Origin of the sequence: Streptomyces gobiensis, assembly GCF_021216675.1 — a bacterium.
In the GTDB taxonomy this organism is placed as follows: Bacteria; Actinomycetota; Actinomycetes; order Streptomycetales; family Streptomycetaceae; genus Streptomyces; species Streptomyces gobiensis.
On sequence record NZ_CP086120.1, the window covers coordinates 1431051 to 1546393 of the forward strand.

The window sequence follows — 115343 nt, forward strand, 5'->3', positions numbered from 1 at the left end:
CCTTCGAAGTCGGGCGTCGAGGCAGCGGTCGACGCGCTCGCCGCCACGGTCCGTCAGGTCGTGGCCTCATCCGGCTCCGCAGCCCCCGGCCCGGGAGCCCCTGGCTCGGGCAGCACCCTCGACCATGTCAGCGCCTGTCTGGCCAACGCCGACCTGCCGCGTGAGGAACGCGAGCTGACGGCAGCCGTCCGCGCCCGTGGCTGGGCGCGCACCGCCCATATCGCCAATGACACCTTCGCCGTCCTGCGCGCGGGTCTGCCGGACGACGGCTCCGTACGGCACGGGGTGGCCGTCGTCTGCGGGGCGGGCATCAACTGCGTCGGCCGTGCCCCCGACGGCCGCATCCACCGCTTCCCGGCCATCGGCCGGCTCTCCGGCGACTGGGGCGGCGGCGGGGGGCTGGCCGGTGAGGCGCTGTGGCACGCCGCCCGCGCCGTGGACGGACGCGGCACGGCTACGGAGCTGGCCCGGGCGCTCCCGGCACACTTCGGGCTGGACACCATGGATGAGCTGATCGAGGCCCTGCACCTCGGAGAGATCCCCGCGGCCCGTCAGCATGAGCTCGTACCGGTCCTCTTCACGGCCGCCGCGACCGGTGACCCGGTCGCCTGCTCGCTGGTCGACCGGCAGGCCGACGAAATCGTGGCCCTGGTCACCGTCACCCTGACCCGGCTCGGCCTCCTGGCGGACCGGACCCCCGTCCTGCTGGGCGGCGGCGTGGCGGCGGCCCGCCACCCCCGGCTGCACAACCGGATCGTCGACCAGCTGGCCGACCGGGCGCCGAAGGCCGCGATCTCCGTGGTCACCGCCCCACCGGTACTGGGCGCCGCCCTCCTGGGCCTCGACACGGCGGGCGCCCGACCCCCCTCCCCCGCCGCCCACGCGAGGCTGCGCGCGCACTATGCCCGGGACCGCACACCGGACCGCTGACCCCTGCGCATAGCCTCACCTTGTGCTGACGACCTGGACCTTCCTGCTCCTGCTGGGCTGCATCGTGTTCTTCGGCGCGGCCGTGCAGCGGATGGCCGGGATCGGGTTCGGGCTGGTGTCGGCGCCCGCGCTGGTGCTGCTGCTCGGTGCGGTCGAGGGGGTCGCGCTGACCAACTGTGCGGGGATCGCCATCAGCGGCATCGGGCTGGCGGCCACCTGGCGGCAGGTGCGGCTGCGGTCGATGGTGCCGCTGGTCGCCGCCGCCGCACTGACGGTGCCGGCCGGCGCGGCGATGGCCCGGCGGCTGCCGGAGCCGGTGCTGCTGACCAGCCTGGGGCTGCTGGTGACCGCCGCCGTGCTGCTGGTCTGGTACGGGGTCCGGGCCGAGTCCCTGCACGGGACCAGGGGCGCCCTGGCCGCGGGGGCGGCCAGTGGCTTCATGAACTCCTCCGCCGGAGTCGGTGGGCCGGTCGTCTCGCTCTACGCGGTCAACGCCGGCTGGAGCGCCCGGGAGTTCATCCCCAATGCCCAGTTCTACGGTCTGCTCGTCAACATCTTCTCGGTCACCGCCAAGGGCCTGCCCAGCCTTCCGCCGCAGGCCTGGCTGCTCGGCGCGGCCACCATGCTCGCCGGTCTCGTCACCGGTCACCGCGTCGCCGCACGCACCCCGGAGCGCGGCACCCGGCGGATCGTCCTGGGCCTCGCCCTGCTGGGCGGGCTGCTCACCCTGGGGAAGGGGATGTGGGGGCTGTGGTAGCCGCTCGGCCCCTGTCAGGATGCCCTGCGGCCGGGTGGCGCGCGAGAATGAGCACAGACACTGGCCACGGTCACCGCACCGGTACGGCCAGGGGTCACGCATTCCCGACGCCCCTGGGTGAGGGCCATGGATACGCCGTTGGTGACGTTCAGCGAGAGTCCGGATGATCCGTTCGCGCTGGGCCGCGCCGCAACAGCCGTCGTGGACCACCAGGGGAAGATCACCGGCTGGAGCCATCAGGCCGAGACGCTGCTCGGCTACCGGCCGGACGAGGTGATCGGCCGGTCGGCGATCGACATCTTCATCCATGACGAGGACCGTGGCCTGGCCCAGCGGGCGGCGGCCGAGTGTGTCCGGGCTCGCAGCTGGTTCGGTGTGCTGCCGGTCCGTCAGAGTGACGGACGCCGTCTGGAGCTGGGGATCCGGGCCAGCCAGCTCGTCCGGTCCGGTGCGGCGGAGGAGTGGTTCCTGACCGGGGCGCCGGCGGATGAGGTGACCCAGTGGGAGGTGGACCGCTCGGTGCTCGACGGACTGTTCCGCCGCTGCCCGATCGGCATCGCCGTGCACGCCCCGGACCTGAGCATTCTGCGGGTCAACCGGGTGATCGCCCGGTTCGGCGGAGCGCCCGCCGAGCTGTACCGCGGGACGCGGATCGGGGACTTCGTCATCCCTCCGGACACCGCGACCGTGGAGGACGGACTGCGGCGGGTGGTGGAGACGGGGCGCCCGCTGATCTTCGCCGAGCAGTCGTGCCGGACGGTCATCGATCCGGACACCGAACGCTATGTCTCCGTCTCCGCGTTCCGGATGGAGGACCCTTCCGGCCGGGTTCTCGGCGTCACCGAGCTGGTGGAGGACGTCACGGACCGCTATCGGGCGCGGCGCAGGCTGGCGCTGCTCAACGAGGCGGGCGACCGGATCGGCACCACGCTGAACCTGGTCCAGACCGTCCGGGAGCTCTCCGAGGTGCTGGTGCCCGACCTTGCCGACTGCGTAACGGTGGATCTTCTGGAGCCGGTGATCCACGGCGAGACAGCGGCGCGGGACACGCTCGTGCCGCTGCGCAGGATGTCGCTGCGGAGCGTTTCGCCGGAGGCGACGCCGTGGATCACGGCGGAGAACGAGGAGATCTTCTTCACCTCCGCCGCACCGCAGACCCGGTGTCTGAAGGAGCGGCGTCCCGTGCTGGAACCGGAGGTCGAGATGTCCCCCGAGTGGTTCCCGGCAGGGGAGCGGGCCAGGTATCAGCCCGACGTGGGTGTCCACTCGCTGATGGCCGTACCGCTCGTGGCACGCGGGCTGGTACTGGGGGTCGTCAGCATGTGGCGTACGACCCAGCCGGAGCCCTTCGAGGAGGACGATCTCCGGTTGGCCGCTGAGCTCGCCACACGCGCCGCCGTCAGCATCGACAACGCGCGCCAGTACACCCATCAGCATGAGGCAGCGGTCACTCTTCAGCGGAGCCTGCTACCGGTCGAGGTGCCGGAACATCCGGCGGTCGAGGTCGCCCACCGGTATCTGCCGGCCGATGTCGCCGCGGGCGTAGGCGGCGACTGGTTCGACCTGATCCCCCTCTCCGGTGCCCGGGTGGCCCTGGTCGTGGGCGATGTGGTCGGCCATGGCCTTCCCGCCGCGGCCACGATGGGACGACTGCGCACCGCGGTACACACCCTGGCCGCCCTCGATCTCGATCCGGAGGAGGTCCTCGCCCAGCTCGACGATCTCGTCGGCCGGCTCGCCGACGAGCGGGAGGCCGTCGGAGCCGCGTCCTGGCCCGACGAGGTGATCGAGGTGATCGGCGCGACCTGCCTCTACGCCGTCTACGACCCCATCTCCCGCCACTGCGCCATCGCCCGCGCCGGGCACCCGCCGCTCGCCGTGATGACCCCGGACGGCCAGGTCGCACTGCCGGACCTGCCCGCGGGTCCACCGCTGGGCCTCGGCGGGCTGCCGTTTGAATCGATTGAACTGGACCTCCCCGAGGGCAGCCTGCTCGCTCTCTACACCGACGGGCTCATCGAGGCGGGCCGACGCGATATCGACGAGGGGCTGGGACTGCTGAAAGCGGCGCTGGCCCAGCCCGCGCGCCGCCTGGATGACATCTGCACCGCGGTGATGGCCACCGTCCCGGCCGACCATCCGGCCGACGATGTCGCGCTGCTCATCGCGCGTACCCGGGTCCTGGCGAAGGAGAAGGTGGCCTCCTGGGTGCTGCCCGCGGAGCCCGAAGCCGCGCTCCAGGCCCGCACGCTGACGTCCGACCAGCTGACCCAGTGGGACCTGGAGGAGCTGGTCTTCACTACCGAGCTGATCGTCAGTGAGCTGGTTACCAATGCCTACCGGTACGCCGGCGGCCCGATCGAGTTGCGCCTCATTCGCGATCAGCACCTCATCTGCGAAGTCTCCGATCCCAGCAACACCGCCCCGCATCTGGTGCGTGCCCGCAGCATGGACGAGGGCGGTCGCGGTCTGTTCCTGGTCGCCCAGCTCACCGAGCACTGGGGCACCCGCTACACGCGTCAGGGTAAGACCGTCTGGACCGAGCAGCCGCTGAAGGGGCTTGCCGGGTCGGCCGGGCTGGAGGGGCTTGCCGGGGTGCTCTGATCGCCGGCCGGCCGGCGAGGGGATGCCGCCGCTACTTCTCCGCCACCGCGAAGACCTCCACCGACCACAGTGAATAGCCGAACCGTGTCCCGCGCTTGTCGCCCTGGACACGGACGAAGCGGATGTCGTCGGGGGTGTCCATCCGGACCGTTTCCCGGCCGCCCTGGCCGTCCCGGACCGTCGCGGCCGTACGCCAGCGCCTGCCGTCGGAGGAGACCTGGACGCGGTAGCGCGCGGCGTGGGCGTCCTGCCAGTGCAGGGCGACCGCGCCGACCCGGGCAGGACGGGGCAGTTCGACCTGGACCCAGGAGTCGTCCCGGGCGGGCGAGGACCAGCGGGTCTCCGGGTCGCCGTCGGTGACGGCGGAGGCCGGGAAGTCCGGGGTCTCGTCCGCCGAGGAGACCGCCTTCGCACCCCGCGCCAGATCCCGGTCCCCCGTACGCGGGGCGACGCGCACCGTCAGGGTGCGGCGCTGGCGTTCACCGGCCCCGGTGGTGAAGGTGACCGGGATGTCATACGTGCCGGGGCGGACCCGCTCGCCCGCGGTGACCTCGATCGGTGCCGTGACCGGGATACCCCGGAGCGCGGTGGGCCGGCGCGGGGCGCGGACCGTGAAGCCCTTCGGGGCCTGGACGGTGAGGCGGCCTGTGACATCGGCCGGGCGGCGGGCGGCCAGCCGGATCCCGGCCCGGACGGCGGAGCCGCCGATCTCCGCGTCCGCCTCGCTACGGGTCAGCTCCATGGCGGTCGCCGGGGTGTCCGCGTACCAGGGTGAGATCTCATGGATGACCGGCGCCGCGGCGCCCGGCTGCCAGACGAGCCGGATGGCGTCGGCCCGTACACCGCCGGCCCGGGTGTGGGTCCAGCCCTGCCCGGAGAGCTCGCCGAGCTTGCGCCAGCCCTGGCCCGGGGTGTGGACCTCCACCGTGGCCCGGGTGCCGGAGCCCGGTTCGGACTGTACGGTGACCGCCGTCAGGGGGCGCGGCTTCGGCAGCCGTACCGTCAGCGGCTCAGGCTCAGCCCCGGGGGCCGCCGTTGCCCGGTATACGGTCGCCGGGTCTCCGTCGGTGGCCTCCGACGGCGGTGAGCCGGGCAGCGCGGCGGGCCCGCCCTTGGCGGTGGCCTTCCCGGCCCGTACTCCGCTCCAGGCGTTCGCGGCCTTCAGCGCCCGCTCCACAAAGCCGGGCAGGACGCCCTCGCCCACCGTCACCGGGCTCTTCCCAGCCGCCGCACTCAGCTCCTGCACCGCCAGCTGCGCCCGCCAGGCCGCCCGGCCATCGCCGCGCCGCTGGGCGAGCAGCATATCGAGCGCCTGCTCACCGGCCTCGCCATAGCGCGCCAACTGGCTGACCCAGGGGCCGACTTCCGCGGCCAGCGCACCGCCGGCCACCTTGGACAGCCGCTTCGGCGCCGCCCGCATGACCTGGAAGGCGCCGCGCAGCCGGCCGGCGGCGGCCGTCAGCCGCCGGGTGTCGCCGCTGTCCCGGGCCGCCCAGAACTCCTTCAGCAGCGGCCGCAGATACGCCGACTCGGAGCCGTCCAGCACCGAGGAGGCGCCATTTCCGGCGAGCGCGTGCAGCGCCGCACGGGCGTCCCGGTCCGGGCCCGCGAGATCCTCGATCGCGGCCTTCCAGGAGGCGGCGGGCTGGTAACCGCGCGGGTTCCAGGCGAAGTCGGCGGCGGTGAAGAGGGGAATACGGGAGGCGGTGGGCTGCTCCATCGCGTTGGTCAGTACGGCGGCCGAGCCGGTGGCCACGGCGGGTTCCCGGCCGGTGTACGGGCCGAGGAAGACCCGGTCCTCGGCGTAGTCGTTGACCGGGTAGTTGTCCAGGGTCACCAGCGGGTGCCCCAACGCGGTGCGGGCCTGGGTGAGTTCGCGCCCCGTAATGGTCTTGGGGACCACGCCGACCCCGGTCCAGGCCACCTCGGTCCGGCGGTTCAGCCGCTCGGCGAGGGCTGTGCGGTATTCGGTCTCGCCCTTCTGGTAGAACTCCGTCGGCAGCACCGACAGCGGCGGCGCCTTCGGATAGCGCCGCGCCAGATGCCGGTCCACCACGTCCGCGAGCTCGGCCTGTGCGGTGGCGGCGGCCTGGGGCCCGCTGCCGTAGGTGTCGGCGTCCTTGCCGCAGTGCCACTCCGTATAGCTGACATCGTCAAAGCGGAGCTGGAAGGCGCGTACGCCCAGCGCCCACATGGCGTCGAGCTTGCGCAGCAGCGCCCTGCGGTCGTCCTCGGAGGCGAAGCAGAAGGTCTGACCCGGTGAGACCGCCCAGGCGAGCACCACATGGTTGGCCCGGGCCCGTTCCGCGAGCTCACGGAAGTCCGCGCGCTGCGCGGCGGGGTAGGGGTCGCGCCAGCGGGACTGGCGGAAGGGGTCATCGCCAGGCGCGTAGAGGAAGCGATTCTGCTTGGTGCGGCCGAGGAAGTCGAGCTGGGCGAGGCGCTGTTCCTGGGTCCAGGGCTCGCCGTAGAAGCCCTCGGTGGTGCCGCGTACGGCAGCGGTCGGCCAGTCCCGGATGACCACCCCGGCGAACGCGCCGCCCACGGCGAGCTGCCGCAGGGTTTGCGCGGCGTAGAAGAGGCCATCGCCGCCGACCCCGGACAGCGCCACGGTGTCCTGGCCGTCGATACGCCCCACCGCGAGCCGGTAGCCGCCCGCGGGAAGATCTGCGCGCTCGCTGGCGCGCAGCTCCCGTAGCGCCCGCTCGGCGTGCGCGCCGCCCGCCAGCACCACCAGCGCGCCGTCGGGCACCTCCGCCTCGGGCCGGGCCTCCCGCACCGCGTCCACCCCGGCGTCCCGCAGCGCGGCGCGCAGCGCCGTCCGGGCGGCCGGGTCGGTGCCCTGCCCGGCGATGACCACTGCTTCCCGGGGGATGGCCACGGAGGTGCCCCGGGCCCGTATCGACTGGGGCCGGGGCCAGACGGCGGGCAGCTGGTCCGCCGCCGTGCGCTCGTTGCCCGGGGCCGCCGCTATGGGGTCGTCCACCGGCTGCGGTGCGGCGTGTGCACCGGGCGCGCCGCCGAGCAGCCCGCCGACCACGGCCGCCACCAGCGCTGTCGCGCCCGTTCGCCGCCCGCCGCGCGTCGCTCCGCCCACCCCGGGCCTCCCCTCGCCCCTGAACTCTGTGCTCCGTAACCCCGTGCGTATCAGGACCCGAGCCCACCACCGGTGCGTCCGGGTGTCAACGCGACTGGGGGAAGTGCCCAGCTTGTTCCGGGAGCATTCCGGGAGCGTTCGGTGAGCACCCCTCAGCACTCCGTAAATTCTGGTGCGCGATGCCCCAATCGCCGGACTCCTCTGCGTCCTGAATGGCCCACCGCCGCCAAATCGCCGGTGGACGGGCAAGGTGAGCTGGGCCACGTTCTGTCGCTGATTGCGGATGCGGTCGCGCACAGTGGGTAGAGCAGATCGTGTCCGACTCCCGTCGACGAACGGAGGCCCACCGTGGCCGCAACCGCTGAGCTCCTGCTGTCCACGCTCGTCCCCATGCCCAAACAGGCGGAACGGTCAGAGGAGGGCGACCCCTCCAAACAGATCCTGGCCGGACTCTCCGGCCTGTCCGATCCCGATTCCGGCCTGGACGGCTCCGGCTCCTGCGGCCCGGTCGAGGCCCCGCTGACCAGTGAGCCCCCGCTCGCCGATGTCGCCCCCCTGACCAGCGAGTCCCCCATCGCCGCCGAGCTCCCGCTGACCAGCGAGCCGACCGGTACTGCCCTCTTTTCCGACGGGCGCAGCGGTGCGGAGTCCGCAGAGATCTGAGAGCCGCCTGGCGCGGCTGGCCGCGGCACATGGTGTCTGCACCTCCTATGAGCCCGCCCCGGGCCAGACCGTCCAGGTGCCCGAGGACACGGTGGTCGCGGTGCTCGGTGCGCTGGGCGTCGACGCGTCGACCCCGCAGGCCGTACGGCAGGCGCTGGAGCGGCACGCTCAGCACACCACCGCCCGCCTGCTGCCGCCGACGGTGATGCTGCGCACCGGCCAGGAGCTGTCCAGCGCTGGAACCGCGCCCGCCGCCCTCCCCCCACTTCCCGATTCCACCGCACTACGGGTCGAGACGGAAGCCGGGGAAAGCCGCGACTGGGGCGCCGATCTGCCCATCGGTGTGCACACCCTGCGGGCCCAGGCCACCGACGGCCGGGCCGCGCACGCCACCCTGATCGTCGCCCCGGCCCGCTCGCCGGTCCCGGCCGACCGCACCTTCGGACTGCTCGTCCAGCTCTACTCACTGCTCTCCGACCGCTCCTGGGGCATGGGCGATCTCACTGACCTGGCCGACCTCGCCGCCTGGGCGGCGCGTACGGCGGGCGCCGGATTCATCCAGCTCAACCCTCTGCACGCCGCGGTCCCCGGGCATGCGGGCGAGGCCTGTGACCCCTCGCCCTACCGTCCCTCCTCACGCCGCTTCACCGACCCCGTCCATCTGCGGATTGAGGACATCCCCGAGTACGCCTGTCTGACCGGCGCGGCCCGCGACCGGACCGCCGTCTTGCTCGCCTGGGCCGCCACGCTGCGTGAGACGGTGCTGCGCAGGGGCGCCCATATCGACCGCGACGCCGTGTGGGCGCTCAAGCACGAAGCCCTGGAGCTGCTGCGCACGGTCCCGCTCAGCCCCGCCCGCCGCGCCGACTACCGTGACTTCCTCGCCACGCAGGGCCAGCCACTGGAGGACCACGCCACCTGGTGCGTCCTGGCGGAGCAGCATGGCCCCGACTGGCGCTCCTGGCCCACCGGCCTCGATGATCCCCGCTCGGACCGTACGGCCCGTTTCCGCGCCGACCATCCGGACCGTGTCGACTTCCACCGCTGGCTCGCCTGGCTGACCGACACCCAGCTCGCCCACGCCCAGCGCACCGCCCGGGACGCCGGTATGTCCCTGGGACTGGTGCACGACCTCGCGATCGGGGTGCACCCCTCGGGCTCGGACGCCTGGGCGCAGCAGGACGCCTTCGCCGCCGGGATGTCCATCGGCGCACCGCCGGACGCCTTCAACGCGGCCGGCCAGGACTGGGGACTGCCACCGTGGCGCCCCGACGCGCTCGCCGCGTCCGGCTACGGCCCGTACCGGGGACTGCTGCGCGGCCTGCTGCGGCATACCGGCGCGCTGCGCATGGACCACATCATGGGCCTCTTCCGGCAGTGGTGGGTGCCCTCGGGCCGCCCACCGACCGAGGGCTGCTACGTCCGCTATGACGCCGGGGCGATGCTCGGCGTGCTCGCGCTGGAGGCCCACCGGGCCGGTGCGGTGGTGATCGGTGAGGACCTGGGCACGGTCGAGCCGGGGGTACGAGAGGAGCTGGCGGGACGCGGGGTGCTGGGCACCTCGGTGCTGTGGTTCGAGCGCGACTACGGCGAAGGGGGTAGCGGGGAGCCCCTGGAACCGCAGCAGTGGCGGGCGGGCTGTGTGGCGACCGCCACCACCCATGATCTGCCCAGCACCGCGGCACGGCTGAGCGGCGAGCATATCGAGCTGCGCCACCAGCTCGGCCTGCTGGACCGCCCGCTGGCCACCGAGCGCACCGCGGACGCGGTGGAGATCGCCGAGTGGCTGTCCCTCTTTGAACGGCACGGTCTGCTGCCCGAGGGACCGGGCGATGAGGAGGCCGAGGTGAAGGCCGTCTACCGGTTTCTGACCCGGACCCCCGCGCGCATGATCGGCGTATGGCTGCCGGACGGTGTGGGAGACCGGCGGCCGCAGAACGTTCCCGGGACCTGGCAGGAGTACCCGAACTGGCGGCTGCCCATCGCGGACGGCACCGGCCGCCCGCTCTGTCTGGAGGAGCTGACCGCCTCGCCCCGGCTGCACGCCCTGCTGGCCGAGGTCCGGGAGGGACTGGGGACCCGCTAAGGCGACCCCGGGCGCGCGGTGGGTGAACCCGTTCGCTAATTTGGAACCGTGGTCAAGAAGAATGCTGTGCGAGCCGGAGCCATCACCGTCGGTACGACGCTGATGCTGCTGATGTCGTCCCCCGCCTTCGCCCTTACCCGCGACGACGGCGACGACCCGGGTCCGGGCCTGAGCGTGGCGGAGACCCTGGGCCTCTATGTGCTGGCCCCCCTGCTTCTCTTCGCAGTGATCGCCGGTCTGGTCATGGTGGGCGACAAGTCCCGCAAGAAGAGCAGCTGACCCAAACGAACCAGGGCGCCCCTGAGGCTGAGACCTCAGGGGCGCTTCATCATGCCCGGCCCCCGGACGGGGACTGGGGAAGCTGCCGCTCGGGGCAGTGGACACCGCCCCTGCACCCGGGCCTGTGTCGGCTCCCACCGTTCCCGAACCGGAAATCATCCGGGCCCACACCCGGGCCGGGGCGCAGCCAGCCCCGGTTGCGGGAAGGGGTGGGTTCGGGGAAGCCACCGCCCGGGCGGCGGACATCGCCCCTACGCCCAGGCCTCCGTCGGCTCCCAACCTTCCCCAGATCGGGGGACCGTCCGGCCCACGCCGGGTGGGGCGGGGCTTAGCACCGGTTACGGGAGGGGGCGGGGACTGCCCCTACGCCCGGGCCGCTGTCGGCTCCCACCTTTCCCGAACCGGAATCGTCCGACCCACACCGGGGGCGGGGGCGCAGCCCCCGGTTACGGGAACGGGCGGGACTGGGGAAGCTGCCGCTCGGGGCAGTGGACGCTGCCCCTGCACCCGGGCCTGTGTCGGCTCCCACCGTTCCGGACCGGAAATCGTCCGGCCCACACCCGGGGGCCGGGGCGCAGCCCCGGTTACGGGAAGGGGCGGGGCTGGGGAAGCCACCGCCCGGGCGGCGGGCATCGCCCCTACGCCCCGGCCTTTCTTTCAGCTCAGCTGAAGGAAAGCTTCAAAAAGTCTCGATGGACCTAATCAATTAGTCCTGCGAAGCTCTTTCTCGGAACGACGCCCCGTACGGAGGGACATCGCATCGAGAAAGGAACCCACATGGGAGGAGCCCGCACCGCCGCCTGGGGCGGCATCGCGCTGGCGACCGTCGCCACATTCGTCTGGTCCGGCAACTTCGTGATCGCCAGCGCACTGCACGACACCGTGCCGCCCGTCCAGACCGCCTTCTGGCGCTGGATCATCGCGCTGGCCGTACTCGCCCCGCTCGCACTGCCGCAGGTCTGGCGTCAGCGGAGGCTGATCCGCCGCCATATCGGCTATCTGACGCTCGCCGCGCTGCTCGGCTTCGCCCTCTTCAACACCCTTGTCTATCTGGCCGGGCAGACCACTTCGGCCACCAACATGGCGATGATCGCGGCGGCTTCACCCGTACTGATGGTGCTGTTCGCGCGGCAGCGGCAGCGGCTGGGCCCGCGGCAGGCGGCTGGCCTGCTGCTCGCGCTCACCGGCGTGCTGGCCCTGATCAGCAAGGGCTCCCCAGCGGCCCTGCTGGGGCTGGACTTCACCGGGGGCGATCTGCTGATGCTCGGCGCCGCCGTCACCTTCGCCGGATACAGCGCCCTGCTGGGCCGCCGCCCCAGCGGCATCTCCGGCCTTGCCTTCCTCTTCAGCACCTTCGCCCTGGGCGCCCTGCTGCTGGCCCCCGCCTACGCGGTGAGCCTCAGCGTCCAGGGCGGCTTCGCGGTTACGCCGGGTGCGGTCGGGCCGCTGCTCTATGTCGGCGTGCTGTCCTCCGCGCTGGCCTACTTCGCCTGGAACAAGGCGATCGCCCTCGTCGGCGCGGCCCGCGCGGGGATCGTCTACTACCTCCAGCCGCTCGCCGTGGCGCTGCTCTCCTTCGCCCTGATCGGTGAGGAGCTCGCCCCGGCACAGCTGCTGGCCATGGTTCCGATCCTGACCGGGGTCGCCCTGGGGGCCAGCCGCACCTACGGCTTCCGCAGCACCAGCTCCGTGTTGCGGTCGCCCGCGGCGCCCGCGAGTGTGGTCCGGGCACCGGGAGAGTTGAAGGCCAGCTCCCGGTAGAGCGCGGCAAGGCCGGTCTGGGAGAGATCGGCGAAGTCGGTACGGGCCGGGGCCGCGGACTCGATGAGGGTGGTGAAGAGGGAGATCGTGCCGTCACGGTTGTCGGCGAGCTCGATGATCCGGGCGAGCTGCGGAAAGTCGATATGCGAGGCGGTGGAGATCTCCCAGAAGGTGCCGAACGGCCTGATCTTGTTGGTGTGGTGGTGGCCGTTGATCCAGGCCACCACCTGCGGATTCCCCTTCAGCAGCGTCAGCAGCTCCTCGCGGCCCTCCCGGATGGACGTACTGGTGTGGTGGCTGAAGACCAGCACATAGGCATCACGGTGCTGCTTCAACTGCCGTGCCAGCCAGCGCAGCTGGGTACGGCCCACCGCGCCCCGGTAGTCACCGTCCGCGCGGACGGTGTCCAGGCTGATACCGATGACGTTGTCGCTGACCGGGAAGGTGTAGTAGAGGCTGCCCTCGGCGAGGTTGGCGTCGGTGTAGCCATGGCCGACCGGCCCGGCACCCGCGTACCTGGGGTCCAGATGCGCGCGAACATACTCGGCCGGGGTGAAGGGCGCCCGGGCCGGGTCCGGGGTGACGGGGCGGGCGCGGCGGGCGTTGGCCCGCAGCATCTCCTTGAAGGCCTCCCCCTTGGGATCGTTGCCCTGCTCCACCAGCTTCCGCAGAGCGGCGGCCTTCTCCCCCGGGAGATCCATCAGCTTACGGTCGCCCACCGCGATATCGGCGAAGAAGCCGTCGCCCGCAGCGAAGGCGCCGCCGGGCAGGCTGTCGTGATTGCCGACCGTCGAGTACCAGGGCACGGCCAGCCCAGGGCTGGTGACCTGCCGTATGGCCGCCGCGAGGAAGCCGTCAAGGTGCGGGAAGCCAAGCCGCTTGTCGTTGTCCCTGACCGGGTCGTCAGGCTGCCAGTAGAGCGGGAGGCCGGAGCTCTGTACGCCCTCATAGCGGCGCGGGTCGCCGGTGTTGGGGACGATCCGGCCGCCGCTCATCACGGTGAGATACCAGTCGAGCTCGGCGCGGCAGTTGTTGTCGGTGTTGTCGCCGGTGGTGACGACGAAGCTCACCGGTGCCCCGGTGACCGGGCCGCCGCGCAGCCCGTTGACCCGCTCGATCAGCGCGATGGTGCCCTGTACGGACAGGGTCTCCTGCGGCCGCCAGGCGCTGGCGGTCTGGGCCCGCAGATACTCGAAGCGCAAGGGATGCTGGACATCCACGAGATGGAGGTCGGTGAACTGGACGAAGGAGGCCAGCGCGGTGCGCTTCTCCTCCCGGCCGCCCGAGGGGGTGCCCAGCTCGGCCCGTACCACCCGGTCCCAGCCGGGACCGTCGCCCAGCCGGCGGTAACCGGTGCCGCCGCCGGCCGCCGAGACACCGCTGATCGTGGTCCCGGTCGTCGAGGGAACCCCGGCGGGCGCACCCGCGGCATGGGGATGGTTCCCGGCCAGGGACCGGGCGATGGGTGCCCGGGCGGTTGCCGAGCCGCTGCCCGGCCCGAGCAGATAGCCCAGCCCGGTCGCCGCACTGGCGGCTCCGGCGGTGGCGAGAAGCGTACGGCGGTCAAGTGCGGCAGCGGCGAGCTGACGGCTGCGGGACATGAAGTACTCTCCCCGAGTGTGAACGCGGCTCCTGACGCGAGGCGGTCCCCGCTCACTTCGAATCGTTGGCATCGGCGGTGGCCTGCGCTTTAACGACACAGAAACGCTGGCCGCCCATCACCCCCTCGGATCATGGATCCTTCGCAATAGCCATGTCTCTCTTAGCGGGGCGTGTCTGTGTACTCATCTGCCGTTCATCTCCCGGGGAAGCCCGGCCCCCGCGCCGCAGCGTGGAAGGATGGCCGTACTTCGTACAAGCCTTAGCGACCGACCAACGAGGGAGACACCAGGTGCCTGGGACGAATCTGACCCGTGACGAGGCGCAGGAGCGGGCACGGCTGCTCACCGTCGACTCGTACGACATCGAGCTGGACCTCTCCGGTGCTCAGGAGGGGGGTACCTTCCGCTCGGTGACCACGGTGCGCTTCGACGCCCGCGAGCCCGGCGCCAGCTTTATCGACCTGGTGGCGCCGACCGTGCACGAGGCCGTGCTGAACGGTGAGGCGCTGGATCCCGGCGAGGTGTTCGCCGACTCGCGGATCGCCCTGCCGTCGCTGCTCGCCGGGCGCAATGAGCTGAAGGTCGTCGCGGACTGCGCGTACACCAACACCGGCGAGGGTCTGCACCGCTTTGTCGACCCGGTCGACCAGCAGGCGTACCTCTATACGCAGTTTGAGGTGCCGGACGCCCGGCGGGTCTTCGCCAGCTTTGAGCAGCCGGACCTGAAGGCCACCTTCCAGTTCACCGTGACGGCGCCCGAGGGCTGGACGGTCATCTCCAACTCCCCGACGCCGCAGCCGTCGGACGTCAAGGACCATGTGTGGCGCTTCGCCCCGACGCCGCGTATCTCCTCGTACATCACCGCGCTCATCGCCGGCCCGTACCACAGCGTGCACAGCAGCTGGGAGGGCGAGGGCCGGAGCGTGCCGCTGGCCATCTACTGCCGTCCGTCGCTGGCCGAGTTCCTTGACTCGGACGCGATCTTCGCGGTCACCCGGCAGGGCTTTGACTGGTTCCAGGAGAAGTTCGACTACCCCTACCCCTTTGCGAAGTACGACCAGCTCTTCGTCCCGGAGTTCAACGCGGGCGCGATGGAGAACGCGGGCGCGGTGACCATCCGCGACCAGTACGTTTTCCGGTCAAAGGTGACGGATGCCGCGTATGAGTCGCGGGCCGAGACCATCCTGCACGAGCTGGCCCATATGTGGTTCGGTGACCTGGTCACCATGGAGTGGTGGAACGACCTCTGGCTGAACGAGTCCTTCGCCACGTACACCTCCATCGCCTGCCAGGCCCACGCGCCGGGCAGCCGCTGGCCGCAGGCGTGGACCAGCTTCGCCAACCAGATGAAGACCTGGGCCTACCGCCAGGACCAGCTGCCGTCCACACACCCGATCATGGCCGAGATCCGGGATCTGGACGATGTCCTGGTCAACTTTGACGGAATCACCTACGCCAAGGGCGCGAGCGTCCTCAAGCAGCTGGTCGCCTATGTCGGCATGGACGAGTTCTTCCAGGGCGTACAGACGTACTTCAGGCGCCATGAGTGGGGCAACACCCGGCTGAGTGATCTGCTGGACGCGCTGGAGGAGACCTCTGGACGGGATCTGACGGCCTGGTCGAAGGCGTGGCTGGAGACAGCGGGCATCAATGTGCTCCGCCCGGAGATCGAGACGGACGCCTCGGGCACCATCGCCTCCTTCATGGTGCGCCAGGAGGCCCCGGCGCTGCCCACCGGCGCCAAGGGAGAGCCGACCCTGCGGCCGCACCGCATCGCGATCGGGCTCTACGACCTGGACGGCGGCACGCTGGTCCGTACGGACCGTATCGAGCTCGACGTCGACGGCGAACTCACCAAGGTCGAGGCGCTGGCGGGCCGCAAACGCCCGGCGGTCGTCCTGCTCAACGACGATGACCTCTCCTACGCCAAGGTGCGCCTCGACGCGGAGTCGCTGGCGACCGTGACCCAGCATCTGGGCGACTTCACCGAGTCGCTGCCGCGCGCGCTGTGCTGGGCCTCGGCCTGGGACATGACCCGCGACGGCGAACTCGCCACCCGCGACTACCTGTCGCTCGTTCTCTCCGGCATCACCAAGGAGTCGGACATCGGCGTCGTCCAGACACTGCACCGCCAGGTGAAGCTGGCCCTGGACCTGTACGCCGCGCCGAGCTGGCGTGAGACGGGCCTGGCACGCTGGACGGAGGCCACCCTGCAGCAGCTACGGGCGGCCGCCCCCGGCAGCGACCACCAGCTGGCCTGGGCCCGCGCCTTCGCCGCTACGGCCCGCACCCCCGAACAGCTCGATCTGCTCGCGGGTCTGCTGGACGGCACCGAGACGGTGGACGGCCTGGCCGTCGACACCGAGCTGCGCTGGGCGCTGCTGGAGCGGCTGGCGGCCATGGGCCGGGCGGACGAGGAGGCGATCGCGGCGGAGCTGAAGCGCGACGCGACCTCGGCGGGCGAGCGCCACGCCGCCACCGCGCGGGCGGCCCGCCCGACCGCCGGGGCCAAGGCGGCGGCCTGGGCCCAGGCCGTCGAGTCGGACAAGCTCCCCAACGCGGTGCAGGAGTCGGTCATCTCCGGCTTCGTACAGACGGACCAGCGCGAGCTGCTCGCCCCGTACACGACGAAGTACTTCGACGCGCTGAAGGGCATCTGGGAGTCCCGTAGCTACGAGATGGCCCAGCAGATCGCCATCGGCCTCTACCCGACGCTTCAGGTCTCCCAGGAGACCCTGGACGCCACCGATGCCTGGCTTCGAACCTCGGAAGACGCCAGCGCGGCCCTGCGCCGTCTGGTCACCGAGTCCCGCGCGGGCGTCGAACGTGCCCTGAAGGCCCAGGCAGCAGACGCCGCCGCGGCGAGCTGACAGCCCACAGAGCGGGCGCCCCGGTACCGGAGCGCCCGCTCTGTGCCAGCGGGTCTCGAGTGGCGTCCGGATCTCGAGCGGCGTCAGGCGATCACAGCGGTCAGCCTTCCGACTCCCGCGGCTTGACCTCGACCTCACGCAGACTCTGATCTGTGAGCCCGGTCCGTGCCTCGGTGCGGTGACCCCGGGCGATATAGTCACGCACGACCGCTTCGACGGCATCCTGGGGCGAGCCGACTCCGGCCAGAACCATCACTTCCACCACCAGTTCGGCATCGAGACTGATGTTGACCTTGGCCATGAGCGCCCCCTTCGTCGGATCGGGACACTAACACCGCACCGCACCGCGTTCACCAGCTTCGGGTATGCGCCGGACCCGCAGCGAGCGCCGCGTCGCGATCCGAACAGGATCCCGGTAAAGCGGTGTGGTTGATCCTCCCCGCGGCCATACTGCTGGTCATGGGCTCTGTTCCCGGCGCGCGGGGGAGGGTTCAGACAGCGTGACCGAGGGGGAGGTCCCGAGCCGATATGACGCAGCCGTCGACCATACCGCCGCCAGTGGCTGCCGAGCCGTCCGAGCCGCCTCGGCAGACGGCCTGGACGGAAGGGGTGGACCGGCTGCGGGCCGCGGCCCGGACGGAGCCCGGGCGGCTGCGGATCATCGGTGCCGTACTGGTCGCACTGCTGATCCTCTTTGGTGCCGCGACGGCCTGGCAGGTCTCCGACCGGGCGGCCAGCGCGGACGCGGTGCTGCACGGCAGCCAGCCGCTGAGCGCCGACGCCGCCGATATCTACCGCTCACTGGCCGACGCCAACACCACCGCTGCCAGCGGGTTCCTCGCCGGAGGCAATGAGCCGGCCCAGGTGCGGGAGCGTTATGAGAAGGATATCCGCACCGCTTCCCAGCTGATCACCCAGGCGGCGGCCAACAGCGCGGGATCCGCCACCGCGCGCAGGCAGCTGACCATCCTCAGTGAGCAACTTCCCGTCTATACGGGACTGGTTGAGTCGGCCCGCGCCAACAACCGGCAGGGACTGCCGATCGGCGGCGCCTATCTGCGGCACGCCAATGAGCAGATGCGCGACACCCTGCTCCCGGCCGCCCGGACGCTCTACGAGGCGGAGACGGCGCAGCTGGGCGAGGACTACCGGGCCGCTAAGTCCTGGCCATGGATCGCACTCACCCTCGGTGCGCTCACCCTTGGCGTGCTGATCTGGGCGCAGCGGCGCCACTATCTGCGTACGAACCGGGTGTTCAACCGCGGGCTGCTGGCGGCGACCGCGGCGGCAACCGTGCTGGTGCTGTGGACGACCGGGGCCCACGCGATCGCCCGGGTCGGCCTCAGCGAGTCCGACCGCGAGGGCGCGCAGTCGCTGCACGCGCTCAATGAGGCGCTGGTAGCCGCGCTGGAGGCGCGCGGTGACGAGGGTATGACGCTGGTGTCGCGCGGTGCCGGGTCGGGGTATGAGGACAGCTATCAGGACGGCATGAGAAAGCTGGCGGGCGAGGACCCCGAGGCCGGGGAGGGCGGTCTGCTCGCCGAGGCAATGGAGCTGGCCGACGATGAGGAGGGGCGGCTGCCGGTGAAGTCGGCCCTGCGCAACGCCGGTTTCTGGTCCTATCGGCACGGTGAGGTCCGTAAGTACGAGAACGAAGGGGAGTACAGCGCCGCGGTGGCGATGGTGATCGGATCCATGGGGACCACGGGCGAGACCTTCGACAAGGTCGACGCCGGGCTGCGGGAAGCGATCGGGCATGAGCAGACGCAGTTCACCGAAGCCGCCAGGGCCGGACGCGGTGCGCTCACCGGGCTTCCCGCCGGGGCCGGTCTGCTGGTGCTGCTGGGCGCGGCGGGCGCCGCGTACGGCATCGGCCGCAGGCTGTCGGAGTACCGGTGAAGGGTGGAGCGGTGAAGGGGGAACGGTGAAGGGGGGAGCGGAGATGGCACGCGAGCGCGACAGGAAGTTCGGCGCGATGGCGTCGGCGGGGCTCGCCCTGGTACTCGCGGTGCTCCTCTCATCCGTGCTCCCGGTCCGGGGGAACAGCGACCACGACGAACGGCTTGCGGGCGGTACGGCGGCGGCCGCCCGGGCGGCGGTGCCCGCTGCCGCGCCGGAGCGGGAGACCTGCGCGGACGGCAGCGACCCGGCGGCCAGCCTCCGGCCCTCGGGCGCCGCCGGGCCAGCGGTGACGCGCATCCAGAAGGCGAAGCAACTGGTGGTCGGTGTCGACCAGAACAGCTATCTGTGGGGCTACCGCGATCCGAACACGGGTGAGATCACCGGTTTCGATATCGATCTGGTGCGGGCGATCGCCGAGGATCTGCTGGGCAAACCGGCGAAGGTTGTCTACAGGACGATCCCTACCGATCAGCGCGTCAAGGCGATAGAGAACGGCGATGTGGACATGGTGGTGCGCACCATGACGATCAACTGTGAACGGCTGCAGCGGGTGTCCTTCTCCACCGCCTACTTCGAGGCGGGCCAGCAAGTCCTCGCCCCGCGTACGTCACGTGTCCAGGGCTATGACGCGTCCCTCAAGGGCCGGCGCGTCTGCACGGCGGAGGGCTCGACGGGCGAGAGCGCGCTGACGGAGGAGAGCCATGGCGCCCATGTGGTCGCGGTGCCCAACCAGCTCGACTGTCTGGTGCGGTTGCAGCTGGGCGAGGTGGACGCCGTGATCACCGACAGCGCGCTGGCGGCCGGGCAGGCGGCCCAGGACCCCTCGGTACGGCTGGTCGGCGACCCCTTCACGGTCGAGCCGTACGGTGTGGCGATGAACCGCGAGGACAAGGATCTGGTGCGGCGTGTCAACAAGGTGCTGGACGACTTCCGTAAGGGCGGCACGTCCAGTGCCTGGATGACCTCCTATGAGAGATGGCTGGCCGGAATGATGGAGGACCCGGGTCCGAAGCCGCCCACCCCGGCCTACCGGGACTGAGTAAGCACTGAGTAAGCACTGGCGTCGTACGAGAGCAGCGAGGTGATCGATGGCGTCCCCGGGACCCACCGGGCCGGCGATGAGCCGGGAGGAGGTGGACCGTGCGCTGGCGCGGCTCAGCGCGGAGCGGGAAGCGATCGAGTCATCGCTGCTCGCGCTGCAGGACCATGCCGGACGGCGGCTGCTGGAAGGGGCCGAGCTGACCGGCACCACCAAACACCGGTGGGCCACAGCGGAACACGCCATCTCGGTGCTGTGGGCACACTTCGAGACGTACGCCCAGGCGCTGGCCACCGCGGAGGAGCTGCGCGGCCGACGGCGCTGGCCGAGCCGGGACGACCTCACCGTGCTCACCGATATGCTCCGCGGCTCCGGGGTGACCATCGCCGGGGGCACCCCCGGGGCCACATCCGGGGCCGCCTCCAGCGGGCGGCTCGCCGAACGGATGAGCCTGGAGGAACTGGTCGAGCGGATGAACGGGGGCTACGCACGGGCCCTCGATGTGGTCGCCGCCGCCGACTCGGTGTGGTCCGCGCTGCCCGCCCGGATCGATCTGCTCGCCGCCGAGCTGCAGCGCATCCGCTCGCTGGCGCACTCGGTCGGAGTACGGCCCGGTGAGCACCCGGCGGGCGACGATCTGGAGCAGATCACCACCGAACTCACCATGCTGCGCGGGGAAGTGATCACCGACCCGCTCGCCTTCTGGATCCCGGCGGGAGGCAGCAGCGCACCCGGTGGTGGCCGGCCCGACACCGACCGGTACGACCGGGCGGCCCGGGCACTGGAGGAGGTACGCCGGGAGATCGACGCCGTGCTGGGCGTGCGGCAGGACGCCGAGCAGCGGCTGATGCGGCTGCGCGATGTCCTCTCCCGCGCGGACCGTACGCTCGCGGAGGCGCGGTCCGCACGCGGTGAGGTGCTGGCGAAGATCGCGGCGTCCGAGGTGCCCGCGGTGAGTGGGCCGCCGACGGCGCTGCATGAGCAGTTGGCGGCGGCCGTGGACTACCGGCGGCACGCTCAGTGGCATCGGCTCTCGCCCCTGCTGGAGAGTCTGGAGCAGCGCGCGGACGATGAGTTGGAGCGGGCCCGCGCCTCGCTGTCGGCGGTGACCGCGCCGCTGGCGGTGCGTGCGGAGCTGCGCGGGCGGCTGGACGCGTACAAGGCCAAGGTCGCCCAGCAGGGGATGGCGGAGGAGCCGATGCTGGTCGAGCGCTATGACCTGGCGCGCCGGATGCTGTGGAGCGCGCCGTGCGATCTACGCGCCGCCGAGCAGGCGGTGCTGCGCTATCAGCAGGCGGCCTCGGATGTCCTGGCATCTCCGCGGGATGGCCGGACCGACGGCCGCAGGGGGGACTACAGCTGATGACCGACCAGCGGCAGCCGTGCCAGCGGCCGAACTGCGAGGGCGCCTACGAGGACGTGGGCGGCGGTCAGCTGTACTGCGACATCTGCGGTGTCTCCCCGGTCATCTCCCCGGCCGGGCTGGTCAGCTCCCCGCCCACCGGAGTGACCAACCAGAGCGGCAGCCGATCCGCCGCCTCGCTGTCCGGTACGACCTCCAACCGCTCGGTATCGGTACGCAGCTCCCGTAAGAGCACGTCCTCTTCCTCCGGCCGGAACCGGCTGGGCGCGGGTCTGGTCACGGTCCCGGAGGTGCCGCGTCCCGACCCGGCTCTGGCGGTGCTGGCCAACCCGGAGGTGCCTGAGCGGAAGCGCTTCTGCAGCAACAGCGACTGCGGCAGCGCGGTGGGCCGGTCCCGGGGCGACCATCCGGGCCGTACGGAGGGCTTCTGCACCAAGTGCGGTCGCCGCTATTCCTTTGTGCCCAAGCTCAATCCGGGTGATGTGGTGCGCGGGCAGTACAAGGTCGCGGGCTGTCTGGCACACGGCGGCCTCGGCTGGATCTACTTGGCGGTGGACCACGCGGTCTCCAACCGCTGGGTAGTGCTCAAGGGGCTGCTGGATACCGGCGATGAGGACGCGATGGCCGCGGCGATCTCCGAGCGGCGCTTCCTCGCGGAGATCGAGCACTCCAACATCGTGCGTATCTATAACTTCGTTGAGCATCTTGACCAGCGCACGGGGAGCCTCGATGGCTACATCGTGATGGAGTACGTGGGCGGTAAATCGCTCAAGGAGATCGCCAATGAGCGGCGTACGCCGGAGGGCCGTCGCGATCCGCTGCCGGTCGAGCAGGCGTGCGCGTACGGTATCGAGGCGCTGGACGCGCTCGGGCATCTGCACAGCCGCAATCTGCTCTACTGCGACTTCAAGGTCGACAACGCCATTCAGCAGAACGACCAGCTGAAGCTGATCGACATGGGTGCGGTGCGCCGGATGGGCGACGAGGACAGCGCGATCTACGGAACGGTCGGCTACCAGGCCCCGGAGGTCGCGGAGCTCGGCCCCTCGGTCGCCTCCGATCTCTATACGGTGGCACGCACCCTCGCCGTGCTGACCTTCGACTTCCAGGGATATACGAACGTCTTCGTGGACAGCCTGCCGGACCCGGAGAACATCGAGGTCTTCCAGCGGTACGAGTCCTTCTACCGCCTTCTGGTGCGGGCCACGGACCCGGATCCACAGCGGCGCTTCGCCTCGGCGGAAGAGATGTCCGAGCAGCTGACGGGTGTGCTGCGGGAGGTCGTGGCGCTTCAGTCGGGCCGCCCACGGCCATCGCTGTCCACCCTCTTCGGTGCGGAACAGAAGGTCGCTGACACGGAGTTGCTGGCGCAGGCGACCGGCGACACCTCGGTGCTGGGCGCCCGCGTCGTCAAGCCGTCGCGGCGCGCGCGCAAGCGCCCGGCCGCATCGGTGGGCGACGGTACGGCCCAGGCCCACGCTCAGGCCCACGCCCACGCCCACGCCCACGCCCTGCCGGGCGGCGCGACCACATCGTCTCTCTACCCCACCGCCGGGGCGACTTACGGGCAGACGCCCGCGCATGTGCGGCTGCCGTCGCAGCTCACCGGGCGTGGGCAGCCGGATACCGCGCCCGAGACCGCGTCCGGGACCGTGCCGGGGCAGGTGGCGATGGTGCCGCTGGAGACGCGGGCCACAGCGCTCGCGCTGCCGGTGCCACGGGTGGATCCGGGCGATCCGAACGCGGGCTTTCTCGCGGGGCTGCAGGCCTCGGACCCCGCCGATCTGATCGCCGCGCTGCGGGCGGCGCCCACCGACTCCGCGGAGCTGCGGCTGCGGGAGCTGCGGGCGCGGCTGGAGATGCCCGGAGCGCAGGCCGGTGCGCTGGCCACCGAGGCGCTGGCCGAGTTGGAGGCCAAGCACGCCGATGACTGGCGGGTGATCTGGTACCGGGGTGTGTCGGCGCTGGTGAACGGCGACCGGGAGACGGCCGCGCTCTCCTTCGACGCGGTCTACGATGCCTTCCCCGGCGAGCCCGCGCCCAAGCTTGCGCTCGGTGTCTGTGCCGAGGTGCTGGGCCAGTTGGACAACGCCGCCGAGTACTACCGCCTGGTGTGGGCCACCGATCCCAACTACGTCAGTGCCGCCTTCGGGCTGGCCCGGGTGCGGCTGGCGGCCGGTGACCGGATGGGCGCTGTGGCTGCGCTGGAGTCCGTTCCGGAGGCGTCCATCCACTACATCGCGGCGCGAATAGCGGCCGTACGGGCCCGCTTGCGGCAGCGCGAGCCGCAAGGGCGGCTGCTCGACGATCTGTACGCCGCGGCTGACCAGGTGGAACGGCTCCAGGAGATGGGTCTGGACGCACTGCGCCGGGAGCGGCTGTGCACCGAGGTGCTGGGCAGTGCGCTGGACTGGGTGCTGGCGGGCAGACAAGGGGCGCCGCCGGGCCCCGAAGCCGGCCAGCTCAGACCGCTGCTGGGCAGCGCGCTGAGCGAGGAGGGTCTGCGGCTGGGTCTGGAGCGTGCGTACCGACGGCTCGCCCGGCTCGCGCAGACCGGTACTGAGAGGATCGAATGGGTGGAGCGGGCCAACCGCTTCCGCCCCCGGACGTGGGTGTGACGATGCCGCAGCTCAACCAACTCTCCACCTGCCCCAGCTGCGCGGAGCCGCTGGAGCAGGGCGACCTCTACTGTGGTGTGTGCGGCACCGATCTGTCGGCGGCCGCGCAGCAGCCGGGGTCTCCGCCCGTGCCACCGGTCGTGCGTACACCCACCCTGCCGGACTTCACCCTGCCGCCGCCCGAGCCGCGCACCGGCCCCCGGACGGACCCGCGTACGGACCCACGGACGGACCCGCCCTGGGACGTTCCGCCACCAGTGGATCCGGCCGCCTGCGGGATGGACGGCCGCAGCTGCGCCGCCTGTGGCACCGGCGCCATCGACAAGGACGGCTACTGCGAGCACTGCGGCCATGCCCAGCCCCGTGCGCGCGACCACATTGAGCGGGAGTTGGCGGGGGTGGCGGCGGCCAGCGACCGTGGTCTGCGGCACCACCGTAACGAGGACTCCTTCGCGGTCTCGGCGACCGGGCTGCCCGATGGCGCACAGGCCGTGATCGCCGTCGTCTGTGACGGGGTCTCGTCCTCGACCCGCCCGGATGAGGCGTCGGCGGCCGCCGCGGAAGCGGCCTGCGAGTCGATGGTCGCGTCGCTGCCCCGCGGTACCCACCCGCAGCAGGCGATGTACGCGGCTCTGGTGCACGCCGCGGAGGCGGTCAACGCCCTCGCCACCGAAGTACGCGACCCGGAAGAGAACGCCCCGGCCTGCACCATCGTCAGCACGGTGATCGCGGACGGCATCCTCACCGTCGGCTGGATCGGCGACAGCCGCGCCTACTGGGTGCCGGAGGACCGCAGCGCCCCGGCCGCCCGGCTCACCGAGGATGACTCCTGGGCCGCCCAGATGGTGGCTGCGGGGCTGATGAGCGAGGCCGAGGCCTACGCGGACCCCCGGGCGCACGCGATTACCGGGTGGCTGGGCGCGGACGCGTATGAACTCGACCCGCATACCGCTTCCTTCAAACCCGACCGGCCCGGTGTAGTGGTGGTGTGCACCGACGGGCTGTGGAACTACGCGGAGTCCGCCGAGGAGATGGCCTCCGCGGTGCCGCTCGACGCCCGCGTCCGGCCGCTGCCTTCGGCGCGGCACCTGGTCGGCTACGCCCTTCGGGGCGGGGGCCACGACAACGTAACAGTGGCGGTGGTGCCGTTCCCGGCCGTCCCCGGCCGGGAACAATCGGCCTGACGAGCTGAGTGGAAGCAGGCTATGGCCAATTTCGCTAAATCGAATGTGCCCCGGTTCTCCGTCGATGTGTATCAGAACGAATATCTGCCCGAGGAGGGCCGGGAGGTCAACGCCATCGTGACGGTCACCTCAACCGGCGGTGGCACGACCGGCGGTATGCCCTTACCCGTTGCGGACCTACCCGTTACGGACCCGGGCGCCGGGGTCGTCATCATGGTGGACTGCTCCGGCTCGATGGACTATCCGCCGGCCAAGATGCGCAACGCGCGCGAGGCGACCGTAGCCGCCCTTGAAACCCTGCGCGATGGCGTCGCCTTCGCCGTGGTCGCGGGCACCCATGTGGCGAAGGAGGTGTTCCCGGGGGACGGGAAGCTCGCGGTCGCCGACACCACCACCCGTAGCCAGGCAAAGGAAGCACTGCGCAAGCTGAGCGCGGGCGGCGGCACCGCCATCGGCACCTGGCTCCGTCTCGCCGACCAGCTGCTGGCGTCGGCCGAGGTCCCGGTCCGCCACGGCATCCTGCTCACTGACGGACGCAATGAGCATGAGGAACCGGAGGAGTTGAAGGCCGCCCTGGACTCCTGCGCCGGACACTTCACGTGTGACGCGCGTGGTGTGGGCACCGACTGGGAGGTCAAGGAGGTCACCGGGATCGCCTCCGCGCTGCTCGGCAGCGCCGATATCGTCGCCGACCCCTCAGATCTGGCCGCGGACTTCACCCAGATGATGGAGACCGCGATGGGCAAGGAGGTCGCGGATGTGAGCCTGCGGCTGTGGACCCCGCAGGGCGCCGAGGTCGCCTTTGTGAAGCAAGTCGCGCCAACCGTCGAGGTTCTGACCGAGCGGCGCACCGAAGCCGGTCCACGGGCCGGGGATTACCCCACCGGCTCCTGGGGCGATGAGTCCCGCGACTACCACATCTGCGTCCGGGTCCCGGCAGCCGCCATCGGCCAGGAGATGCTGGCCGCCCGGGTCTCGCTGATCCTGCCGCCTCCTGCGGGCGGTACCGCCCCGGCTGCCCCGCAGCGCCTCTCCCAGGGCCTGATACGGGCCGTATGGACCGACGACTTGGTCGCCACCACCTCCATCAATCCGCAGGTCGCGCACTACACCGGACAAGCCGAGCTGGCCCAGGTCATCCAGCAGGGGCTCGATCTGCGTAAAGCGGGTGATGAGGGTGGAGCGACCGCGAAGCTGGGCCGCGCGGTGCAGTTGGCAAGCGCGTCGGGGAACGCGGATACCGCGAAACTGCTTTCGAAGGTGGTGGACGTGGTTGACGCGGCGGCAGGTACTGTTCGCCTGAAGACAAAGGTCAGCGACGCCGATGAGATGACGCTGGAGACGCGGTCCACCAAAACGGTTCGCGTGAAGAAGTAGCGGTACAAAGGGGGAGGACCGACATGCCGACTTGCCCTAACGGCCACCAGTCGGCGGCCGACGACTGGTGCGAGGTCTGCGGACACCGTGTGGCCTCCGCACCCGGCGGCGCGGTGCCGCCGCCCCCGCCCCCTCCCCCGCCGCCCGGTGGCTATGGCTACCCGGGTCAGGGCGCCCCCTCCGCGCCGATGCCCGGCCAGCCCACCGCACAGGCGGAGCTGTGCCCGCAGTGCCACACACCGCGCGAGGCCGGAGCCCCGTTCTGCGAGGGGTGCCGGTACAACTTCCACACCCACTCCCCCACCAGCTATGCGCCGCCCGCGCCACCGCCCGGCTATCAGCAGCAGCCGGGGGCGCCGCTGGGCTACGACAGCTCCCGGCCCTCTGAGATAAACCGCCCGGCCGAGCCGCTGGCCCCCGCACCGCCGCAGCAGGCCGGAGGTGACTGGCCGCTGCCGCCACCGGCGCCATACCCGGGTCAGCCGTATCCGGGCCACCCGGGCCAGCACGGCCAGCCGGGCCCGCCGCACCCGGGCCAGCACGGCGGCCATCACAGCCAGCCGGGCAGCCAGCCGGGCCAGCACGGCCAGCCGGGACCCGGCGGAGGTATGCCGCAACCTGCGGGGTGGATGGTGACCATCGCCCCGGACCGGGAGTACTTCACCGCGATGATGCAGCGCAGTGGACCGGAGGCGGCATCCCTCAACCTGCCCGCCTACTCCCCCGAGCAGCAGCTCCCGCTCTCCGGCCACCAGGTCACCATCGGCCGCCGTCGGCAGTCCACCGGCGAGGCCCCGGACATCGATCTGGCCAGGCCCCCGGAGGACCCGGGTGTCTCACACCAGCACGCGGTGCTGGTGCGGCAGCCGGACGGCAACTGGGCGGTAGTCGACCAGGACTCCACGAACGGCACCACCCTCAACGGCGCCGAAGACCCCATCCAGCCCTTCGTCCCGATCCCCTTGAAAGAGGGCGACCGGGTCCATGTCGGCGCCTGGACGACGATCACCCTACGCCGGGCATAGCTGCCAGCGGTAAGGCCCGTCCGGAGTATCCAGCCAGGCCCACTGCGAACTGGCACGGACGGTCACCCCGTAGCGCTCCCGGGGCGGGCGGCCCTCGTGCCGCCACATCTCGTACGCCTCCAGCGGGTCCAGCCGTCCTGCGGCCAGGACAAGCAGAAAGCGGAAGGATTCCTCGCGTATGGCGTGCCGGGGCACCCCGTGGGTGTGGAGGGGTGGCTCATGCTCCGGAAGGCCACCGCGCAGCGGTACGAAGTAGGCCGGGGTCTGCAGGAAGTGGCCTTCCCCATAGGTGCCGTCCGGTACCCGGAGCCTGATCAGCCCGGTCGCCAGCGGCGCCAGGATCAGCCCGCCGGGGGCCGACTGTTCGATCCAGGTCTGGGGAATGGTGTTCAGCCCACAGGTGGCGATGATCCGGTCGTACGGGGCCCGCGCCGGACAGCCGCGCGCCCCATCGCCGGTGACCACCGTGGGCCGGTAACCGGCCCTGGCGAGATGGGCGCGGGCCGGCTCGGTGATCTCCGGGTCCAGATCGACCGTGGTCACCTGCTCGTCTCCCAGCCGGTGCGAGAGCAGCGCCGCGTTCCAGCCGGTGCCGGTGCCGATCTCCAGCACGGTCATCCCGTCGCCGACCTCCAGCGCCTCCAGCATCCGGGCCATAAGCGAGGGCTGGCTGCTGGACGAGATCAGCTCGCTGTCACGCAGCCGCGTCGCCAGCGCGACATCCTCATAGCACCCGTCCAGCCAGCGTTCCCGCGCCCGCGGATCAGGATCCTCGCCCCACCGCCGCTCGTGTCCGCGCGACGTACCGACAAAGTACGAGGGCACGAAGAGCTCTCGCGGCACGGCTTCGAACGCCGCCCGCCAGGCCGGATCCGTCAACGCGCCACCGGCGACGAGCTCCCGCAGGAGCGCTTCCCTCCGCATACCTCCACTGTCCCGCCCATCCCCCCACCCCGCGAGACCGCCCCCGGTGTTGTGGGCAGTCGTTCCGCAGGGCGTGGGGGCACCTCCCAGCGTTAGCTGGGGGAGGGTGGGCACAACCCCCGGCCATCGGCCCGCACCGGCAAACCCGCGGGGCCCCGGGGCGAAGCCCCGGTTTCCGGGAAGGGGCGGGATACGGGGAAACCCAACCCACGGCACCCCGCAACCGGGCGAAGCCCCGCCGCGCGGCGGAGCCGCATACCGGCACAGCCGGGAAGGGGCGGGTATTGGGGAAAGAACCCCACCACGGCACCCCCGCAACCAGGCGAAGCCCCGCCCGCGACGCAGCCGCACATCAGCACAGCCGGGAAGGGGCGGGGACACGGGGAAACCCACCCACAGCGCCCCGCCCCCGGGGCGAAGCCCCGCCACGCGGCGGGGCCGCACATCAGCGCAGCCGGGACCCGGGAACCCGGGCAGCCCCTCGGGGTCGGGCCGCGCATCTGCGACCATGGGAGGCGTGATGGAGATTCCGCGCGGCAGCTTGCAGCAGCAGACGTTCTTCGAGCAGGTCGGAGGCGAAAAGACCTTCCGACGGCTCGTCCGGCGCTTCTACGAAGGCGTCGCGGAAGACCCCGTGCTCCGCCCCATGTACCCGGAAGACGACCTCGGCCCGGCCGAGGAGCGCCTCGCGCTCTTCCTGATGCAGTACTGGGGCGGCCCCCGCACCTACAGCGAGAGCCGGGGCCACCCCCGCCTCCGGATGCGGCACGCACCCTTCACCGTGGACCAGGCCGCGCATGACGCCTGGCTGCGGCATATGCGCGACGCGGTGGACAGCCTGGAGCTGGACCCGGAGCTCGAAAAGCAGCTCTGGGACTACCTGGTCTACGCCGCCGCCTCAATGGTCAACTCCGCATAACCGACCAGCCGCCCAGCCGCTCAGACCGGGGTGACCGTCAGCCCCGAGGAGCCGTTCGTACGGACCACCACGGAGCCGTAAGGCGTGCGGAGCCTGAGCCAGCTGCCCGCGGTGAGCAGGGTGACCGGCTCCTTGCCGCGCAGAAAGCCGAGGGCGTGGGCGGCGTGGACGGCGCGCAGTGGGAGGCCGGTCCGGCCGAGCGGCCGGGACCAGATCTCCTCGGCGAGGGCGTCCAGGGCCTTACGGCCGCGCTCCTGCGGCGGCAACTTCTCCGTGCGCTCCCGGAATTCGGCTACCGCCGCGGCCGCGACGGTGCGCACCGCGTCCGGCGGAAGCTCGCCACGCGGCTGCCAGCCGCCGCGCGGCGGCAGCAGCCCGGCCCAGGGCGGGCCGGTGACGGCGCTGGGCACGGTCACCGTCTCCCGCTTCTCGTCGACGCCCTCCAGCAGCTCACCGGCGGAGACCGTGGTGTCCAGCTCCACCGGTTCGAGCAGCTGTGCGGTGCGTACCGCGAGCACCTCGAAGCGGGCGGGCTTGGCGAAGATCCCGGCCACGCCGCCACCCGCCTGGATACGAACGGCGGCGTTCTTCTCCCAGCGCAGCAGCCGTTCCAGGAAGGCGGCGAGTCCCGCCGCCTCCCCGGGATCAGCGAATGTCAGACGCCGCGCTGTCATCGAAGTACGCCTCCAGAAAGGATCTTTCCTCGGCGGTCAGCCGCCGGGGATGTTCTTCCTTCAGGTTGTACGGCACCACAATGGTGGCGGCCCGGACATAAACGGTATCGGTGTCCTTGATCTCGTAGGAGATCGTCAGCGACGCGGCTCCCAGCTTGGACACCCAGGACTCAACGGTCACCGGCTCATGCCGGTGGACCAGCGGACGCAGATAGTCGACCTCGTGCCGGGCCACGACCGACCCGCCCGTGAACGCCCCGGAGGCCGCCTCCCGCGCCAGCCGGAACATGAAGTCGATCCGCGCCTCCTCCAGATACCGCAGGAAGACGACGTTGTTGACATGCCCGAAGGCATCCATGTCCGACCAGCGCAGGGGGCAGTGGTAGATGTGCCGCACGCTCAGCCCCGGGTGAGCTTCTTGTAGGTCACCCGGTGCGGACGCGCCGCGTCCGGGCCAAGCCGCTCGATCTTGTTCTTCTCGTACGACTCGAAGTTGCCCTCGAACCAGAACCACTTGCTCTCACCCTCATAGGCGAGGATGTGGGTGGCGACGCGGTCCAGGAACCACCGGTCGTGGGAGACGACCACGGCGCAGCCGGGGAAGTCCAGCAGCGCGTTCTCCAGCGAGGACAGCGTCTCCACGTCGAGGTCGTTGGTCGGCTCGTCGAGCAGCAGCAGGTTGCCGCCCTGCTTGAGGGTGAGCGCGAGGTTGAGGCGGTTGCGCTCACCGCCGGAGAGGACACCCGCCGGCTTCTGCTGGTCCGGGCCCTTGAAACCGAAGGCGCTGACGTAGGCGCGGGAGGGCATCTCGACCTGGCCGACGTTGATGTAGTCGAGCTCATCGGAGACGACGGCCCACAGCGTCTTCTTCGGGTCGATATTGGCGCGGGTCTGGTCCACGTAGGAGATCTTGACCGTGTCGCCGACCTTGATGGTGCCGGAGTCCGGCTCCTCCAGGCCCTGGATCATCTTGAACAGCGTGGTCTTGCCGGCGCCGTTCGGGCCGATGACGCCGACGATGCCGTTGCGCGGCAGCGTGAACGACAGATCGTCGATGAGGACCTTGTCGCCGAACGCCTTGTTCAGGTTCTCGATCTCGACGACCACATTGCCCAGACGCGGGCCCGGCGGGATCTGGATCTCCTCGAAGTCCAGCTTCCGGGTCTTCTCGGCCTCGGCGGCCATCTCCTCGTAACGGGTCAGTCGCGCCTTGGACTTGGCCTGACGTCCCTTGGCGTTGGAGCGGACCCACTCCAGCTCTTCCTTGAGCCGCTTCTGCCGCTTGGCGTCCTTCTGGCCCTCGACCTTGAGGCGGGCCTGCTTCTTCTCCAGGTAGGTGGAGTAGTTGCCCTCGTACGGGTGGGCACGGCCGCGGTCGAGCTCGAGAATCCACTCGGCGACGTTGTCCAGGAAGTACCGGTCGTGGGTGATGGCCACGACGGTGCCCGCGTACTTGGCGAGGTGCTGTTCCAGCCACTGCACGGACTCGGCGTCCAGGTGGTTGGTGGGCTCGTCGAGCAGCAGCAGGTCGGGGGCCTCCAGCAGCAGCTTGCAGAGCGCTACGCGGCGCTTCTCACCACCGGAGAGGTTGGTGACCGGCCAGTCGCCGGGGGGGCAGCCGAGGGCGTCCATGGCCTGCTCAAGCTGAGCGTCGAGGTCCCAGGCGTTGGCGTGGTCAAGCTGCTCCTGCAGCTTGCCCATCTCCTCCATCAGCTCATCGGTGTACTCGGTCGCCATCTGCTCGGCGATCTCGTTGAACCGGTCAAGCTTGCCCTTGGTCTCGGCCACGCCTTCCTGGACGTTCTCCAGGACGGTCCTGGACTCGTTCAGCGGCGGCTCCTGGAGCAGAATGCCCACGCTGTAGCCGGGCGACAGGAAGGCGTCGCCGTTGGAGGGCTGCTCAAGGCCCGCCATGATCTTGAGCACCGTGGACTTACCGGCGCCGTTGGGGCCCACGACACCGATCTTCGCACCGGGCAGGAAGTTCAGGGTGACGTCGTCGAGGATCACCTTGTCGCCGTGCGCCTTGCGCGTCTTGCGCATGGTGTAGATGAACTCAGCCAAGAGAAACCGTCCGGCATCTGGAAGTGGGTATGGGCAGGTGAATCCATCCTGCCGTACGGAACGCCCCAGGCGGAAACCGGGGAGCGCCCGGACCCCCGGTTCCACCCCGGGCCCGGGCGGACCCCGCTGCGGCTACTCGTCGGTGTCGGCCGGTTCCGCCTTGTTGCGCCGCACCATCAGCACCGCTCCACCACCGAGGACCAGCAGCCCGAGGGCGACACCCACCAGCAGCGGGACATTACTGCTGTTGCCGGTCTCCGCGAGATTGACATCGCTGCCGCTGCCGCCGACCGTGACCGGCGTGGTCTGCACGGCGGTCCCCTTGTCATCACCGGAGCCGCTGGTCACCGTGGCGCAGTCAAGGACACCGGAGAAGGTCTGCGCAAAGCCATGCGGACCATTGATCGTGATCTTGTAAGCCTGATCCTCCTGGACCGGCACGGTCACCGTCTCCGTCTTCCCGGCCGGTGTCTCATACGACGCCTCGCCGAGGTTGAAGCTGAACGGCTCGTCGCCTTGGTTGCTGACGGTGATGTCCAGACCACCCGCCGCGCAGTTCTTCCGCGCGGAAACGGCCGGGACGGCGCCCTGGGCCGCCCAGTTCGCGGTGGCGGTCGCGGTGACCGTGGAGTCACTGGAACCGGCGAGGATCTGGGTCTGGCTGATGGCGTGCTCACCTATACCGGTGAACGCCCGGCCGACCGGCACCGTGGTGGCCCCCTGCACGGTCAGCGAGGTGAAGGCTGCCTCCGCGTCCGCGGGAACGTCGAACCACAGCTGGTCACCATCGGCGGCCGTGGTGATCTCCTTGCCGTCCCGGCCGACGATCCGCACTCCGTGCGACGCGGCGTCCGGAGCCGGGACGACGCTCGTGCGCTGAGCGGTGGTACGCACCGTGACCGGGCCGAGCCGCTCGCCGGGCTTGCCGGAGACGGCGGGCGGGTCGAGGGACAGTGAGGCCCTGGGCTCGGTGAGGTTCTTCGCCGCCTTCTCCAGATATCCGGCGAGCTTCTCGGCGTTCTTGTCGACCGCCGAGACATCCGCGCCGTCCGAGTAGCGCCAGATCGCCACCTGGGTGCCCGCGGCGGCGGTCTGCGGGGTGAGCTGGCGGGCGCCCGACTTCTTGGCGAGCGCGGCGAGGTCATCCACCTGCGGGTAGGAGTTCTGCAGGATCCAGCGGATCCTGCCCGCGTCGGGGTTGTCGTGCAGCGACGAGGTCTGCCAGGGCACCTCCTGGTACTGCGCCTGCTCCTGCGTCGGGTTGTGCATATCGATGCAGTAGGTCTGCAGACTTCCACCGCCCGCGACAGACATCTCGAAGAGGCCTGCGCCGGTCTCGGTCGTCTCACCGTCCTCGCGGACGATGGCCTGGTCGTACACCTTCAGGCCGTCCAGGACAGCGGTGGCGCCGTCCGACGACGGGGCCGAGCCCAGGGGCTCCTCGGCCGCCGCCGGTCCCGCACCCGCTACCGCCCCGACCGCCGCGAGCAGTCCGGATGCCAACGCCGCGGCCACGCGACGGGTGGCGGCCCGTCCGCGTATCGAGATCATGCTTGTCCCCTCATCAGCCCCGTCACCAACAACCCCCGTCATCAACCCCGTGAAATCTACGGGGGATCGTAGAGAGCAGGCGCACCATGATCCCCACGATTCACCCCTGCTACGCGTACCGACTCAGAATCGTTATCGTCGAATGCCGCGAATGAGGATCTTCACGGCGTGGGAATGGGCTCCGGCCGCTGTCCGGAAAGCCCGGGTTTCACATGCTCAACACGAGCGAACGCCGAGGTACCGCGGGACAGATCGTGGCCAATCGTGATCGCGTCGATGCTTGTATCCGACCAGCGCCGCCCATCCCGCTCCCCGTCCTGCACGCGCAACTTCCCCTGTACGACCAGTGGTTCACCGATCGTCACCGACGCCTTCGCGTTCCGCGCGAGCGACCGCCACGCCCATACCGTGTAGAAGCTGGTGTACGCGTCCGTCCAGCCGCCCCGCTCACGGTCGAAGCGGCGCACCGTCGTCGCCAGCCGGAAGCGCACCACCGGGATACCTCCCGAGGTCTCCCGGAAGTCCAGCTCCGTCGCGGCGTTTCCCACCACCGTCACCATGGTCTCGTTCACACCGAACGCCCCCTGTTCGCCCTGTTCGCCGTTCTCAGGTGAACTCATCGTGCCCCAGCGCCCAGTTCCCCGCTGACGCCTGTGGACTACCCGCCGGTTGTGGACAGTTCCGTTACCGCCTGGCCCCCGTGCGGTCCCCCCGCCGCGATCACGTACTGCCCCCGTACCTCGCTGTACCGCATCAGCTCCGCCGCTACCGGCTCCAGCACCCGCGCCCGGCCACATCCCGCCGCCAGCCGCCGCAACCGCTGCTCCTGCTCCAGCCCGTAGGCACGCGCGGGCCCCCGCGCCACCGCCCGGCATACCCACGCCAGCAGTGGCCCGCCCAGTGCGCCGCCCGCCAGCAGCGCGAACGGCAGCCAGCGGGTGGCTCCCACTCCCCCACCGAGCAGGCCCCCCAACAGCCAGCACACACCCACCAGTTGCAGCGCCAGCAGCGCGGCTTGCCCAACGGCCGCCGCGGTCCACCAGCGCGGCCGGGCCGGCCGCTGTGGGAGAGCCGCCTGCGCGACCGCCTCATCCAGCATCTCCGGCAGCCCCTCCGCCCCGCGCCAGGCCGCCTCGCGGACCGCCCTCGCCCAGGGCTCCGGCAGCCCGCGCGTCGCGTCGTCCGCCAGGGTCCGTACCGCCTGCACCACTACGGGCCGGGTCGCCGGATGCCCGGCGCTCGCCTCCGGGTCCGCCGCCGGAGGAGCCGCCAGCCGGTCACCACAGCGCTCCGACCGCCGCCGCGCATACCAGCGCACCAGCCCCGCCAAGGGCGTACCGCAGGCCCAGTCCGCTTGCCGCAGCCAGGTCCGCTCTGCGGTCTGCCCCACGGCGGTGGCCCCCGCGGCGTTGCCCAGCCGGTACTCGAACTCCTCGCGCACCCGCTCGGTCAGCCCCTGCGGACTGTGTGCCCCGTCCGCGATGAACACCGGTCGCAGCCGGTTCAGGGCCCCGTCCACATCCGCGGTCAGCCGCCGCGCGGCCGCCGCGCGGCCGGCCACCAGCTCCCCCAGCACCTCCTTGAGCTCCCCGACCCCGTCTCCCGTCAGCGCGGAGAGCGCCAGCACCTGCGCCCCCGGTTCGCCGTGCTCGCCCAGCGCCATGCCGTCCTCGTCCAGCAGCCGCCGGAGATCGCCCAGCACCTCGTCGGCGGCCTCACCGGGCAGCCGGTCAACCTGGTTGAGCACGACATAGGTCACCTCGGCGTGTCCCGCGTAGGGCTTGAGGTAGTTCTCATGCAGCACCGCGTCTGCGTACTTCTCCGGGTCGACCACCCAGATCACGGCATCCACCAGGCGCAGCAGCCGGTCGACCTGCTCACGGTGGTCCGTCAGCACGGAATCGTGGTCGGGCAGATCGAGCAGTACGAGCCCGCGCAGCCCGTCGTCCCGCAGATGGGCCCGCCGCCGGGACCGGGGCGGCACCGCGAGCCGTTCCAGCAGGCCGTCGGCGCCGCCACCGTCCCGCTCAAGCGTCTCCCACACACAGGCCACCGCCGTGGCCGTGGTCGGTCGCCGCACCCCCGCTTCGGAGAGCTGCGCACCGGCCAGCGCGTTGAACAGGGTCGATTTGCCGCTGCCGGTCGCCCCGGTGATGGCCACGGTCGTATACGCCCGGGACAGCCGCCCGCGCGCCCCGGCCTCTTCCAGCACCCGCACGGCCTCGGCCAGCTGCTGCGGCTCCAGCCGGGTCCGCGATACCCCGACCAGCTCCCGCAACGCGTCCAGCCGCTCCCCCAGCCCGCGTTCCCGTCCCGGGTGAGGCAGCCCGGGTGGCACCGGCCGGCGCAGCGCCTCGGGCTCGTACGCCCCCAGCGGCTCCGGCTCCCCCTCCACCCCGGGCCCCTGCTCCTGCTCCCGCCCCGGCCCCTGTCCCTCTCCTTCTCCTGATCTCTCTCCCTGCTTCTGTTCGCGATCCCGCTCCGGCCCGGTGCCTGGCCGGGCCCGACGGGCGATGAGCCCGTCGTCCCAGGCCCGGTCGTCGTCTGCTGTGTCGGCCGTGTCGGCCGTACGAACGTCCCCCAGCGATCCGGACACCCCGGTCACCTCTCCTTCTGCAGTACGGACAGTGCGGCGATCAGCTCCACCTGCTGGTCGGGGCTGGTATCCAGCTCGCTGAGCGGGACCAGCCGCCGGTCCCGCTCACCGTGCAGGGCCCGCTGCAGATACGTATGGAGGAGCCGGGCGCCGCGTTCCTGGAGCTGGGCCGCACCGGGAGCGCTCAGGATGTCGGCCAGGGCCTCACCCGCCCCCCGGCCCTGTGGGCCGCCGAGCTGGACCGCGGCCAGCAGGGCACCGGTCTCCTCGGCGGTGGCCGGTCCACGGCCGTCCGACTCGTACGCCTCCTCGGCCAGCTCTTCGACGCAGCGCCGCCAGCGCCGTACGAGCAGACCCATCCGTTCGGCGGTGGCCGAAGCCTCGGCGCAGATGTCCTCCGGCACCCCGGCGGCGCCCGGCTCATCACGCCAGGCCTGGCTGATCTGCTCCTCGGCCGCGCCGACCGCTCCGGCCAGCAGCGCGGTGAGCCCTTCGGCACAGGCGTCCAGGAACTCAGCGCCGCCGCTGTCGGTGGGGAAGCCGCGCCAGTGTGCGAAGGCCTCGCCCGCCAGCAGTTCCCCGGCGGCCAGCTGACGCCGCACTCGCTCACCGGCCGCGTCGTACGCGTCGTCGATGTACTGCATCAGCCGCAGCATGGCGGCATGCTGGGCGGCGACCCCACCGGCGAGCCCCGGGACCCGGCCACTCAGCGAGGACAGCGCACCATGGGCGGTACGGCCCGCCGCAACCGCTCGGGCGCGGGAGTCGGTGGCGCGGTGGGCCAGCCAGGCGCGCAGCCCCTCCACGGCGTTGGCGGGCAACAGCCCGGAGCCTCCGCCAGCGGACTCGGGCAACTCGGGGATGGTGAAGCGGGGAATGTCGCCGAGCCCGGCACGGTCGAGCAGGGCGGCGTACTGCCGGGAGATCTCGGCGGCGATCTGGTGCGGCACCCGGTCCAGCACGGTGGCGAGGGTGACGTCGTACTCCTTGGCGGTACGCAGCAGATGCCAGGGCACCGCGTCCGCGTACCGCGCGGCGGTGGTGACCAGCACCCAGATATCGGCGGCACAGATCAGCTCGGCGGCCAGCTCGCGGTTGGCGGCGACGAGAGAGTCGATATCGGGGGCATCGAGCAGCGCCAGCCCCGGGGGCAGCGCCTGATCACTCTCGATACGCAGCGCGAGCCGCCCGTCGGCCGACTCCCCCGAGCTGCCCTCAACCACACCGCCCTCAGCCTCGTCACCCGGCTCCTCATCGCCGGTCCCATCACCTGGCTGGGACGTCCACACCCGGCCCAGCCGGGGCAGCACCCGCTGCCCGGCAAACCAGTGGTGGTCATCGGGGTGGCACACCAGCACCGGTGTCCGGGTGGTGGGCCGCAGCACCCCGGCCTCGCTGACCCGCCGCCCGATGAGCGAATTGACCAGCGTCGACTTCCCCGCGCCCGTCGATCCCCCGATGACGGCGAGCAGCGGTGCGTCGGGCTCACGCAGCCGGGGCACCAGATAGTCATCGAGCTGCGCCAGCAGCTCGGCCCGGGACCGGCGTGCATGCTCGGCGCCGGGCAGCGGCAGCGGAAAGCGGGCAGCGGCGACGCGGTCACGCAGCGCGACCAGCGCGTCGAGCAGTTCAGTCCGTGCTTCCAAGATCGCCACAAGGTGTAGAATGCCCAACTTTAGGGCGTTTTTGAAGCGCATTCCCTCGGGAATGCCCCTTTTTGACCCCTGCGGCAGACGAGACGGGCGCGGCGGTAGGCATAACGAGTGCACAACAGCCGCCCACTGTGCCGCGGAAACTGGTGCATGAATCGCACTTGCCTGCGATTATCAGAGCGCTTCACTGAACCTCCACAGGGTGTCGCGGACGTGAAGCAACCAGGAGCAACCAGCCGGGCCCTTATCCTTGTGCAAGCAAGGTCATCCCGGGGGCTCCGCCCGTCCGCGATCGAGACCAGCCCCCGTAGCTCAGTGGATAGAGCAGGTGCCTTCTAAGCACTTGGCCGCAGGTTCGAGTCCTGCCGGGGGCGCACAGACAGCACGGTGCCGACCCTCCCTTCGGGGGGTCTTTTCGCTGGCTTCGGCTGATGCGGCTGACGGGGCGGCGCACGCTGCGGTCGCCCACCCCCTCCTTGACCTCTGCATCGGGGGTCGGTGTCTCAGACGCCCAGGACCACCTTGGCCGTGGTGAAGTAGATGATCAGACCGGTCGCGTCCACCAGGGTGGTGACCATGGGAGCCGAGACCACCGCCGGGTCGATACGGAGCCGTTTGGCCAGCAGCGGCATGGTGCCGCCGATGGTGGCCGCCCAGCCGCAGATGACCACCAGGGTGATGCCGACGACCACGGCGATCTGCACGCCGACGAACAGCGCTCCCACGACCACCCCGAGCAGGGCAAGCAGCCCGCCCAGCACCAGGCCGACGCGGCACTCGCGCCATATCACCTTCAGCAGGTCCGAGCCGCGTACCTCGCCGACCGCCAGGGCGCGTACGCAGGCGGTGGCGGCCTGGGCGCCCGCGTTGCCCCCGGCGCCGATGAGCAGCGGGATGAACAGGGCGAGCTGGGTCACCTGCTCCAGGGTGGCCTCGAAGGCGTCCGTGACGGTGACCGTCAGGGTCGCCGCGATCAGGAGCAGCATCAGCCACAGGGCCCGGTAGCGGGCGAGTTGCCAGACGGTGGCGGCCATATAGTGGCCGACCCAGGGGGTGGCACCGGCCTGCCGGGCCACGTCCTCGGTGTCGGCGGCCTCGATGACCTCAAGGGCGTCATCGATGGTGAGCAGTCCGACGAGCCGGTTCTCGCTGTCCACGACCGGCAGGTTCAGGTCGTTGGTCTCGCGCATCAGCCGGGCGGCCGTCTCAGCGGAGTCGGTGGCGCGGGCGAACGCCGGTTCGGTGACGACCAGCTCCGCGACCATGGTCTCCGGCGGGCTGAGCACCAGCTCCCGTAGCTCCACGACGCCGGTCAGCCGCCGTCCGTGGTCCACCACGGGGAGCGTGTACACGGTCTCCGCGTGGGCGCCCTTGGCGCGTACGGTCCGCAGCGCCTGCTCGACGGTGAGGTCCTGCGGCAGCGCCACGACCTCGGGGGTCATATAGCGGCCGACCGAGCCCTCCGGGTAGCCGAGCAGTGCGGCGGTCATCCGCCGTTCATGCGCGCTCAGCCCGGCGAGTACTCGCTTGGCGACCTTGGCGGGGGCTTCCCGCAGCATCCGGGCCCGGTCGTCCGGGTCCATGCCCTCGACGATTTCGAGGAAGGTGTGATCGCGCAGCCCTTCCAGGATCTGCTGCTGGTCGACCGGCTCCAGCTCCTCGAAGACGTTCAGCGCCCGGTCCTTGTCCAGCAGCCGGAAGGCCATGCCCGCATGCACCGCGTCCATCCGGGCGAGCTCATCGGCGATCACATGCGGTGGATGTGTCTCCAGCCATTCCAGGGCAGCGTGCAGCTGCTGACTGTCGACTATTTCCTGCAGCGACTCGGGGAGTTCCGGGTGCAGCTCTTCGGGCAGGTCTGTCTGCGGCATGGGAGAGTCCTCAGCACAGCGGTGAGATCGACGACGGGCACCGGGGGCACACCGCGGGCACCGCTCACTGTCCCACTGCTAGACCAGGAAAAGGGCGGTGCCGCGCGGTGTTCGACTAGGAGGCTCGCTACGCATCGCAGCACCACCTCCGCTCTACCGCCGCCGCCAGTCCACCGCGCTACCGCGCGCGAATCACCGTTGAAGGATACAACGGCTGGACGGTGTACAGCGGCCACTCATGACCGTGGCTGACCGAGAACGGGTTGTCCGAGCACGGGTTGTCGGAGTACGGGTTATCCGAGCACGGTCACTCCTTTCAGCCTGTCCTCCCGCAGCAGCTGCCACATATGGCGGCGCCGCAGCTTTCCGCTGGAGGTCCGCTTGAGCAGACCGCGTCGCCCGGCTACCAGGGTGAGGGTGGGCTCGGTCCCGAGCTCGCCGCGCAGCATCCGGGTGACATCCGCGGTCCAGCTGCCCGGGGCGGCCTCGGCGAAGACGGTCAGTCCCGCCCGGCCGCCGTCGTTGAACGCCACAACGGCGACCTGCGTCCGGTCAAGACCGGCCGCGTCGGCGACCTTGGCGTCCAGGTCCTCGACATACACGCTGCGGCCACGGAGCTTGAGGCTGTCCCCCATCCGGCCCAGGACAAAGAGGTCACCGCCGTGCAGGAAGCCCACGTCACCGGTGCGCAGTTCGCCGTCGGCAAAGCGGGTCGTACCGCTCATACAGCCGCCCTGGTACCCCTGGGCCACGGAGCCACCTGTGACGACGATCTCCCCGAGGCAGCCGTCCGGCAACGGCTCGCCCCGCTCGTCGAGTACGCGGATCCGGACACCGTCCCCGTCCTGCGGGCGGCCATGTCCGACCAGCCAGCCGGCCCCCGGTGTGAGGGGCGCGGCCCCGCCCAGCTCCGCTGTCTCCGCCAGCGCTACGGTCCGGCCGAGCCGCAGGCCGGACCAGTCGGGGCGTACCACCGTGACCGGGGCGCGGGCACCGGTCACCGCGAGGGTGTTCTCCGCCAGCCCGTAGGACGGCACATAGGTGCTGGGTGAGAAACCGGCCGGTTCCGCGAGGTGCGTGAAGGTGTCGAGCGCCACCGGGTCGACCGGCTCGGCGCCGACACAGACGCTGCGCCACCCGGACAGATCCAGGGCGGCCCAGTGCTGGGGCCGCAGCCGCCGGGCCGCGTAGGCGAAGGCGTAGGAGGGAGCGGCCGAGTGCGCCGCCCGCCCCGGCGTGAGGCAGGCCAGCCAGCGCGCGGGGTCGCGGATGAACTGCTCGGGCCGCATCAGCCAGAGGTCACCCTGCTCGGCGACGGGGAAGAGACAGCAGCCGATCAGTCCCATGTCGTGGTGGAGGGGCAGCCAGGAGGCGAGGCCGTCGCCGTCCCGCCAGCCGATCAGCCGGTGCTGCAGCACCCGGTTGGCTGCCAGGTTGGACCAGGAGACGCGAACGCCGCGCGGACGCCCGGTGGAGCCCGAGGTGAACTGGAGCAGGGCGATCCCGTCCGGGGGCGGTGCCGCGGCTGCGTCACCGCCCCCGGGGATGCCGCCGCCCTCGTACGGGATCCAGGGCGGGTCCGTACGGCCCGCCCGGTCCATCGCGCGGGCGGTCAGCGGGGCGTACTCCTCGCCGGTCACCACCAGGGCGGGGGTGGCCTGTTCAAGGATGGCGGCGATGTGCTCCGTATAGGGGCCCTCGCCCTGGAAGGACGGCGTGGGAAGTGCGGAGACCGTGGCGCCCGCCGCCCAGGCCCCGTACATCGCGGTGAGGAAGTCCCGGCTGGTGGGCAGGATCAGACAGACGGTGTCCCCGGGGCGTACCCCGCTCGCCCGCATCCGGCCGGCGACCCGGCGGGCGGACAGCGCGAGCTCCCGGTAGGGCACGAAGTCCCAGCCTCCGGCGGCGTCGGCGAAACGCACACCCCGGTGCGGGTGCGGGTTCAGCAGCCATCCGGTGATCATCTCCCGTCACCCCTTCGTCAGGTTCGTCAGGTTCGTCAGGTTCGGCACGCGGGGCAGGAAGCGTCCGGTCCCGCTGGCGTATGCGCGGTACTCCGCCCCGAACTCGGAGGCGCTGAGGCGCCGTTCCTCCCGGGCGGCGGTGGCGGTCAGCGCGGCGATGCCGTAGCCGGTGACGGCGAGGGTGATGCCGTGCGGGAAGAGGACCGCCGCGGCAAGGAAGGCCAGCAGGAAGGCGGTGTAGAAGGGGTGGCGTATCCGGCGGTAGGCGCCATAGGTGACCAGATGGCGCGGTGCGTCGTCCTCCTGGTGCCACAGCGCTACGGGGATGCGGTGGGTGCCCAGGGTCAGAAAGATCAGGGCGATGGAGGTGACGCTCAGCGCGATCGAGGCGAGCCCCAGCCCGCCGCGCCAGGTGTCCGGGGCGAGCGACCGCCAGTCGAGCGCGGCGGCGCCGAGGAGGCAGAGCGGGCCCAGCCCGAAGGGTGTGGCAGTCAGCCACCACTTGGCGTTGAAGCGGCCGTCCGCACGGAAGAAGAACCGCGGGAGCGCGCCGATGACGGCGAAGTTCAGGATGAGCAGGAAGAGGGCGTGGGCGTCCATGGAGGTTTGAGTGTCCTTCCGGGCTTCTGGGCTCCTGGGCTTCTGAGCTTCTGGGGTGTGCTCCGGGGCGGGTCAGACCTGCGCGGTGGGCTTCTCGGTCCGTTCCAGGACCCGTGGCGTGGTGTGGCGTTGTCCGGGGAGCCACCAGTTCCAGCGGCCCATCAGCTGCATGGCGGCCGGCACGACGATGAGCCGGATGACGGTGGCGTCGATGGCGATGGCCAGGGCGAGGCCGAGGCCGAGCTGCTGGATCGGCATGATGCCGGTGAGCGCGAAGGCGCCGAAGACCGCGACCATCAGCAGCGCGGCTCCGGAGATCAGTGGCGCGGTGCGGGCCATCCCCGCCGCCACGCTGCTGGCGTTGTCCGCGCCGCTGTCGTACTCCTCGCGGATACGGCGGAGCAGGAAGAGTTCGTAGTCGGTGTTGAGGCTGAACAGAATGGCCAGCAGCAGGATCGGTACGAAGTTCTGCAGATAACCGAACTGGTCGACGCCGAAAAGCGCGCTGCCCAGGCCGGTCTGGAAGACCAGGACGAGCACGCCGTAGGTCGCACCGAGGGACAGCAGGTTGATCGCGATGGCCTTCACCGGGAGCAGCAGCGAGCGGAGGGTCACCAGGAGCAGCAGATAGATGACCGCCAGCATGGCCAGGACCACCGCCGGGAGCGCGTCCCGGATCGCGGCGTTGGCGTCCACGCCTTCCGCGGTCTCCCCGCCGGTCACCGCGCGCAGCCCGGCGCCGTCCAGCCGGCTGGTCTCGGCGCGGAGAGTGGTGAGGAGTTCCCGGGAGGAGTCGGCCGAGGCGTAGTCGTCCCCGATGACCTCCAGCACCAGCGTGCGCCGGTCGGCGGAGACATAGTGGTCGACGGTGGCCCGGACGTCGGCGGGCATACGGTCGTACGTGGCCGGTCCGAGTGCCGCGAGGGGGTCCCCAGGACTGATGGACTCCAGAGCCTGGAACGGTGAGTTGACGGCCGTGACGTGCGGCAGTGCGGACAGCCGGCGCTGGAGGGCGCTGATCTGCTGGCGGCCGCTGGTCTCGGTCAGCGGGACTTCAGAGGTGATAACCACCTGGTGCGGGGAAGCGGTGCCCGGCCCGAACTGGTCACGCATGGCCTCAAATCCCTGCCGGACCGGGGACGACTCCGGCACGATCCGCGCGTCCGGGGTGAAGGTGCGCAGCTCGACCGAGGGCACGGCGAGCAGCAGCAGCGCGGCGGTCGCTACGGTCAGGAAGGGCACCGGGCGGCGCATGATCTGCCGGGCCACGCGCGCCCAGCGGCGTCCCCGGTCATCCGTGGCCCAGCGCCGCAGGGGCGGTCGGCCCCACCGGATCCGGTCGCCGATCAGCACCAGCACCAGGGGCAGGACCAGGACGCTGGCCAGGGTGGCGAAGGCGACCACGACGAGGATGCCCAGCGCGATGGACTGAATGACGTTCAGATCCACCAGGAACAGGGTGGCCATGGCGGCGATGATGACCAGTCCGGAGAAGATGACCGTCCGGCCGCTGGTGCGCAGGGTGGTGGCCAGGGCCGCCGTACGGTCACGGGCGCGGCCCAGTGCATCGCGGCCCGGTTCATCACGACCCAGTTCATCGAGGTACCGGGAGATGATGAAGAGCGAGTAGTCGACGCCCACCCCGATGCCGATCATTGTGGCGGCGTTCTGGACGAAAATCGACAGCTCGTAGTGGCTGGCGACGATGGACATCACCCCAAAGGTGAGGACGATCGCGGTCACCGCGACCACACAGGAGACCACCGCCGCCATGACGCCCCGGTAGAGCAGCAGCAGAATCGCCAGGATCAGCGGGAAGGCGAGGAGTTCGGCCTTGTACAGCCCTTTCTCGCTGAGCCCGTTGATCTCACCCCAGAAGTTCCCGGCGCTGACCATCGCCACCCGCAGGCCCTGTGGTGCGTAGCGGTCGTCCAGCTCCTGCTGCACCTCGGGCAGCACCCGGCGGGCCGTGCCATCGTCCAGCGCCAGCGCGACAAAGGTGACGGCGGTACGGTCGTCCTTGCCGATGAAGTCCGTACGGGACGGTTCCGTACGGGACAGTGAGGACCGCTGCGACAGCGTGGACCAGCCATAGCTGCCGGTGGTCTCCAGCCTTGGGTCGCCGATGACTTCCTTCGTGGCCGCCGCGACCCGCCGCTCGAACTGACGGCTCTCCGGGCCGCTCGCCGTGTTCCGCTCGTCCCGCACGACCACCGTGACATTGCTGGCGCCCCGGTCGGCGAAGCCCGAACGGGTGGCCTGCGCCGCCTGCTCGGACTGCGATCCGGGTACGTACCAGCCGCCCCCGCTCAGCCGGTCCGGCAGCGCGAGCGCCCCCAGACCGGCCACGGTGAGCGTGGCGAGCCATAACGCCAGCAGCGGCCAGCGAAACCGGTGCAGGGCCCAAATGAATCGCTCTGGCATCGATCGTTGCGGCATCAGTGGCTCCGGTGCACAAGGTCGGCCAGTTCGCCCAGCGTGGTGACCTCGCGCAGCTCGACATCGGTGAACATCGCGTCGAACTCCTCCTCCAGATCCACGGCCATTTCGACCAGCCGGAAGCTGTCGGCGGCGAGTTCGCGCAGGGTGGTCCCGGGCGTGAGCTCCTCGACCGGGATGGACAGCGTCTTGCTGATGCGCTGGGCGACCTCATCGAACGTGATGGCTGGCACAGGGGTGTTCCTTCCGCGGGTGGCCGGGGCCGGGTGGAAGGCCGCGGCGATGGACAGATGGGCGTCGCCGAGCCGGGCTGTGGCGTAGCCGAAGACGGTGTGCCGCGCCGGTCCCCGGGCGCGGCCGCTGCGGGCCGCCGCGTGGTGTGTGGAGTAGTCCCGCAGCAGGGTGTGCCGGTTCCCCGGGTTGGCCTTGAACAGCGCTTCCTTGACCGTCCACAGCCGGATCTGTTCGGTGGCGCGCGCGGCAGCGGGGACGGTGGACAGCCAGGCGCGCTCGCGCTCATCGAGAAAGAAGCGCGCGGCGTCCGCGGGCGCCTGCCGGTCCCGTTCAATATCAACACCGATACCCACGAGGTGCCCCCACCTTCCTCGGGGGCCTGGGGGCGAAGCCCCCAGTTTTCGGGAAGGGGAGGGACAGGGGTTGATCCCTCCCACCGCCACCGCCGCCACCCCGGCGCCCGTGGTGTGGGTGAGCGAGATCCGGGGGTGCGGGAAGGTGTAGCGGGAGGTGTCGGGCGAGACCCCGGTCAGGCCGAGCAGCAGCTTCAGGGCGTGCCGGGAGGCGAGCCACTGCTCTTTACGGGCCTGACCGGGGAGTGCGGAGTACCGCTTCCGCTCCGGTGGGGTCAGGTTGGCTTCGGGGAGCGGGCGCCGTGCGCAGACGGCCAGTACGCGGATCATCGGGGTCACCGAGGTCACCGAGGATCCGTAGCGCGGAGGAAGCCGATGCGTTCTCCGTACTCGGCGAGGGTCTTGGCGTAAATCTCCTCGTCGGCGGCGGTGAACCGGGCCAGGGCCGCGTCGATGCGTTCCTGGCCGTACCGCTGCGCCATCTGCTGGAGCGCTTCACGCACGTATTTCACATGCCAGCGCTCATCCTCCATGATCGTCTCAATGGTCTGCCGAATCCGTGGGTGGGTGTCCGGGGCTCGCAGATGCAGCTGGTACTGGCCGATCACCCGCTTCTCGAAGACCTGCGTGATCGCCATGACCTCCATCAGGCTGGTGGGCAGCCCGACGGCCTCCAGATACTGGTCCTGGTAGCTGCCGGGCAGCTTGGCCGCATGGTGGCCAAGGTCCTCGATGCACTCCGTCCAGTGCTGGGCGTGCTGGGCCTCATCGGCGAAGTGGTGTGTCACATCGGCCTGGAGCGGGCTGGGGCGCAGGGTGCGTGCGACCCGGCCGAAGAACAGCGCACCGTTGATCTCCGACGAGCGGTAGAAGCTGAGCAGCCACAGGTCATTCTCGGAAAGAGTCACTGGTTCTCCTCGGGCCGGCGGCCCCACCGCGACTCGATGAGCCGGGTGCAGGTGGCTTCCGCCAGCGCGATCGGGTCGGGGGCGGCGTAGCCGGGCCATGCGGCCCGTAACGCCTCATTGCGGAAGGTCTTCGGCAGATACAGCTGGGCCGCGAAGGGCGACAGCGATGCCATCGACTGATGGAGCACTCCCGCGCGCAGCAGATCGGCGGCGCTCACCAGATCCTCGAAGCTCTCCCGGTCGCAGCGGATGGGCCGCAGCAGCCCGCGTCGCCGGAAGCGCTCATCGCGCTCGAAGACGCTGAAGGCGGTGTCGATGATCTCGCCGAGCGTCGCGGTGTCCGCCGGACCGGGACAGACGTGGTAGACGCCAGGGGCGACTTCGGGGGCCAGCAGCCTGCTGATGGCGGCGGTGGTGAAGGACGCGGTGGCCAGGGCGAGCGGCGTCGCCCGGTCACCGGGCAGCAGCGACAGCAGCCCGTAGTAGTAGAGCCGCAGGGTGTTGTGGAAGGCGTTGTACTGGGTGACCCGGCCGCTGTCGTCGTCGGCGACGAGCGTGGCCAGCCGGAATACGGACACCGGCAGCTCGCCTGCGGCGCTCAGCAGCCGGTTCTCGGCCTCCCACTTGGACCACTCGTAGTGGTTGACGAACCCGGCGTCGTCGAGCGGTTCCTCCTTGATGTCGCCCTGGTGCTGGCCCGCGGCGTAGAGCGTGGACAACACCGCCAGCCGCTGGAGGTTGTCGCAGCGGGCGGCGAAGGCACCCAGCCGGGCGGCGCCCTCGACATTGACGCTGCGCGCGATATCGGGCTCGACATTGAAGCGGGTGACCGCGGCCGTATGCACGATTCGGGTGACCTTGCCAGTGTCGATGTCCGCCAGCGGATCACTGTGGCGAAGGTCCGCGGCCACATACCGCACCCGGCGGTCCGTGCCCGGTCCGACCTCCCGGGCCAGCCGGGCCCGCTTGCCGGTGAGTTCGGCACCGCTCCCGGCGCGTACGGCCAGGATCAGATCGTCGTCGCTCTGCTGGACGAGGGCGGCGGCCAGCCGTCGGCCCAGATAGCCGTCCGCGCCCGTGATGACGGTGGTTCCCCTCATGCGGCGCCTCCCCACAACGTCGTCCGTACGTCCGCCGCGTGCTGCTCCAGGGCGGGCCAGTCGGCCGGTTCGGTGCCATGGCGGTCGGTGATCGCGTACAGCCAGCGTTCGATGCCGAAGGCCAGACAGCAGCTGTGGGCGGGCCTGTCGTCGCGTGTCAAACCGAACGCGGCGCCGAAATGGTCGTGGTGGCGGTTGAGCGAGGAGATGGCCAGGTCACTGCCGTATACCCCCTCGTGCTTCACCGGCTCCAGCCGCTGGAGGAGATGGCCCGGGCTGCTTTCCGGCCGGAAGAAGGGGTCGGTCGCCACGCGCCAGTCGAGCGGCAGATCGATCAGTTCGCAGAACATATCGAGCGCCGTCCGGGCTTTGGTGAGAAAGGCGACCGTCTCGGCGGGCGAGCCGATACAGACGATCTCCCGCATGGTGAAGCTGCTCAGCCGCCGCAGCGGCACATACCGCTCCTCCTGGCGGAAGCAGGTGTTGCGGGTGGTCAGACAGCGGGGACCGGTCAGGGTCTCGCCTCGATGACCGCTGTAGAGGTGGTAGCAGGCCGCCGGTGTCAGTATCTCTGTGACCGGCGCCAGTTCGGTCAGGGCGACATGGCCGTCCGGGCCGAGCACGGGGCCGTCCAGGAAGTTATCGAGGTTTGACTCCTCGGGGTGCAGCCTGGCCATAAAGGTCGCCTGATGTGGAAACGAGCGCAGATAGCCGGACGGCTGTACGTCCGTGGCGCGCAGCGCGGCCGGGTGGCGCTCCTCCTCGGCGTCCCAGATCCCGGCGAGCCGGGCCAAGGCACGGTCGCAGCTCTCCGCGAGCCGCAGCAGCGGTCCACGGAGAGCCAGCTGCCCGGACGGCCGCCAGGACAGACCAACGCGGGTCAGCGCGGCAAGCCGTTCGTCGTCCGTACCGGTGGCCGTCACCGTGCCACCCCCGCGCTGCCGAACCGCCGCACCATGGTGTCGATATCGCGGAAGTCCCCGGGTCCCAGCTCCGCCACATCGATGGGTGAACCGCACAGCCGCTCCAGGAGCAGCAGCAGTTCCGGCAGATGTACGGACCTCAGGTGCCGCTCCTCGAAGAGGGGGGTGAAGTCGGTGATCTCACCGACGGCGGGGCCATGGTGGTCGGTTGCCTTCTTACGCACCCAGGAGCGCAGACCGTCCCGGATCTTCTGGTCAGAACGCATCGGTCGGCTCCTCATGGAAGATGCCGGTGTCACACAGGAACGTCACGACCTTCTGGGACACCGCGCGCCGGTGCTCCTGCTGTGCCGGCGCCGACCAGGCCTGTTCGGCGGTTTCCCAGGGAGCGGCAAGGCCGGCGTCGGCATAGACATCGGGGTTGTAGTACTCACGCCAGGAGGCCACCAGAAACTGCCCCAGATCATCGCGCAGTTCCGCCACTGTGGCCGCGTCCCAATTCGGCTGGCACGCCTCCCACAGGGCGGTCACGAGCCGTCGGCCGAAGATGAGATGCCGTGACTCCTCGAAGTGGTGGTTGGAGTTGATGAACCGGGCCACCGGATGGAGCCGGTCATCGCGGCCCTGCACCCAGTTGTAACGATCCACGATCTCCTCGAAGATCATGGTCTTGGTGAAGAAGAGAAAGTCTTCAATATCGCGGGCTCGGGGCTGTGCGAAGGCGAGCTGACGGCTTCTGTATACCTTCGCGTAGCGAGTGCAGAACCGGCCGAAGTAGATGCTGTGTTTGTTCTCCTCGTCAAGGAAATGGTGCAGATACGGTGCCACACTGAGCAGATCCTTGCGGTACAGCCGTTCCGCCAGGCCCTGCATAAGCGTCTTCTCGCCGTGGATGTTGAGGCTGTAGAAGTTCGCGGCCTCCAGAAAGGCCAGCCGTCGCCGCGCGGGATTGTCGAGCGCTTCCCACCGCGGGGTGCCGTACAGACTCACATACTCCGGGGTGCTGAACCACTCCTCCTCGGGCCGGACTTCTTCCGGCCACTCCACCGAGGTGTAGGGGTTCTGATACGAGCGCTCGGACAGCTCACTGAGCCTGGCCACGGTGTCATCGAGCGAGGCAAGCGCCTCGGCCAGCCGGGTGCCCGGCCGCTGCTGCGGGGTGGTCATACCGATGCCCCCTCGTTGGCCTCGTTCGCTTCGGTGGTCTCGATGGCCTCGGTGGTCTCGATGGCCTCGGTGGCTTCAAGGACGACGCACTGCCAGTTCAGCCCGAATCCGGCCATGATCAGAGCGATCCGCTGTCCGGCCCGTATCCGTCCGGAGTCCCGCAGCCGCATCAGGTTGATGATGTTGTCGGCGGAGATGACATGGCCGGCATCGGGCAGGGACGCATGGACGACCCTGTCGAAGTCCACCTTGAGCAGCCGGGACAGGATCCGCCAGGCCATCTCATTGGTGTTCTGGGTGACGACCCAGTCGAGGTCCCCGGCGGTCAGCCGGGCGCGGGCCAGCGTCTCGCGGACGAGCCGGTGGGTGTAGGCGAAGTAACTGCCGACGGTCTCATCATCCCCGGCCAGCCCCATTCCACCGTTGGTGATCTGGTGTGCGGTCACCAGCCGGAAGGCCGCGGGCCGCCGGGTCACCACACATGCGGCGGCGCCATCGGAGATGAGGTTGTACGCCTGCTCATACAGCGCCCCCTCGGGGAAGCGGTCAGCGGTCACACACAGCACCCGCTGCCAGTCCGGCTCAGCCTGAAGCATCGCACCGGCCAGCCGCAGCGATCCGAGCATCGCCGTGCAGGCCTGCTGGTTGAGCCCGATGACCACCGCCTTCTCCAGGCCGAAGTCGGCTTGCAGCCTACTGGCCGGGAAGTCCATCAGGTGCTTCACATCCCGGCTGCGCGCCCAGTCGGCCCGGTCAGCGACGTTGCCGTTGCCGGGCAGACAGGTCGCGTAGACGATCGCGTCAACCTCGCCCAGCTCTCCGGAGTCGGCGAGCTGGGCGGTGACCCGCTTCGCCAGGTCGTAGGCGCTGGTCGTCGGCTCACAGATGTGATGCCAGCGGAAGCCCGCGGACTCCAGGTCCCGGGCAGCCGAGACAAGACGGCCCGCCGCGGCGGTTTCACCGATAAGGACTTTACGTTCCCCTAAGGTATAGACGAATGAGTCGACGAACACATTGACCACGGGATCTCCCCCAGAACACGCTTGCGCACTATGGGCTTCATTGAAAGTGGAAGCTGGGCTTCTTCATTGAAAACCCCATGCGTTCCCCCGCACCGCCATGCTTTCGCGGCCCGGTTGACAGAGTCGATGGCTGCTTGCTGCGAATTGGCACGGTCCGGTTATGCGCTGCGCACAACCTCCACCATTTCAGCGGAGGGTATCCACCGCCACTAGGGCCATCTGGCACGCCAAATGATGCCGGTTGTCGTCCAGCGAGTGGCCGGTGAGCGCTTCGACGCGGCGCAGCCGGTTGAGCACGGTATTGCGATGACAGTGCAGCCGGGCCGCCGCCTTGGCCGCCGAACAGCCACAGCGGAACCATGAGTCGAGGGTGGCCAGCAGAACAGCCTGCTCATCCTGCGGACAGTCCAGCAACGATCCGAAAGTGCGCCGGGCCAGCCGCTGGGCGACCTGCGGATTGCTCACCACCAGGGCTTCCAGCAGCCGGTCCTCGAAGCACGCCACGCCGCCGTTCCCGGCGGGCAGCGTTTGCAGCGCGGTCTCGGCGGCGTGGTAGGCGGCGGTGATATCGGCGAGGCCGTCGACAACACCGGAGACCCCCACCCGCTGTGCGGGTCCATCCGAGAGCCACTGGGTCAGCCGCTCCAACGGAGTGTGCGCCAGCTCCAGTACGCCGATCGTCCGGTCGGGCCGCAGCCGCCAGGCGGCCTGGATGTGCTGGGCGGGCGGTGCGGGATACAGCGACCGCCCGGCCCGCTCGCCCCGTAGATCACAGGTGACGACCACGACGAACCGGCCGTGTGTGGGCAGCCCCAGGGTGGCCCGCACCTCGGCCGCGATACTGGGCTCGGCGCCCCGCCCCTCGATCAGCGCGTCAAGTACGGCGTCCCGGCGCTCATCGCACCGGCGCCGGGAGTCCGTCTCGGCCGCCCGGAAACCCTCGACCAGCGCGAGCGCGTAGCTGTCGAGCGCGTCCCACACCGGCCCGCTCTCGTCCAGCAGCCGCTGCACCACTTCCGGTCCCCTGACCCGCGCCTCCTTGAACAGCCGCTGCCACAGCACCTGGGTGGCCAGTTGCTGGACCCGGAGCATGGACTCCATGGAGGCACCTTCCTGGGGCCAGAAGTGACCCCAGGCCATCGGCACGGCCAGCGGGTCGCAGTTGCCGGGCTGCCGCCCCGCGAGGACCCGCAGGAATCCGAGGACGTTCTCGTGAATGGACCGGCGCAGATCAGCCGTTGGCACCGGCTGGAGCGCCCATACGTCCCGGCCGGTGGACAGTTCCATCAGCTGTTCCACGATATGCGGGACCTGTGGGATCAGGGCCTCGGCCAGAGCGGGCACGACCGGCACGGTCCCGCTCGCGATCTGCGCAGGGGGCTGGTTCCTCCCCCTGATCGCGGTATTGCCCCTGGAAGGCATCCGATGCTCCTTCTGGCCGGGCGACGCCCCCAAGGTTGAGTGCGTCGCCGAGGACAGAGTCGGGAGATGCAACCTCTGGACAGTACACTACATTGAGTAACGCGCCGATTGCCTACCGCTCACGGCGATGTGACGGAAGATGTGACCAGGGACACTTTGTCCCCGGTTCGTTCGCAGTCCGCTGACCGTGCTGGCGTGGCGTGGAACGCGCTGAGACAACGGGCGAGTTCGCGGTATCCGGCGGCGTTGGGATGCAGGGACTGGGAAACCAGATTGGGCCCGGGGCCGTAGCGGAGGCCGCTTGGATCCAGGGAGAGGCCCCAGCTGAGCTCGCTGTCGTGATCGATGCCCGGCGCGCAGACCTGGCGGCCGTCAAGTGCCCCGGTGAGCCCCAGGAACCGTACGCCCGGTACGGCGGACGCGGCCTCAGCCATGGACCGGGAGATCATCGGGAACATGGCGTCGCGGACCCAGGCGGTGTCCTTGGCCCGGAACGGGCAGCCCTCCAGGACACCTCGGGCCGTGGAGTAGCGCGACTCCCCGCTGCTGGGCGAGACATAGGACTGCAGGATGAGGTCGTAGGAACCGTCCGCGTATCCCGCCTGGCGCATCACGGTGCGGATGTCACGCAGGTTCTGCGTGATACGTGGCTGGATCCTCTTGAGTTTCTCGGGCAGCTTGGTGTTCCACCGGTCAGCACATCCCGGCAGCGGCAGGACCGGGCGGAGAGCGCACTCAAGCGCCACCCCCACAACGGGGACATCGTTGGCGCCAACAGTCAACACGATGCTGCGAATGTCGTGGGTACGGGCCACGGTCTTCAGCTGCTCAGCCTGCGGAGCTTCGCCATAGTGGCGGCCGCCGCCGAGCCGGACGCTGTCGGTGGTGGCACCCGAACAGGCCAGATTCACCACAGCGTCGACCCCGGCCGGTTTGGCGTGCTGCACCTGGGCATTGGCAGAGCGGTGGCACCACTGGCCCGGCACTCCGCCCGGCTCATAGTCACCGCCGCCCTCCCCTGAGGCCAGGCTGTCTCCCATCGCGACGATGGTGGCCGGGCGGGTGGGCGGGTCGGCCGCTGCGGCTGGAGCGGTTATCAGGGACGCGAAGGTGATGACGCCGAGCAGAGCTGCGGAAAACCTGGCGAGGATGCCTAAATCTGGGGACATGGGCGGCAATGTTACTGACCCGTAGGGTGTGCCGACAGTGTTCTTTTAGCCACCGGTGGTGACGCTGAAACCAGCCGGGGAGAAACCCGGTGAGTCCCACGACGACGGCAAGACCTTCACCGAGCGTCTGCCCACGTCATAGGCCAAATGCGTCCCAGTACCGCCAATGCGGCGGTTGTGTAACAGCCCCCGAGGAGCGGCTGTTACACAACCGCCGCATGACCGAGAAGCGTCCCCCCTAGCGTCAAGGCCACCGACCGTTCAACGAAAGCCGACGAGCCGACGAGAGCCGAGGACCGGAGCCAACGATGCACCGCACCACCACCCCCCGGACCACCGCCCACCTGACCATGCCTGCCAGGGCGACCGCCGCCCTGGCGGGCGTGGCGGCCTTCGCCCTGTTCTCCGCCGCCTGCGGGGAGAGCGGTGAGGGCGCCGCCGTCCGCACCGACACGGCCCCCGCGAGCGCCACCGCTGCCCTGCCCTATGTCCTCAACCACCACGGCGAGCAGAACCGCGTCAAGGGAGCGCTGCAGCGCAGCCCCAAGGATCTGGTGCTCTCGGAGTTCACGACCGTCAATGACGTCGACTGGCAGCGGTGGGACGCCGACCGAGCCGTCGGCACCGGCAAGGTCACCGGCACCTGGTGCCTGGATACCTGCCTGGACAAGCCGCTGAAGGCGACCGTCACCCTCTCCGACCCCCAGGCCGCCAGCGAAAAGGCCGACGAGACGGATGACAGGACCGACGACCGGAAGGTCTTCGCCTCCTTTGAGGTCAAGCTGACCGAGGACAGCGGAATGTACGATTCCGAGGACCTCCGGGGCAAGCGTGCGCTCACCGCCCCCTGAACTCCAAGGACTCCCGTGAGCAAGCCCACGACACCGGCCACCGTCCTCGCCCTGATGCTGTCGCTGGCCGCCGTCGCCGCCGCCGCTGGATGCGGGGGCCCCGCACAGCCGCGCGTCGAGGGCCCCGCGCCCAGCGCCTCCCGGGCCGTCGGCCCGGTCTATGTGTCCGACCCCGTGGTGGGGCAGCCGCTGCGCCGCCCCACCAGCTTCGGCACCGAGCACACCTCGCTCTCCCGGCTGAGCTGGCGGTCCTGGGGCAAGGAGAAGGCCGTCGCCACCGGGCGGGTGACCGGCATGTGGTGCATGCCCGACTGTGCCAAGTCGGGTTATCCGGCCACGGTGGAGCTCAGCCGCCTTGTGCGCCAGGAGAATGTCTCCTACTACACCCGCGCCACCGTACGGTCCACGCGGTTGCCGCCGGAGCAGGCCAGGGAACTGCGCGACCTGCCACTGCCCGTCCCCAAGTACTAGCCGCAAGCACGTACGAGCTACGAGAAGCCCGGGATACGAAATGGCACAACCGGCAGAACCGGCAGGACGGGCAGAACCGGCAGGACCGGCAGGAACGGTCGATGTGCTGCTCGTGGAGGACGACCCCCTGCTGAGGGAGGCCACCCAGCTGTCCCTGGAGCGCTACGGATACCAGGTACGCACCGCCTCCGACGGCCGGGCCGGGCTGGCACGGTTCCGGGAACGCGCCCCCGATATCGCTGTCTTCGACGTCATGCTCCCGCACCTCGACGGCGTCAGCCTGGTCCGCCGTATCCGCCTGGAGAGCCGGGTGCCGGTACTGATGGTCTCCGCCCGCACCGACTCCGTGGATGTCGTCCATGGCCTGGAGGCGGGCGCCGATGACTACATCACCAAGCCGTACGACATCCCCGTGCTGGTCGCCCGGATCCGCTCGGCGCTGCGCCGGGCCACGGACCTCGCCGGGGAGAGTCCGGAGGAGACGACGCTGCTGCGCTTCGGCGAGCTCACCGTGGACACGGCCACCATGGAGATCCGCCGGTCCGGCCAACTGCTCGATCTCACCCCCACCGAGCGGAGGCTGGTGCTGGAATTCACCGCCGAGCCCGGCGTGCTGCTGTCCCGCAGCGCCCTGCTGGAGCGTATCTGGGACTACGCCCGGGGCGGCGACAGCCGCGTCGTCGACACTCATGTGCAACGGCTGCGCGCCAAGATCGGCCACGACCGTATCGAGACCGTGCGTGGCTTCGGCTACCGGTTCAAGACCTGAGGCCGGTCTGACCATCATGGGACTGCGTACCAAGACCGCTCTGGTCATCGCCGCGACCGCCGCGCTCATCGCCACCGTCATCGGGCTGCTGGTACACCACCGCACCGCCGAGGACCAGCGGGCCAACGCCACCCGTGCGGTGGACGCACAACTCGTGGACGCCGCCGCGGATTACGCCGCCGGAATGGACGGCGGGGCCCTCATCAACCCGCCGGACCTGCCCGCTCCACTGCGCCACACCATCACCCGCAGCGCCGTGCGGGCCACCTATCTCGCGGACCCCGGTGATTCCGGCGACCCCGTGCTCTGGGCCGCCACCCGCAGCGGCGGCGACATCCTCGCCGTCCAGCGCTCCTACGCTCCACAGGCCCGCGCACTCGCCGACCTCGACCGGGTCCTGCTCGGCGCGGGCGCGGCCGGCACCGCGCTCGGCTGTGTGCTGGGGATCGCCGTCGCGGCCGCCGCCGGGCGCCGCATCAGCGCGTCCGCGCGCACCGCGCAGCACATCGCGGACGGCGACTTGACGGCTCGGGTCCAGCCGCACGGCAAGGACGAGATCGCCCGGCTGGCCGCCGCCGTCAACACCATGGCCGACACCCTGAGCGCCCGGCTGGACGCCGAGCGGCGCGTCACCGCTGACATCGCCCATGAGCTGCGCACCCCGGTGGCCGGGCTGGTGACCGCCGTTGGACTGCTGCCGCCGGGCCGCCCGACCACGCTGGTGCGCGGCGGTGTGGACAGGCTGCGCCGTCTGGTCGAGGACGTACTGGAGGTGGCCCGGCTGGACGCTCCGGGTGTCGAGCGGGCGCAGCGCGAAGAGGTACCGCTGAGTTCCCTGGCCCGGCGGGCGGCCGACTCGGCCGGCGGGGACGGCGGCGGTGTTGACGTACAGGTCCACCGCGACGCGGTGGTGGAGACGGATCCGCGGCGGGTTGAGCGCATCCTGGTCAACCTGGTCACCAACGCCCAGCGGCACGGCGCGCCGCCCGTGCTGCTGGAGGTCGACGGGACAGCCGTCCGGGTCCGTGACCATGGGCCCGGCTTCCCCGCCGAGCTGCTGGCACAGGGGCCACAGCGGTTCCGTACCGGGGCCCGCGACCGGGGGCCGGGCATCGGACTGGGGCTGACCATCGTCGCCGGGCAAGCGCAGGTGCTGGGCGCCAAGGTGACGTACGCGAATGTGCCGGAGGGCGGCGCGCAGGCCACCCTGGACCTCACCGACCGCTGAGGCTGCGAAGCTGCTCAGGGCCGGAGATCACCATCCGGCCGGGATCTCCTGCTCCTTGACCGCCTGGAAGAGCGCGTTGTAGCCGCGCAGCTGGGGCCGTACCCACTGGGTGAGTCCTGCCAGCTCCAGGATGCGGCGGTGCTCGGGATCGTGCCAGTCCATGGCGAGCAGATGGCTGGTCCACGCCTGGGCACGGTCGGCGTCAAGGGAGTCGAGCGCGGTGAAATTGCAGTGGCAGTAGGCCGGAGAGATCCAGAATGACTCCAGGGCGTTCGGCATCAGCTCGTCGCGTCCCTCATTACGTCCCTCGTCACGTCCAATGAACTCCCAGGTTGTGGTGCCGATCGCGGCGGCGTCGGCCGCGCCGTCCAGGACCGCGCGGATGGCGTCGAGTTCGCTGCGGCCGGTGTCGCCATGCTTGCCGAGGTCGCTGTCGATACGCAGCAGCTCCACCTCACCGTCGGTGAGGCCTTCCCGGCGCAGATAGTGCAGGGGGAGGATCGCCGCCTGCGCGGAGTCACGGCTGCCCAGTGCCAGCCGCCGCCCGGTGAGATCCACCGGGTTACGGAAGCCGGCCCCCTTACGGCACACCAGATGGCTGCGGAACGCCAGATCGGTGTCCCGCATGGCCAGCGCGCTGGCCCGGTCCCCGGTCCGGAGGACCGTACGGACCCAGGCCAGATTGGTGTTCCAGGCGATGTCGATCGTCCCGGCAAGCAGCGCGTCGACCTGGCGTGCGTAGTTGGAGAAGAGCACGAAGTCCATCTCGACAGGCGCACCACGGTAATAGTCGCGCAGGCCTTCCCAGATGGGTACAGCATTGGGGGTATAGGCCACCGCCCCGACGAGCACCGGTTCCATGGTCGTATCCCGTCCTCACTCAAAAAGGGGCTGTCCGGTGACGGCCCGGCTGGCCCGGTCAAGATCCATGGGTGTTCCCGCTCTCTGGAGTTCCCGGCTCCTCCGGCTCTTGCGGCTCCTCCGGCTCTTGCGGCTCCTCCGGCTCTTTTCTTGCTTTCGCTGAAGTCGGCGTGGGGGTGAGCCCGATGGCGAGCAGGCCCACAGCGAAGCCGAGCAGGAGCGCCAGCGTTGAGCCATCCCCGCCCAGGACGTTTTCGTCCATCCAGCTCATCTGAAGGAGTTGCAGGGTGGCGGCCGCGAGGAACGCCACCCCCACCAGCAGGATCAGCGACCGCGCTGCCAGCAGTCCCGCGAGGATGGCAGCGGCGGCAAGGAGCAGCAGGACCAGCTGCCCGAGGCCACTGAGCGTGACGAACCGCCAGGGGGGATTGTCGGCGAGCGACAGTACAAGGCTCGCGGCGGCGGCGAGGCCGAGACCGATGGCCGTCGGGAAGGCCGTGGCCCGATGTCCTGCCGTCATAGGGGTTCCCTCTCTCCTCGTTCTCCTCGATCTCATGACGCGGCGAGCAGGAGCCGCGATCCCCCGCCGCCGCGCTGCCGCCAGATCGGCCGCAGCGTGCCGTCCACCCCGTACGCGCGGCCCGCTGCCGTGGCCAGCAGGGCCAGATGCGCGACGTACATCAGGAAGTAGGACCAGTGCCATGCATGGGGGGCGTTCAGCACGGAGAAGGTGATGGCCGTGGTCTGCAACAACCCGACCAGCGCCCAGAAACGGGTGGCCAGGCCCACCAGGAGAAAGGCCCCGAGGCTCACCTCGACCGCGAAGGCGAACCAGGCGAACGCCACGAAATTGGGCAGGATCACGTTATCGACCAGCCACGCCCAGGGCGCGAAGACCTCGTGTTCTACGCCCTTGAGCGTCCAGTTGTAGAGATCGCGCCGTGGCTCGGCGCCCTCGCCGAACTCCGGTGGCCGCTTCCATGAGGCGTTCTGGATCCACATCAGTGCCACGGCGACCCGGCACACGGCCATCAGCGCACGTGAAAAGTGCGATGTGCCCAGTGCCTCGGCTTCCGTCATGGCGCGCGACCTCTCTTGAGACGCCTTCCCCATCGACGCACGGGGGCAAGGTCGCTGCAAGCCGGGGGGATCTTGCGGAACTCAAACGGCCCAATCAGGCGCCTGAGGGGGCGCCTCTGTGGGTTTCCCCTATCCCGCCCCTTCCCGGCTGTACCGATATGCGGCTCCGCCGCGTGGCGGGGCTTCGCCCGGGTGCGGGGTGTCGTGGGTGGGGGTTCCCCGATCCCGCCCCTTCCCGGAAACCGGGGCTTCGCCCCGGGGCCCCGGGGTGGCCCGGTGGCCGGTGTTGTGCCCACCCACAGCCCCTCGCGGGGCTGCGAGTGCCCACAACATGGGAGTTAGCGCCCCCAGGAGGTGCCGCCACGCCCTGCGGAACGACTGCCCACAACGCTGAGTCTGGGTTGCTAGAAAGCCAGGGCTACGAGGGCGATGGCGGGTGGGACGGACTGGGCGACGGTGCCGCGCCACAGCCGGGCGTCGGAGACAAGAAGGACCAGACCGGCAGCGACCATGAAGGCACAGGAGTAGAAGACCAGAGCTCGGGCGGCGGCCTCGTTGCCGGCGTGCAGGGCGATGAAACCCACGATGGGGCCCGCGCCGAGGAGGATGTTGTAGAAACCCACGTTGAAGGTCCACAGATGGGCCTCCGGGGCGTCGTCCGTACTCAGCGTCAGCAGGGTGCGGACCTCGGGACGGTGGTAGAAGAAACTCTCCAGCGTCCCTAGGGCGATGTGAGTAAGCCCGGCGATCAGGGCGAAGACCTGGGTGACAGCGTTCATGAGGAGCAGTCTGTGTCCTGCGTTCCGCCCTGCCCCAGACCCGGCGCCCGGCGCCCCGTTCCGCCCCCCGTTCAGCTCAACGGAATGGCTGGCGTCAGACGCTGTGCGGTCTCGCTACGGAGGCGTCCGATAGCGTAGCGTCGTCCGTCGTAAGGGAGTTCGAGCTCTTTGTCGCCTTCCCGAGCAGCCTACGGAACCGCGTCCCCTGGGAGATCCTTGATGGCAGATCAGTGCCCTATTGTCATAGACCCGACAGGCCACGATATCCACGGTGAGGCCGCCCGCCTGCGCAAGGAAGGCCCAGCTGCGCGTGTCGAGCTGCCCGGCGGAGTGGTGGCATGGGCGGTGAGCAGTCCCGACCTGCTCAAAACACTGCTGACCGACCCACGTGTCTCCAAGGACCCGCGCCAGCACTGGCCCGCCTGGATCAACGGGGAGGTATCCCCGGAGTGGCCGCTGTTCACCTGGGTCGCGGTACAGAATATGTTCACCGCCTATGGGAGCGACCACAAACGGCTGCGCACCCTGGTCTCCAAGGCGTTCACCGCACGCCGGACCGCCGCACTCCGTCCCCGTATCGAGGAGATCACCACCGGCCTGCTGGACCGCCTCGCCAAGCACGGAGCGGCTGGCGAAGTGGTGGACATCCGGGAGGAGTTCGCCTACCCGCTGCCGATCCAGGTGATCAGTGAGCTGTTCGGCCTCCCGGAGGAGAAGCGCGAAGAGCTGCGGAGCATCGTCGACAGCATCTTCCACACCTCCGCCGACCCGGAGGAGGTCACCGCCACCTACGCCCGGCTGTACGCCGTCCTTGGGGAACTCGTCGCCGACAAGCGGTCGAACCCCGGTGATGATCTGACCAGCGGCCTGATCACCGCACGGGAGGAGGAAGGCGATTCCCGCCTCAGCGAACAGGAGCTGCTCGACACCCTGCTGCTTATGGTCGGCGCCGGTCATGAGACCACCGTCAATCTCATTGACAACGCCATCCACGCGCTGCTCACCCATCCGGAGCAGCTGGCCCATATCCGGGCCGGGCGCGCCTCATGGGACGACGCCATCGAGGAGACGCTGCGAGTGGAGGCACCCGTCGCCAGCCTGCCGCTGCGGTATGCCGTGGAGGACATCGCGCTGGACGGTCTGGTGATCCGCGCGGGCGAGCCGATCCTGGCCGCGTACGCCGCCGCTGGGCGCGACCCGCAGTGCCACGGTCAGGACGCTGACCGCTTCGATGTCACCCGTGCCGACAAGGACCACCTCGCCTTCGGCTACGGCGTCCACCATTGCCTCGGCGCCCCGCTGGGGCGGATGGAGGCCCAGATCGCGCTGCCCGCGCTCTTCGAGCGGTTCCCTGATCTCGCCCTCGCCGTCCCGCCGGAGGAGCTGGAGCCCGTGGACTCCTTCATCTCCAACGGCCACCGCACCCTTCCCGTGCGCCTGGCCCAGTAGCCCGCCGGGTGGTTGTCCCCTATCCCACCCCTTCCCGAAACTGTGGGCTTCGCCCCCAGACCCTTGTCCTCAATCGCCGGACGGGCTCGTATGAGCCCGTCCGGCAGTTTGAGGACAGAATTCGGGAAGGGGCGGGGCCGGGGAACCCCTACTCCCCGCGCCACCAGGCCACCACGGAAGCCCAGAAGCCGCGTGGGCCCGTGCGCTCCGGCGCGGGCACAGCGGCCGCCGGAGCTGGGACCGGCGCCGGGGCTTCCGGCGCCGCAGCCGGAACCGGAACAGCAGCCGGAGCCGCAGCCGGAGCAGACTGCTCGGTGACGGCCACCGCCGGAAACCGTACGGGCAGCGTGGCCAGCGCGCGGTGGAAGGGGCCGGGCCGCCACTCCAGTTGATCGACCGGCACGGCCAGCTCCACATCAGGCAGCCGGTCCAGCAGCTTCTCAATGGCCACCGCCGCGATCAACCGGGCAGGGTTCTGCGCCGGGCAGGTGTGCGGACCGGCGCTCCAGGCCAGATGCGCCCGGTTGCCCGCCCGGTGACCGGAGGACTTGGCGGGGTCCGTGTTCGCGGCGGCGAAGCTGATGACGACCGGCTCTCCCTCCCGCAGCAGGACCCCCTCCAACTCAACGTCACGCACCGGGAAGTGCACGCCGTAGTTGGCCATCGGCGGATCCGTCCACAGCACCTCGTCGAGGGCGTCCTCCACCGGCAGGCTGCCGCCGGACAGGCTGCCCCCGAACCGGTCGTCGGACAGCAGCAGTCGCAGGCTGTTCGCGATCAGATTCTGCTGGGGCTCGGTGCCCGCGCCCATCAGCAGGACCAGCTGATGGATCATCTCTTCGTCCGTCAGCTTCGCCGGGTGGGCCATCAGCCAGGACGTGACGTCCGCTCCCGGCTGCTCCCGCTTCAGGGCGATCAGGTCAATCATGGTCTGGGTGAGCAGCTCGTTCGCCTTCTCGGCGTCCACCCCGTCGAATATCCCGGACATGCCCTCGACCAGCCGGTCCCCGTAGTCGGGCGGGCAGCCGAAGAGCTGCTTGAAGACAAGCAGCGGCAGCACCATGGCGTAGTCGCGGAGCAGATCCGCCGCCCCGTCGGGGGCGACCTGGTCAATGAGCGTGTCGGCGCTCTTCTCGACGTAGCCGCGCAGTGCGCTCGGATCCACCCGGTCCAGGCTGTCGGTAATCGCCGCGCGCAGCCGCCGGTGCTCCTCCCCGTCGGTGAACAGGGCGTTGGGCCGGTGCATCATCATCGGTACGACCGGGCTGTCCGGGGGGACCGTTCCATCGTTCAGATCACGCCAGCGGCGGGGGTCCTTGGAGAACGTCTCGGGGCTGCGCAGCACATGCAGGGCGGCCTCATAACCGGTGACGAGCGTGGCCCGTACGCCGGGGGCGAGTTCGACCGGGCCGGTGGTCCCGGCCTTGCGCAGCCGCTCGTAGACGGCGGCCGGATCGGCGGCGAAGCCGGGTCCGTACATTGATTCACGGACGGCATCGCCGTGGTGTGCCGGGCAGCCCGGTGGCGGCACGGCACCGTTCTTGTCCTGGGAGGTCACACTTGCTCCATGTGGCGTGAGTCGCTGTCGCTGACGCTGTCGCTGTCGCTGGTGCGGGTCTGGAGGAGGTATTCGACGAGGGCGATCAGCGCCTCGGTGGACGACGTACGGTCGCGCGCGTCGCAGGTGACAAGTGGCGTTTCGGGGAGCAGATCGAGGGCTTCACGGATCTCCGCGTCGCCGTGGACAGGAGCGTCGTCGAACCGGTTGACGGCGACCGCGTAAGGCAGGTCGTGTTCCTCCAGCAAGCCCATGACCTCGAAGGACTGCTCAAGGCGGCGGGTGTCGGCGAGTACGAGCGCGCCAAGGGCGCCCCGTGTCATGTCCCGCCACAGCTGGGTGAAGCGCTGCTGACCGGGCGCGCCGAACAGATAGAGCACCAGGCGGTCGTTGAGGGTGAGACGCCCGAAGTCCATGGCGACGGTGGTGGTCGTCTTGTCCTTGGTCCCCGCCAGATCGTCGACGAGGGCACCGGCCTCCGTCATCGTCTCCTCGGTGTGCAGGGGCCGGATCTCGGACAGCGAATTGACCAAAGTGGTTTTGCCGACCGCGAAGTGCCCCACCACCAGGAGCTTGACGGCGGTCTGCACGGTTTGGCGTAGATAGACGTCTTCAGAGCCGGGCGCGGAGTCCATCCAGCACCTCCTGGAGAAGTTGAGCCTCGGTCTGCTGGGCCGGGGGGATGGGCGGCCGGGCGACGATATGGCCGCTGTCAATAAGGTCAGCGATCAGCACCTTGGTGACGCTGACCGGCAGTGCCAGATGCCCGGCCACCTCCGCGACCGACAGGGAGCCCGGCAGGCACAGCTCCATCAGCCTGCGTTTTTCCGGGCTCAGGCCGGCCAGTGGCAGATCGGTGGCGGCGATCAGCAGCGTGACCAGGTCAAGGGTGTTGCGGGTCGGGTGGGCACGTCCGTCCGTGACGACGTACGGCCGCACGAGCCCGCCCTTTCCGGTATTGCGCGGTCGCGGCCTCATGCCGGAGCGCCGGTGTCCTGCCGCGCCGGACTGGTCAGCTCCCGGCCGAGCCGGTCGACCAGTTTGTGCATACGGTAGGAAACCGCCTCCATATCCACGTCCTCGCCAGTGGAGACCGCCAGGTAAGCGCCCTCGCCGGCGGCGACGAGAAAGACATATCCGTGCGCGAACTCGATCAGGGTCTGCCGCCATGGGGCGTCCTGGCTGCCACAGAACTCGGCCGTGCTGCGGCTGATGGACTGCAGACCGGACAGTCCGGCGGCCAGCCGGTCGGCGTCGTCCCTGCCGATGTCCGCGGAGTGAGCCCGGAGCATGCCGTCGGCGGAGAGCAGGATCGCATGCCGTGCCTCGGGCACCTTCAGGACGTCATCGAGCATCCAGCCCAGCTCATTGGTCATTGGGGTCATCATCCTCGACCCTTCCCTTCATCGTCTTTCGCGGCACGGCCGGAGCGGGTCCCACGAGCGAACGCGCCCATGCGCTGAGCGGTTTCCTGAGCCGACCGGCCCCCGGTGTCCGGCACTCCGGACTGTTCGGACTGTTCGGATCCATTGGGCTCATGGGACCCTGTTGGTCCTGTTGGTCCTGTGGACCCTGAAGAACCTGTAGACGAGGGGGCCTCGCTGACCGCGGGGCGAGGGGAACGGCGGCGGCGCTTCGGCAGGCCACCCGCCGTTGTCGTCTCCGTCCGCGTCTGTTCCTGCTCTCGCGGCCGCGCGTGCGTCTGCGTCTGCGCGGCCAGCAACGCCTGCGCCTGCGACAGCGGCTGATCCGCGGCCGTGTCGGGTACGGACGGGCGGCGTACCGCAGCAGGCACGGACGACCGGCGGCCTACCGCGGCAGACGAGATTTCCGGCTTGTCGGCGCCGATGTGCGTGAGCAGCGTGGTCGGGAGGAACACCACGGCACGCACACCTCCGTACGGTGACCGGGTGTCCGCGGAGACACTGAACCCGTACCGTGCGGCGAGCACTCCGATAACGGCGAAGCCGAACTGCGGCGGGTCGTCAAGCCGGGTGACCTCTACGGCCTGCTGTCCGGACAGCAGCGCGGTGGCGTGGTCCGCCGCCTGTCCGTCCATGCCGACTCCCGCGTCGTCGATGACGATGCAGGCCCCGTTGTGGACCGGCTGAACGTTTACCTCAACCATCGTATTGGGCTGCGAGTGGCGTGCCGCGTTGTCCAGCAGCTCGGCAACCGTGAGAACCACCGGCTCCACCGCGCGGCTCTCAATCGCGATGTCGATCTGCCCATTGAGCCGTATCCGCCGGTAGTCGCGAATACGGGAGGTCGCGCCGCGCACCACATCGGTCAGCGAGGAGGCGACCCGCTGCCTTCCCGGCCAGGACCCGCACAGCACGGCGATGGCCTGTGCCCGGCGGCCGAACTGAGCGTTGGCGTGGTCGATCTCCAGCAGATCCCCCAGCACCTCGGGGTTGTCATGCCGGTCTTGCATCTCCGAGATAAACAGCTGCTGCTCGTTCACCAGGGCCTGGACCGAGCGCATGGATGCCTTCAGAGCCGTCTTCGCCGACTGATCGGCCCGAGCCTGCGCATACTCCACCGCATGGGAGAATCGATCCATCACATGCTCAAGGCTCTTGGCGAAGTCCGTGCCGTCCAGCCGCTCGTCCAGGAGGCCCGTTTCCGGCACGGGCTGGTACGGCGAATCCTCGAGCGCGGGCAGCCGGACCGCGGCCAGATGCCGGACCTCCTCGTCACGCGCCCGCAGGCCGTCTGCCAGCTCCGCGTTCCGCTTCCGTACGGTCGCGGTGATCCCGCGTTGCCGCAACAGCAGAACCATGGCGGTGAGCAGGCCGACGGCCAGGGCCCAGAACACCGCCTCCGGTATGTGTTGTGTCATTGGGTTCCTCGTGAACGCTCTCGTGTTGTGCGGCGGCAGTGGCCGCCCGGAACCGCACCGGCTCTGGGCACACCGGGTCCGTGGACGCGGGGCAGGGCGGAAGCCGGGACGTGCATGAACGACGGACTGGCCAATCTTGTGGGTTGTCCGGAGCCGGTCAAGAGCTCGAACGCTAACAGCCCATACGGGTGATGAGAAAGTCGCTCAGCGTGTCTCCTGTGGCCATAGGAAACTTCCTACGGAAGCACCGCCCGCCAGTCACCCCGCCAGTCGCCCCACCCGTCAACCCGCCGCGTCGCGCAGACCGTCCGCGTCCAGCACGGTGATACGGCCCCGGGCGAGCTTCAGCAGTCCCCGTCCGGACAGCTCGTGGAGCACCTTCGTGGTGGTCTCCCGGGACGTCCCGGCCAGTGCGGCCAGTTGCTCGTGGGTGAGGGCGATGTACGGCTGGCGGGAGCCGGGGCGCAGGGAGCGGCCGGTGGGAGGCTCGGTCCCGAGCTTCAGCAGTGTGGTGGCGATGCGCTGCGGCACCGACTTGAAGACGCTGTCCGAGAGCCTTTGTTCGAGAGCGCTCAGCCGCCCGCCGAGGATTTCGGTGATCCGGGCGGCGATCCGGGCGTCGGAGAGCAGAAAACGGTGAACGTCCGCCCGGCTCATCACACAGACGGTGACATCGTCGAGTGCCTCGGCGTAGTTGTCGTACATCCGCTGTCCCAGCAGCACCATCTCCCCGAAGATGGTGCCCGGACTGATCACCGCCGTGGTGAGCGCACGGCCGTCGGCGGAGACCCGGAAGATCCGCACCCGCCCTCGTTTAAGGATGAACAGCACCTCGCAGGGCTGCTGCGGGGAGTGCAGCATTTCCCCGGCCGAGTAGTTCTTCATGGGAGCGGCAGCGCTGATGGCGTCCATCTCACGCTCATTGAGATCACAGAAGATATCGACTTCCGACATACACCAGGTGCGGTCAGTCTCCTCGGCTTGCTGCATCACCTGGCTGATCTCCTCGCGTCGTCCCGGGGCCCATGGCGGCGGGGCCGCGCCCCAGCCTGATGCGGCAAGAGCGTCGGCCCCGTCGAGACAGTACCGCTCGGTCACGCGGATGTACCCGGACTGTGCTTGCCCATCACCCGTGCGATGCAGGAGAAAGCCAGTCCCAGCAGCAGTCCGAAGACCAGGTGGGCGCCGAGACTGGACCGCGTCACATCATTGAGCTCAAAGACCGGCATACCCATGTTCGCGGGCATGATCCACAGGGCGCCCACGATCCACCACACCACGCCGTAGACCAGCCCCAGGCCCACGGCGGGCACCATCCGCACGGCCCACTGGCCCAGCAGCGCGCCGAAGACGAGACCGGCCGTGATGGCGATGGCCATGTGGATCAGCCAGCCCGAGAAGGCGCTGTCGGTGCCGAGCAGCATGGCGACCATCTTGATCATCGCCATGTCCTCCAGCGGCTTCGAGACGGACATCCATATGCCCATCCCGATACCGCCCACCACCGCGGCCGCGGCGCCCCACGCCGCGTATACCGGTATGACGGCGGTTCTCGGGGATACGTGCACGGTGGTACTGGCCATGGTGGTGTTTCCTTCCAGAGCGAGGGCCTGAGGAGTGGCCCACACGCTACGAGCCGGTTCAGTCGGGAAATGTGATCGCGCTTACGCTTCTGGGCACCTACTCAGCCGCTTCCCCCGTTTTCTCGGCGTTTCTCGGCGATCAGCAGCGCATAGCCCAACGTGCCGTCGGCTACGGCACCTCGTGCCGCATCCAGCACCGGTCCGGCAGCGTCCAGATCCACCCCGGCGTCAGCGAGCTTGCGGGGTGCGGTCTTCCGCAGCAGCTTCAGCCGGGCCTCAATCTGGTCGATCGTCCGCACCATGGCCTCGTCATGCCGCTCGGTCCATACGGTTCGCAATCCTGCGGCGGCGAGGATGCTGGCGTACGCGTCGAGCGGGCGGGCGCACGCGATACAGGAGATACGGGCGGCCAGACCGGTCAGCTCCGCCGGGAGCCAGCCGGGGTCGGCGGTGACATCCGTGATGCCGACCCGCCCGCCCGGCCGCAGCACCCGGGCGAACTCGACGGCGGCCCGCGCCTTGCCGGGAAAGGTGCACAGCGTGCACTCACAGACCACCGCGTCGAACGCACTGTCCGGATAAGGCAGTTGCTCGGCGTCCCTGGTGGTGAACGTCAACTGCCCAGCCAGCCCGGCCGCCTCCGCCGCCCCCTGGGCCAGCGACGTATGGGCGGCCGTGTAGTCGACGCCGTCCACGGTGACGCCGTAAGTCCCGGCGAGCAGCAGGGCCGTTGTGCCGCGCCCGGAGGCGACTTCCAGCACCCGCTGACCGCCGCGTATCCCCAGCGTATCGGCGAGCCGCAGGGTCAAGGCCGTGCCACCGGGGTGGTAGGACTCACCGAGCAGCAGACCGACGACGTCCTGCGTGTATGCGTCAGTGCAACGGGACTTGATCTCTTCGGGGCTCCGCGGCGTGGTCATGCGTGGTCCTCCCGGTCGGTTTTGGAGCCATACGGGGTGTTGTCCGGCCCACCGTGCTCCTGGAGACACGTACCGGGGCGATCGCCCGCGATCGCGGGCGAGCCAGAAACCAAACACCGCACACCGGCCCGCCCACGATCGGTGCCACGGTGAGTACGGTCAGGGCGGGGCCATCCACCAACCCGTATGCGGCCAGAATCCCGGGCATCCACCCAAAGGAGGCGAGCTGGCCGAGGCCCATCGCCGTATATACCGTCCCCAGAACGGCCCGCAGCACCATACGAGCCACACGCTAACCACAGAACCCGGCCTGTCTCTGTAAGCACGCTTACAGAGACAGGCCGACACCACCCGCCGCGAATGTAAGCGCCATTACAGAACACGAACGCCTGGTCCACCTACCGTCCGTACGCGCCCGGGCCGCCATACCATCCCGATACACCGAGCACTCCTGAAAGGGCCTGCCCCCCATGCGTACTCTGCGTTTCCGCGCCGCCACCGCAGCGATCTCTGTCATCGCCCTCACCGCGCTGACGGCGGCCTGCGGCAGCGGCTCCGACCCCGACTCCGGCTCGAAGGAAACCGCCCAGGAGGCTGCCCCGGCCGAGAACGAGAAAGAGAGCGGAGACAACGATAAGGATAAGAAAGACAAGGACAACGCCGCTGTCCCCAAGCAACTCAACTTCACGGCGAAGACGGTCGACGGCAAGGAGTTCAAGGGTGAGTCCCTGGTGGGCAAGAACGCCGTGCTGTGGTTCTGGGCGCCCTGGTGCACGGTCTGCGCGGGCGAGGCGTCAACCATCAAGAAGACCGCCGAGGCGCACAGTGGCGACGTGACGTTTGTCGGTGTTCCCGGCAAGAGCGGCCCGGCGGATATGAAGAAGTTCGTATCCGATCACAAGCTCGGCGGCTTCGAGCACGCCATCGACGCGGACGGTTCACTCTGGTCGTCCTTCGAAGTGGCCGCCCAGCCCGCCATCGCCTTTATCGACAAGACCGGCAAGGCCGACGTCGTACCCGGCACGATGAGCGAGGCAGATCTCAACCAGCGCATTGCGAAGCTGACCGGGCAGTGAGCGCCCAGTGAGTTCAGTTCCCTACACCCTGGCGGTGACCGCGGGCATGCTCGCCGCGGTCAACCCCTGTGGTTTCGCCCTGCTCCCCGCCTATCTGGCGCTGTTCGTCAGCGGCGGCGCCAACCAGGAGGTCAGCCGGGCCACCGCCCTGCGCCGCGCTGCCGTCGCCACCGCCGCCATGACCGGCGGCTTCACCGTGGTCTTCGGCATATTCGGCCTGCTCGTCTCCCCGCTCGCCCTCTCCGTCGAGCGCTGGCTCCCCTGGGTGACGATCGGCATCGGCTTCATCCTCCTGGCCACCGGCGGCTGGCTTGTCACCGGCCGCGATCTCCGTCTCCCCGTCCCCAAGATGAAGCCGCGTGCCGGCAGCCGCCCCTCGGACTCCGCCCGCACCATGGGGGTCTACGGCATCTCCTACGCTGTCGCCTCCCTCTCCTGCACGGTCGGCCCCTTCCTCGCCCTGACCTCGACCGCCTTCCGGGGCGGCAGCCTGCCCGGCGTAGTCGGGGTCTTCCTGGCCTACGCCGCCGGAATGGGCGCGGTCATCGGCGTGCTCACCCTGGCCGTCGCCCTCTCCCGGCAAGCGGTCATAGCCCGTATCCGCAGCGCTCTCCCCTACGTCACCCGTGCCAGCGGCGCACTGCTGCTGGTCGCTGGGGCCTATGTCGCGTACTACGGCTGGTACGAAGTCCGCGTCCTGCGCGGCGAGGCGGCCGACGACCCCATTGTCGCCACCGCCACCCACTGGCAGGGCGAGCTGACCCGCTGGCTGAACGACCTGGGATTCTGGCCGGTCGCCTGGGCGGCCGCCCTGCTGGTAGCCGCCCTCTGGGCCACCACCGCCCTACGCCGCCGCCAGCGGGAGCGGGAGCGGGAGCGGGAGCGGGCGGACGTTCGCGGGTGAACACACCGCTGAAGTGCCGGGGCGGGGTCAGGCCGAGGTCGGCGGTCTGACCCATCCCAGTGACCGCTCGACGGCACGCTGCCAGTCCTCATATTCCGTCTCCCGTCGCCGCGGGTCCATCGCCGGCATCCACTGGGCGGCCCGGTGCCAGTTACGGCGCAGTCCCTCCAGATCCGGCCAGTAGCCGACGGCGAGCCCGGCGGCGTAGGCGGCACCGAGGGAGACCGTCTCCGTGACCATCGGGCGCATGACGGGAACATCGAGCACGTCGGCCAGGAACTGCATGAGCAGGTTGTTGGTCGTCATGCCGCCGTCGACCTTCAGCACTTTCAGGGGGAGTCCGAAGTCCGCGTTCATGGCGTCGACGACCTCCCGGGTCTGCCAACCGGTGGCCTCCAGCACGGCACGGGCCAGGTGCCCTTTGGTGATGTACGAGGTGAGGCCGACGATGATGCCCCGTGCGTCGCTGCGCCAGTGGGGGGCGAACAGGCCGGAGAACGCGGGGACGATGTAGCAGCCGCCGCTGTCCTCGACGGTACGGGCCAGGGTCTCGATCTCCGGTGCGCTGCTGATCAGTCCCAGGCCGTCCCGGAACCACTGGACCAGCGAGCCCGTGACAGCGATCGGTCCTTCCAGCGCGTAGACAGTCGGCTCATCCTTGATCTTGTAGCCGACCGTGGTGAGCAGCCCATGCCGGGACCGTACGGGGCTCGTTCCCGTGTTGAGGAGCAGGAAGCTGCCGGTCCCATAGGTGCATTTCGCCTCGCCGGGTGCGAAGCAGGTCTGTCCGAACAGCGCCGCTTGCTGGTCACCGAGGGCGGCTGCGATACGGACGCCGGGCAGTACCGCGCGGGCGACGCCGTAGGACTCCGCCGAGGAGCGGATTTCCGGCAGCATGGCGTGCGGGATGCCGAAGAACGCCAGCAGGTCCTCGTCCCACGTCAGCGTGCGGGTGTTCATCAGCATGGTGCGGCTGGCGTTGGTGGCGTCGGTGATGTGCAGCCCGCCGTCCGGTCCGCCGGTGAGGTTCCAGATCAGCCAGCTCTCCATCGTGCCGAACAGCACATCGCCGCGTTCGGCACGCTCATGGAGTCCGTCGACATGGTCGAACAGCCAGCGGAGCCGGGGCGCGGAGAAGTAGGTCGCGATCGGCACGCTGCAACGCTCCCGGAAGTAGTCGTCACCGGCCGCGCGCCTCAGTTCCTCGACGAGTGCGCTGGTGCGGGTGTCCTGCCAGGTGATCGCATGGCACACGGGAGCACCCGTCCGCCGGTCCCAGACGACCGTCGTCTCCCGCTGATTGGCGATACCGACGGCGACGATCTGCTCGGCGCTGATACCGACGTCGGCGAGGGCCCGGGGCACGACACGTTCCAGATTGCGCCAGATCTCGACGGCGTCGTGCTCGGCCCAGCCGGGCCTGGGGAAGTACTGCCGGTGTTCCCGCTGTGCGACCGACACCAGCCGCCCCTTGTGATCGAAAAGGATGCACCGGGTGGAGGCGGTGCCCTGGTCGATGGACATCACATAGCGCTCAAACATGACCAGCCTCCCTCACCAGCGGGCCGCACCGAGGTCCCGGGATATCGCCCGCGCGGCATCGCGCACCTGGACGACGAGGGCCGAGCGCGGGTGATCATCGCTGTCACAGATGCGTTCGACGGGGCCGGACACCCCGATGGCGCCCACCACCAGGCCGCCCTGTGCCCGGATCGGCGCCGCGATGCCGACGTCGCCCATCATCATTTCCTGGACCGCTGCGGCCCATCCGAGCTCGCGTACCTCGCCGAGCGCCCGGGTGAGCAGCTTGGGTGTGACCAGCGTGTGGCGGGTGTATGCCTCCAGCCCGGCCTCCACCAGCGGTTCCAGGGGCGCGGTCCCGTAGGCGAGCAGGACCTTGCCGAGCGCGCTGGCGTGCAGTGGCAGCATCGCGCCCACGTCGAGTGTCTGAAGCGTGTCATCGGGCCGGAAGACGTGGTGGATCACCAGCACCCGACCCTCGAGCGGTGTGCCGATGCGTACCGCCTCGCCGCTGCGGGCGGCGAGCGCGTCGGCCCAGTTGACGGAGCGGGACCGCAGCTCATTGACATCGAGGTAGCTGGTACCGAGGTGGAGCAGGGCCGCCCCGAGCTGGTACTTGCCGGTTGCCTTGTCCTGCTCCACGAAGTCGACGTGCTGCAATGTGCGCAGAATGCCGTGAGCGGTGCCCTTCGCCAGCCCGAGCGAAGCAGCCACCTCGCCCAGACCGAGCCGACCGGGACCGCTGGCAAGCAGACGCAGAATCGCCGCCGCTCGCTCGATCGACTGCACCTGGCCAGTCATCGTAGCTCCGTGTAGCGATCACTCAGCATTGCCGACCTATATTCACCTATTCATCCTAATAACCACCGACCAGCGATACGAGGTTTTCACCACTCGTTCGCTGAGCTCTGTTATCGTTCGATAATGCCGACCGATGTTCATTGACCTCCTTGCATGCGGCTCCGTAGCGTCCGTAGTGAGCAGAGCCCGGCGGGCTCCGGAGGAGGACACCATGAACGGAACGGCCGTGGGCAGCATCACCCGCTCAAATACGTTGCCGTACGAGAGCACCGAGCACCTCTTTCCGCTGCCGCACGCCTTCGAGACCGTCGCCGCCGTGCGCCAACGCGCTTATCTGGTCCTGTCGGACTGGAACCTGCGCACGGACATCCGGGAGGACGCGCTCCTGGTGATCTCAGAGATGATCACTAACGCGATCGTCCACGCCCTCCCGCCGGCTGCGCTACGGCTGTCCCGGACCCACATCGACGGGCATCGCACCCTGCGCGTCGAAGTCACCGACGGAGGGCCCGCCCCTCAGCCCCAGCGATCGGTCGGCGGCCTGGATCCGGAGGATCACGGGCGCGGGCTCGGGATCATCGCCGCCCTGTCGATGCACCACGGCATCCGCACCCACTGCGGCGGCACGACCCGGTGGGCAGACCTCCACGCAGCCTGATCACCCCGCGTCGACCACCTGGCCCCGCCAGGCCGGCATCAGCTCGTCCAGCAGCGCCTCCGTACGCGACGGCAGCCCGCGCGCCCCGGCGTGGACCCGCCGGCCGCTCATCCGCCGGCGCGGAGCCCAGCGCGGTATGCACCGCGAAGGCCGCCCGCTTCGGCTTCTCGGCCGCCAGATACTCGGCGGCCAGGGCGAGGGCTGCTCCACCTCGCCCTCCCCTGCCTCGGTCGCATGGGCCAGACCCAGCAGGACCAGCACGATAAGCGCGGTCTTCCACCAGCTCCGCCGCTCGGGCAGAAGAGTCCGCTTCTTGGGGTGTGGCGCACGTGCACGCCCGTCCGGGACCGGTCGGCTGATCCGTATCCCACGTCGCCGCATTTCAGGCACACGCCGTCGCTGCTGGCCCTTCCCCATATACGTATACGTCTGGCGGGGCGAGACCGCACCTGCCGCTCTCCTCGCAGCGCGATACTCGCATTGATGATACTCTCATTGATGCGAGTATCATCAATGCGAGGAGTCTGCGGTGGACGGATTCATCGGACGGAAAGCCGAGCTGGCGAGCCTGAACGACTTGCTGGCCCCGGTGCGTACCGGAGGCCGGTCGGGGCGGCCGGGGCGGGCCGTGTTGATCCGGGGGCGGCGGCGGGTCGGGAAGTCCCGCCTGGTGGAGGAGTTCCTGGACCGGTCCGGTCTGCCTCATGTGTACTTCACCTCTGTGGGTGGCTCACGCGAGGGGGACCTGGCCGGGTTCCTCGATGAGATCGCGGGTTCCAGCCTGCCGGACGCCACCCGGGCAACGGAGTTCACCGCGCCGCAGACCTGGGACGCGGCACTGACTCTGCTCGGCAGTGTGCTGCCCACGGACACGCCCAGTGTCGTCGTCCTGGACGAGGTGCCCTACCTCGCCCGTGAGGACGCCAGCTTCGAGGGTGCCCTGCAGAAGGCCTTCGACCGAACGCTGTCCAAGCTGCCCGTCCTGCTTGTCCTCATCGGCTCCGACATCGCCACGATGGAGGCACTCAATACCTACGGGCGCCCCTTCTACCAGCGCGGCACCGAGATGGTCGTCCCCCCGCTCAACCCGGCCGAGGTCGCCGCGATGCTTGACCTCCCCGCAGCCGACGCCTTCGACGCCTACCTGGTATCCGGCGGACTCCCACTCATCCTGGAGGAGTGGCCAAACGGTTCAGGCCTGTGGGACTACCTCGAGTACGCACTGCACCGGCAGACCTCCGCCCTGCTCGTCAGCGGCGAGCGGACACTCGCAGCGGAGTTCCCCACTGAAGCGCAGGCACGCTCAGTGCTCAGCGCCATCGGACACGGGGAACGCACCTTCACGCTGATCGCCCGTGCCGCAGGTGACCTCCACCCCGGTTCACTCAAACGCTCGCTGGAGGTTCTTACCAGCAGGCGTATGGTCACCGCAGATATCCCGCTTTCCACCAAACCCAGCCGGGAAACCCGCTACCGGATCAACGATCCTCATCTGCGCTTCTGGCTCTCCTTCATCGGACCGAACATGCCGGTCATCGAACGCGGCAGGGGTGACCGCGTCCTTGAGATCATCCGCACCAGCTGGACATCGTGGCGCGGACGTGCCGTCGAACCGGTGATCCGCGAAGCCCTGTGGCACCTGTCCGACGATCAACTCCCCGCGAGAACCGACGCTGTCGGTGGCTACTGGACACGCAGCAACGACCCGGAGATCGATATCGTCGGCGCCGACCGCGCCCCTATCGCAAAGCAGGTCACGCTGGTCGGCTCGATCAAATGGCTGGAAAGCAAGCCCTTTGACGCCCGCGATCTCGCCCAACTGATCACACACCGATCCCAGCTGCCGGGGGCAGAGGATTCCACCCCGCTCCTCGCCGTCGCACGCAGCGGCTGCACCGTTGGCGGTATTCCCTGCCTCACCCCCGACGACCTCATGGCCGCGTGGGCATGACCACCCCGGAGTTTGCCTGGCACCAGCGACTGACGAGTGAGGGCCGAAAGTCCCGGAGAACGCGTCGGGCCGAACAGCGGTAAACACAACACCGCTGAGGGGCTGTTAAGGGCGGAGGTGTCAGATCTTCTCGCCATTCGATCGCGTGGGCTCCGCCGATATCAGGCCTTGCGGCCCACGCCGCCGAACACGGCCACTTCCCTGGGCTTGCCCCATGGCGTGGCTTCTGGTCGCCACAGAGGACAGGACATCACGCCGGGTTCCAGCAGTTCGAGGCCGTCGAAGTAACCAGCGATCTGCTCCGGGCTACGGGCGATGTACGGCACCGCTCCGCTCCGCTCATTGTGGCGCCGCAGGGCCTCGACGTATGCCGGGTCGGTGTTGGCGCCGTCGTTGAGTCCCAGGTAGCTGCCGGACGGCAGCGCGTCCAGCAGCCGGTTCACGATCGACCGTGCCTCGTCGTAGTCACTGATCAGACCCAGGATTCCCATGAGCATCAGCCCGACAGGCTGGGTGAAGTCCAGCGTATGGGCGGCTTCCTGCAAGATCTTGTCGGGGTCACGCGCATCGGCGTCGATGTAGGCAGTCTTCCCTTCCGGGGTGCTGGTGAGCAGGGCCCGGGCATGCGCCAGCACCAGCGGGTCGTTGTCGACGTAGACGATCCGCGACTCCGGGGCCACCCGCTGGGCGATCTCGTGGGTGTTGTCCACGGTCGGCAGACCCGTGCCGATGTCGAGGAACTGCCGAATGCCCGCCTCACCGGCGAGGTGGCGGACGGTGCGACCGATGAACGCCCGGCTCTGTCGTGCGATGTCGACCATGCCGGGAAAGACCTCACAGACCTTGTCGCCAGCAACGCGGTCCACCTCGTAGTTGTCCTTGCCGCCCAAGAGGTGGTTCCAGATCCGCGCTGAGTGCGGCACCGTGGTGTCGATCCTGGACAACACCTGTTCCGGATCGTGCGCGTCTGCCATGGGGGCTCTCCTGCCATGCGTCATACTGCTGTTAGTCACACAATGTAACCCCAACAGGCTTATGTCGTAGACCCTTTGGTGATCTCGCAAGAGCCATGCGGCCCCCCCCCACCGCGACATCAGGCGCGCTGGAGCAGCTTGACAACGCACTGACCAGCAGCGCACGGCTGACGGCCCAAGCCCGGTCTTCGCCTCAACCGCGCCGTGGCACGGCTCAGCGGCTGACGGGCCAGGGCCGCCCTTGCCGCTGACCATTGCGGCGTTCGCCGTTCCTGCCCCGCCCTGACCCCCGTGCAGGGCAGGACATCAACGGCGACTGTTCATCTGAGCGAACAGTCAGAGGGAGTGTAAACACAGGTGTGGCCGTGCACCAACCCCATTGGCGTGGGTGAACTTCCAGCGGTTACATCCCTCCGGTTATGGTTCGGTTGACCAGGCACGCGGTGTCAGCTAGTCATCGGGGCGCCGGGCGCCCCGCCAGCCCATGGAGGGGAACGGGTGGATATGGGCAGCGCAGACTCAACGTCCGAAGGCATACCCCGGACCCTGGCCGAGAAGATCGACCATCTGTTCACCGCCACACTCGCCCCCGGGGAGAAGCCCCCCTCGTACCGCAAGGTCGCGGCCGCCATCAACGAGAGCGCCGGTGAGTCGGTGATCTCCTCCGGGTATCTGTGCGAGCTGCGCACCGGGGTCAAGGACAATCCAACGAAGCGGCAGCTGGAGGCCATTGCCGACTACTTCGACGTCTCCCCGGCCTTCTTCCACGACGACAAGGTGACGGCCCTGATGGTGCGGCAGCTGGAGGTGATGGCCGGGCTCGGAAGCGGAGACATCAGCTCCCTCGCGCCCCGTGGTGTACGGGCCAACGGCCTGTCCGCGGAGATGCTCGCGCACGTCCAGTCGGTCATCGAGGACCTCATGGCCAATGGACTGCCCGAGGCCGAGTCCAAGTCCGAGGGCGGCGGGGCGGACACCGGCTCGGGGGGCCGCTGAGGCTCATGGCATTGCGCTGGCTGTCCCACGCTGTGGACGTCGTCTCCTCCCGAATGAGGCGACCCCGCCGCCATGGGCACCGCACAACGAGCCGCGGCCTGCGCAGGGAGTGCCGACGGCACCTGGCAGAGATGCCGCTGCCCGACCCGTTCAGCCTGCCCGCCTTTGTCCGGGCCATCGAGGAGATCCGCGGCCGGCGCATCCTGTTGCTGGAGATGCCGGACTTCCTCACCAGCCATGACTCCGCATGCGGGCTGTGGGTGAAGCTCTCCGCTCCCGCGGTCGACCTGGTCTTCTATGTGAAGGGCACCACCGCCTACCACCAAGAGAAGATCGTTCTGCATGAGCTCGCACATGTGTGGTGCGACGACGGGAACGCCTTCGACATCGACCAGTTCGGCGCGATGTTCCCGCTGTTCGGCCCCAAGCTGGTCAAGAAGCTGGTCGGCAACGCCCAGGTGAGGGGCCGCACCAGCTACGACACCCGTCCGGAGCGCCGTGCCGAGATACTGGCCGACCTGATCCACCATGCCGGCCAGGGCCTGACGGGCCGTACGGACGACGCCCTGGGCCGTCTTGAGGACAGCCTGTCGCGTCCCGTCGCCAGACGGCGCAGATAAGGCAGAGCCGATAAGGCGCAGAGCAGAAAAGGCAGAGAGGACAGACTTCATCGTGTTCGACATACTCGCCTACCTGGTGGCCGGGGTGCTGCTGCTCCAGGCCGCCTGGCGGCTGCCCTCCGCGCTCCGGGGAGAGGGCCGACGCCGCACACTCTGGGGGTTCTTCGCGGCCTTCGCCTGTGCCTGGCTGCTCAAGACCGAGTACATCGACGCCTTGGTCGAGCGCAGCGGCATCAACGACCTGTCGTCCCTGCTCAAGCACGTCATCGCCATTGCTGGGATCTGCTCGCTGCTGACGTATCTGACCTCCGTGTACGGCACCGAAGCGGCCGGGGACGGGGAGCAGCCCCGGCACGTCCGGGTCACCCACGGGGTCGCCCAGGTGGCGAGGAGGGCGGCGCTGGCCACCGTCCTGCTCATGACGGGGCTCTTCTTCTTCGCCATCGACCGCAGCGAGCCCACCGAGCACTTCATCACCGGCCATGCCGGTGATGTGGGCATGGCCGTCTATATGAGCGTCCTCTATCTGTATATGGGCGCCGCCGCCACGGTCGCCGCCTACCAGTGGGGCGGCGCCGCCCGCCGGGCCACGCGCCGACTGCTCCGTACCGGGCTGGCGATGATGTCGGCCGCCATGGTCCTCGCCGTGCTCTACGCCGTCCTGCGCACGGTCTACCTCGGCATCGTCACCGTCACCCCGACAACCCAGGAGTTCGACGACCTTCAGGAGACGGTCACCGAGTCCCTGCAGCTGTTCCTGTTCCCGCTTCTCGCGCTCGGCGCCACCGCTCCCGCGAGCCAGGCGGCCGTGAACCGCTGGCGGGCGTACCGGGCGCTGGCCGCCCTGTACCCGATGTGGCGCGACCTCGCGCTGGCCGTACCCGACCAGATCCTCGACCGGCCCCGGCAGCTCCTCCCGGGGCGGGCCTGGACCGCCCCCATCAACAAGGCGCTGAACCTGGTCGCCCGCGGTGCGCCCCCACAGGTACGGCTGGCCCGCTGTGTCACCGAAATCCGCGATGTCATCCGCGACCTGCGCTACTACGCCCCGGCCGATCTCCTCACCCGGACCCTCGCGGACGCCGGGGGCGACCAGGTGACCGCCGAGGCCCACTGGATCAAGGCAGCCCTCGCGCTCAAGGCGTCCGGCAGGCCCCCGCTGCCGTCCCCGGTCGACTTCACGTCCGGGGCCGGTGACGAGCTGGCCGACGAAGTGCCGTGGCTGATCGAGGTGACGTCCGTCTACCGCGCCACCACCGCCGAGCGCGTCGCTGACCTGACCGGCGCCCTGACCGACGCCCCGACCGACACGACCCCGGCATCCGCATGAGCGCCACCACGGGCAGCGCCCGTCCCGCAGCCGACGTACACATCCTGGTCATCCGGCACGGACGGCTGCTCCTCGGCCTGCGCGCCGGCCCGGGCTATGGCTCCGGCAGATGGGCGCCGCCCTGCGGCAAGCTGGAGCCCGGCGAGCCACTGCCCGCCGCGGCCGCCCGGGAGCTGGCCGAGGAGACCGGGCTCAGCGCCGACCCGCCGCTGCTGCGGCTGCGTCATGTCGTGCACGCCGTACGGGACGACGGAATCCCCGACACCCACCTCGGCTTCTTCTTCGAAGCCGTGGGCTGCCCCGGCACCCCGCACGTCCTGGAACCCGGCAAGTGTCTGCGGTGGGAGTGGCATGACCCGGCGCGGCTGCCGGACGATGTGCTGCCGTACTCGGCCGCCGGGATCCGCGGAGCGTTCCGCGACCCCGGCGGCATCAGCCTCTACGGCTGGGACTAGCCACGGAAGGTGCGCTTGACCTCCGCCCAGCGGGTGGCCTGCTCCTCGGTCATCCGGCCGCGCAGCTCGGCGAGTTTGAGCAGGTTGGCCTCGGCGCCGGTGGTGAGCGTCTGGGCTTCGGCCAGGTAGTGATCGTCGATGAGGGCTTCCAGCTCATCGTCGTTCATCACCGGGACGATGCGTTCGGTGAGCTTGTTCGTATTGCGGTACGAGCCCTGGAGGCGGAAGGGCGGCTCGGTGCGGGTCGCGTCGTCCATCGTGGCGGAGGCGATATAGGCGGCGTTGACCTTGAGGACCGTCTGCTGGATGTGGAGGAGTTTGCGGAGGACGGAGAGGATCTGCTCCAGGTCGGCCGGGGTGTAGGGGTGGGCCAGACGGTCGGGCTGGGCGGATTCATCCCCGGCCGCCAGGCGGACCAGGAGGTCGATGTCACCGCGTTCGCGGGCGGCCAGCGGGGCGAGGGCCGGGTTGGAGGTGAGGGCGTTCTCGATGTGGCTGAGGGCGAAGACCGCTTCCTTGCCGGAGAGTACGTCGCCGAGGTTCCAGACGTCGGCGCGGTTGGCGAGCATGTCGGGGATACGGAAGCGGGCGCCGGTCTCGGTGAACGGGTTGCCCGCCATGCAGACCGCGAAGCGCTTGCCGCGCAGGTCGTAGGTGCGCGGCTCGCCGTCAGCCGAGCTGACGCCGTCGATGCGGCGCTGGGCGTCGCAGAGCGGGATGAACTTCTGCAGGAGTTCCGGGGAGGTGTGCTGGATGTCGTCCAGGTAGAGGAAGACGTTGTTGCCCATTTCCAGGGCGAAGTTGATCTTCTCCACCTCACGGCGGGCCGCCGCGTCCGGGGCCGCGACCGGGTCGAGTGACGTGGTGCGGTGGCCCAGTGCCGGGCCGTCGACCTTGACGAAGACCAGGCCGAGACGGGCGGCGATGTACTCCATGAGTGTTGTTTTGCCGTAGCCGGGCGGGGAGAGCAGCAGAAGCAGGCCCTGGCTGTCGGTGCGGCGGTCGTTCCCCGCGGTGCCGAGCTGTTTGGCCAGGTTGTCGCCGATGAGGGGGAGATAAACCTCATCGATGAGGCGGTTGCGGACGAAGGCCGACATGACCTGCGGCTTGAAGGCGTCCAGGCGCAGCCGGTCCCGTTCGGCGGCGAGCAGGGCGTTGCGCTCCCGGGTGTACGCGCGGTGTGCGGGGACCCGGTGCGTACGGAAGCGGTCGGTGCGGGCCAGGAACTCATCAAGGCGGAGTGGAAGTTCGCCGCCGTTGACGCGGGGGTGGGCGCCCAGGAGTCCGGTGAGGGTGGTGTGCAGCGGCGCTGCGACGTCGCGGCGGGTGAGCGCGTCGCCGCACAGCTCGATGGCGGCGGCTTCTGGGAGGTCGGTGGTCCCGGTGGAGCGGGACTCGGCGTAGGAGGTCAGCCAGGCCAGAGCGAGCTGGTGGCGGGCGGGGAGGTCGTCGCCGAGTGCCTGGAGGTCTTCGGTGAACTCCTTGGCTTCGGGAGACTGGGGGCCGCCAAGGGCGGCCCGGAAGTCGGCAAGCAGTTCCCGGGCGGCGGCGCTGGTGGCGAAGCGCGGTCCGCCCGCGGCCAGTTCCTCGATGAGGTAGGTACCGATGGCGTCGTCGGCTGGCAGGCCGACGGTGGTGAGGAAGTCACGGGCGGCGCTGGACAGTTCACCGGCGAGGCGTTCCACGGCGGGGCCGGGGCCGAAGGCGCGGCGGGCGCGGGCCAGTGACTGGGCGCGGGTCGTCCAGGCGGCCCGGGCGGTTTCCTCGGTGCCGTAGGCCCAGAAGAGCTGGGCGGCTGCTCGTACTTCGGGGGTGAAGCGCAGGAGGTCCGCCTCTTCGCGCAGGTCCAGCAGCGCGCCCAGGATCACTGTCGCGTCGTGGTCGTGAACGCCGCGGTCGTAGCCCTCGTCGTAGGCGGCCTCGGCGGTTTCCCGGACGAGGGCCAGCAGCCCGCCGTCCGACGCGGCGGCCTCGCGCAGGGCGGCGGTGTCCGTACCGGCGAGGACCGTCGCCGCGAGGTGCTCGGCGCGGTAGACGTCGGGGGACTCGGAGACCAGTGGCTGGTCCCAGAAGTCGCGGGTGGCGGCGAAGTCGGTGTCGCGGACCGGGGCGCGGTAGTCCGTGCCCGTCACCGCGAAGGCCAGGGCGCCGTCCTGGGGTACGAGGGTGAGGTCGATCGGCTGGGTGTTCACGCCGAAGCGGTGGCGGCCGAAGCGTACGGTGCCCTCGGCGTCGTAGAGGTCCGCGCGGTCGCGCAGTGCCCGGGCGGCCTCCTGGCGTGCGGCCTTGATGCGGCCGTCCAGCTCCTCCGAGCGGACCGTGTCGCCGATCTGCTTCAGCTCAGCCGCGGTCGAACGGACCCGGGCGACCAGCGGGTCGGTGGCGAAGTAGGCGTTGACCTCGTCCTGGGAGGCGAGCGTGGCGGAGCGGCGGGTGATCGTGGACAGGATGCGCTCGGCTGATTCGACAAGCCGCTCGGCGTGGCGGGCGCGTTCGTCCAGCTGGGCTTGTTTGCGCGCGGAGAAGGTCTCGTAGATCTCCTCGCGCTGCTCGGTGAGCTGGGTGAGGAAGTCGTCGAAGGTGCCGAAGCGGGATTCGAGGTTCTCCAGCTGGAGGAGGAGGCGGCCCAGCTGTTCGTCGCACTCCTCGGGTGTGGCGGAGGCGGCCAGGGCGCCCGCGACCGCCTGGCCGAGCAGGGCGAACTCGGCGGCGAACTCCGCGCGGCCCTCGCTCTCCAGGAGTTCCCGGCGCCGTCCGTCGAGCACGGCGCGTGCCCGGTTGACGGCGCCCATGACCTCACCGATGCGGGCCAGCAGGCTCGTACGGACCGTGGCGTCGGCGATGTCCAGACCGCCGACCACATCGGTGACGGTCTGCAGGCCTTCCGCCTGTTCGCCGATCTGCTCGCCGAGCGGGGCGGCGTCGGCGACGGTGGCGGCCTCGGCCGCGCGGGACGTCAGCTCCTCAACAGCGGTACGGGTGTCGTCGAAGGCGTCCTCGCGGGAGAGGAAGGCGACGGCCCGGCGCCCGGTGGCGGCCAGCGACTCGGTGAGCTCCTCCCCCAGACCCGCCACCCGGTCCAGGTCGACGTAGCGCACTTCGCGCAGCGACTCCACCCTGCCCTGGGCGCGGCGGAGTTCGGTCAGCAGTCCCACCCAGGCGGTGGCGCCGCCGGGTGCCTCGCCACGGGCGCGGCGCACCAGCGCGGTGACCTCGGTGGCCGCCGTGTCGACGGCGGCGACGGCTTGGCCGCGCAGTTCCTCGACCCGCTCGTACTCATCGATGACCTGCTCGGCGGTGGCACACAGCGACTCCAGTGGCTCATGCAGGCCTTCGAGCCCGTCGGTGTCCAGCCAGTAGTAGGTGTCGGCGACCCGGGCGCAGGCGGTGACGATCGCCTCGAAGACGGCGCCGCCGGGCGCCATCTCATCGGCCATCCGGGCCACCGAGAGGGCGTCCGAGACGCCGCGTACCAGCTCGGCGTTGCCGATCCGGGCCAGCGGGCCCTCGCCTTCGGGCTGGGTGGCGGCGTGTGCGTCGGAGACGTAGGGGGTCTGCCACAGCTGCATGGGGTGGACCCGGGTGGGCTCATCGCTCGCCGCCCGGAAGACGGCCATGGTGCCGTCCTCGAAGAGCGAGTAGCCGTGCGAGGGGATCGGGGTGGCGACTTCCTTACGGATGAGGTTGTAGGGCAGCAGCAGGGTGCGGCCCTCGGCGCGGGCGTGGAAGACGTAGAGCACGTCCTCGCCGTTCGGGGAGCGTACGACGCTCTCAAACTCGAGGTCCGTGGTGTCGGTGTCGAAGGTCCGGGCGGCGGCGCCCGCGGGGGCGGTGGTGAGGTAGTAGCCGCCGGGGAAGATGATGCCCTGGTCCTCGGGGAGCCGCTGGCAGGACAGCCCGATGCCGTCCAGCCGTACGACCTCCTTGGAACGCTCGTTGAAGACGAGGTAGCGGTGCGCGGTCTCGTTGTAGGGGAGGATCCGCAGGAGGATGAGGGGGCCTACGCGGGCGTAGGCGACCTCGGCGTCGGCGAGCGACTGCAGGGGCTCGTCGACCGGCTCGGAGTAAATGCCCGCGCCGGTCTCGGTGTTGTCCTCGATCTTGATGGTGAGGGTGCCGCCGACGGTTTCGACGAAGAGCTTGCCCTGGACGGAGATGTGGGGATGGCGGCCGAGGACATGGTCCTCGCGGCCGGTCTGGACCCACTCGAAGTCATGGGCGGGCGGGAAGGTGTGGTCGCGCTCGCCCTTGGCGTCGATGTACTCCGGGGTGCCGTCGGGGGCGATACGCCAGCGCAGCACCCGGATGTCGGTGATCCGCTCGCCGGTCTGGAAGACGGCGAGGAGGAGGGAGCCGGTGCGGCGGAGCTGAAGGAGCTCGGCCTCGCGGTAGTAGCGGTAGAGCTCGGTGAAGTCCCGCTGGAAGCGGGCGTCGTCGAGCAGGCCGGGGAGCGCGGAGGGGCCGACCTCTTCGAAGCGGCTGTCGGCTTCGCGGTAGCGGTGCAGGGTGAAGACGTCGTGGATGTCGGTGGTCTGCTTGAGGCCGAAGTGCACGTTGTAGCCGAACAGCATCAGGCCGCCGACCTGGACGATGTCGCGTGGTACGCAGTTGTGTTCGGTGCGGATGCGGTCGTTGCCGATGAGTTCCAGCTCGCTGCCGCCGAACGCCTCCATGCGGCGGGCGTTGAGCGCCTGTGCTCTGCGGGCCAGCTCGGTGGCGGCGGCGGACATACGGTCGCGCAGCACGTCGTATGTACCGGCGTCCAGCCCTTGCCCCTCGGTGGTCACGTCTTCCCCTGCTCCTTGTTTGGGTCCGGTGGTGTTCCCCGATTCCCGCCCCATCCCGGAACTGGGGGCTCTGCCCCCAGACCCCCGGTCCTCAAGCGCCGGACAGGCTCAAGATGGAGCCCGTCCGGCGCTTGAGGGAGCGGGACTCGCTACTTCTGGGTCGGCACGGTGCCGTTCAGGGCGGACAGGGGCAGCTCCGCTGCGGGGGTGCCGCGGACGGCGTCCAGCAGGGAGGTCAGCTGGGCGGAGTTGGGGCCGCCCGCGGCGATCAGCCGGGTGAGGAGACCGGACAGGGTCAGGTCACGCATACCGCTCGCGCCGAGCCCGGCGACCATACCGGCGAGGTCACCGGTGAAGGAGGAGTTCTCCTTGTCCAGCCACGGACCGGCCATCGCCTGCACCGACTCGCTGCGGTCGACAAACGCGTCGACGCTCTTGCCCGCCGAAATGGAGTTGACCAGCCGGTCAAAGAAGACGGAGTCGCCGCCGACGATGTCGATCTTGGCGTTCTCCAGTCCGGCGGCAACGAGCGTCGCCTGGGACTCGGCGATCTGCCGGTGGACGTCGATGCCCGCGATACGGACCTCCTTCTCCGCCTCCAGCCGCAGCCGGTACTCCTCGTGCTCCCGGCTGGCCTCGTCCAGCGCGGCCATCGCGGTGGCCTTCTCGGTCAGCCCCTCGGCCTCGGCCTTCAGCTTCTCGCGCATCGACTCGGCCTCGGCCAGACCCATGCCCCTCGCCGCCTCCGCCTCGGCGGCGGCCGTCTTGGCGAGGGCGCCCGCCATCCGCTCCTTGACCTCGGCCTCGGCGAGGCCGGACGCGGCCTGCTCGGCCTGCCTGCCCTCGGCGAGACGCATCGCGGCCTGCGCGTCGAGGTCGGCTGCCTTGCGCCGCGCCTCGGCCATGGTCAGCTGCTCCGCTGCCTTGTGGTGCGAGGCCTGCTCGGTGGCCTCGGCGGCCTTGATGTCCTTGACCAGCCGCTCCTGGGCCTGCGCCTCGGCAGCGATGATCAGGGCCTGACGCTCGCGCTCGGCCTCCTCGACCGTACGCAGCTTCTTGATCTCCTCTTCCTGCTGCGCGACGGTCTTCTCGACGGCGATCCGCTCGCGGATGACATCGGCGATGTCCCGCTTCTCGGCCTCAAGCTCCTTGTTGGCGGCGATCCGGCGCAGCTCGGTCTCCCGCTCCCGGGCGATGACCTCCAGCAGCCGGTCCTTCTCGATGCGCTCCTGCTCGATCGCCTCGACCCGCTCACGGTTGAGCTTGGCGACGGCGACCTCGCGCTCGCGGTTCTCGTTCTGGATGCCGAGCTGTTCCTCGGTCTTGATGTGCGCGGTGTGCGCGCGCAGCCGCTCCTCGGCCTGGACGCGGGCGGTTTCGGCCTCCTCGCGGGCGCGGACGGTGTCGATCTCGCGCTGCTGCTTGATCTCGGCGTCGGCCTGGCGGCGCTCCAGCTCGAGGACGGCTTCCCGGGCGTCGACGTTCTGCCGGGTGATCTCCTTCTCCTCGTTGCGCTGAAACTCGTTGGTGGCGATGTGCTCTATCGCGGTCAGCTCGGTGATCTTCCGGATGCCCTGCGCGTCAAGGATGTTGTCCTTGTCGAGCCGGCTCAGCGGCGTCTGCTCCAGATAGTCGATCGCCGCGTCCTCAAGGCTGTAGCCGTTGAGGTCGGTGCCGATGACGGCGATGATGCGGTCCCGGAACTCATCGCGCTTGGTGTAGAGGTCGGAGAAGTCGAGCTGCTTGCCGACGGTTTTCAGCGCCTCGGAGAACTTCGCGTTGAACAGTTCCTGCAGTGTGGTGCGGTCGCTGGCGCGCTCGGTGCCGATCGCCTGGGCGACCTTGACGACGTCGTCCTTGGTCTTGTTGACCCGGACGAAGAATGAGATCCGGATGTCGGCGCGGATGTTGTCCTGGCAGATCAGACCGTCGTGCCCGGTGCGCTCAATGTCGATGGTCTTCACCGAGATGTCCATCACCTCGGCCTTGTGCAGCACTGGCAGCACCACCATGCCCGTGAAGGTCACATGGACGTTGCGCATTTTCGAGACGATCAGCGCCTTGCCCTGCGGGACCTTCCGGAAAAGCTTGCTGATCATAAAGAGCAGGGCAAGCCCTATGAGCAGGACGACAGCGACAATCACGCCGAGGCCCGCGGAAATGGCATCCATTGAGGTCAATTCCCTTGAATGTTTGTGGGTATTGGATCTGAGTGCTGAGGGATGAGGCTGGTGCGGGATGAGACTGAGAGGTGAGGGCTACGGCATTGGCTGGCCCGGATCCAGCGCGGAGTCGTACGGCGCAACCCGGAAGAACTCGCCCTCGGCGTCATAGTCAAAGATCAGTGCGCTACTGCCAGATGTGAGGCTACCGGCAACATCGCTGTCCTCCGTACGGACCTGGATGATCGCCGTTGAGCCGTCCTCGGCGGCGACTTCGGCCTGCCCGAAGTCCGGTGCGACCCGGCCGGTACGGATCACGCACACCCGCCCGACGAAGTCGGTACGCGAGATGCCCCGCTCGACCGGGGCGAGTCGGCGCAGCGGCCGCACCAGCACCCAGGTGGTGGACCAGGCGGCTACCAGTGCCACCGGCAGCAGCACCATCCGCAGCAGGATGTTGTCGAACAGCACGGCACCGGCCAATGACACGAACCAGGCAATCGCCGTCAGCAGCGAGAGCACGATGGTGACCGGCACCCCGCCGAGCCCGAAGGCCGCGAAGGCGCCGGTGAACCCGGCGCCGCCGGTATCCGGAGACACACTGGAGTCGACGCCCTCACCCCCGTCGAGGGCATCGACTCCCGCACCGCCTACCAGCACAAGCAGCCAGTAGGCGATCACCACGACGAGCGCGAAGGTGAACAGGACGGCTGGGAACGCCAGCGCGGCGTCCATGAACTCACCCATCGTCCCTACCCCCGTGCCGGTTGCGGTGTGACGTCATAGTGGCACTCCCCCTGTTGGGCGCACATTGCCAGAACCCGGCAATCTTTACGCCGCACTTACGTCCTACTGACGCCGGATCCACGGCTACAGTTCCCGCGTTGGCCAGCCGAGCAGCCGGGCCCCCATCGCCGCGGTCTCCAGCGTGTACCGCTGAAGCGCGTCGCCCGGGTCGTAGCCGGTCAGCGTGCGAATACGCTCCAGCCGGTAGGAGAGCGTACGTACGCTCACGCCCAGCCGCCGCGCCGCCTCCGCGTTCACATAGCCCGCCGCCGCGCACTCGGCCAGCGTCCGCAGCAGCGGCTCCGCGCCGCCGCGCGCCTGCGTCAGCGGGCCCAGTACGGTCCGTACGAGATCCGCCATCGCACCCCGGTCACGCAACAGCACGGGAAAAACCAGCAGTTCGGAGGCGGTCAGCCGGATGGGGTCCAGACCGAGCTGGTCGGCGATATCGAGGGCGCCCAGGGCCTCCTCGTAGCTGCGCACCACCCCGCCGGCTCCGGTGTGCTCCCGGCCGATCGCGACCCGCCGGGCGGCCGGATAACCGGCCCCGGGAGTCTCGGCGAGGCCGGCGAAGACGTCCAGCACCGGCCGGTCACTGCTGGCGGCGATGCAGACGAGCTGGCCGTCCTTGGTGGCCAGCAGAACATCGCGCTCCCCGAACCGGCCCAGCAGCTCGCGTTCGATCCGGCGGACCGTGGGGTGGACATCGTCGTACTTCTCCGTGCCGGTGGCCACTGCCACGCTGTGGGCGTAGGCCAGCCGCAGCCCGAAGCGCTGGGCGCGCTCGGCGAGCCGCCCCAGGTCGCTGCGCCCGTAGAGGAGGTCATCGACGAATTCGCGGCGCTCGGCCTCTTCCTGCCGCACCGCCAGCCGCTGGGCCCGCTCATGGCCCTCGCCCAGCGCGCTGATGGCGGCGTCCACGGCGGCGAGAACGGCGTCCCCGGTACGGGCCCGCTCACTCGCGCCGGCCGACTTGGTCACGCCGGGCAGTGTGCCCCAGCGCTTGCGGGTCTCGCCCAGATAGAGGCGGACGAGCTGCCGCAGTCCATAGCCGGACTCGGCGGCGCGCTCACCCAGCTCTCGCAGGGCATCCAGCTCTGGCCGCCGGGGCAGCCGCCCGGTGGTGGATACCTCGGCGAGGAGCCGGGGGTAGTCACCCAGGTAGGTGCTGGGTATGCCGTCGCGTTTCACGTATTGCTCTCCCCCTCGTGTCTGCGGGGATTTTCCCCCACCCCGCCCCTTCCCGTAACCGGGGCTTCGCCCCGGGCCCCGCTGGGGTGCCTGGGTGGTCGCGTGGGGAGTCCCGGCGCTCCGCCCCTGCACATGGCTGTCCTGGTGGCGCGGTTACAGTTGCCTACGATTTTCGATTTTCGGCTCGAAATCATCAGAGAACGGCACGGCAGAGGGACGGAGCTCAGTGGCAGCACGCATGGCGTGGATGCGGCATTCCGTCATCCGGACACATCCGGCCCGGCTGGTCGTGCTGGGCTTCGCCACGGTCATCCTCATCGGCACTACGCTGCTGGCCCTGCCGGTCTCCGCGGCGCACGGCGAGGTGACCGGGCTGGTGACGGCGCTGTTCACCGCGACCTCGGCGGTGTGTGTGACCGGTCTGGTGGTCGTGGACACCGGGGTTTACTGGAGCACCTTCGGCGAGTGGGTGGTCCTCGGTCTGATCCAGGTCGGCGGCTTCGGCATCATGACCATGGCCTCGCTGCTGGCCCTGCTGATCTCCGGCAAGCTTCGGCTGCGGATGACGGTCACCGCACAGACGGAGACAAAGTCCCTGGGTATCGGGGATGTCCGGCGGGTACTGCTGGGTGTCGCGGGGACCACGCTGATCGTGGAGCTGTCGACGGCCGTGATTCTCTCGCTGCGCTTCCGCTTCGGGTACGACATGCCCATAGCGGAGTCGCTGAGGCAAGGTGTGTTTCACGCCATTTCAGCGTTCAACAACGCGGGCTTCTCGCTCTACCGCGACAGCCTCACCCGGTTCCAGACGGACCCATGGGTCACCCTGCCGATCGCCATCGCGGTCATCCTGGGCGGACTGGGCTTTCCGGTGCTGCTGGAGGTGCTGCGGCACCGTTACCGGCGTAAGACCACCGGACGGCAGAACTGGTCGCTGCACACCAAGCTCACCCTGATCACCACAGGGATCCTGCTTGCTGTGGGCGCGCTGCTGACCGGCCTGCTGGAGTGGACGAACCCGAGCACCCTCGCCGGGATGGACACCAGCGGCAAGCTGCTCAACAGCTTCTTCCACTCCATGACGAGCCGCACCGCCGGTTTCAACACCATCGACACCGGATCGATGGCGGACTCCTCGCTGCTGACCACCTCCATCCTGATGTTCATCGGCGGTGGCAGCGCGGGCACCGCGGGCGGCATCAAGGTGACCACCTTCGCGGTGCTGGCCGCCGCCATCCTGGCCGAGGTACGCGGCGAACCCCACTCCGGGATCCTCAACCGCAGGCTGGCGCCGCATGTACTGCGGCAGGCGCTGACCGTGGCGCTGCTGGGGGTGGGGCTGGTCATGGTCGCCACCGTGGCCCTGCTGACCGTCGTCGAGCTGCCCTTCGAGGTTGTGCTCTTCGAGGCCGTGTCGGCCTTTGGCACCGTGGGCCTGTCGGCCGGTGCCACCGGCGAGCTGGGGCCGGTGGGCGAGCTGATCATTATTTTGTTGATGTTCATCGGCCGTCTTGGGCCGGTGACGCTGGTATCGGCGCTCGCTCTGCGGGAGCGGACCCGCCGTTACCAGTTGCCTGAGGAGCGACCTGTCATTGGGTAACTATCTGCACTCTCTGCGCCGACGCCGCCGCAAGCAGCTCTCGCGGACATACACACACCACAAGGGCGGCGATCAGCGGATCGCCGTGATCGGTCTGGGCCGGTTCGGCAGCTCGCTGGCCATCGAGCTGATGCGGCGCGGCTGGGACGTCCTGGGCATCGACGAGGACTCACGGCTGGTCCAGAAGGTCTCCGATGAGCTCACCCATTCGGCGGTAGCGGACTGCACCGATATGGAGGTGCTCCAGCAGCTCGGGGTACATGAGTTCTCCAGCACCGTCGTCGGCATCGGCACGGACATCGAGGCCAGCATTCTGGTCGCCTCGAATCTGCTGGAGGCCGGGGTGCCCAATATCTGGGCCAAGGCCATCAGCCGCCAGCATGGGCAGATCCTGGAGCGCCTGGGCGTCCACCATGTGGTGCTGCCCGAGCATGAGATGGGTGAGCGCGTCGCCCATCTGGTCACCGGGCGGATGCTGGACTTCATCGAGTTCGATGATGACTACGCACTCGTCAAGACCGTGGCGCCGGATGTCGCGACCGGTGTCCCGCTGGGCGCGAGCGCGGTGCGCAGCAAACACGGAGTAACCGTTGTGGGAATTAAACGGGCTGGTCAGGACTTTACGTATGCGACCGCCGACACCATCGTCGAAAAGGGCGATGTGATCATCGTCACGGGTAAGACCCGCGCTGTGGAGGCATTTGCTGAGCTCCAGTAGCCGTACCCGCGAGTACGAACACGCGTGCGCCAAAGTCCCTCTTGTGGAGGAACACCGGATCATGGGTACGGTAATAAGACCGCGTCAAGATCAATCAAGGTGTGCCGGGAAGTCTGGTCGGCGTTGTGTCACCCCCTGCGTTCGCGTCCAGCGTTCGTTACCGACCCCGCCCCCTGGAGGCCCTGCCACGATGACGCCTACGCGAGAGCATGACGAGCGCAACGATGTGTTCGCCCGCCCCTCCGTACGAGAGCGCCGCGTGCTGGCGGACGCCCTGCGCACCGAGACGGTCGGCGGCATGGTATTGCTCGCCGCCGCAGTGGTGGCGCTGCTGTGGGCCAATACCCCGTTGAACGAGCTCTACGACCGGGTCCGTGACTTCCACTTCGGGATTCCCGCGCTGGGGCTCGATCTGTCGGTGGAGCACTGGGCCTCCGACGGGCTGCTCACGATCTTCTTCTTTGTCGCCGGTATCGAGCTCAAGCGGGAGCTGGTGGTCGGTGAGCTGCGCCGCCCGGCGGCGGCCGCGCTTCCGGTGGTCGCCGCGATCTGTGGCATGGCCGTGCCCGCGCTCTTCTACGTCGCCGTGAACGCCGCCGGGGGCGGCGAGATGCACGGCTGGGCCGTGCCGATGGCCACCGATATCGCCTTCGCGCTCGGCGTCCTGGCGGTGATCGGCACCAATCTGCCCTCGGGCATCCGGGCCTTCCTGCTCACGCTCGCCATCGTGGACGACCTCGGCGCGATCATCGTCATCGCGATCTTCTACACCTCGACGCTCAATATGTGGGCCCTCGCCGGTGCGCTCGCCGGGCTGGTGGTCTTCTATGTACTGCACCAGCGGCTGCGGCTGCGCGGCTGGTACTACTACATGCCGCTCGCCCTGGCCATCTGGGCGCTGATGTACAACAGCGGCGTCCACGCCACCATCGCCGGGGTCGCGATGGGCATGCTGCTGCGGGTCACCACCCGGAGCGGCGAGAAGGAATCCCCCGCCGAGCGCATCGAGCACCTGGTCCGCCCGGTGTCCGCCGGGGTGGCGGTGCCACTGTTCGCGCTGTTCGCCGCCGGGGTCAGTGTCTCCGGCTCGGCGCTGTCCGAGGCCGCGCGGCAGCCCGAGGCGCTCGGTGTGGTGGCGGGCCTGTACGCCGGAAAGCTCATCGGTATCTTCGGCGGTACGTATCTGGCCGCCCGCTTCACCCGGGCCCGCCTCAGCTCCGATCTGACCTGGGCCGATGTCGCCGGTGTGGCCATGCTGGCCGGTATCGGCTTCACCGTCTCGCTGCTGGTCACCGAGCTGGCCTTCACCGATCCGGAGACCACCGAGCACGTCAAGGCCGCTGTGCTGATCGGTTCCCTGCTCTCCGCGCTGACCGCGTGCGTCATCCTCAAGTTCCGCGACGCCAAGTACCGCAGGATGTGGGAAGAGGAAACCCTCGACGAGGACGGGGACGGCATCCCCGACCTCGACCAGCGGGAGGAAGCGGAGCTGGCGGCCAGGGCGGCCAGGGAAGCCGCGGCCGCCAAGGGGGACGGTACCTGGGTCAGCCGGGACCGCTGAGCTCGAGCCGTACGAAGCGCGGCCGGTACAGGGCCACATCGCGGTGCACGGCGGCGACCGACTCCAGGACGTTCACGTCATAGCTGAGCAGCAGCCTGCCCCGGGCGTCGTCGAACGCGGGATGCGCCTGCGGGTTGTATACGACCGCCCCGGCCTCCTCGCCGCCCGGCGGCAGCGGCGGGGCGAGGGCGTCGGCCGGACCGCGCCAGGGGCCCTGCGGTGAGCAGGACCAGTAGGAGGTGACGGTGGTCAGGACGCGGCCGCCCGGGCCCCCCGCGTCTGTCGTCAGCAGCAGCCAGGTGTTCTCGCGCCGCAGGACCGTATACGTGTTGGTGGCGCCCCGGCGGCCGTCGCGCGCCTGGCCGACGATGAGCGGCGCCGACTTTCCGGCTTCCCGCCGCCAGTCTTCACCGTCCCAGTAGCGCCAGGCGGCCGGCTGGGCGAGCCGGCCCGCGGGCACCCGGGCCACATGTGCGCGGGAGGCGCGGCCGTGGGCGGTGCGCTCGTCGGCGCCGAAGACATACGTCCAGCCGTCCTCGCGGACCGCCGCGGTGCCGTACAGCACGCGCTGGCCGGGGTCGGCCTGCGCGGGGGTGTCCACCGTGGTGACCGACTCCAGCTCCAGGCTGGGCAGCGCGAGCGTGGCCACCTCGGTTGCCCGGGGTACGCCGAACACCCATGGTGCGGAGGCGGCCTCCCGCTGCCACAGCAGCACCCGTACGACCCGCTCGGTGGAGCCGGGGGTGCGCGGCTCCACCACGGCCTGCGTCGGCCAGCGCCACACCTCGCGGCCGTCCGGGGCCGCCAGGCCGGGGAACAGCGCGCCGGGCCCGTCCCCCAGTACGGTGCGCTCCAGCCTGCCTTCCGGTGACATCACCAGTACGGCGTTCCGGACCCAGACCGGGTCGGCGTCCCTTGAGCGGCCGCCGTGCACCCGGTCGAGGAAGGTGTCGGCGGACAGCCACAGTGTCCGGCCGTCCGGCAGCCGTACCGACCGGTTGCCGTCCCCGCCGGTCCAGTCGTCCAGCCTGCTGTTGTCGTTGCCGTACCGGGCGAACTCCCCGGTCATCGACGTGTCCGCCTGCCAGGCGGTGACCTTCAGGGGGCCGCATCCTGGTCTTCCGGGGTCTCCGCTGGGGACGGTGATGATCAGCGCGACGATCAGCAGCAGCCCGAGCAGGGCGAGCCCGGCTCGCTTGGTTGCGCGCGTGTGCTTCATCAGGACGGCACGATAGTGGCCGGGAGCCGCTGGAGCTGTCCCGCCCCTTCCCGGCTGTACTGATGTGCGACTCCGCCGCGTGGGGGGCTGCCGCCCCCAGACCCCCACCGTGTTGTGGGCACTCGGGCCTCCCCCAGACTTCGTCCGGGGCCCCCAGAGGGGCGATGGGGGTCCCCCCGGACCCTTAAGGCTATGGGGGAGGGTGGGCACAACACCTGGCCACCGGTCCGCACCGGCAAACCCCGGGCCCCGGGGCGCAAGCCCCGGTTACGGGAAGGGGCGGGATACGGGGAACCCCACCAACCACCCCGCGAGCCCGCGCCGGAGGCGTTACGCGCCGCAGGTGCGGAGAAAGCGCCGGGTGCGCTCGGCAATGGGCAGCGGCTGATCCGGCGGGCATGGATACATGTCCTGCTCGACGATGGCGAACAGATCGACGCCGAGCCCCTGCGCGGCGGTCAGCACAGGCCCCATCGCGGGCACCCCAAGCGGCGGTTCACACATCACGCCCTGCCTGACCGCGGGGCCGAACGGGGTCTCGTTCTTCACCACATCGGCGAGGATGTCAGGGTCAACCTGCTTGAGGTGGAGGTAGCCGATCCGCTCACCATAGGTCTCGATGAGCTTGACGCTGTCGCCGCCGCAGTACGCGTAGTGCCCGGTGTCCAGACAGAGGTTGACCAGGTCGGAGTCGGTCGCGTCGAGGAACCGCTCGACATGTTCCTCGGTGTCGATATGGGTGTCGGCGTGCGGATGCACCACGATGTCCAGACCGAAGTGCTCCCGCACCTGGCGGGCCAGCCGCTCCATGCCCTCCGTCAGATGCTTCCACTGCTCACGGGTGAGCTCCGATGGCTCGATCAGCTCAGCGGTCTTGTCGTCCCGCCAGAAGGACGGGATGACCACGAGGTGTCCGGCGTCCATGGCCTGGGCGAGCTCGGCGACCTGTGCGACATGCGCCCAGGTCTCGTCCCAGACGCCGGGGCCGCGGTGCAGGGCGGTGAAGACCGTACCGGCGGAGACCTGGAGTCCGCGCTTGGACACCTCGTCCGTGAGCCGGGCGGGGTCGGTCGGGAGGTAGCCGTACGGGCCGAGCTCGATCCAGTCGTAGCCCGCCTGCGACACCTCGTCCAGGAAGCGTTCCCAGGGGACCTGCTGCGGGTCGTCCGGGAACCATACGCCCCAGGAGTCGGGGGCGGAGCCGACCCGGAGGCGGTCCAGGGCGGGAAGGCCGGGGGCAGTCATTACGGGGATCTCCTGTCGTCAGCGTCAGCTGTTGGTCGCGGTGGTGGGGGTCTGGAGGTCGGATTCCTCGGGAAGTTCTTCCACGTCGACGCCGCTGACCTGGGCCAGCTCATGCTTGAGCGCGGCCAGTTCGGCGCCGCCCGCCATATGGTTGGTGAGCTCCTCCAGGCTGACGTCGCCGCGCGCCGCGTTCAGCTCGAGTGCGCCCAGCCGCAGTACGGCGAAGTGGTCGCCGACCATATAGGCGTGGTGCGGATTGTGGGTGATGAAGATGACGCCCAGACCGCGCTCGCTGGCCGCGGCGATGTACTTGAGCACCACCCCGGACTGCTTGACGCCCAGCGCGGCGGTGGGCTCGTCCAGGATCAGTACCCGGGCGCCGAAGTAGACGGCGCGGGCGATGGCCACCGACTGCCGCTGTCCGCCGGAGAGCGAACCGATGGGCTGCTCGAGATCGTCGAGCACGATGCCCATATTGCGCAGCTCCTGATCGGCGATGCGCTTCATCTTGCTGATGGCGAGCCGCCGGAACGGCCAGAGGCCGCTGGTGATCTCCGAGCCGAGGAAGAAGTTCCGCCACACCGGCATCAGCGGCACGGTGGCCAGGTCCTGGTAGACGGTGGCGATGCCATGGTCCAGGGCCTCGCGCGGGGTGTTCAGCCGCACCGGGGTGCCGTCGATCAGGAACTCGCCCTCGGAGTGCTGGTGCAGCCCGGAGACGATCTTGATGAGGGTGGACTTGCCGGCGCCATTGTCGCCGAGCACACAGGTGACCCGGCCCGGATGGACCGTCAGGTCAACGCCGCTGAGCGCACGAATATTGCCGTAGCTCTTGCCGACGCCGCGCAGTTCGACGATCGCTTCGCCGGTGTCCTTGGGGGTTGCCATCGCCATCACCTCCGGGTGGCCTGGTTGCGTACGTACAGGTTGATGAGGACGGCCAGCAGCAGCATCGCGCCGAGGAAGAACTTGAACCAGTCGGGGTTCCAGTTGGCGTAGACGATGCCCTGGGTCACCATCCCGAACAGGAAGGCGCCGATGACCGGGCCGAATATGGAGCCATAGCCACCGGTCAGCACACAGCCGCCGATGACGGCCGCGGCGATGTAGATCAGCTCCTGGCCGACGCCCTCCCCCGACTGGATGGTGTTGAAGGCGAACAGCTGGTGCATGCCGACGAACCAGGCCGCGAAACCCACCGTCATAAAGAGGGTGATTTTGGTGAAGGTCACCGGCACACCCACGGCACGTGCGCTGTGTTTGTTGCCGCCCACGGCGAAGACCCAGTTGCCGTACCTGGTACGCATCAGGACCCAGGTGGCGATGGCGGCGAAGAGCAGCCACCACAGCACGGTAATTCTGAATTCCGTCCCCGCGATGGTGATCCTGGAGGCGAAGACCGCCTGGGCCTGCTCAAAGCCGTCCATGTCCCGGATGGAGTCGGTGGCGACATTGCCGGTGACCAGCCGGGTGATCGCGAGGTTGGCGCCCTGCAGCATCATGAAGGTGCCGAGAGTGACCAGAAAGCTCGGCAGACCGGTCTTGATCAGCAGCAAGCCGTTGAACGCGCCGATCGACAGGGAGACGGCCAGGGCGACGATCACACCTACCCAGACGTTCATCGACATCTGGAACGCGAACATGCTGGCCGTCAGCGCCGATGTAATCACCGCGACACCGGCGGACAGATCGAATTCGCCGCCGATCATCAGCAGTGCCACGGCAAGCGCCATGATGCCGATGGTCGACGCCTGATAGAGCACGGTGGCCAGCGAGTCGAACTGCCGGAAGGTGGGCGCCACGGAGAAGAAGAAGACATAGACGGCGACGGCGCCGATCAGCGCGCCGATCTCCGGACGACCCAGCAGCCGGTGCAGCGCTGAGCGCCGGGCGGTACGGCCGTCGTTGCCCGGCGATGGGCCGGCGCCCCCCGCCGCCGAAGCGGCGGGGGGCTGATCGGCGGGGTAGTCGGCCGCCGTGGGGGCTGCCTGGGTCATGGACATCACCGGGTGCCTTTCTCGGCGAACTTCGCGATGTCGTCGATGTTGCTCTCATCGACGAACGCCGGACCGGTCAGCACCGGCTCCTCACCGCCACCGCTGAAGTTTCCGTTGTTCTTGTAGAGCCACAGGGTGTCAATGGCCAGATAGCCCTGCAGATAGGGCTGCTGATCGACGGAGAACTTGATGCTGCCGTCCTTGAGGTAGCCGACCAGTTCCTTGTTGAGGTCAAAGGTGGCGACCTCCGCCTTGCTGCCCGCGTCCTTCACCGAGTCGACCGCGGTAAGGGCGAACGGTGCGCCGAGAGTCACGACGTAGTCAACGGACTTGTCCTGGCGGAGCTTGGCCTCGATGGTCGACTTGACCGAGGGCATGTTCTTGCCGTTGACGTAGAGGATGTCCGTCTTGCCGTCGAAGGTCTTCTTCACGCCCGCGCATCGCGCCTCCAGCGCCACATGGCCCTGCTCCTGGATGACACAGATGTTGCGCTTGGCACCCAGCTCATTGAGCCGCTTGCCGAAGGCCTCGCCCGCAACACTCTCGTCCTGGCCAAAGTAGGACAGAAGGTCTAGATCTTTCCACTGGTCGAGACCGGAATTAAAGCCGACGACGGGGATGCCCGCCTTCTGTGCCTTGGCGACGGCGGTCCTCATGGCTTCGGGTTTGGCCGCGGTGATCGCTATGCCATCGACCTTCTGGTCAATGGCGTTCTGGATCAGGTTGGCCTGGTCGGCGGCCTTTTCATCGCTGGAGTAGATCAGCTCCACATTGTCCTTTTTCGCGGCGGCGGTGGCGCCCTTGCGGACGATGTCCCAGAAGGTGTCGCCCGGTGCCGCGTGGGTGATCATGGCGATCTTCATGCGGGGAGTGTCCGCCTTGCCGGCGGCGGTGCCCCCGGAGTCTTCCTGGGCCTGCTTGCCGCCAGCGCTGCTGGAGCAGCCTGCTGCGAGAACGACCGCGGCCGCGGCGGCGGCCAGTGCGGCGGTGGTTCTGCCGGACCGGCGGGAATGTGCGGTGCGCTTCATGTCCTGACCTCACTTCGGTGTGAGTGGAGCGGTGTGAGTGGAGCGGAGAGGGGAGTGGGGACCCGCCGGGCGGTGGGGGAGAAGCGCTGCCCGGGGGCCATAGGGGCCGTTTCCGGTCATCGACCGGAAGCGTCACCTCGCAGGACGGATTCGACTCCTTGGAGGCTGCCGCTGTCAAGACTTTGTCAGGACAACACTTCATCTTGACGTAACGGCGCGATAACGCCATGGTCGCCCAGGGTCCAGACGTCCGAATGTAATGACAAACTATTGACATGGGTCGGCACGGGGTCTACACCTGTGGGTACGCCCAGCACACCCGGCAAGCCAGCACCCGGCAAGCCCAAAGCTTCCGACAGCCAACTCTCTTAGGGGCACCATGACCGAGCCACTCGACGTGATCACGATGGGCCGCATTGGGGTGGACATCTACCCGCTCCAGACGGGGGTGCCGCTGCCGCAGGTGGAGTCCTTCGGGAAGTTCCTCGGTGGCTCTGCGACCAATGTCGCCGTCGCCGCCGCCCGGCTGGGGCGCTCCAGCGCGGTCATCAGCCGCACCGGCCGTGACCCCTTCGGCGACTACTGTCATCAGGCCCTGAAGGACTTCGGCGTGGACGACCGCTGGGTGACGGCGGTGGCCGACTATCCGACGCCGGTCACCTTCTGCGAGATCTTCCCGCCGGATGACTTCCCGCTCTACTTCTACCGGCAGCCCAAGGCGCCCGACCTGGAGATCTATCCGGGCGAGCTGGACCTGGACGCCATCCGGGCCGCCGGGGTCTTCTGGATGACCGGGACCGGCCTGTGCGAGGAGCCCAGCCGCTCCGCGACACTGGCCGCGCTGGAGGCCCGGGCCAAGAGGGGCGTCACCGTCTTCGACCTCGACTGGCGGCCGATGTTCTGGCGCGACCCCGCCGAGGCCCGTACGTACTACCAGCAGGCGCTGGCCCAGACGACCGTGGCCGTGGGCAATCTCGACGAGTGCGAGATCGCCACCGGCGTACGCGACCCCAAGGCATGCGCACAGGCCCTGCTGGCGGCCGGAGCCGAGCTCGCCGTGGTGAAGCAGGGGCCCAAGGGGGTCCTGGCCATGCACCGGGACGGGGCCACCGCCGAAGTGCCGCCGCACCCGGTCGAGGTGGTCAACGGCCTTGGCGCCGGGGACGCGTTCGGCGGCGCGCTCTGCCATGGGCTGCTCGGCGGCTGGGAGCTGGCCCACATCATGCGGTACGCCAACGCCGCCGGCGCCCTGGTCGCCTCCCGGCTCGCCTGCTCCTCCGCGATGCCGACCGAGTCCGAGGTCGAAGACCTCCTCGGCCACTGACTCCCTCTGACTGCCTCCGGAAAGTGAGCACCTCTTGAGCATCAGCATCCCCGATATCGTCAGGGTGCGGACCCAGCACCCCGAGGCGATCGCCGAGGCCGCCGCCAGACGCGTCCGCCGTCCACTCATGGGTGACAGCGGCCGACTGTTGATCATCGCCGCCGACCACCCCGCGCGCGGCGCGCTCGCCGTAGGCGACCAGAAGCTGGCCATGGCCAACCGGGTCGACCTGCTGGAGCGACTGACCCTCGCACTCTCCCGCCCCGGTGTGGACGGGGTGCTCGCCACCGCCGACATCCTGGAGGACCTGCTCCTCCTCGGCGCCCTGGAGAACAGGGTCGTCATCGGCTCCATGAACCGCGGCGGCCTCGCCGGGGCCACCTTCGAGCTCGACGACCGCTTCACCGGACACCGCGCCCAGGACATACAGCGGCTGAACTTCGACGCGGGCAAGCTGCTGCTGCGCATCGACTATGAGGACGAGGGCTCACTCGCCACGATGCTCTCCACCGCCAGAGCCATCGACGAGATGGCCGAACTGCGGCTCCCTGTCTTCGTCGAGCCCTTCATCTCCCGCCGGATCGAGGGCAGGGTGACGAACGACCTGAGCGCGGAGGCGGTCACCAAGTCCATCGCCATCGCCTCCGGGCTCGCCGGGACTTCCGCCTATACGTGGCTCAAGGTGCCGGTCACCGCCGACCCGGATGAGATGGCACAGGTCATGGAGACCTCAACGCTCCCGGCCGTACTGCTGGGCGGGGAGGTGAACGGCGACCAGGAGGGCGCGTACGAGAAGTGGCGCAAGGCCCTTCAGCTGCCCACCGTGCAGGGGCTGGTCGTCGGCCGCTCACTGCTCTATCCGGCGGACGGCGATGTCGAGCAGGCCGTGGACACGGCCGTTGGACTGTTCTGAAGGGGAGGGTTACGCACATGACGAACTTCAAGGGCGAACCGGACTTCTACGTTCCGGCGGGCCGCGCGGCCGACGGGCCGTACGCACTGGACATCGACCCCAAGCGGGTCGGCTGGGGCTACTCCTCGCTACGCGTCATCGAGCTGGAGCCCGGCGGCTCCCACGCCTTCGGCACCGGCGAGAGCGAGTGGATCGTGCTGCCGCTGAGCGGCGGCTGCTCGGTGGCCGCCGAGGGGCAGACCTTCGAGCTGCACGGCCGCAGCGGTGTCTTCGCCGGAGTCAGCGACTTCGCCTATGTCCCCCGGGACGCCGAGGTATCCATCGTCACCACCGGCGGTGGCCGCTTCGCACTCACCGGCGCCCGCTGTGAGCGACGGCTCCCGGCCCGCTATGGCCCCGCCTCCGGCGTCCCCGTCGAGCTGCGCGGCAGCGGCAACTGCTCCCGGCAGGTCAACAACTTCGGTGCGGCAGGCGTCTTCGAGGCCGACAAGCTGATCGCCGTCGAGGTACTGACTCCGGGCGGCAACTGGTCCTCGTATCCGCCGCACAAGCACGATGAGTGCCGCCCGGGTGAGGAGTCGGAGCTGGAGGAGATCTATTACTTCGAGATCGCCCCGCACGACGGCACCGAAGGGCTCGGCTATCAGCGGGTGTCCCCCTCCGGGCACGGCCGGGGCACCGATGTGCTCGCCGAGGTGCGCACCGGTGACGCCGTACTCATTCCGGATGGCTGGCACGGCCCCTCCATCGCGGCGCCGGGACACGATATGTACTACCTCAATGTGATGGCCGGTCCAGGGGTGGATCGTCAGTGGCTTATCTGCGACCATCCTGATCACGCGTGGATCCGAGGCGCATGGGCTGATACACCAGTGGATCCGAGGCTGCCGCTGTATGAAACGAAGGAATCCGCAGAAGAGGAGGGTGGACGGTGACCTCTACGGCCTCTACGGCACCCACGCGCCGGCTTACCGTCGCCCAGGCACTGGTCCGCTTCCTCGCTGCCCAGTACACCGAGCGCGACGGCCAGCGACAGCGGCTGATCAACGCCACCTGGGGCATCTTCGGCCATGGCAATGTGGCCGGGATCGGCCAGGCGCTGCTGGAGAACCAGCACGTTATGCCGTACCTCCAGGGCCGTAATGAGCAGGCGATGGTGCACGCCGCCGTCGGCTACGCCCGGCAGTCCAACCGGCTGCGGGCCCACGCCGTCACCACCTCCATCGGCCCCGGCGCCACCAACCTCGTCACCGGCGCCGCGCTGGCCACCGTCAACCGGCTGCCCGTGCTGCTGCTGCCCGGCGACACCTTCGCCACCCGGGTAGCCGACCCGGTGCTCCAGCAGCTTGAGGTCCCGTACGCCGGCGATATCTCGGTCAATGACGTGCTTCGGCCCGTATCCCGCTACTTCGACCGGGTCACCCGGCCCGAGGCGCTGATCCCGGCCGCCCTCCAGGCGATGCGGGTGCTCGCCGACCCGGTGGACACCGGTGCGGTCACCCTCGCCTTGCCGCAGGATGTGCAGGCCGAGGCCTTTGACTGGCCGGAGGAGTTCTTCACCGAGCGGGTCTGGCAGGTGCGCCGCCCGGCCCCGGAGCCCGGGGCGCTGGCCGAGGCGTTCCACGCCATCCGCGCCGCCCGCCGCCCACTGATCATCGCGGGCGGCGGCGTCCACCACAGCGAGGCCGAAGAGGCCCTGAAAGCGCTGGTGGACGCGACCGGCATCCCGGTGGCGTCCACCCAGGCGGGCAAGGGCTCGCTGCGCCATGACCATCCAGCGGATCTGGGCGGCGTCGGCCATACCGGTACCGAGATCGCTGACGACCTGGCCCGCACCGCGGATCTCATCATCGGCGTCGGCACCCGCTACACGGACTTCACCACCGCCTCCGGCACACTCTTCGCCGAGCCGGATGTCCGCTTCCTCAACCTCAATATCGCGGCCTTCGACTCGCACAAGCTGGGCGCCCTGCCGCTGGTCGCCGACGCCCGGATGGGACTGGAAGCACTCACCGAGGTGCTGAGGGGCCACCGGGTCGATGAGACCTATGAGGCCGAGTACCGCACGGGCAAGGCGCGTTGGGAGCGTACGGTCGACGCTGTCTACGCCGCCGAGGACGACTCCGTACGCCCCACCCAGACCCAGGTGCTCGGCGCGCTGGACTCCGCGGTCGGCGACCAGGACGTGGTCATCAACGCCGCCGGGTCGCTCCCCGGCGATCTGCACAAGCTGTGGCGGGCCCGCTCGCCGCGTCAGTACCACCTGGAGTACGGCTACTCCTGCATGGGATACGAGATCCCGGCGGGGATCGGGGTCCGGCTGGCCGCGCCGGACACCCCGGTGTGGTCGCTGGTCGGTGACGGCACGTATCTGATGATGCCGACCGAGATCGTCACGGCGGTTCAGGAGGGGATCAACGTCAATATCGTGCTGATCCAGAACCACGGCTATGCCTCCATCGGCAACCTCGCCGAGGAGACCGGCGCTGAGCGCTTCGGCACCGCGTACCGCTACCGCGCGGAAGACGGCACCTACACCGGTGACCCCCTGCCGGTCGACCTCGCGGCGAACGCCGCCTCCCTCGGCATGGCGGTGATCCGCGCGGACACGGTCGCCGAACTGCGCGCTGCCCTCGCCGAGGCCCGCGCCTCCAACCGGCCGACCTGTGTGTACGTCGAGACCGATACGCGTCCCACCGCCCCGGCCCCGCAGGCCTGGTGGGATGTGCCGGTCGCCCAGACCGCCACCCGCCCGGCCGCGCTCAAGGCCCGGGAGGAGTACGACCGCCATGTCGCCAGCCGACGCCGCCACATCTGACCCCGAGACCCCCATGACCCCCTGACACCTGTGACCTCGTCACTCCCATGACACCCGCCCCCTGTAGACCCGTAGAGAGGCCCCGCACCTGATGAAGACCATCGGCCACTGGATCAACAACAAGCCCGCCCCCGGCGCCTCCGGCAGCTACGGACCCGTCTACAACCCGGCCACCGGTGAGCAGCCCACCCAGGTCGCCCTGGCCAGCGCCGCCGAGGTGGACGCCGCGGTCGCCGCCGCCAAGGAGGCGTACCGGTCCTGGGGCACCATCTCACTGGCCAAGCGCACGGCGATTCTCTTCAAGTACCGCGAGCTGCTGGACGCGCACCGCGATGAGATCGCCGCCCTCATCACCGCTGAGCACGGCAAGGTGCACTCGGACGCGCTGGGTGAGGTGGCCCGCGGTCTGGAGATCGTGGAACTCGCCTGTGGCATCCCGGAGAAGCTGAAGGGCGAACTGTCCACGCAGGTCTCCACCCGGGTCGATGTCGCCTCCATCCGCCAGTCGCTGGGCGTGGTCGCGGGCATCACGCCCTTCAACTTCCCGGCGATGGTCCCGATGTGGATGTTCCCGCTCGCCATCGCCTGCGGAAACACCTTTGTCCTCAAGCCCAGTGAGAAGGACCCCTCGGCCTCCTACCGGCTCGCCGAGCTGGCCGCCGAGGCCGGGCTGCCGGACGGTGTGCTGAACATCGTCAACGGTGACAAGGTCGCCGTTGACCGGATCCTGGAGCACCCGGACGTCGCGGCCGTCTCCTTTGTGGGCTCCACCCCGATCGCCCAGTACATCCAGACGAAGGCGGTGGCGGGCGGCAAGCGGGTACAGGCGCTGGGCGGCGCCAAGAACCATATGCTGGTCCTGCCCGACGCCGACCTTGACTTCGCCGCCGACAACGCGATCAACGCCGCCTACGGCTCGGCCGGTGAGCGCTGTATGGCCGTTTCCGTGGTGGTGGCCGTCGGTGAGACCGGCGACGATCTGGTCAAGAAGATCGCGGACCGTGCCGCACGGCTCAAGATCGGCCCCGGTACCGATCCCGCCTCGGAGATGGGCCCACTGATCACCAAGGCACACCGGGACAAGGTCGCCTCCTATGTCCGGAGCGCCGCCGCGCAGGGCGCCGAGGTCGTCGTCGACGGCACCGGCTACACCGTCGACGGCCATGAGGACGGCTTCTTCCTCGGCGTTTCCCTGCTGGACAAGGTCCCCACGGACGCCGACGCCTACCGCGACGAGATCTTCGGCCCCGTCCTGTGCGTTGTCCGCGCCGATACGTACGACGAGGCCATCGCCCTCATCAACAGCTCCCAGTGGGGCAACGGCACCGCCATCTTCACCCGCGACGGCGGCGCCGCCCGCCGCTTCCAGCTTGAGGTGGAAGCGGGCATGGTAGGCGTCAACGTCCCGATCCCGGTCCCCGTCGGCTACCACTCCTTCGGCGGCTGGAAGGACTCCCTCTTCGGCGACCTGCATATCTACGGCAACGACGGCATCGCCTTCTACACCCGTGGCAAGGTCATCACCACCCGCTGGCCGGACCCGGCCGACAGCGGCGGCATCAACCTGGGCTTCCCCAGCAACCACCACTGAGCCGACCACCATCGCGGAGGTGCCGGGCCGGGCACGGATGCCGCCCGGCCCGGCCCATCCGCAGTCGGTGACGCGCGGCGGACGCACACCCCGTGAGCCGACTCGCCGACAAAGGGCTCCTCGAAGCCGTACGGCGCATCACCCCGGGATACTCGGGATCATGACGGCGGCTGATCCGCACATGGCCAAGTCCTGGTCGCGTGCCCTGCGGAACACCGCCCGCTCCGGGCTGCGCGTTGAGCGTGCCGCGCTCACCCCGCTGATCGCGATCCGGGGCGCCTGCGGTGTCGCGATCGTCCTCGGGCTGACCCTGTGGCTCGGCTCGCCCGCGCTCGCCGTCTCCGCCGCGTTCGGCGCCTTCGCCTCCGGGATCGCCACCTTCCAGCGCAGCTGGCGGCCCCGCCCGGAGCTGGCGCTCGCCGCGGCCGCGGGGCTGTCCGTCAGCGCGTTCTTCGGCTATCTGCTCGCCGGGCACACCGCCGCGTTTATCGCGCTGCTCGCCGTATGGGCCTTCGCGGCGGGCATGGCCTGGGCGGCCGGGCCGGTCGCCGGGGTGGTCTCCGGCTTCACCGTGGCGGTGATGCTGGTGGTCGTCACCCTGCCCGCCACGGTGCTCGAGGCCGCCCAGCACGCGGGGATCATCGCACTGGGCGGGCTGCTCCAGGCGACGCTCATCGTGCTCTTCCCGGTACGGCGCTGGGGCGCCCGCCGTGACGCCCTCGCCGACGCGCTCGCCGGTGTCGCCGACTACGCCCGGCGGTTGCGCCACAACCCCACCGCGCCCTTTGACCCGCAGCCGCTGATGGAAGCCCGCAGCGCAGCCGCCGTCACCCCGCGCCAGGCCCGTCGCCGCCCCCGTCAACTGCACGGCTACCGGGCTCTCGCCGAGCGCTTCCGTCCCGTCCTCGCCTCGCTGGCCGATCCGGTCGTCGGCGGTGTCCCGGAGAAGGGCCCCGAACGGGACCGGGTGAATGAGCTGCTCGCCGCCGCCGCGACCGTCCTGGACGCCACCGCCCGCGCGATCCGCCGCGGTGAGCGGCCGCGTATCCCCGCCGGGGCGCTCGACACCCTCCAAGTCCCCGAATCCGGGCCGGTGCTGCCGCCTGGACCGGCCCGTAAGGCGGCGTTGCGGCTGCTCGCCCTCAGCGACGATGCGGTGGAGGCGGCACAGCAGCCGATCGAGGTCACCGGGGAACAGCAGCCGCATCTGCACCGCACCAGCGTCCCCGGCCTGCTGCCGGTCGCCGTGCGCGCGCTGCGCCGCGAAGTGCGCTGGTCCTCACCGGTGCTGCGGCACGCACTGCGGCTCGCGGCGGTGGTCGCGGCCGGCTATCTGCTCGGCGAGCTGCTGCCTCCGGAGCATGGCTACTGGGTTCCGCTCACCGTCGTCATGGTGCTGCGGCCGGACTTCTCGCAGACCTTTGAACGCGGCTCCGCGCGCTTTGTGGGGACCGTCGGCGGCGTGGCGGTCGCCGGCACGGTGCTGGCCCTGCTCCGGCCGGGGCCGTATCCCAGTGCGGCACTGGCGGTGGTCTGCGTCGGCCTGCTGTATCTGCTGATGCGCACGGGCTACATCGTCATCTCCGCCTGCATCGGCGCCTATGTCGTCTTCCTCCTCGGCATCATGGGGGAGGTCTGGACGCAGACCGTGGTGGAACGGATCCTGCTGACGCTGATCGGCGGGCTGCTCGCGCTGCTCTCCTACGCGCTCTTCCCCGCCTGGGAGACACCACGGCTGCACGACCGGCTCGCGGACTGGCTGGTCGCCAACGGCCGCTATGCCGCCGCCGTCTTCGACAGCTACGCCCGCCCGGCGGCCGGGGCGACCCGGCAGGTACGCGAGGCGCTGCTGGACGCGCGTGCGGCCCGTATGGAGTGGGAACGGACCACGACCCGCGCGGGCGTCGAGCCGGTACGCCACCGGGGGCTCTCCCACCGCCGGGCCACCGACGCCCAGTCCGCCCTGATCACCATGGGCCGGGTGACCATGCTGTTGGAGGCCCACCTCCCGGATCACACCGCACCGGACTGGTGCGCGGAACAGTTCGCGCTCACCCTGGCGCCGACGACCGCCAGAGCGGCGGAGGCGCTCCGGGCCCGCGAGCAGCCGGACTGGGAGCCGGTACGCGAGGCGCTGGCGGAGTGGCGGGCCAACACGGAACCCCCGGACGGCGTCGCCCTGCGCGTAGCGGATCTCCTACTGGACGCCCTGAACGACCTGTCCGAAGCAGTAACCCCACCCCGCTAGCCGGGCGGCCCGGAGCGTGTCCCCCGAAACTGGGGGCTGCCGCCCCCAGACCCCAGCCCCCCACGCGGCGGAGCCGCACATCGGTACAGCCGGGAAGGGGTGGGGTTGGGGAACGCACGTGCAAGGTCAACCACAAGCGAGGGAAGCATGACGAACCGTACGCTCGGCGTAGCCGTGATCGGCACCGGGAAGATGGGCGCCGACCATGTACGCCGGATCAATGATGTGATCAGCGGCGCGCATGTGGCCGCCGTAGTGGACATCGACGAGGCCAGAGCCAAAGGGCTCGCGTACGCCCTTGAGGGCTGCCGCGCGTACACCGACCCGGTCGCGGCGATGGCCGCGGACGGCGTGGACGCCGTGTTGATCGCCTCCCCCGGCCCGGTCCATGAGACCGCGCTGCTCGAGGCGCTCGCCCGCGATCTGCCGGTGCTCTGCGAGAAACCGCTCACCCCGGACTCCGTCAGCGCGCTGCGCGTGCTGGAAGCCGAGCAGCAGCTGGGGCACCGGCGGATCCAGGTGGGCTTTATGCGCCGCTTCGACAGTGAGTACCTCCAGCTCAAGGAGTTGCTGGCAAGCGGCCGTCTCGGCCGTCCGCTGCTGCTGCACTGCCGGCACCGCAACGTCTCCGTGCATGACTACTTCACCAACGAGATGCTGATCAGCGACTCGGTCGTACATGAGATGGACTGCGCCCGCTGGCTCCTGGAGCAGGAGATCACCGCGGTCACCGTCATCCACCCGACGCCCAGCTCCAACGCTCCCGAGGGGCTGAGCGACCCGCAGCTGGTGGTCTTCGAGACCGATGGCGGCGCGGTGGTCAATGTTGAGATGTTCGCCACCTGCGGCTTCGGCTACCAAGTACAGGCCGAGGCGGTCTGCGAGAACGGCACCGCGCGGATCGGTGAGGGCCATGGCCTGCTGACCAACACCGCGGGCCGCTGGGGCGGTGAGATCACCCCGGACTTCATCGCCCGCTTCGCCGACGCGTACGACCGCGAGGTGCAGCGCTGGGTGGACGCCACCCGCCGGGGCGAGGCCACCGGTCCCAGCGCCTGGGACGGGTACGCGGCCGCCGCGGTCTGTGAGGCGGGCATCACGGCGCAGCTCACCGGCCAGCGCACCCCCGTCGTCATGATCGAGCGCCCCGCGCTCTACGCCTGAGAGAGGTGCCCGCGGTTGGCGCGGAGTTGGGCTATGAGTGGAGCGAGTTCTCACCAATACTGGCCGCCGCCGGAGTCGGGATCTCGCTCTTTATGCGTGACAGGGCCAACGAATATGTGACCGGCTCACGAATACGGGGCGAACTGTCTTCACGAACGGGTGAAATAGAGGCGTTTCCCTGGATCGCGACCTATTCGGCGAAGCGGGCTTCCTAGGCTCTGGTCTCAGCCAGGAGCTCCGCTTCGACGACAGGTGAGTCAAAAACCTTGCTGACTATCCCGCCCCGCGAGGTCCGCAGCGCGGCCGGTCTCGTACGACGATGGCGTCAGGCCTCCGATCCCCAGGAACTCGCCGACACCTACGGCGAGTTGCGCGCTGCCGGGCCGCTCGTCCCCACTCCTTGGCGCGCGTTGCTCGTCCCCGGCTACGAGGACTGCCGACAGGTACTCACCGATCGCACCTGGCGGACCCTCAGCGCGTCCTGGCGGGACCAGCACCGGCCCGGCTGGCGGGAGAGCTCGAGCACGGTGGGGCTCTGCGAGACGCCCCTGCAGCAGGATCCGCCCGAGCACACCGCACGGCGCCGCCCGCTGGCCGGGATTCTCACCCCGCGTGCTGTGGGGCAGCTGACGGAGGCCCGGGTGGAGCCGCTGGTCGACGGTCAGGTGCGCGCCTTCGTGGACCGGCTCCGCCGGGAGGGCACCGCCGATCTTGTGGCCGCGGTCTGCCGCCCCACGCCCACCGCCGTACTCGCCAGGTTGCTCGGGCTGCCCCCGGATACCGATCAGGCGTGGCTCACCGACCAGAACCTCGCCCTCGTACAGGCCGAGGAGCTGGCCAGCCCGCCCAGTGCCATACGGCGTGCCGATGCCGCCGCGACAGCCCTGCTGGCCTGCTACGACCGGATGCTGGCCGATCGACGCCGGCACCCGGCCGACGACATCCTCTCCCACTGGGCGGCCAGCGAACCGGTCAGCGCCCGCTATCTGCTGCTGACGCTGTTCTCTGCCGGGGTGCCCACCACGGCCGCGCTGCTGGCCAGTCTCGCGCTGGCTCTCACCACCCGGCCTGGCCTCGCCGAGAGGATCCTTCTGGAGCCTGACCTCACTGACCGTTTCGTCACCGAGGTGCTGCGCTGGGACGCACCGGTACGTGTGGTCACCCGGGTCGCCGCCGACGAGACCGAACTCGCCGGCAGGTCACTGCCCGCCGGCCAGATCGTGCACGCACTGATCGGCGCCGCACACCGGGACCCGGAGGTTTTCACGGATCCGCACACCTTCCGGCCGAACCGCCCTCCCCGGCGTCTGCTGGCCCTCGGATCCGGACTGCACTACTGCCTGGGGGCCCATCTGGCCCGTGCCCAAGCGGTGGCCTTCGTACGGGCCTTCGCCAGGGAGCTGCGTGGCGCACGGCTCGCCGCCGCGCCACGACGGCAGACCGGGCCGAGCTTCATCGATATCACTCACCTGCCCATCAGCGCGTCTGTCCACCACTCTCCTGCCGCGTAAGGCCTGTCACGTAAGGGAAATCCCATGGCGGATGTCTTCGAGAAGGACCTGTCCTCGTCAACGTTCTTCCAGGCCATGGTGAGAACCGGAATCCGGCCTTTCTACCGTTCGACGCACACCCACGACGGTGAGACCCTGGTCGACGGCAGAAGCGTCATCATGGCGGGCTCCAATGACTATCTGGGGCTGTCCACCGACCCCCGGGTGATCGCGGCCGCCGCCGACGCGGTGCGGCGATACGGCACCTCCTGCTCCGGCGCCCGTACGCTCAACGGCACCCTTCCGCTCCATGGCGAGCTCGAGGCCCGGCTCGCCAACTTCCTCGGCACCGAGGCCGCCGCCGTGGTGACCACCGGCTTCCAGGCCAACCTCGCCATCGCGGCACTGCTCGGCAAGGACGACATCGTCTTCAGCGATATGGCCAACCACGCGTCCCTGGTCGACGGCCTGCGGCTCGGCGCGGCCCGCCGCGTCCTGTACCGGCACTCCGACATGGACCACCTGGCCGAGCTGCTGACGGAGGCCGACCCCGACGCGGCCAAGGTCATCGTCACCGACGGCATGTTCTCCATGGGCGGCGACCTGTGCCACCTCCCCGAACTCACCGCCCTCGCCCGCCGCCACCACGCGAGGCTCATCGTTGACGGAGCTCATGACATCGGGCTCCTGGGTGCGCGTGGACGTGGGGTCGCCGAACACTTCGGCATGCACGGCGCCATCGACTTCCACACGGGCACCCTCTCCAAATGCTTTGGCTCCACCGGCGGCATCCTCGCCGGACCGGCCCACGTCGTCGACTATCTGCGGCACGCGGCACGCTCGATCCTGTTCTCCGCCTCCATGCCCCCGGCGGCACTGGCGGCCGGTGTGGCCGCCCTTGACATCATCGAGTCCGAACCCTGGCGCCGGGACCGCGTCCTGAACCTCGCCGAGCGGCTGCGGAACGGACTGGCTCTCCTCGGCTATGACACCGGCCAGTCGGTCACTCCCGTCGTCCCGGTACGGATCGGCGAGGCGGCGGACTGCGCCCGGATGTGGCAGAAGCTCCTCGATGAGGGTGTCTTCACCAACGCGATTGGCGCCCCGGGCGTCCCCGAGGGCCAGTGTGTGATCCGGGTGGCTGTCCAGGCCACCCACACCGACGATCACCTCGCCCGGATCCTGGATGCCTTCGCCGCTGCCCGCCGACGGCCGGTGGCCGGCCCCCGTTCCCCTCAGACGACGGACCAGGAGCCGGTGAGCGCCCGATGACCATCAGCGTCACACCCGTACGAGGCCGCTCCGATACGACGGCCTTCATCCGGCTGCCCTACTCCCTCTACCGGGCGGACCCGCACTGGGTGGCCCCGCTGGAGCGTGAGCGCCGCGACTTCCTCAACCCGCGCCGTAACCCCTTCTACGGCCTGGGCACGGTCCAGCTCTTCCTCGCCCGGCGCGGTGGCATGGTCGTCGGCCGGATCGCCGCCATCGTCGATCCCCGCTTCCAGGACCGGCATGACCCCAAGTGCGGTCAGTTCGGCCTCTTCGAAAGCGTCGATGACGCCGAGGTCGCGGCGGCTCTCTACGGCGCGGCGGCCGACTGGCTGGGCGAGCGCGGCCTCAGCAGGATGCTCGGTCCGCTCAGCTTCTCCACCAACGACGAGTGCGGGGTGCTCGTGGAGGGCTTCGACAGCCCGCCCACCACACTGATGCCGCACAACCCCCCGTACTACAGTCGGCTCTTCACCGACTGCGGGTTCGCCGAGGCCAAGGATCTGCTCTCCTGGCGGATTACGATGCCTCCCGACGGCGAGCCACCCGCCGCCATCCTGCGTGCCGCGGAGCGCGCCCTGGGCGCCCCGGGGGTCCGTGTCCGCCCGCTCGATCCACAGCGCTTCGACGCGGATATGGCGGCCGTCAAGGAGATCTACAACGACGCCTGGGCGGAGAACTACGCATCCGTCCCCATGTCGGACAGCGAATTCGCTTACTGCGTACGGCGGTTGAAGCCCATCCTGAAGCCAGAGCTGCTACAGATCGTGGAGGTGTATGGCGAGCCCGCCGCGTACACGCTGTGGCTTCCCGACACCAACCAGGCCCTGTGCGCCGCCCGTGGCCGTCTCACCAGCTACGGCCTGCCCATTGCCCTCGTCCGCATCACCCGGGCGGGCCGCCGGATCAACCGCACTCGGGCTGTCACCTCCGGGATCAAGGAGGAGCACCGGCTACGCGGTCTGATGGCCGTCCTGCTCACCGAGACCCAGCGCGCCGCGTTCCGGCTCGGCTATACCGAGACCGAGCTCTCCTGGATTCTGGCGGACAACCATCACGCCAACCGCTATGCGCAGGCGTTCGGCGGCAGCCACTTCCGCACGCACCGTCTCTACGAACGCGACCTCGGCGGTCTGCGGTGAGATACCTCATCACCGGTGCCACCGGCTTCATCGGGCGTCGGCTCGTCCACCACCTCGTCGAGCACGGGCATGATGTGACCGCCCTCGTCCGGCGCGAGCTTCGCCTCCCCGGGGTGCGGCTTACGTACGGCGACCTCGCCACCGGCGCCGGACTGGACGCCGCCGTCCAGGACGCCGAGCACGTCATTCACCTCGCCGGAGTCACCAAGGCACCCAGCTCGGCTGGGTACGCCGAGGTCAATACGGAGGGCACCCGGCGGCTCTGCACCGCCCTCGCCCGTCTCCCGCGACCGCCCCGGCTCGTCTACTGCTCCTCCCTCGCCGCCGTCGGCCCCGGACGGCAACGCCGCGCCGACGAGGAACCCACCCCGGTCTCCGCGTACGGCCGCAGCAAACTCGGCGGCGAGCATGCCCTGCGGGAAATCGCCGACCGAGTGCCCGGCGTCATCGTCCGGCCGCCCATCGTCTACGGCCCCGGGGATCACGGATTCCTGCCCCACCTGGTGACTGCGGTCCGCACCGGATTCCTCCCCGCTGTCGGCCGCCCCGGGCCACGCCACTACTCCCTTATCCACGTCGACGACCTGTGCCGCGCCCTGCTCGCCGCCGCCGGCTCCGGCGCACCGGGCGCGGTCTACCACGTCAGCGACGGCACCGAGCACCGCTGGGACCACATCGGCGCCACCGTCGCCACCACCCTCGGCCGTCGCCCGCCCAGGGTCGTGCACATCCCCGTGCCACTGGCCAGGGCAGCCGCACGGACAGTGGGAATGTTCGGCACGTACGCCTTCAACCGCGACAAGGTCAATGAAGCCCGGCAACCCGCCTGGACGTGCGTCAACGGAAGCAGCGTCGGCCAGCTGCGCTTCGCCCCGGCAGTGTCGCTGGCCGATGGGCTGACCACCGCTCTGGCCCCGTATACGCGACCGTAGAACGGAACACAGCTCATGCGCCGACGACTGTCACCCACCGAGCGTCTTGTCTGGGCGGCGAGCGAGGTGCTCCCCGTCAACATCGCTGTCATCAGCCGGGTGCGCGGGCGGACAACCCCCAACCTCCTGCGGGCTGCCCTGGCCGCTGCCCGTCGGCGCCACCCGTTGCTGGGCGTCCGCATCGCGGACCCTGGCCGCTGGCAGGCATGGCTCACCACGGAGGCGGTGCCCGATCCGGAACTACGGGTCATCAAGGCCAGCACACCGGACTGCTGGAGACACGCCGTCGAGGAGGAACTCAGTCGTCCCTTCCAGGCCAGCACCGGCCCCCTGTCCCGTTTCGTCATGGTCGACGCCGGGGACTCCTTCGATCTCATCGGGGTCTACCACCATCTTGTGGCCGATGGCATCTCCGGTTGCTTTGTGCTGCGTGATCTCTTGCGATGGCTCACCGACCCGACGAGCGCCGATATGACGCCTGTCGTCGCCGCGCCCGCCGATGACCTCCTGCCCGACTGCCGCGCTCGCCTCACCGATCTGGTCAAAGCGGCCCGCATGGTACGTGGCGGCGGCCGTCCAACTGCCCCGCAAGGCCCGCTCACCTTCGCCTGCTGGTCCCTCGACGCCCGCGAGACGGCGGCTCTCCTCAGCCGCTGCCGCTCCGAGGGGAGCAGCCTCCAAGCCGCCCTCTGTGCCGCCTTCGCCCGGGCTTTCACGGATCTCGGCTGCCCCGCTACCGCCAGCATCACGGTGCCGGTGGACCTGCGGCGGATTCTGACTCCAGCGGCGGGCGAAGCGGTGGGTCTCTACGCGAGCGCTTTCCGACTACGGGTCAACGGCAACGACCAGTACGACTTCTGGGATACCGCCCGCAGCGTCAGAGCCGATATCCAGCGCCATCTCCGCCCCGAAGAACTCATCTCCTTGATCCGTGGCTGGCGCCTGCTCCCCTTCCTCTCCCGCAGAACCATGGGAGCACTGCTGCGGCGCAGCGAGACCAAACGGTCCCTCTGTGACTTCTCCATCAGCAATATGCGCCCACCCATCGCCGTCGACTATGGAGCCCTGCGCGTTACCGGTCTGTACGGCGCTGGCCACACCAGCTTGTCCGGCACTCCCCTGGTCGCCCTCTTCGGGATCGATGGCCAGCTCTTCTTCGGCGTCACCTCGAAGTCCGGCGCCTACGCCCAAGAGCTCTGTGACCGTGCCACGCTTCACCTCGGGAACGCGGTCTCCGCTACTCCCGCCCCCGGCACGCCGGGCTTGCCTGTCTCCTGACTGTCACAGCCGTCACGATCGCGCGTGTTCCACGTCACAGCCGGTCAACAGCCCCACGCGGCCCTCTCACCCTGTCCTCCTCCGCGCACAGGCTGCTGGTGCATCACCAGTCACCCCCGTGGAGGTGCCCAGACATGACCGACCGACGCCTTTGGTCATACAAGGAAATCGCCGCGCACATCCGGGTCCAGCCGGACACCGTGCGCTCGTACCGCAAACACGGCCTGCTGCCGGCGCCCGATCTGGTGGAGGGAGGAAAGCCCTACTGGTTCGCGGACACGGTCCGCGAGTGGGTCGCCCGCCGACCGGGCCACGGCGGCAGGCAGAAGGCATAGCCCCGACCCCGCACCCAGCTACCACCGGCTCCGGGCGCCGCTGCACCCAGCGGCACCCGGAGCCGCCGCATTCCCCGGGGACCCGATACTTATGGAATACCCGCCGGGGGTATGCTGTTCACTCTGGCAAGGATCGATGCGGCACCCTGGAGAAGTTATGAGTACCGAGCAGTCCAACGTCACCACCACCTACAAGGTCACCGGCATGAGCTGCGGCCACTGCGAGGGTGCGATCTCCTCGGAGCTTTCGGGCCTGGACGGTGTCACCGAGGTGCGAGCCGTCGCCGCGACCGGCCTGGTGACCGTCGTGTCCACGGCCGAGCTCGATGACGAGACCGTACGCGCCGCCGTCGACGAGGCTGGCTACGAGCTCGTCGGGCGGGCCTGATGTACGGCGCGGCCTCCACCGGAACCCCGGCTGCGGCGCCGCCCCTCGCGCGCACCGCCGAAGTTGAGCTGTCGATCGGCGGAATGACCTGCGCGTCCTGCGCGGCCCGGATCGAAAAGAAGCTCAACCGGATGGACGGCGTCAGCGCCACGGTGAACTACGCGACGGAAAAGGCGAAGGTCGCCTACGGGAGCGGGGTCACCGTGGACGATCTCATCGCCACCGTGGAGAACACCGGCTATACGGCCGAGCCTCCACCGCCCCAGGAGACACCGCCGGACGCGGACACCACACCCAGCGGCGAGGCAGACGAGATCGCGCTGCCCCGGCAGCGCTTCCTGGTCTCGCTGGTGCTCTCCGTCCCGGTGATCCTGCTGGCGATGATCCCCAGTCTTCAGTTCGACAACTGGCAGTGGCTCTCGCTGACCCTGGCCGCGCCGGTGGTGGTCTGGGGCGGGCTGCCCTTCCACCGGGCGGCCTGGGCCAACGCCCGGCATGGCGCGGCCACCATGGACACCCTGATCTCGGTCGGTACCACGGCCGCGCTGGGCTGGTCCGTATGGGCGCTGTTCTTCGGACATGCCGGAATGCCGGGAATGCGGCACGGCTTTGACTTCACCGCGTCCCGGGGCGACGCCTCCTCCATGATCTATCTGGAGGTTGCCGCCGGAGTGACCACCTTCATCCTGCTCGGTCGCTTCCTGGAGGCCCGCGCCAAGCGCAGCGCCGGCACCGCCCTGCGTGCTCTGCTGGAGCTGGGCGCCAAGGATGTGGCGGTGCTGCGCGCCGGACGCGAGGTGCGGATACCGGTCGGGCAGCTGTCGGTCGGTGACCACTTCGTGGTCCGGCCCGGTGAGAAGGTCGCCACGGACGGGACGGTGCGTGAAGGAGCGTCCGCCGTGGACGCCTCGATGCTCACCGGCGAATCCGTGCCGGTCGATGTGATGGTCGGCGACAGCGTCACCGGCGCGACCGTCAACGCGGGCGGGCGGCTGGTTGTCGAGGCGACCAGGGTCGGCTCGGACACCCAACTGGCGCGGATGGCAAAGCTCGTTGAGGACGCCCAGAGCGGAAAGGCCGCGGTACAGCGGCTCGCTGACCGGGTCGCCGCGGTCTTCGTGCCGATCGTGCTGCTGCTCTCGCTGGGCACAGTGGCGGCCTGGCTGTGGCTGACGGGCGACCCGAGCGCCGCCTTCACCGCCGCCGTGGCGGTGCTGATCATCGCCTGCCCCTGTGCCCTGGGGCTGGCGACGCCGACCGCGCTGATGGTGGGTACGGGCCGGGGAGCCCAGCTCGGCATCCTCATCAAGGGCCCCGAGGTGCTGGAGTCGACCCGCCGCGTGGACACCGTCGTACTGGACAAGACGGGGACCGTGACCACGGGCCGGATGGCATTGCGGGATGTCTTCACCGCCGACGGTGTGGCCGAGGACGAGCTGCTGCGCCTCGCGGGAGCTCTGGAGCACGCATCGGAGCATCCGATCGCCCAGGCCATCGCGGCCGGGGCCACCGAACGCGCCGGAAGCTTGCCGTTGGCGGAGAACTTTGAGAACGTCGCCGGGCTCGGTGTCCAGGGCGTCGTCGACGGCCACGCGGTCCTCGTCGGCCGGGAGAGGCTGCTGGCGGACTGGTCACTGGAGCTGCCGCCGGAGCTGGCCGCGGCCAAGAACGCCGCCGAGGCGGAGGGCCGTACGGCCGTGGCCGTCGCCTGGGACGGCCAGGCGCGCGGTGTGCTGACCGTGGCCGACACGGTGAAGGAGACCAGCGCG

At 69.7% G+C, this 115343-nt stretch carries 96 protein-coding genes and 1 tRNA gene (2 of these 97 cut by a window edge); 48 read left to right on the forward strand and 49 right to left on the reverse strand.

Features of this window, described 5'->3' with window-relative positions; translation table 11 throughout:
- The 3 genes from test1122_RS06675 to test1122_RS06685 form a co-directional block, all read left to right on the forward strand.
- Positions 1-930: the 3' portion of an N-acetylglucosamine kinase gene (locus test1122_RS06675; protein WP_232268233.1), read on the forward strand. 114 nt of this gene lie to the left of the window's left edge; the window shows 930 of its 1044 coding nt (coding positions 115-1044); its start codon lies beyond the left edge, outside the window; its stop codon occupies positions 928-930.
- 25 nt (positions 931-955) lie between these two features.
- Complete coding sequence (locus test1122_RS06680; RefSeq protein WP_422397062.1) at positions 956-1687, forward strand: sulfite exporter TauE/SafE family protein; 732 nt, start codon at positions 956-958, stop codon at positions 1685-1687.
- 126 nt (positions 1688-1813) lie between these two features.
- A complete protein-coding gene (locus test1122_RS06685) occupies positions 1814-4291 on the forward strand; it encodes a SpoIIE family protein phosphatase (RefSeq protein WP_232268234.1) in 2478 nt (825 codons plus the stop codon).
- Between the two features lie 31 nt (positions 4292-4322).
- On the opposite strand, the gene test1122_RS06690 is transcribed toward test1122_RS06685, so the two are convergent.
- Positions 4323-7388, reverse strand: coding sequence for a glycoside hydrolase family 84 protein (locus tag test1122_RS06690; RefSeq protein WP_232268235.1), 3066 nt, complete (start codon positions 7386-7388; stop codon positions 4323-4325).
- Positions 7389-7736: 348 nt separating this feature from the next.
- Here test1122_RS06690 and test1122_RS06695 point away from each other — a divergent pair, with 348 nt between their 5' ends.
- The 4 genes from test1122_RS06695 to test1122_RS06710 all read left to right on the forward strand — a co-directional run bounded on the left by test1122_RS06695 (position 7737) and on the right by test1122_RS06710 (position 12177).
- Positions 7737-8051, forward strand: coding sequence for a hypothetical protein (locus tag test1122_RS06695; RefSeq protein ID WP_232268236.1), 315 nt, complete (start codon positions 7737-7739; stop codon positions 8049-8051).
- Positions 8029-10137, forward strand: coding sequence for a 4-alpha-glucanotransferase (gene malQ, locus test1122_RS06700; protein WP_232268237.1), 2109 nt, complete (start codon positions 8029-8031; stop codon positions 10135-10137). The genes test1122_RS06695 and malQ overlap by 23 nt, the downstream gene beginning before the upstream one ends.
- A 48-nt stretch (positions 10138-10185) precedes the next feature.
- Positions 10186-10416, forward strand: coding sequence for a hypothetical protein (locus test1122_RS06705; RefSeq protein WP_232272084.1), 231 nt, complete (start codon positions 10186-10188; stop codon positions 10414-10416).
- A 777-nt stretch (positions 10417-11193) separates the two neighbouring features.
- Positions 11194-12177 (forward strand): DMT family transporter, encoded by a 984-nt coding sequence (locus tag test1122_RS06710; protein ID WP_232268238.1) that lies wholly within the window; start codon positions 11194-11196, stop codon positions 12175-12177.
- Here test1122_RS06710 and test1122_RS06715 read toward each other — a convergent pair.
- Positions 12081-13778, reverse strand: a complete 1698-nt coding sequence (locus test1122_RS06715) for a TIGR03767 family metallophosphoesterase (RefSeq protein ID WP_232268239.1) — start codon at positions 13776-13778, stop codon at positions 12081-12083. The genes test1122_RS06710 and test1122_RS06715 overlap by 97 nt on opposite strands.
- A 290-nt stretch (positions 13779-14068) precedes the next feature.
- Here test1122_RS06715 and pepN point away from each other — a divergent pair, with 290 nt between their 5' ends.
- Positions 14069-16648, forward strand: coding sequence for an aminopeptidase N (gene pepN, locus test1122_RS06720; protein WP_232268240.1), 2580 nt, complete (start codon positions 14069-14071; stop codon positions 16646-16648).
- A 100-nt stretch (positions 16649-16748) separates the two neighbouring features.
- Here the strand turns inward: pepN and test1122_RS06725 are convergent, their stop codons facing one another.
- Positions 16749-16949 carry a type II toxin-antitoxin system VapB family antitoxin gene (locus test1122_RS06725; RefSeq protein WP_232268241.1) on the reverse strand — a complete coding sequence of 67 codons (201 nt, stop codon included), beginning with the start codon at positions 16947-16949 and terminating at the stop codon, positions 16749-16751.
- A 257-nt stretch (positions 16950-17206) separates the two neighbouring features.
- Between test1122_RS06725 and test1122_RS06730 the strand changes: the two genes are divergently transcribed.
- From test1122_RS06730 to test1122_RS06760, 7 genes are read left to right on the forward strand one after another with little or no spacing between them, the layout of a single operon-like run.
- On the forward strand, positions 17207-18547 hold the full coding sequence (locus tag test1122_RS06730) for a hypothetical protein (RefSeq protein WP_338423517.1): 1341 nt from the start codon (positions 17207-17209) through the stop codon (positions 18545-18547).
- Positions 18548-18590: 43 nt separating this feature from the next.
- A complete protein-coding gene (locus test1122_RS06735; protein WP_232268243.1) occupies positions 18591-19589 on the forward strand; it encodes a glutamate ABC transporter substrate-binding protein in 999 nt (332 codons plus the stop codon).
- A gap of 49 nt (positions 19590-19638) precedes the next feature.
- A complete protein-coding gene (locus test1122_RS06740; protein WP_232268244.1) occupies positions 19639-20952 on the forward strand; it encodes a coiled-coil domain-containing protein in 1314 nt (437 codons plus the stop codon).
- Entirely contained in the window at positions 20952-23570 is a 2619-nt protein-coding gene (locus test1122_RS06745) for a serine/threonine-protein kinase (RefSeq protein WP_232268245.1), read from the forward strand. The genes test1122_RS06740 and test1122_RS06745 overlap by 1 nt, the downstream gene beginning before the upstream one ends.
- Positions 23571-23572: 2 nt before the next feature.
- Positions 23573-24754: a PP2C family protein-serine/threonine phosphatase gene (locus test1122_RS06750; protein WP_232268246.1), complete on the forward strand. Its 1182-nt coding sequence runs from the start codon at positions 23573-23575 to the stop codon at positions 24752-24754.
- Positions 24755-24775: 21 nt separating this feature from the next.
- A complete protein-coding gene (locus test1122_RS06755; RefSeq protein ID WP_232268247.1) occupies positions 24776-26131 on the forward strand; it encodes a vWA domain-containing protein in 1356 nt (451 codons plus the stop codon).
- 23 nt (positions 26132-26154) lie between these two features.
- Entirely contained in the window at positions 26155-27156 is a 1002-nt protein-coding gene (locus test1122_RS06760; protein WP_232268248.1) for an FHA domain-containing protein, read from the forward strand.
- On the opposite strand, the gene test1122_RS06765 is transcribed toward test1122_RS06760, so the two are convergent.
- The gene (locus tag test1122_RS06765; protein WP_232268249.1) at positions 27142-28080 is read right to left on the reverse strand and encodes a methyltransferase domain-containing protein; all 939 of its coding nucleotides are present in this window, start codon (positions 28078-28080) and stop codon (positions 27142-27144) included. The genes test1122_RS06760 and test1122_RS06765 overlap by 15 nt on opposite strands.
- Positions 28081-28597: 517 nt before the next feature.
- Here test1122_RS06765 and test1122_RS06770 point away from each other — a divergent pair.
- Positions 28598-28999 (forward strand): globin, encoded by a 402-nt coding sequence (locus test1122_RS06770; protein ID WP_277879800.1) that lies wholly within the window; start codon positions 28598-28600, stop codon positions 28997-28999.
- 20 nt (positions 29000-29019) lie between these two features.
- Here test1122_RS06770 and test1122_RS06775 read toward each other — a convergent pair whose 3' ends face one another.
- The 7 genes from test1122_RS06775 to test1122_RS06805 all read right to left on the reverse strand — a co-directional run bounded on the left by test1122_RS06775 (position 29020) and on the right by test1122_RS06805 (position 37530).
- Positions 29020-29673 (reverse strand): DUF8185 domain-containing protein, encoded by a 654-nt coding sequence (locus tag test1122_RS06775; RefSeq protein WP_232268250.1) that lies wholly within the window; start codon positions 29671-29673, stop codon positions 29020-29022.
- Positions 29645-30070 (reverse strand): acyl-CoA thioesterase, encoded by a 426-nt coding sequence (locus test1122_RS06780; protein ID WP_277879801.1) that lies wholly within the window; start codon positions 30068-30070, stop codon positions 29645-29647. Before test1122_RS06780 ends, test1122_RS06775 begins: the two co-directional genes overlap by 29 nt.
- Before the next feature lie 2 nt (positions 30071-30072).
- Positions 30073-31737, reverse strand: coding sequence for an energy-dependent translational throttle protein EttA (gene ettA, locus test1122_RS06785; RefSeq protein ID WP_232268251.1), 1665 nt, complete (start codon positions 31735-31737; stop codon positions 30073-30075).
- Positions 31738-31869: 132 nt separating this feature from the next.
- Complete coding sequence (locus test1122_RS06790) at positions 31870-33288, reverse strand: Cys-Gln thioester bond-forming surface protein (RefSeq protein ID WP_232268252.1); 1419 nt, start codon at positions 33286-33288, stop codon at positions 31870-31872.
- A gap of 161 nt (positions 33289-33449) precedes the next feature.
- Complete coding sequence (locus test1122_RS06795; protein ID WP_232268253.1) at positions 33450-33908, reverse strand: single-stranded DNA-binding protein; 459 nt, start codon at positions 33906-33908, stop codon at positions 33450-33452.
- A gap of 38 nt (positions 33909-33946) precedes the next feature.
- Positions 33947-35884, reverse strand: coding sequence for a GTPase (locus test1122_RS06800; protein ID WP_338423519.1), 1938 nt, complete (start codon positions 35882-35884; stop codon positions 33947-33949).
- 5 nt (positions 35885-35889) lie between these two features.
- A complete protein-coding gene (locus test1122_RS06805) occupies positions 35890-37530 on the reverse strand; it encodes a dynamin family protein (RefSeq protein WP_232271797.1) in 1641 nt (546 codons plus the stop codon).
- A 307-nt stretch (positions 37531-37837) separates the two neighbouring features.
- Between test1122_RS06805 and test1122_RS06810 the strand changes: the two genes are divergently transcribed.
- Positions 37838-37910: transfer RNA gene (locus tag test1122_RS06810), tRNA-Arg, on the forward strand.
- Between the two features lie 129 nt (positions 37911-38039).
- On the opposite strand, the gene mgtE is transcribed toward test1122_RS06810, so the two are convergent.
- The 13 genes from mgtE to test1122_RS06875 all read right to left on the reverse strand — a co-directional run bounded on the left by mgtE (position 38040) and on the right by test1122_RS06875 (position 52708).
- The gene (mgtE, locus tag test1122_RS06815; protein ID WP_232268255.1) at positions 38040-39407 is read right to left on the reverse strand and encodes a magnesium transporter; all 1368 of its coding nucleotides are present in this window, start codon (positions 39405-39407) and stop codon (positions 38040-38042) included.
- Positions 39408-39700: 293 nt separating this feature from the next.
- Positions 39701-41371 (reverse strand): AMP-binding protein, encoded by a 1671-nt coding sequence (locus test1122_RS06820; protein WP_232268256.1) that lies wholly within the window; start codon positions 41369-41371, stop codon positions 39701-39703.
- A gap of 6 nt (positions 41372-41377) precedes the next feature.
- A complete protein-coding gene (locus tag test1122_RS06825) occupies positions 41378-41971 on the reverse strand; it encodes a methyltransferase family protein (protein ID WP_232268257.1) in 594 nt (197 codons plus the stop codon).
- Positions 41972-42043: 72 nt separating this feature from the next.
- Positions 42044-44395: an MMPL family transporter gene (locus test1122_RS06830; protein WP_232268258.1), complete on the reverse strand. Its 2352-nt coding sequence runs from the start codon at positions 44393-44395 to the stop codon at positions 42044-42046.
- A 14-nt stretch (positions 44396-44409) separates the two neighbouring features.
- Positions 44410-45345, reverse strand: a complete 936-nt coding sequence (locus test1122_RS06835; RefSeq protein WP_232268259.1) for a 4'-phosphopantetheinyl transferase superfamily protein — start codon at positions 45343-45345, stop codon at positions 44410-44412.
- Positions 45342-45905, reverse strand: a complete 564-nt coding sequence (locus test1122_RS06840) for a ferritin-like domain-containing protein (protein WP_232268260.1) — start codon at positions 45903-45905, stop codon at positions 45342-45344. Before test1122_RS06840 ends, test1122_RS06835 begins: the two co-directional genes overlap by 4 nt.
- The gene (locus tag test1122_RS06845; protein ID WP_232268261.1) at positions 45902-47005 is read right to left on the reverse strand and encodes an SDR family oxidoreductase; all 1104 of its coding nucleotides are present in this window, start codon (positions 47003-47005) and stop codon (positions 45902-45904) included. The genes test1122_RS06840 and test1122_RS06845 overlap by 4 nt, the downstream gene beginning before the upstream one ends.
- On the reverse strand, positions 47002-47928 hold the full coding sequence (locus test1122_RS06850) for a class-II aminoacyl-tRNA synthetase family protein (RefSeq protein WP_232268262.1): 927 nt from the start codon (positions 47926-47928) through the stop codon (positions 47002-47004). The genes test1122_RS06845 and test1122_RS06850 overlap by 4 nt, the downstream gene beginning before the upstream one ends.
- Positions 47925-48194, reverse strand: coding sequence for an acyl carrier protein (locus test1122_RS06855; RefSeq protein ID WP_232268263.1), 270 nt, complete (start codon positions 48192-48194; stop codon positions 47925-47927). Before test1122_RS06855 ends, test1122_RS06850 begins: the two co-directional genes overlap by 4 nt.
- On the reverse strand, positions 48184-49095 hold the full coding sequence (locus tag test1122_RS06860; protein ID WP_232268264.1) for a diiron oxygenase: 912 nt from the start codon (positions 49093-49095) through the stop codon (positions 48184-48186). Before test1122_RS06860 ends, test1122_RS06855 begins: the two co-directional genes overlap by 11 nt.
- On the reverse strand, positions 49092-50117 hold the full coding sequence (locus tag test1122_RS06865) for a 3-oxoacyl-[acyl-carrier-protein] synthase III C-terminal domain-containing protein (RefSeq protein ID WP_232268265.1): 1026 nt from the start codon (positions 50115-50117) through the stop codon (positions 49092-49094). Before test1122_RS06865 ends, test1122_RS06860 begins: the two co-directional genes overlap by 4 nt.
- 186 nt (positions 50118-50303) lie before the next feature.
- Entirely contained in the window at positions 50304-51539 is a 1236-nt protein-coding gene (locus test1122_RS06870) for a PucR family transcriptional regulator (protein WP_232268266.1), read from the reverse strand.
- A gap of 119 nt (positions 51540-51658) precedes the next feature.
- The gene (locus tag test1122_RS06875; protein WP_232268267.1) at positions 51659-52708 is read right to left on the reverse strand and encodes a GDSL-type esterase/lipase family protein; all 1050 of its coding nucleotides are present in this window, start codon (positions 52706-52708) and stop codon (positions 51659-51661) included.
- A 308-nt stretch (positions 52709-53016) separates the two neighbouring features.
- Between test1122_RS06875 and test1122_RS06880 the strand changes: the two genes are divergently transcribed.
- The 4 genes from test1122_RS06880 to test1122_RS06895 are packed head-to-tail and all read left to right on the forward strand — an operon-like array spanning position 53017 to position 56027.
- A complete protein-coding gene (locus test1122_RS06880; protein ID WP_232268268.1) occupies positions 53017-53559 on the forward strand; it encodes a hypothetical protein in 543 nt (180 codons plus the stop codon).
- A gap of 15 nt (positions 53560-53574) precedes the next feature.
- A complete protein-coding gene (locus test1122_RS06885) occupies positions 53575-54030 on the forward strand; it encodes a hypothetical protein (RefSeq protein ID WP_232268269.1) in 456 nt (151 codons plus the stop codon).
- A gap of 40 nt (positions 54031-54070) precedes the next feature.
- Entirely contained in the window at positions 54071-54799 is a 729-nt protein-coding gene (cseB, locus tag test1122_RS06890; RefSeq protein WP_232268270.1) for a two-component system response regulator CseB, read from the forward strand.
- Between the two features lie 16 nt (positions 54800-54815).
- Complete coding sequence (locus tag test1122_RS06895; protein WP_232268271.1) at positions 54816-56027, forward strand: sensor histidine kinase; 1212 nt, start codon at positions 54816-54818, stop codon at positions 56025-56027.
- A 27-nt stretch (positions 56028-56054) separates the two neighbouring features.
- On the opposite strand, the gene test1122_RS06900 is transcribed toward test1122_RS06895, so the two are convergent.
- From test1122_RS06900 to test1122_RS06915, 4 genes are all read right to left on the reverse strand, one after another.
- Positions 56055-56888 (reverse strand): Rv1680 family SBP-like protein, encoded by an 834-nt coding sequence (locus test1122_RS06900; RefSeq protein ID WP_232268272.1) that lies wholly within the window; start codon positions 56886-56888, stop codon positions 56055-56057.
- Between the two features lie 58 nt (positions 56889-56946).
- Positions 56947-57408 carry an Rv1678 family membrane protein gene (locus tag test1122_RS06905; RefSeq protein WP_232268273.1) on the reverse strand — a complete coding sequence of 154 codons (462 nt, stop codon included), beginning with the start codon at positions 57406-57408 and terminating at the stop codon, positions 56947-56949.
- Between the two features lie 32 nt (positions 57409-57440).
- Positions 57441-57968, reverse strand: a complete 528-nt coding sequence (locus test1122_RS06910; RefSeq protein ID WP_232268274.1) for a DoxX family membrane protein — start codon at positions 57966-57968, stop codon at positions 57441-57443.
- Between the two features lie 404 nt (positions 57969-58372).
- Positions 58373-58747 (reverse strand): DUF1304 domain-containing protein, encoded by a 375-nt coding sequence (locus tag test1122_RS06915; RefSeq protein WP_232268275.1) that lies wholly within the window; start codon positions 58745-58747, stop codon positions 58373-58375.
- A gap of 219 nt (positions 58748-58966) precedes the next feature.
- Here test1122_RS06915 and test1122_RS06920 point away from each other — a divergent pair, with 219 nt between their 5' ends.
- On the forward strand, positions 58967-60196 hold the full coding sequence (locus test1122_RS06920) for a cytochrome P450 family protein (protein WP_232268276.1): 1230 nt from the start codon (positions 58967-58969) through the stop codon (positions 60194-60196).
- A 148-nt stretch (positions 60197-60344) separates the two neighbouring features.
- Here test1122_RS06920 and test1122_RS06925 read toward each other — a convergent pair whose 3' ends face one another.
- From test1122_RS06925 to test1122_RS06960, 8 genes are all read right to left on the reverse strand, one after another.
- Positions 60345-61676, reverse strand: coding sequence for a cytochrome P450 (locus tag test1122_RS06925; protein ID WP_232271798.1), 1332 nt, complete (start codon positions 61674-61676; stop codon positions 60345-60347).
- A 74-nt stretch (positions 61677-61750) separates the two neighbouring features.
- On the reverse strand, positions 61751-62389 hold the full coding sequence (locus tag test1122_RS06930; RefSeq protein ID WP_232268277.1) for a GTP-binding protein: 639 nt from the start codon (positions 62387-62389) through the stop codon (positions 61751-61753).
- Positions 62367-62732 (reverse strand): DUF742 domain-containing protein, encoded by a 366-nt coding sequence (locus test1122_RS06935; RefSeq protein WP_232268278.1) that lies wholly within the window; start codon positions 62730-62732, stop codon positions 62367-62369. The genes test1122_RS06930 and test1122_RS06935 overlap by 23 nt, the downstream gene beginning before the upstream one ends.
- On the reverse strand, positions 62729-63142 hold the full coding sequence (locus tag test1122_RS06940) for a roadblock/LC7 domain-containing protein (protein WP_232268279.1): 414 nt from the start codon (positions 63140-63142) through the stop codon (positions 62729-62731). The genes test1122_RS06935 and test1122_RS06940 overlap by 4 nt, the downstream gene beginning before the upstream one ends.
- A complete protein-coding gene (locus test1122_RS06945; protein ID WP_232268280.1) occupies positions 63139-64596 on the reverse strand; it encodes an ATP-binding protein in 1458 nt (485 codons plus the stop codon). The genes test1122_RS06940 and test1122_RS06945 overlap by 4 nt, the downstream gene beginning before the upstream one ends.
- Positions 64597-64878: 282 nt before the next feature.
- Positions 64879-65694: a Crp/Fnr family transcriptional regulator gene (locus test1122_RS06950; RefSeq protein WP_232268281.1), complete on the reverse strand. Its 816-nt coding sequence runs from the start codon at positions 65692-65694 to the stop codon at positions 64879-64881.
- Positions 65691-66179 (reverse strand): hypothetical protein, encoded by a 489-nt coding sequence (locus test1122_RS06955; protein WP_232268282.1) that lies wholly within the window; start codon positions 66177-66179, stop codon positions 65691-65693. The genes test1122_RS06950 and test1122_RS06955 overlap by 4 nt, the downstream gene beginning before the upstream one ends.
- A 101-nt stretch (positions 66180-66280) precedes the next feature.
- Positions 66281-67099 carry a class I SAM-dependent methyltransferase gene (locus test1122_RS06960; RefSeq protein WP_232268283.1) on the reverse strand — a complete coding sequence of 273 codons (819 nt, stop codon included), beginning with the start codon at positions 67097-67099 and terminating at the stop codon, positions 66281-66283.
- Positions 67100-67569: 470 nt separating this feature from the next.
- Between test1122_RS06960 and test1122_RS06965 the strand changes: the two genes are divergently transcribed.
- Together test1122_RS06965 and test1122_RS06970 are read left to right on the forward strand one after the other, a co-directional pair.
- A complete protein-coding gene (locus test1122_RS06965; RefSeq protein ID WP_232268284.1) occupies positions 67570-68175 on the forward strand; it encodes a redoxin domain-containing protein in 606 nt (201 codons plus the stop codon).
- A gap of 7 nt (positions 68176-68182) precedes the next feature.
- The gene (locus test1122_RS06970; protein WP_232268285.1) at positions 68183-69079 is read left to right on the forward strand and encodes a cytochrome c biogenesis CcdA family protein; all 897 of its coding nucleotides are present in this window, start codon (positions 68183-68185) and stop codon (positions 69077-69079) included.
- Between the two features lie 27 nt (positions 69080-69106).
- Here the strand turns inward: test1122_RS06970 and glpK are convergent, their stop codons facing one another.
- Together glpK and test1122_RS06980 are read right to left on the reverse strand one after the other, a co-directional pair.
- Positions 69107-70621, reverse strand: a complete 1515-nt coding sequence (glpK, locus tag test1122_RS06975) for a glycerol kinase GlpK (protein WP_232268286.1) — start codon at positions 70619-70621, stop codon at positions 69107-69109.
- 12 nt (positions 70622-70633) lie between these two features.
- Positions 70634-71401: an IclR family transcriptional regulator gene (locus tag test1122_RS06980; protein ID WP_232268287.1), complete on the reverse strand. Its 768-nt coding sequence runs from the start codon at positions 71399-71401 to the stop codon at positions 70634-70636.
- 211 nt (positions 71402-71612) lie between these two features.
- Between test1122_RS06980 and test1122_RS06985 the strand changes: the two genes are divergently transcribed.
- Positions 71613-72059, forward strand: a complete 447-nt coding sequence (locus test1122_RS06985) for an ATP-binding protein (RefSeq protein WP_232268288.1) — start codon at positions 71613-71615, stop codon at positions 72057-72059.
- Here test1122_RS06985 and test1122_RS06990 read toward each other — a convergent pair whose 3' ends face one another.
- Positions 72060-72440 carry a hypothetical protein gene (locus test1122_RS06990; protein WP_232268289.1) on the reverse strand — a complete coding sequence of 127 codons (381 nt, stop codon included), beginning with the start codon at positions 72438-72440 and terminating at the stop codon, positions 72060-72062.
- A gap of 148 nt (positions 72441-72588) precedes the next feature.
- On the opposite strand from test1122_RS06990, the gene test1122_RS06995 reads away from it, so the two are divergent.
- Positions 72589-74010: an ATP-binding protein gene (locus tag test1122_RS06995; protein ID WP_232268290.1), complete on the forward strand. Its 1422-nt coding sequence runs from the start codon at positions 72589-72591 to the stop codon at positions 74008-74010.
- Between the two features lie 161 nt (positions 74011-74171).
- On the opposite strand, the gene test1122_RS07000 is transcribed toward test1122_RS06995, so the two are convergent.
- Positions 74172-74984 (reverse strand): SAM-dependent methyltransferase, encoded by an 813-nt coding sequence (locus tag test1122_RS07000; protein WP_232268291.1) that lies wholly within the window; start codon positions 74982-74984, stop codon positions 74172-74174.
- 504 nt (positions 74985-75488) lie between these two features.
- Between test1122_RS07000 and test1122_RS07005 the strand changes: the two genes are divergently transcribed.
- From test1122_RS07005 to test1122_RS07020, 4 genes are read left to right on the forward strand one after another with little or no spacing between them, the layout of a single operon-like run.
- On the forward strand, positions 75489-75980 hold the full coding sequence (locus tag test1122_RS07005) for an XRE family transcriptional regulator (RefSeq protein ID WP_232268292.1): 492 nt from the start codon (positions 75489-75491) through the stop codon (positions 75978-75980).
- A gap of 53 nt (positions 75981-76033) precedes the next feature.
- Positions 76034-76600: a toxin gene (locus test1122_RS07010; protein WP_232268293.1), complete on the forward strand. Its 567-nt coding sequence runs from the start codon at positions 76034-76036 to the stop codon at positions 76598-76600.
- Between the two features lie 52 nt (positions 76601-76652).
- Positions 76653-77930 carry an MAB_1171c family putative transporter gene (locus test1122_RS07015; RefSeq protein WP_232268294.1) on the forward strand — a complete coding sequence of 426 codons (1278 nt, stop codon included), beginning with the start codon at positions 76653-76655 and terminating at the stop codon, positions 77928-77930.
- Positions 77927-78385 (forward strand): NUDIX domain-containing protein, encoded by a 459-nt coding sequence (locus tag test1122_RS07020; RefSeq protein ID WP_232268295.1) that lies wholly within the window; start codon positions 77927-77929, stop codon positions 78383-78385. The genes test1122_RS07015 and test1122_RS07020 overlap by 4 nt, the downstream gene beginning before the upstream one ends.
- Here the strand turns inward: test1122_RS07020 and test1122_RS07025 are convergent.
- From test1122_RS07025 to test1122_RS07040, 4 genes are all read right to left on the reverse strand, one after another.
- Positions 78382-83115 carry a DNA repair ATPase gene (locus test1122_RS07025; RefSeq protein ID WP_232271799.1) on the reverse strand — a complete coding sequence of 1578 codons (4734 nt, stop codon included), beginning with the start codon at positions 83113-83115 and terminating at the stop codon, positions 78382-78384. The genes test1122_RS07020 and test1122_RS07025 overlap by 4 nt on opposite strands.
- Positions 83116-83321: 206 nt before the next feature.
- Positions 83322-85343: a flotillin family protein gene (locus test1122_RS07030; RefSeq protein WP_232268296.1), complete on the reverse strand. Its 2022-nt coding sequence runs from the start codon at positions 85341-85343 to the stop codon at positions 83322-83324.
- Between the two features lie 87 nt (positions 85344-85430).
- Positions 85431-86081: a YqiJ family protein gene (locus test1122_RS07035; RefSeq protein WP_232268297.1), complete on the reverse strand. Its 651-nt coding sequence runs from the start codon at positions 86079-86081 to the stop codon at positions 85431-85433.
- Between the two features lie 123 nt (positions 86082-86204).
- Positions 86205-87311, reverse strand: a complete 1107-nt coding sequence (locus test1122_RS07040; protein ID WP_232268298.1) for a PucR family transcriptional regulator — start codon at positions 87309-87311, stop codon at positions 86205-86207.
- Positions 87312-87537: 226 nt separating this feature from the next.
- Between test1122_RS07040 and test1122_RS07045 the strand changes: the two genes are divergently transcribed.
- The 3 genes from test1122_RS07045 to nhaA all read left to right on the forward strand — a co-directional run bounded on the left by test1122_RS07045 (position 87538) and on the right by nhaA (position 91190).
- Positions 87538-88911 carry a TrkH family potassium uptake protein gene (locus test1122_RS07045; RefSeq protein ID WP_232268299.1) on the forward strand — a complete coding sequence of 458 codons (1374 nt, stop codon included), beginning with the start codon at positions 87538-87540 and terminating at the stop codon, positions 88909-88911.
- A complete protein-coding gene (locus test1122_RS07050; RefSeq protein ID WP_232268300.1) occupies positions 88904-89629 on the forward strand; it encodes a potassium channel family protein in 726 nt (241 codons plus the stop codon). The genes test1122_RS07045 and test1122_RS07050 overlap by 8 nt, the downstream gene beginning before the upstream one ends.
- Before the next feature lie 190 nt (positions 89630-89819).
- Positions 89820-91190: a Na+/H+ antiporter NhaA gene (nhaA, locus tag test1122_RS07055; RefSeq protein WP_232268301.1), complete on the forward strand. Its 1371-nt coding sequence runs from the start codon at positions 89820-89822 to the stop codon at positions 91188-91190.
- On the opposite strand, the gene test1122_RS07060 is transcribed toward nhaA, so the two are convergent.
- From test1122_RS07060 to test1122_RS07080, 5 genes are all read right to left on the reverse strand, one after another.
- A complete protein-coding gene (locus test1122_RS07060) occupies positions 91174-92409 on the reverse strand; it encodes a DUF4185 domain-containing protein (RefSeq protein ID WP_232268302.1) in 1236 nt (411 codons plus the stop codon). The two genes, nhaA and test1122_RS07060, sit on opposite strands and share 17 nt — an antisense overlap.
- 330 nt (positions 92410-92739) lie before the next feature.
- Positions 92740-93654, reverse strand: a complete 915-nt coding sequence (locus test1122_RS07065; RefSeq protein ID WP_232268303.1) for a sugar phosphate isomerase/epimerase family protein — start codon at positions 93652-93654, stop codon at positions 92740-92742.
- Positions 93655-93678: 24 nt separating this feature from the next.
- Positions 93679-94542, reverse strand: a complete 864-nt coding sequence (locus test1122_RS07070; protein WP_232268304.1) for an ATP-binding cassette domain-containing protein — start codon at positions 94540-94542, stop codon at positions 93679-93681.
- Positions 94543-94547: 5 nt separating this feature from the next.
- Entirely contained in the window at positions 94548-95657 is a 1110-nt protein-coding gene (locus test1122_RS07075; RefSeq protein ID WP_422396936.1) for an ABC transporter permease, read from the reverse strand.
- Positions 95657-96679 (reverse strand): sugar ABC transporter substrate-binding protein, encoded by a 1023-nt coding sequence (locus tag test1122_RS07080; protein WP_232268306.1) that lies wholly within the window; start codon positions 96677-96679, stop codon positions 95657-95659. The genes test1122_RS07075 and test1122_RS07080 overlap by 1 nt, the downstream gene beginning before the upstream one ends.
- Positions 96680-97058: 379 nt before the next feature.
- Here test1122_RS07080 and iolC point away from each other — a divergent pair, with 379 nt between their 5' ends.
- The 15 genes from iolC to test1122_RS07155 all read left to right on the forward strand — a co-directional run.
- On the forward strand, positions 97059-98003 hold the full coding sequence (gene iolC, locus test1122_RS07085) for a 5-dehydro-2-deoxygluconokinase (protein ID WP_232268307.1): 945 nt from the start codon (positions 97059-97061) through the stop codon (positions 98001-98003).
- Positions 98004-98037: 34 nt separating this feature from the next.
- A complete protein-coding gene (locus tag test1122_RS07090) occupies positions 98038-98916 on the forward strand; it encodes a Cgl0159 family (beta/alpha)8-fold protein (RefSeq protein ID WP_232268308.1) in 879 nt (292 codons plus the stop codon).
- 17 nt (positions 98917-98933) lie between these two features.
- Positions 98934-99851 carry a 5-deoxy-glucuronate isomerase gene (iolB, locus tag test1122_RS07095; RefSeq protein WP_232268309.1) on the forward strand — a complete coding sequence of 306 codons (918 nt, stop codon included), beginning with the start codon at positions 98934-98936 and terminating at the stop codon, positions 99849-99851.
- Positions 99848-101734, forward strand: coding sequence for a 3D-(3,5/4)-trihydroxycyclohexane-1,2-dione acylhydrolase (decyclizing) (gene iolD / locus test1122_RS07100; RefSeq protein WP_232268310.1), 1887 nt, complete (start codon positions 99848-99850; stop codon positions 101732-101734). Before iolB ends, iolD begins: the two co-directional genes overlap by 4 nt.
- Before the next feature lie 91 nt (positions 101735-101825).
- Positions 101826-103325 (forward strand): CoA-acylating methylmalonate-semialdehyde dehydrogenase, encoded by a 1500-nt coding sequence (locus test1122_RS07105; RefSeq protein WP_232268311.1) that lies wholly within the window; start codon positions 101826-101828, stop codon positions 103323-103325.
- A 160-nt stretch (positions 103326-103485) separates the two neighbouring features.
- Entirely contained in the window at positions 103486-105573 is a 2088-nt protein-coding gene (locus tag test1122_RS07110; RefSeq protein WP_232268312.1) for an FUSC family protein, read from the forward strand.
- Between the two features lie 147 nt (positions 105574-105720).
- Entirely contained in the window at positions 105721-106737 is a 1017-nt protein-coding gene (locus test1122_RS07115) for a Gfo/Idh/MocA family protein (RefSeq protein ID WP_232268313.1), read from the forward strand.
- Between the two features lie 266 nt (positions 106738-107003).
- Complete coding sequence (locus test1122_RS07120; RefSeq protein WP_232268314.1) at positions 107004-108248, forward strand: cytochrome P450; 1245 nt, start codon at positions 107004-107006, stop codon at positions 108246-108248.
- A 24-nt stretch (positions 108249-108272) separates the two neighbouring features.
- Positions 108273-109499 (forward strand): aminotransferase class I/II-fold pyridoxal phosphate-dependent enzyme, encoded by a 1227-nt coding sequence (locus test1122_RS07125; RefSeq protein ID WP_232268315.1) that lies wholly within the window; start codon positions 108273-108275, stop codon positions 109497-109499.
- On the forward strand, positions 109496-110641 hold the full coding sequence (locus test1122_RS07130) for an N-acetyltransferase (protein ID WP_232268316.1): 1146 nt from the start codon (positions 109496-109498) through the stop codon (positions 110639-110641). The genes test1122_RS07125 and test1122_RS07130 overlap by 4 nt, the downstream gene beginning before the upstream one ends.
- Positions 110638-111573, forward strand: a complete 936-nt coding sequence (locus tag test1122_RS07135) for an NAD-dependent epimerase/dehydratase family protein (RefSeq protein ID WP_232268317.1) — start codon at positions 110638-110640, stop codon at positions 111571-111573. The genes test1122_RS07130 and test1122_RS07135 overlap by 4 nt, the downstream gene beginning before the upstream one ends.
- A gap of 15 nt (positions 111574-111588) precedes the next feature.
- Positions 111589-112851: a condensation domain-containing protein gene (locus test1122_RS07140; protein WP_232268318.1), complete on the forward strand. Its 1263-nt coding sequence runs from the start codon at positions 111589-111591 to the stop codon at positions 112849-112851.
- A gap of 134 nt (positions 112852-112985) precedes the next feature.
- Positions 112986-113186 carry a helix-turn-helix transcriptional regulator gene (locus test1122_RS07145; RefSeq protein ID WP_232268319.1) on the forward strand — a complete coding sequence of 67 codons (201 nt, stop codon included), beginning with the start codon at positions 112986-112988 and terminating at the stop codon, positions 113184-113186.
- 136 nt (positions 113187-113322) lie between these two features.
- Entirely contained in the window at positions 113323-113574 is a 252-nt protein-coding gene (locus test1122_RS07150; protein ID WP_232268320.1) for a heavy-metal-associated domain-containing protein, read from the forward strand.
- Positions 113574-115343 carry the 5' portion of a heavy metal translocating P-type ATPase gene (locus tag test1122_RS07155; RefSeq protein WP_232268321.1) on the forward strand. 507 nt of this gene lie beyond the right edge of the window, so only the first 1770 of its 2277 coding nucleotides appear in the window; it begins with the start codon at positions 113574-113576; its stop codon lies beyond the right edge, outside the window. The genes test1122_RS07150 and test1122_RS07155 overlap by 1 nt, the downstream gene beginning before the upstream one ends.

Excerpts from the sequence above, each read along its gene's own strand:
- test1122_RS06925 (WP_232271798.1), bottom strand. The coding sequence starts at position 61,676 with ATGTACGGACCCGGCTTCGCCGCCGATCCGGCCGCCGTCTACGAGCGG.
- test1122_RS07010 (WP_232268293.1), top strand. The coding sequence starts at position 76,034 with ATGAGGCGACCCCGCCGCCATGGGCACCGCACAACGAGCCGCGGCCTG.
- test1122_RS07125 (WP_232268315.1), top strand. The coding sequence starts at position 108,273 with ATGGCGGATGTCTTCGAGAAGGACCTGTCCTCGTCAACGTTCTTCCAG.
- test1122_RS06920 (WP_232268276.1), top strand. The coding sequence starts at position 58,967 with ATGGCAGATCAGTGCCCTATTGTCATAGACCCGACAGGCCACGATATC.
- test1122_RS07130 (WP_232268316.1), top strand. The coding sequence starts at position 109,496 with ATGACCATCAGCGTCACACCCGTACGAGGCCGCTCCGATACGACGGCC.
- test1122_RS06915 (WP_232268275.1), bottom strand. The coding sequence starts at position 58,747 with ATGAACGCTGTCACCCAGGTCTTCGCCCTGATCGCCGGGCTTACTCAC.
- test1122_RS06940 (WP_232268279.1), bottom strand. The coding sequence starts at position 63,142 with ATGATGACCCCAATGACCAATGAGCTGGGCTGGATGCTCGATGACGTC.
- test1122_RS06955 (WP_232268282.1), bottom strand. The coding sequence starts at position 66,179 with ATGGCCAGTACCACCGTGCACGTATCCCCGAGAACCGCCGTCATACCG.
- test1122_RS06725 (WP_232268241.1), bottom strand. The coding sequence starts at position 16,949 with ATGGCCAAGGTCAACATCAGTCTCGATGCCGAACTGGTGGTGGAAGTG.
- test1122_RS06910 (WP_232268274.1), bottom strand. The coding sequence starts at position 57,968 with ATGACGGAAGCCGAGGCACTGGGCACATCGCACTTTTCACGTGCGCTG.
- test1122_RS07005 (WP_232268292.1), top strand. The coding sequence starts at position 75,489 with ATGGGCAGCGCAGACTCAACGTCCGAAGGCATACCCCGGACCCTGGCC.
- test1122_RS06985 (WP_232268288.1), top strand. The coding sequence starts at position 71,613 with ATGAACGGAACGGCCGTGGGCAGCATCACCCGCTCAAATACGTTGCCG.
- test1122_RS06930 (WP_232268277.1), bottom strand. The coding sequence starts at position 62,389 with ATGGACTCCGCGCCCGGCTCTGAAGACGTCTATCTACGCCAAACCGTG.
- test1122_RS06965 (WP_232268284.1), top strand. The coding sequence starts at position 67,570 with ATGCGTACTCTGCGTTTCCGCGCCGCCACCGCAGCGATCTCTGTCATC.
- test1122_RS06855 (WP_232268263.1), bottom strand. The coding sequence starts at position 48,194 with ATGCGTTCTGACCAGAAGATCCGGGACGGTCTGCGCTCCTGGGTGCGT.
- test1122_RS06935 (WP_232268278.1), bottom strand. The coding sequence starts at position 62,732 with ATGAGGCCGCGACCGCGCAATACCGGAAAGGGCGGGCTCGTGCGGCCG.
- test1122_RS07080 (WP_232268306.1), bottom strand. The coding sequence starts at position 96,679 with ATGAAGCGCACCGCACATTCCCGCCGGTCCGGCAGAACCACCGCCGCA.
- test1122_RS06870 (WP_232268266.1), bottom strand. The coding sequence starts at position 51,539 with ATGCCTTCCAGGGGCAATACCGCGATCAGGGGGAGGAACCAGCCCCCT.
- test1122_RS07020 (WP_232268295.1), top strand. The coding sequence starts at position 77,927 with ATGAGCGCCACCACGGGCAGCGCCCGTCCCGCAGCCGACGTACACATC.
- test1122_RS06875 (WP_232268267.1), bottom strand. The coding sequence starts at position 52,708 with ATGTCCCCAGATTTAGGCATCCTCGCCAGGTTTTCCGCAGCTCTGCTC.
- glpK (WP_232268286.1), bottom strand. The coding sequence starts at position 70,621 with ATGTTTGAGCGCTATGTGATGTCCATCGACCAGGGCACCGCCTCCACC.
- test1122_RS06790 (WP_232268252.1), bottom strand. The coding sequence starts at position 33,288 with ATGATCTCGATACGCGGACGGGCCGCCACCCGTCGCGTGGCCGCGGCG.
- test1122_RS06825 (WP_232268257.1), bottom strand. The coding sequence starts at position 41,971 with ATGGACGCCCACGCCCTCTTCCTGCTCATCCTGAACTTCGCCGTCATC.
- test1122_RS07105 (WP_232268311.1), top strand. The coding sequence starts at position 101,826 with ATGAAGACCATCGGCCACTGGATCAACAACAAGCCCGCCCCCGGCGCC.
- test1122_RS06895 (WP_232268271.1), top strand. The coding sequence starts at position 54,816 with ATGGGACTGCGTACCAAGACCGCTCTGGTCATCGCCGCGACCGCCGCG.
- test1122_RS06960 (WP_232268283.1), bottom strand. The coding sequence starts at position 67,099 with ATGACCACGCCGCGGAGCCCCGAAGAGATCAAGTCCCGTTGCACTGAC.
- iolB (WP_232268309.1), top strand. The coding sequence starts at position 98,934 with ATGACGAACTTCAAGGGCGAACCGGACTTCTACGTTCCGGCGGGCCGC.
- test1122_RS07150 (WP_232268320.1), top strand. The coding sequence starts at position 113,323 with ATGCGGCACCCTGGAGAAGTTATGAGTACCGAGCAGTCCAACGTCACC.
- test1122_RS07060 (WP_232268302.1), bottom strand. The coding sequence starts at position 92,409 with ATGAAGCACACGCGCGCAACCAAGCGAGCCGGGCTCGCCCTGCTCGGG.
- test1122_RS06860 (WP_232268264.1), bottom strand. The coding sequence starts at position 49,095 with ATGACCACCCCGCAGCAGCGGCCGGGCACCCGGCTGGCCGAGGCGCTT.
- test1122_RS06820 (WP_232268256.1), bottom strand. The coding sequence starts at position 41,371 with ATGATCACCGGATGGCTGCTGAACCCGCACCCGCACCGGGGTGTGCGT.
- test1122_RS07140 (WP_232268318.1), top strand. The coding sequence starts at position 111,589 with ATGCGCCGACGACTGTCACCCACCGAGCGTCTTGTCTGGGCGGCGAGC.
- test1122_RS07025 (WP_232271799.1), bottom strand. The coding sequence starts at position 83,115 with ATGTCCGCCGCCGCCACCGAGCTGGCCCGCAGAGCACAGGCGCTCAAC.
- test1122_RS07070 (WP_232268304.1), bottom strand. The coding sequence starts at position 94,542 with ATGGCAACCCCCAAGGACACCGGCGAAGCGATCGTCGAACTGCGCGGC.
- mgtE (WP_232268255.1), bottom strand. The coding sequence starts at position 39,407 with ATGCCGCAGACAGACCTGCCCGAAGAGCTGCACCCGGAACTCCCCGAG.
- test1122_RS06900 (WP_232268272.1), bottom strand. The coding sequence starts at position 56,888 with ATGGAACCGGTGCTCGTCGGGGCGGTGGCCTATACCCCCAATGCTGTA.
- test1122_RS06685 (WP_232268234.1), top strand. The coding sequence starts at position 1,814 with ATGGATACGCCGTTGGTGACGTTCAGCGAGAGTCCGGATGATCCGTTC.
- test1122_RS07065 (WP_232268303.1), bottom strand. The coding sequence starts at position 93,654 with ATGACTGCCCCCGGCCTTCCCGCCCTGGACCGCCTCCGGGTCGGCTCC.
- test1122_RS07145 (WP_232268319.1), top strand. The coding sequence starts at position 112,986 with ATGACCGACCGACGCCTTTGGTCATACAAGGAAATCGCCGCGCACATC.
- test1122_RS06735 (WP_232268243.1), top strand. The coding sequence starts at position 18,591 with ATGGCACGCGAGCGCGACAGGAAGTTCGGCGCGATGGCGTCGGCGGGG.
- test1122_RS07110 (WP_232268312.1), top strand. The coding sequence starts at position 103,486 with ATGACGGCGGCTGATCCGCACATGGCCAAGTCCTGGTCGCGTGCCCTG.
- test1122_RS06710 (WP_232268238.1), top strand. The coding sequence starts at position 11,194 with ATGGGAGGAGCCCGCACCGCCGCCTGGGGCGGCATCGCGCTGGCGACC.
- nhaA (WP_232268301.1), top strand. The coding sequence starts at position 89,820 with ATGACGCCTACGCGAGAGCATGACGAGCGCAACGATGTGTTCGCCCGC.
- test1122_RS06880 (WP_232268268.1), top strand. The coding sequence starts at position 53,017 with ATGCACCGCACCACCACCCCCCGGACCACCGCCCACCTGACCATGCCT.
- test1122_RS06765 (WP_232268249.1), bottom strand. The coding sequence starts at position 28,080 with ATGCGGAGGGAAGCGCTCCTGCGGGAGCTCGTCGCCGGTGGCGCGTTG.
- test1122_RS06755 (WP_232268247.1), top strand. The coding sequence starts at position 24,776 with ATGGCCAATTTCGCTAAATCGAATGTGCCCCGGTTCTCCGTCGATGTG.
- test1122_RS06945 (WP_232268280.1), bottom strand. The coding sequence starts at position 64,596 with ATGACACAACACATACCGGAGGCGGTGTTCTGGGCCCTGGCCGTCGGC.
- test1122_RS06740 (WP_232268244.1), top strand. The coding sequence starts at position 19,639 with ATGGCGTCCCCGGGACCCACCGGGCCGGCGATGAGCCGGGAGGAGGTG.
- test1122_RS07035 (WP_232268297.1), bottom strand. The coding sequence starts at position 86,081 with ATGGGTGAGTTCATGGACGCCGCGCTGGCGTTCCCAGCCGTCCTGTTC.
- test1122_RS06745 (WP_232268245.1), top strand. The coding sequence starts at position 20,952 with ATGACCGACCAGCGGCAGCCGTGCCAGCGGCCGAACTGCGAGGGCGCC.
- cseB (WP_232268270.1), top strand. The coding sequence starts at position 54,071 with ATGGCACAACCGGCAGAACCGGCAGGACGGGCAGAACCGGCAGGACCG.
- test1122_RS07030 (WP_232268296.1), bottom strand. The coding sequence starts at position 85,343 with ATGGATGCCATTTCCGCGGGCCTCGGCGTGATTGTCGCTGTCGTCCTG.
- test1122_RS06980 (WP_232268287.1), bottom strand. The coding sequence starts at position 71,401 with ATGACTGGCCAGGTGCAGTCGATCGAGCGAGCGGCGGCGATTCTGCGT.
- test1122_RS06760 (WP_232268248.1), top strand. The coding sequence starts at position 26,155 with ATGCCGACTTGCCCTAACGGCCACCAGTCGGCGGCCGACGACTGGTGC.
- test1122_RS06715 (WP_232268239.1), bottom strand. The coding sequence starts at position 13,778 with ATGTCCCGCAGCCGTCAGCTCGCCGCTGCCGCACTTGACCGCCGTACG.
- test1122_RS06845 (WP_232268261.1), bottom strand. The coding sequence starts at position 47,005 with ATGAGGGGAACCACCGTCATCACGGGCGCGGACGGCTATCTGGGCCGA.
- test1122_RS07075 (WP_422396936.1), bottom strand. The coding sequence starts at position 95,657 with ATGTCCATGACCCAGGCAGCCCCCACGGCGGCCGACTACCCCGCCGAT.
- test1122_RS06905 (WP_232268273.1), bottom strand. The coding sequence starts at position 57,408 with ATGACGGCAGGACATCGGGCCACGGCCTTCCCGACGGCCATCGGTCTC.
- test1122_RS06750 (WP_232268246.1), top strand. The coding sequence starts at position 23,573 with ATGCCGCAGCTCAACCAACTCTCCACCTGCCCCAGCTGCGCGGAGCCG.
- test1122_RS06990 (WP_232268289.1), bottom strand. The coding sequence starts at position 72,440 with ATGCGGCGACGTGGGATACGGATCAGCCGACCGGTCCCGGACGGGCGT.
- test1122_RS06775 (WP_232268250.1), bottom strand. The coding sequence starts at position 29,673 with ATGACAGCGCGGCGTCTGACATTCGCTGATCCCGGGGAGGCGGCGGGA.
- test1122_RS07000 (WP_232268291.1), bottom strand. The coding sequence starts at position 74,984 with ATGGCAGACGCGCACGATCCGGAACAGGTGTTGTCCAGGATCGACACC.
- iolC (WP_232268307.1), top strand. The coding sequence starts at position 97,059 with ATGACCGAGCCACTCGACGTGATCACGATGGGCCGCATTGGGGTGGAC.
- test1122_RS07115 (WP_232268313.1), top strand. The coding sequence starts at position 105,721 with ATGACGAACCGTACGCTCGGCGTAGCCGTGATCGGCACCGGGAAGATG.
- test1122_RS06830 (WP_232268258.1), bottom strand. The coding sequence starts at position 44,395 with ATGCCAGAGCGATTCATTTGGGCCCTGCACCGGTTTCGCTGGCCGCTG.
- test1122_RS06795 (WP_232268253.1), bottom strand. The coding sequence starts at position 33,908 with ATGAGTTCACCTGAGAACGGCGAACAGGGCGAACAGGGGGCGTTCGGT.